The organism is Mucilaginibacter sp. 3215 (genome assembly GCF_050433785.1).
Classification (GTDB): Bacteria; Bacteroidota; Bacteroidia; order Sphingobacteriales; family Sphingobacteriaceae; genus Mucilaginibacter.
In genome coordinates this window covers 1-82402 of the sequence record NZ_JBNPWO010000026.1, presented here as the reverse complement: position 1 = coordinate 82402, position 82402 = coordinate 1, and the positions used below count along the sequence as shown (strand labels likewise).

General features: G+C 43.3%; 72 protein-coding genes, 5 tRNA genes and 1 riboswitch. Of the genes, 43 read left to right on the top strand and 34 right to left on the bottom strand.

Annotated features, from left to right (window positions below; genetic code table 11):
- Positions 1-252: 252 nt before the first annotated feature.
- Positions 253-699 carry a thioredoxin family protein gene (locus ABIC84_RS25915; RefSeq protein WP_429265456.1) on the top strand — a complete coding sequence of 149 codons (447 nt, stop codon included), beginning with the start codon at positions 253-255 and terminating at the stop codon, positions 697-699.
- Positions 700-773: 74 nt separating this feature from the next.
- Here ABIC84_RS25915 and ABIC84_RS25910 read toward each other — a convergent pair whose 3' ends face one another.
- The gene (locus ABIC84_RS25910) at positions 774-1619 is read right to left on the bottom strand and encodes a ferritin-like domain-containing protein (RefSeq protein WP_429265455.1); all 846 of its coding nucleotides are present in this window, start codon (positions 1617-1619) and stop codon (positions 774-776) included.
- Positions 1620-1631: 12 nt separating this feature from the next.
- Positions 1632-2324 carry a ferritin-like domain-containing protein gene (locus ABIC84_RS25905; protein WP_429265454.1) on the bottom strand — a complete coding sequence of 231 codons (693 nt, stop codon included), beginning with the start codon at positions 2322-2324 and terminating at the stop codon, positions 1632-1634.
- A gap of 128 nt (positions 2325-2452) precedes the next feature.
- Here ABIC84_RS25905 and ABIC84_RS25900 point away from each other — a divergent pair, with 128 nt between their 5' ends.
- The 4 genes from ABIC84_RS25900 to ABIC84_RS25885 all read left to right on the top strand — a co-directional run bounded on the left by ABIC84_RS25900 (position 2453) and on the right by ABIC84_RS25885 (position 4333).
- Positions 2453-2617 (top strand): hypothetical protein, encoded by a 165-nt coding sequence (locus tag ABIC84_RS25900; protein ID WP_429265453.1) that lies wholly within the window; start codon positions 2453-2455, stop codon positions 2615-2617.
- Positions 2618-3624: 1007 nt separating this feature from the next.
- Positions 3625-3942 (top strand): hypothetical protein, encoded by a 318-nt coding sequence (locus ABIC84_RS25895; protein WP_429265452.1) that lies wholly within the window; start codon positions 3625-3627, stop codon positions 3940-3942.
- A 102-nt stretch (positions 3943-4044) separates the two neighbouring features.
- Positions 4045-4119, top strand: a tRNA-Val gene (locus ABIC84_RS25890).
- A 139-nt stretch (positions 4120-4258) separates the two neighbouring features.
- Positions 4259-4333, top strand: a tRNA-Val gene (locus ABIC84_RS25885).
- 87 nt (positions 4334-4420) lie between these two features.
- Here ABIC84_RS25885 and ABIC84_RS25880 read toward each other — a convergent pair.
- Complete coding sequence (locus ABIC84_RS25880; protein ID WP_429265451.1) at positions 4421-5194, bottom strand: M17 family peptidase N-terminal domain-containing protein; 774 nt, start codon at positions 5192-5194, stop codon at positions 4421-4423.
- A gap of 202 nt (positions 5195-5396) precedes the next feature.
- Here ABIC84_RS25880 and ABIC84_RS25875 point away from each other — a divergent pair, with 202 nt between their 5' ends.
- Entirely contained in the window at positions 5397-6698 is a 1302-nt protein-coding gene (locus ABIC84_RS25875; protein WP_429265450.1) for a leucine-rich repeat-containing protein kinase family protein, read from the top strand.
- Between the two features lie 520 nt (positions 6699-7218).
- On the opposite strand, the gene ABIC84_RS25870 is transcribed toward ABIC84_RS25875, so the two are convergent.
- On the bottom strand, positions 7219-7413 hold the full coding sequence (locus tag ABIC84_RS25870) for a hypothetical protein (protein WP_090533806.1): 195 nt from the start codon (positions 7411-7413) through the stop codon (positions 7219-7221).
- Between the two features lie 72 nt (positions 7414-7485).
- On the opposite strand from ABIC84_RS25870, the gene ileS reads away from it, so the two are divergent.
- Genes ileS through ABIC84_RS25855 form a run of 3 tightly spaced genes read left to right on the top strand, consistent with a single transcriptional unit; the run spans position 7486 to position 11855 of the window.
- Positions 7486-10866, top strand: coding sequence for an isoleucine--tRNA ligase (ileS, locus tag ABIC84_RS25865; protein ID WP_429265449.1), 3381 nt, complete (start codon positions 7486-7488; stop codon positions 10864-10866).
- Positions 10866-11249 (top strand): TraR/DksA family transcriptional regulator, encoded by a 384-nt coding sequence (locus tag ABIC84_RS25860; RefSeq protein ID WP_090533802.1) that lies wholly within the window; start codon positions 10866-10868, stop codon positions 11247-11249. The genes ileS and ABIC84_RS25860 overlap by 1 nt, the downstream gene beginning before the upstream one ends.
- Entirely contained in the window at positions 11250-11855 is a 606-nt protein-coding gene (locus tag ABIC84_RS25855) for a lipoprotein signal peptidase (protein WP_090533800.1), read from the top strand.
- A 183-nt stretch (positions 11856-12038) separates the two neighbouring features.
- Here the strand turns inward: ABIC84_RS25855 and ABIC84_RS25850 are convergent, their stop codons facing one another.
- Positions 12039-13070, bottom strand: coding sequence for a hypothetical protein (locus tag ABIC84_RS25850; RefSeq protein WP_429265448.1), 1032 nt, complete (start codon positions 13068-13070; stop codon positions 12039-12041).
- A 417-nt stretch (positions 13071-13487) separates the two neighbouring features.
- Between ABIC84_RS25850 and ABIC84_RS25845 the strand changes: the two genes are divergently transcribed.
- From ABIC84_RS25845 to ABIC84_RS25810, 8 genes are all read left to right on the top strand, one after another.
- Entirely contained in the window at positions 13488-14543 is a 1056-nt protein-coding gene (locus ABIC84_RS25845) for an AAA family ATPase (RefSeq protein ID WP_426582835.1), read from the top strand.
- A 119-nt stretch (positions 14544-14662) separates the two neighbouring features.
- Complete coding sequence (locus tag ABIC84_RS25840; RefSeq protein ID WP_426582837.1) at positions 14663-15538, top strand: DUF58 domain-containing protein; 876 nt, start codon at positions 14663-14665, stop codon at positions 15536-15538.
- Positions 15539-15555: 17 nt separating this feature from the next.
- Entirely contained in the window at positions 15556-16512 is a 957-nt protein-coding gene (locus ABIC84_RS25835; RefSeq protein WP_429265447.1) for a hypothetical protein, read from the top strand.
- The gene (locus ABIC84_RS25830) at positions 16509-17513 is read left to right on the top strand and encodes a vWA domain-containing protein (RefSeq protein ID WP_429265446.1); all 1005 of its coding nucleotides are present in this window, start codon (positions 16509-16511) and stop codon (positions 17511-17513) included. Before ABIC84_RS25835 ends, ABIC84_RS25830 begins: the two co-directional genes overlap by 4 nt.
- A gap of 4 nt (positions 17514-17517) precedes the next feature.
- Positions 17518-18558, top strand: coding sequence for a vWA domain-containing protein (locus ABIC84_RS25825; RefSeq protein ID WP_129570451.1), 1041 nt, complete (start codon positions 17518-17520; stop codon positions 18556-18558).
- Positions 18555-19304 (top strand): tetratricopeptide repeat protein, encoded by a 750-nt coding sequence (locus tag ABIC84_RS25820; RefSeq protein WP_429265445.1) that lies wholly within the window; start codon positions 18555-18557, stop codon positions 19302-19304. The genes ABIC84_RS25825 and ABIC84_RS25820 overlap by 4 nt, the downstream gene beginning before the upstream one ends.
- A 24-nt stretch (positions 19305-19328) precedes the next feature.
- On the top strand, positions 19329-21146 hold the full coding sequence (locus ABIC84_RS25815; protein ID WP_429265444.1) for a BatD family protein: 1818 nt from the start codon (positions 19329-19331) through the stop codon (positions 21144-21146).
- A gap of 1 nt (position 21147) precedes the next feature.
- Positions 21148-21909: a tetratricopeptide repeat protein gene (locus tag ABIC84_RS25810; RefSeq protein ID WP_429265443.1), complete on the top strand. Its 762-nt coding sequence runs from the start codon at positions 21148-21150 to the stop codon at positions 21907-21909.
- Positions 21910-22158: 249 nt separating this feature from the next.
- Here ABIC84_RS25810 and ABIC84_RS25805 read toward each other — a convergent pair whose 3' ends face one another.
- From ABIC84_RS25805 to ABIC84_RS25785, 5 genes are all read right to left on the bottom strand, one after another.
- Complete coding sequence (locus tag ABIC84_RS25805; RefSeq protein ID WP_429265442.1) at positions 22159-23046, bottom strand: PfkB family carbohydrate kinase; 888 nt, start codon at positions 23044-23046, stop codon at positions 22159-22161.
- Between the two features lie 132 nt (positions 23047-23178).
- Positions 23179-24342 (bottom strand): glycosyltransferase family 4 protein, encoded by a 1164-nt coding sequence (locus ABIC84_RS25800; RefSeq protein ID WP_429265441.1) that lies wholly within the window; start codon positions 24340-24342, stop codon positions 23179-23181.
- A 22-nt stretch (positions 24343-24364) separates the two neighbouring features.
- Positions 24365-25213: a phosphatidylinositol-specific phospholipase C/glycerophosphodiester phosphodiesterase family protein gene (locus ABIC84_RS25795; RefSeq protein WP_429265440.1), complete on the bottom strand. Its 849-nt coding sequence runs from the start codon at positions 25211-25213 to the stop codon at positions 24365-24367.
- Positions 25214-25411: 198 nt separating this feature from the next.
- On the bottom strand, positions 25412-26263 hold the full coding sequence (locus tag ABIC84_RS25790; RefSeq protein ID WP_426582857.1) for a glutamate--tRNA ligase family protein: 852 nt from the start codon (positions 26261-26263) through the stop codon (positions 25412-25414).
- Positions 26264-26360: 97 nt separating this feature from the next.
- Complete coding sequence (locus ABIC84_RS25785; protein ID WP_426582859.1) at positions 26361-27104, bottom strand: SDR family oxidoreductase; 744 nt, start codon at positions 27102-27104, stop codon at positions 26361-26363.
- 111 nt (positions 27105-27215) lie between these two features.
- Here ABIC84_RS25785 and ABIC84_RS25780 point away from each other — a divergent pair, with 111 nt between their 5' ends.
- The 3 genes from ABIC84_RS25780 to ABIC84_RS25770 all read left to right on the top strand — a co-directional run bounded on the left by ABIC84_RS25780 (position 27216) and on the right by ABIC84_RS25770 (position 30722).
- On the top strand, positions 27216-27914 hold the full coding sequence (locus tag ABIC84_RS25780; RefSeq protein WP_429265439.1) for an SMUG2 DNA glycosylase family protein: 699 nt from the start codon (positions 27216-27218) through the stop codon (positions 27912-27914).
- 63 nt (positions 27915-27977) lie between these two features.
- Positions 27978-28991 (top strand): nucleoside hydrolase, encoded by a 1014-nt coding sequence (locus ABIC84_RS25775; protein ID WP_429265438.1) that lies wholly within the window; start codon positions 27978-27980, stop codon positions 28989-28991.
- Positions 28992-29090: 99 nt separating this feature from the next.
- Positions 29091-30722, top strand: coding sequence for a DUF5597 domain-containing protein (locus tag ABIC84_RS25770; protein ID WP_429265437.1), 1632 nt, complete (start codon positions 29091-29093; stop codon positions 30720-30722).
- Between the two features lie 115 nt (positions 30723-30837).
- Here ABIC84_RS25770 and ABIC84_RS25765 read toward each other — a convergent pair whose 3' ends face one another.
- On the bottom strand, positions 30838-32571 hold the full coding sequence (locus ABIC84_RS25765) for a glycoside hydrolase family 13 protein (protein WP_429265436.1): 1734 nt from the start codon (positions 32569-32571) through the stop codon (positions 30838-30840).
- Positions 32572-32810: 239 nt separating this feature from the next.
- Here ABIC84_RS25765 and ABIC84_RS25760 point away from each other — a divergent pair, with 239 nt between their 5' ends.
- Positions 32811-34157, top strand: a complete 1347-nt coding sequence (locus ABIC84_RS25760; protein ID WP_429265435.1) for a BamA/TamA family outer membrane protein — start codon at positions 32811-32813, stop codon at positions 34155-34157.
- Between the two features lie 74 nt (positions 34158-34231).
- On the opposite strand, the gene ABIC84_RS25755 is transcribed toward ABIC84_RS25760, so the two are convergent.
- Positions 34232-34855, bottom strand: a complete 624-nt coding sequence (locus ABIC84_RS25755) for a hypothetical protein (RefSeq protein WP_429265434.1) — start codon at positions 34853-34855, stop codon at positions 34232-34234.
- Positions 34856-35114: 259 nt separating this feature from the next.
- Between ABIC84_RS25755 and ABIC84_RS25750 the strand changes: the two genes are divergently transcribed.
- Positions 35115-35861, top strand: a complete 747-nt coding sequence (locus tag ABIC84_RS25750) for a hypothetical protein (protein WP_429265433.1) — start codon at positions 35115-35117, stop codon at positions 35859-35861.
- Positions 35862-35886: 25 nt separating this feature from the next.
- The gene (locus ABIC84_RS25745) at positions 35887-36693 is read left to right on the top strand and encodes a hypothetical protein (RefSeq protein WP_429265432.1); all 807 of its coding nucleotides are present in this window, start codon (positions 35887-35889) and stop codon (positions 36691-36693) included.
- A 129-nt stretch (positions 36694-36822) separates the two neighbouring features.
- On the opposite strand, the gene ABIC84_RS25740 is transcribed toward ABIC84_RS25745, so the two are convergent.
- The 8 genes from ABIC84_RS25740 to ABIC84_RS25705 all read right to left on the bottom strand — a co-directional run bounded on the left by ABIC84_RS25740 (position 36823) and on the right by ABIC84_RS25705 (position 44863).
- Positions 36823-37203 (bottom strand): hypothetical protein, encoded by a 381-nt coding sequence (locus tag ABIC84_RS25740; protein WP_429265431.1) that lies wholly within the window; start codon positions 37201-37203, stop codon positions 36823-36825.
- 89 nt (positions 37204-37292) lie between these two features.
- Positions 37293-39536 (bottom strand): FG-GAP-like repeat-containing protein, encoded by a 2244-nt coding sequence (locus ABIC84_RS25735; RefSeq protein ID WP_429265430.1) that lies wholly within the window; start codon positions 39534-39536, stop codon positions 37293-37295.
- Positions 39537-39681: 145 nt separating this feature from the next.
- Positions 39682-40230 (bottom strand): hypothetical protein, encoded by a 549-nt coding sequence (locus ABIC84_RS25730; RefSeq protein ID WP_429265429.1) that lies wholly within the window; start codon positions 40228-40230, stop codon positions 39682-39684.
- A gap of 249 nt (positions 40231-40479) precedes the next feature.
- Positions 40480-41610 (bottom strand): acyltransferase family protein, encoded by a 1131-nt coding sequence (locus ABIC84_RS25725; RefSeq protein ID WP_429265428.1) that lies wholly within the window; start codon positions 41608-41610, stop codon positions 40480-40482.
- Between the two features lie 141 nt (positions 41611-41751).
- Positions 41752-42210 (bottom strand): putative quinol monooxygenase, encoded by a 459-nt coding sequence (locus ABIC84_RS25720; RefSeq protein ID WP_429265427.1) that lies wholly within the window; start codon positions 42208-42210, stop codon positions 41752-41754.
- Between the two features lie 12 nt (positions 42211-42222).
- The gene (locus tag ABIC84_RS25715) at positions 42223-43407 is read right to left on the bottom strand and encodes a DUF1624 domain-containing protein (RefSeq protein ID WP_429265426.1); all 1185 of its coding nucleotides are present in this window, start codon (positions 43405-43407) and stop codon (positions 42223-42225) included.
- 784 nt (positions 43408-44191) lie between these two features.
- Positions 44192-44599 (bottom strand): EthD family reductase, encoded by a 408-nt coding sequence (locus ABIC84_RS25710; RefSeq protein WP_429265425.1) that lies wholly within the window; start codon positions 44597-44599, stop codon positions 44192-44194.
- A 191-nt stretch (positions 44600-44790) separates the two neighbouring features.
- Positions 44791-44863: transfer RNA gene (locus ABIC84_RS25705), tRNA-Met, on the bottom strand.
- A 220-nt stretch (positions 44864-45083) separates the two neighbouring features.
- On the opposite strand from ABIC84_RS25705, the gene ABIC84_RS25700 reads away from it, so the two are divergent.
- A complete protein-coding gene (locus ABIC84_RS25700) occupies positions 45084-45497 on the top strand; it encodes a nuclear transport factor 2 family protein (RefSeq protein WP_426582890.1) in 414 nt (137 codons plus the stop codon).
- 168 nt (positions 45498-45665) lie between these two features.
- On the opposite strand, the gene ABIC84_RS25695 is transcribed toward ABIC84_RS25700, so the two are convergent.
- Positions 45666-48089 carry an outer membrane beta-barrel protein gene (locus ABIC84_RS25695; RefSeq protein ID WP_429265424.1) on the bottom strand — a complete coding sequence of 808 codons (2424 nt, stop codon included), beginning with the start codon at positions 48087-48089 and terminating at the stop codon, positions 45666-45668.
- A 130-nt stretch (positions 48090-48219) separates the two neighbouring features.
- Complete coding sequence (locus tag ABIC84_RS25690; protein WP_176626601.1) at positions 48220-48552, bottom strand: DUF6249 domain-containing protein; 333 nt, start codon at positions 48550-48552, stop codon at positions 48220-48222.
- 124 nt (positions 48553-48676) lie between these two features.
- Between ABIC84_RS25690 and ABIC84_RS25685 the strand changes: the two genes are divergently transcribed.
- A complete protein-coding gene (locus ABIC84_RS25685) occupies positions 48677-49234 on the top strand; it encodes an RNA polymerase sigma factor (RefSeq protein ID WP_429265423.1) in 558 nt (185 codons plus the stop codon).
- Positions 49231-49644: a hypothetical protein gene (locus ABIC84_RS25680; RefSeq protein ID WP_429265422.1), complete on the top strand. Its 414-nt coding sequence runs from the start codon at positions 49231-49233 to the stop codon at positions 49642-49644. Before ABIC84_RS25685 ends, ABIC84_RS25680 begins: the two co-directional genes overlap by 4 nt.
- Before the next feature lie 198 nt (positions 49645-49842).
- Here ABIC84_RS25680 and ABIC84_RS25675 read toward each other — a convergent pair whose 3' ends face one another.
- On the bottom strand, positions 49843-50433 hold the full coding sequence (locus tag ABIC84_RS25675) for a C40 family peptidase (RefSeq protein ID WP_429265421.1): 591 nt from the start codon (positions 50431-50433) through the stop codon (positions 49843-49845).
- A gap of 226 nt (positions 50434-50659) precedes the next feature.
- Between ABIC84_RS25675 and ABIC84_RS25670 the strand changes: the two genes are divergently transcribed.
- The gene (locus tag ABIC84_RS25670; RefSeq protein ID WP_429265420.1) at positions 50660-52603 is read left to right on the top strand and encodes a glycoside hydrolase family 127 protein; all 1944 of its coding nucleotides are present in this window, start codon (positions 50660-50662) and stop codon (positions 52601-52603) included.
- Between the two features lie 175 nt (positions 52604-52778).
- Here ABIC84_RS25670 and ABIC84_RS25665 read toward each other — a convergent pair.
- A tRNA-Met gene (locus ABIC84_RS25665) sits at positions 52779-52851 on the bottom strand.
- A gap of 148 nt (positions 52852-52999) precedes the next feature.
- Between ABIC84_RS25665 and era the strand changes: the two genes are divergently transcribed.
- The 4 genes from era to ABIC84_RS25645 all read left to right on the top strand — a co-directional run bounded on the left by era (position 53000) and on the right by ABIC84_RS25645 (position 57284).
- Positions 53000-53875 (top strand): GTPase Era, encoded by an 876-nt coding sequence (gene era / locus ABIC84_RS25660; RefSeq protein ID WP_090533711.1) that lies wholly within the window; start codon positions 53000-53002, stop codon positions 53873-53875.
- A 161-nt stretch (positions 53876-54036) separates the two neighbouring features.
- Positions 54037-55338, top strand: coding sequence for a ribosome biogenesis GTPase Der (gene der, locus ABIC84_RS25655; RefSeq protein WP_429265419.1), 1302 nt, complete (start codon positions 54037-54039; stop codon positions 55336-55338).
- 231 nt (positions 55339-55569) lie between these two features.
- Positions 55570-56241: a hypothetical protein gene (locus ABIC84_RS25650; RefSeq protein ID WP_429265418.1), complete on the top strand. Its 672-nt coding sequence runs from the start codon at positions 55570-55572 to the stop codon at positions 56239-56241.
- 131 nt (positions 56242-56372) lie between these two features.
- Positions 56373-57284: an NAD(P)/FAD-dependent oxidoreductase gene (locus tag ABIC84_RS25645; protein ID WP_429265417.1), complete on the top strand. Its 912-nt coding sequence runs from the start codon at positions 56373-56375 to the stop codon at positions 57282-57284.
- Positions 57285-57386: 102 nt separating this feature from the next.
- Here the strand turns inward: ABIC84_RS25645 and ABIC84_RS25640 are convergent, their stop codons facing one another.
- Complete coding sequence (locus ABIC84_RS25640) at positions 57387-58973, bottom strand: S41 family peptidase (protein ID WP_429265416.1); 1587 nt, start codon at positions 58971-58973, stop codon at positions 57387-57389.
- A 108-nt stretch (positions 58974-59081) separates the two neighbouring features.
- Here ABIC84_RS25640 and murQ point away from each other — a divergent pair, with 108 nt between their 5' ends.
- The 6 genes from murQ (at position 59082) to ABIC84_RS25610 (ending at position 67552) form a co-directional block, all read left to right on the top strand.
- Entirely contained in the window at positions 59082-59891 is an 810-nt protein-coding gene (gene murQ / locus ABIC84_RS25635; RefSeq protein ID WP_429265415.1) for an N-acetylmuramic acid 6-phosphate etherase, read from the top strand.
- A 102-nt stretch (positions 59892-59993) separates the two neighbouring features.
- Positions 59994-60560 carry a hypothetical protein gene (locus ABIC84_RS25630; protein ID WP_176626583.1) on the top strand — a complete coding sequence of 189 codons (567 nt, stop codon included), beginning with the start codon at positions 59994-59996 and terminating at the stop codon, positions 60558-60560.
- Positions 60561-60729: 169 nt separating this feature from the next.
- The gene (locus ABIC84_RS25625; protein WP_176626581.1) at positions 60730-61461 is read left to right on the top strand and encodes a Bax inhibitor-1/YccA family protein; all 732 of its coding nucleotides are present in this window, start codon (positions 60730-60732) and stop codon (positions 61459-61461) included.
- A 133-nt stretch (positions 61462-61594) separates the two neighbouring features.
- A riboswitch (SAM riboswitch) is annotated at positions 61595-61704 on the top strand.
- A gap of 204 nt (positions 61705-61908) precedes the next feature.
- Positions 61909-65613: a methionine synthase gene (gene metH, locus ABIC84_RS25620; protein ID WP_429265414.1), complete on the top strand. Its 3705-nt coding sequence runs from the start codon at positions 61909-61911 to the stop codon at positions 65611-65613.
- A 230-nt stretch (positions 65614-65843) separates the two neighbouring features.
- Positions 65844-66800, top strand: coding sequence for a methylenetetrahydrofolate reductase (locus tag ABIC84_RS25615; protein ID WP_426582916.1), 957 nt, complete (start codon positions 65844-65846; stop codon positions 66798-66800).
- Positions 66801-66994: 194 nt separating this feature from the next.
- Positions 66995-67552, top strand: coding sequence for a hypothetical protein (locus tag ABIC84_RS25610; RefSeq protein WP_110584101.1), 558 nt, complete (start codon positions 66995-66997; stop codon positions 67550-67552).
- Between the two features lie 60 nt (positions 67553-67612).
- Here ABIC84_RS25610 and ABIC84_RS25605 read toward each other — a convergent pair whose 3' ends face one another.
- Both ABIC84_RS25605 and ABIC84_RS25600 read right to left on the bottom strand, forming a co-directional pair.
- Entirely contained in the window at positions 67613-69451 is a 1839-nt protein-coding gene (locus ABIC84_RS25605) for a hypothetical protein (protein ID WP_426582918.1), read from the bottom strand.
- A 286-nt stretch (positions 69452-69737) separates the two neighbouring features.
- Positions 69738-70679, bottom strand: coding sequence for a hypothetical protein (locus ABIC84_RS25600; protein WP_426582920.1), 942 nt, complete (start codon positions 70677-70679; stop codon positions 69738-69740).
- Between the two features lie 354 nt (positions 70680-71033).
- Between ABIC84_RS25600 and ABIC84_RS25595 the strand changes: the two genes are divergently transcribed.
- The 4 genes from ABIC84_RS25595 to ABIC84_RS25580 are packed head-to-tail and all read left to right on the top strand — an operon-like array spanning position 71034 to position 73718.
- A complete protein-coding gene (locus ABIC84_RS25595; RefSeq protein ID WP_426582922.1) occupies positions 71034-71522 on the top strand; it encodes a hypothetical protein in 489 nt (162 codons plus the stop codon).
- Between the two features lie 18 nt (positions 71523-71540).
- Positions 71541-72188: a hypothetical protein gene (locus ABIC84_RS25590; protein ID WP_426582924.1), complete on the top strand. Its 648-nt coding sequence runs from the start codon at positions 71541-71543 to the stop codon at positions 72186-72188.
- A 15-nt stretch (positions 72189-72203) separates the two neighbouring features.
- A complete protein-coding gene (locus tag ABIC84_RS25585) occupies positions 72204-73010 on the top strand; it encodes a sensor histidine kinase (RefSeq protein WP_426582926.1) in 807 nt (268 codons plus the stop codon).
- A 51-nt stretch (positions 73011-73061) separates the two neighbouring features.
- Positions 73062-73718, top strand: a complete 657-nt coding sequence (locus tag ABIC84_RS25580) for a response regulator transcription factor (protein ID WP_090533679.1) — start codon at positions 73062-73064, stop codon at positions 73716-73718.
- Between the two features lie 98 nt (positions 73719-73816).
- Here ABIC84_RS25580 and ABIC84_RS25575 read toward each other — a convergent pair whose 3' ends face one another.
- Complete coding sequence (locus ABIC84_RS25575) at positions 73817-74710, bottom strand: AraC family transcriptional regulator (RefSeq protein WP_373615734.1); 894 nt, start codon at positions 74708-74710, stop codon at positions 73817-73819.
- Between the two features lie 124 nt (positions 74711-74834).
- Here ABIC84_RS25575 and ABIC84_RS25570 point away from each other — a divergent pair, with 124 nt between their 5' ends.
- Complete coding sequence (locus tag ABIC84_RS25570; RefSeq protein WP_426582928.1) at positions 74835-75656, top strand: phytanoyl-CoA dioxygenase family protein; 822 nt, start codon at positions 74835-74837, stop codon at positions 75654-75656.
- Positions 75657-75737: 81 nt separating this feature from the next.
- Here the strand turns inward: ABIC84_RS25570 and ABIC84_RS25565 are convergent, their stop codons facing one another.
- The 6 genes from ABIC84_RS25565 to ABIC84_RS25540 are packed head-to-tail and all read right to left on the bottom strand — an operon-like array spanning position 75738 to position 82119.
- Positions 75738-76727, bottom strand: coding sequence for an L-histidine N(alpha)-methyltransferase (locus ABIC84_RS25565; RefSeq protein WP_426582930.1), 990 nt, complete (start codon positions 76725-76727; stop codon positions 75738-75740).
- Between the two features lie 26 nt (positions 76728-76753).
- A complete protein-coding gene (gene egtB, locus ABIC84_RS25560; protein ID WP_429265413.1) occupies positions 76754-77905 on the bottom strand; it encodes an ergothioneine biosynthesis protein EgtB in 1152 nt (383 codons plus the stop codon).
- Between the two features lie 5 nt (positions 77906-77910).
- Positions 77911-79482, bottom strand: coding sequence for an ABC transporter permease/substrate-binding protein (locus ABIC84_RS25555; protein WP_429265412.1), 1572 nt, complete (start codon positions 79480-79482; stop codon positions 77911-77913).
- Entirely contained in the window at positions 79475-80437 is a 963-nt protein-coding gene (locus tag ABIC84_RS25550; RefSeq protein WP_429265411.1) for an ABC transporter ATP-binding protein, read from the bottom strand. The genes ABIC84_RS25555 and ABIC84_RS25550 overlap by 8 nt, the downstream gene beginning before the upstream one ends.
- Positions 80438-80447: 10 nt before the next feature.
- Positions 80448-81833: a mercuric reductase gene (locus tag ABIC84_RS25545; RefSeq protein WP_429265410.1), complete on the bottom strand. Its 1386-nt coding sequence runs from the start codon at positions 81831-81833 to the stop codon at positions 80448-80450.
- 4 nt (positions 81834-81837) lie between these two features.
- Positions 81838-82119, bottom strand: a complete 282-nt coding sequence (locus ABIC84_RS25540; protein ID WP_091173371.1) for a DUF427 domain-containing protein — start codon at positions 82117-82119, stop codon at positions 81838-81840.
- Positions 82120-82312: 193 nt separating this feature from the next.
- Between ABIC84_RS25540 and ABIC84_RS25535 the strand changes: the two genes are divergently transcribed.
- Positions 82313-82387 (top strand) — tRNA-Glu (locus ABIC84_RS25535).
- Positions 82388-82402: the final 15 nt, after the last annotated feature.

Genomic DNA, 82402 nt, shown 5'->3' with positions numbered 1-82402 from the left:
CAGCGCCAACAACAGCAGGAACAGCAACGTCAGCAGCAACAAGCTCAGCGCCAACAACAGATGGAACAGCAACGTCAGCAGCAACAAGCTCAGCGTCAACAACAGCAGGAACAGCAACGTCAGCAGCAACAAGCTCAGCGCCAACAACAGCAGCAGCACCGCCCCTAAAACAATTAAATTATAACCGCTACAATAAACAGCACGTATAAAGCATTATATACGTGCTGTTTTATTACCAATCAATCTATTAAAATGAAAAACCTCCTACATATAAGTTATTTTATCGCCTTAATTGCCCTTGTGTCCAGCTCAACTGCAAAAGCCCAGGAAACCACCAGCAAATCATCAACCCAAATCAATTTTATTGAAAACTCCTGGACCGAAGCTCTAAAACAGGCTGCCCGCCAAAACAAATACATTTTTGTTGATGCTTATGCCACTTGGTGCGGCCCCTGCAAAATGCTCAAGGCTACTACATTTAAAAACAATAAGGTAGCTGATTTTTACAACGATAATTTTGTAAACGTAGCTATTGACATGGAAAAAGGACAAGGCCCGGCCCTTGCTGCCGAATGGGGGCTACAGGCCTACCCTACCATGATTATATTTACCAGCAAAGGCAAACCCGTATCAGGAACGGTAGGCTATATCAGGGCAAATGACCTCATTAAATTTGGCAGGCAGGCATTAAACAAATAATTGAATTTTAACTATAAAAAAGACCGGCGCTATAAGCAACCGGTCTTTTTTTTTAACTCAATTAACAACTTTATTTAGGTGTAGATAAAAGTACCTACTAATAAAGCTAACACCTGGTCCATAGATAATGGCTCATCAAAAGCAGCGGTAGCAACGGCTACTGAAGTAGATGTGCCTGATACACCCGGCAATGTGGTGAGGTTGACACCGCCCTGGGTAACGTTTTGTTCGCCATCGTAATTTCCGTTAACCTGCGGCACACCGGTATCGTTGCCTAAAGTAGCGGTACTGGTGATCCACGGGGAAACGCCCAGCAACTGCCGGATAGCCGATGCGTGACGGGCTTCAACCGCATGGATTGATAAAGCCGCCGTCAAAATATCTTTATTGCCCAGCAAGTTAGGCGCCTGGCCTTTATAAGCACGTACACCTGTATCTTCAAAAGCCAGCGCCACCTTCAAAAACAAGTTGTAATTGCCGAACAAACCTTTAAAGGGCCCCTCACCTGTGCCGCCGCCTGCTGTAAAATCAAACTTAGGCGAAGTAACCGGCGTACCGCCCGAAGCTGTAATAGCTGATTTCAGGAAGGCAACATGTTGGTTTTCGTCGTCTTTTACTGTGTTGATATAAGAGGCGCCTGCAGCAGGGATCAAACCTGCTGAGGCAGCACCTGTATTATAAAATGACGACTCAAGATATTCAAGTGTTAAAGCATAATTTAAAACCTCAATCACTGTTGGAGCAGCAGCAGCCCCGTACGCCCTTTTGAGCATGGTACCCATGGCAAACGGCACAGCGGCCATAGCCACTTTTGAACCGAAGCTGGTTATATTTTTGATAGCTGCACGACGCGGATTAAGCCTGTCGTTCAGTTCGGGATCAAATTTTTCTATCTCGTCTATTATATTAAATAAATTCATGGCGATGTGGGATTAAGCTGTGTAACTATAATTGGATGCACTCACTTTAGTTTTGAGGTAGGTGTTTGCGATAGGCAATACCTCGGCAATGGTAGCTGATTTATTCAAACCGTTGCTGTCTACCTGGTCATCAGCAGCAAATGAGCCTGCAACAAGCATATTGCTAATCAATGCAGCGTGCCTTGCCTCAACCGACACTATTTTTCCGGCAATGGTTAAATAACCAGCATCCTTAATCAGGTAACCTGCACCATCATAAGCTTTAACGCCGGTATCTTCAAATGCTTTGGCAGCACCAAGTACGGCAGCTTTTTTGGTAAAATCGATAGTGCTGAAATCGACAGTAAGTGCAGGGATTGCATTACCGCCTAAGGCAGCTTTGAAAAATTCACGGTGGAGCACCTCATGATCACGGATACTTGTGAAAAGCGCTTTTTCATCGGCGGTCATGCCCGAATATGGCGTGGTAATTACCTGGATATAAAATGCGGCTTCCAGTTGCTCAAGCGCGTAAGCGTAGTTAAGGATCGCAAGATCGCCTTTGGCACCGATATCAATGCCCCCGCCAACAATTACCTTGTGGTCTTTGTGACAAGCTGCTGTAGCTAAGAGTCCGGCTGATGCCACGCCTAACCCCGCATAGCGTAAAAATGACCTCCTGGCCATATTTGCTCCGCCTATGCTTTCCTGTTCAGATGTTTTCATAGAGTTCGATTTTTAATACTATAATTAGTTATCTTGTAGATGGATATACGCCCGTTACAATCCAACAGATTTCAATTTACGATAATTAATCTACTCTTAATTGGAGTGTTTAACTGCGGGTAAAACCCATGGCTCTATTTACAGCTAAAAAGACCTCTCAAAAATTCGGAATAATAAAAAAGGCCGAAACACTCTCGCAGTTTTTCGGCCCTACATCTACCTATGAAAACAACCCTTTGAGGGATATTAATACTTATCCAAACCTTGGGCCAAATCATAAAAACAGCTTTTAAACTCCTATAAATAAGCTTTTTGAAGTTAATAGATGTCCCCATGTGGAAAGCAATACCAAAATCGGGGATTATAAGCTCCTGTCATTAAATATTCTTAATTAAAAAGCAATCAGATTAGAGAGAGATTGAAATTCACGTTAAATAAAAAGGCCGGACAACTCTCGCAGTTATTCCGGCCCTACATCTACCTATGAAAAACAACCCTTTGAGAAGGGTATTAAATTATATTCAAACCTGATGCCAATGTTTAAAAATGGCCTTAAATGCCTAATTGGCAGCTTTTTAAAACACAAACACTCCTCAATGTGTAGAAATGACACCCAAAACCGGGAATTAATTTCCCAATGGTTAATTTCGTCGGGGGACATTTTAATTATCAGGCAATATAAACGCCGTAATAAAAAAGGCCGGACAACTCTCGCAGTTGGTCCGGCCCTACATCTACCTATGAAAAACAACCCTTTTTAGTAAGGGTATTAACTTTAATTCAAACCAGGTGCCAAATGTCAAAATGCCTTTCCAGCACTCAAAACGCATTTTAAAAGGCGTAGTGAATATAAAGTGTGTAAATACTTTCCGGGGAATGGTGGTATAATTTTCCCAAAAGTTAAACCCTAATCGGCTAAACTATCTTTCCCGTCATCACATGCCCTTGATGACATATCCAGTTACATAAACCTGCTTTGGAAATGAAACCGGCACCAAACATTTGATAATAAAAAAAGGTCGAAATACTCTCGCAGTATTTCGACCCTACATCTACCTATGAAAAACAACCCTTTGAGAAGGGTAATAACATTTATTCAAACGAAATGCCAATTGATAAACATACACCTATACGCCTAAAAAACAGGTTTTTAATGTTATCTAAACGTTAAACTGTAGAAACTTTCCCCAAACAAGGGTACAATTTCCACACCCTTAGGAATTAGCCTAAAAATCAAACAATTCTGAGTATTAAATGCTTAATAAAGAAACCATCCCATTTAAACTTTGTTAAACCGATTATGGACTATAATGTATATTTACTGGCAACCGATCCCCAAAACCCCTGTAGGGACGTGATCCATTCCAGGGATACACGCCTCAAGGTAAAAGTTTACTGCCTTGATGAAGAGCAATTTAGTCCGGATGACAATGAGATCCAGCTTTATGGCTATGCCGGCAATAAGCTTTATGCTTTTGAAACGGTAAATGTAGCTGCCGAAGATGCGCTGGATTTAGTAGGCGCTATACAGTGGTATGCCTATTACATCGAATTCCCGGAAATGGAAATCCTTCCCGAAGACCCCCGTCCGCGTGCCCAGTACAGGGATGTGAAGTAGATTATTAAAACATATCTCATTAAAAATCAAAAAATTACAAAAAATAAAAAATATTTTTTGAAGAGTAAACATCAACCCCTATATTTGCAGTCCCAAAAGCAAGGGAGCTTAGCTCAGCTGGTTCAGAGCATCTGCCTTACAAGCAGAGGGTCACTGGTTCGAACCCAGTAGCTCCCACGAAAAGCCTGACAGTAATGTTGGGCTTTTATACTTGCGCTCTTCGATAAATACTTCACAAAAGTATTTGCATTATATGGCAAAGTGATTTAACTTCGCCGCTCGGTTTTACCAAAATGATGGTAAAATTAAAAACAAAGGGAGCTTAGCTCAGCTGGTTCAGAGCATCTGCCTTACAAGCAGAGGGTCACTGGTTCGAACCCAGTAGTTCCCACAAAAAGGCCTTGCAATTGCAGGGCTTTTTTATTTAAAATCAGCCTTTAAAGTCTTTCAAACTCATTTTATCGCAATACGTTATGAGTTAATCCCCCTTGAAACTACCCACAAAAACTTTAACCGCATCAGCAGTGGTTTGAAAGAACGCCGGCCCTGCAAGCAGCGTTATTTGAGTAATAGCCTTAGCAGAACTCAGCGAATGATCTTTCAAAAAAGCCTCCGTTTCATAGGCGCTTATAGCGCCTTTAATAACGTTCACAGCAACAACGCCTGTAGGCGAATCAATACCAGCATCCTTTAAATCGCTGGCATGCGAATAACTGCTTACCCCCAGCCTTAAAGCTTCGCGCATTTCCACACGGCCAACACTGATCATTAGTTCAGGATTAAAGGACTTTCGGTCGCCAAGCCCTATGATCAGCAACTTTCCGGCAGGCAAGCTGCCAACTGATGGTGTAATAAGCATTGTTTCCAGGGTCTGGCCTTCAAACCGGCCGCTTTTACGCAATTCGGTGAGTATCCCTTTTAAGGCCTCATCTACATGTACAAGACCGTTAAGATTGCGCGGCAATGCGGGCGGTGAATTAAAAATATCGTCCTCTGTGTATTCAAAAACACAAATTACCTGAAGTGGTGTTTGCTGATTGGACGGCGACTGAACAGCTGTCGCTATCGTGATACCATCTATTTGGCCAATTGTTACCGATGTACCGGGAGCGGGTAAAGTTGGCGCTTGTGTCTGTGCCCAACCTTTTGTAAAACTTACTAAGCCGATGATTGCCATTGCAAACATCAGCTTTAACGAGCCTGTATGCAATTTTATAGCTGCTTTCTTAATTATTGTAATATTGTGTTCCATGGATGACGATGTTTAAATTGATATTATTTGTCTCTATTACTAATACATCAAAAGTGGAGGAAATTGAAAAACAAAAAGATGACGTAGATTAAGAAAATAAAAAATCATCTTAAAAGCTGAATAAATCTAAACGCGATTCCACCACATCATATATGAGTCACAACCAAAATGTTGAGCATTTTTTGTTCTTTTGCTTCAGCCTATGCAAACGTTAAAACAGTTACAAAACGGAGAATTAAAAGGAGCAGCATCGCTTAAACTATCAGAAAATCTTTCCCACTTTCCTATTGAAATTTTTGAATTGGCAGATACGCTGGAATATCTTGATCTTTCATTCAATAAACTGGACGCGTTACCGTCAGATTTTGGTCGCCTCCAAAAGCTGAAAACCTTTTTCTGTTCAGAAAACTGCTTTACGGTTTTGCCCGAAGTACTTTCCGATTGCCCCTTTTTGGATATCGCAGGGTTTAAATCAAACCGGATAGAAAAGGTACCGCCGGCATCGCTTAATTCAAATCTCCGCTGGCTCATCCTCACCAACAACCGGATTACTGAGTTACCCCCTCAAATAGGCAATTGCAGCAGGATGCAGAAACTAATGCTTGCGGGTAACCGGTTAACGGAGTTGCCGGCGTCACTTGCTAATTGCCGAAACCTGGAGTTGCTCCGGATTTCTGCCAATCAATTAAATGAATTCCCCGAGTGGCTCTTATCCATGCCTAAACTATCGTGGCTGGCTTTTTCGGGCAATCCTTTTAGCTATAAACCAGCCGTGCAACCGCTTACACCAATTGATAGCCAGGAGTTGGAGATTAAGCACCTGCTTGGCGAAGGTGCATCAGGTATCATCTCCAAAGTCGTGTGGCGAAAAGCCAGTGAGCCCATCGACGTTGCCGTTAAAATTTTCAAAGGGGCAGTTACCAGCGATGGCCTGCCCGAAGATGAAATGAACGCCTGTATCACTGCCGGCAATCATAACGGGCTTGTACAATTGATAGGCCAGATAGCCAACCATCCCGAAAACAAAAAGGGATTGGTAATGAAACTAATACCTAAAAATTTTTACAACCTGGGCCTCCCACCCAGCCTGGACAGTTGTACGCGCGATGTTTTCAAACCAGGCCTGAACCTAACACCCGAGCAGGTACTAAAAATTGCAGGCACCATTGCATCCGTAGCAGAGCACCTGCACTGCAAGGGGATTATGCACAGCGACCTGTATGCACACAATATTTTGATTGATGATGAAGCCAACACACTGTTCAGCGATTTCGGAGCCGCCTGTTTTTATGATACGGCCAATACAACAATAGCCGGCAAACTTGAATGGCTTGAAGTAAGGGCTTTTGGTTATTTATTGGATGACCTGGCAAGGCTATGTAATAACACAGAACATCCTGACCTCAAAAAGTTATTGGTTTTGAAAGAAAGCTGCCTGAGCGAACAATTAACGAACAGGCCTACATTTCGCCATTTAAACGCCGCATTTTCCGGATTAAAATAACCGGCCAAACCTACTGTGTTCATCCGAAAAGCTACGGCGAATTTCATTTCCCTGACGACCTGTTTTATTTTGGAAAAACAAGCGCACGCCCGCAATATTTTTAATTTTTTAGAAAAATTAAAACAAAAAACGATAGTTTTTAATAATCCGTCGATTCATTTAATCTATTCGTCGGTTTTTTTTTGATTTTAATAATTCTTATAGTAGATTTGTAGCTATTTCAATACAAGGTTACCACCTTGATTTGTGATAAGGTTTAGGTTTAAAGCCTCCAAGCAGCGAGTGCAAGGAGGCTTTTATTTTTTAGTCTTATCAATAACGCATCAACTAAAGCTTTAGTATATGAAAAACTCCTAAGTCGAAAGTATTTAGTCGGAAGTAATATTTTTGACTTCTAACTTCGAGATCAGTGATTTATGATTTAAAACACGGTGGTGGCTCCGGTTGGGCAATGCTGTAATACCTATCCGGGTTTGACTTACGACTAACAACTTGAGACTAACAACTCAGGACTTAAGGCTTACTTATTTTCCTTCACCACATCAATAAGCCAGGTCACCAGGCCGATAAAGCCGGCAATAAATAACCCTGCTCCTGCACCGCGCGCGTAATCGTCCCATTTTTCGCCGGGGCCGCTGGGAATAGCCATCCCTGCCGAAAACAGGATTATCCCGATTAATAAAAGATAAACAGAGCGTTTTGCTTTATTTTTCATCGGCGTAAATTAAAAAAATCATTTTTAAATTCTGTATTTTTGCAACCTCTTAAAAACGAGGTGAAATAATAGATGTACAAGGAATATAAGCAGTTAAACTTATCGCAAACCGGCAAAGAGATACTGGACTTCTGGAAACAGAAAAATATTTTCGAGAAAAGCATTACCAGCCGTCCGGCAGGTAATCCTTATACTTTTTATGAAGGGCCGCCGAGCGCTAACGGCATGCCCGGTATTCACCACGTAATGGCGCGCTCAATTAAAGACATTTTTTGTCGCTACAAAACGCTTAAAGGCTACCAGGTAAAACGTAAAGGTGGCTGGGATACCCACGGTTTGCCTATTGAGCTTGCCGTTGAAAAAGCCCTGGGCATCACCAAAGATGATATCGGCAAAAAAATAAGCGTAAAAGATTATAACGATGCCTGCCGCAAGGAGGTAATGCGCTATACCGATGTTTGGAACGACCTGACCGAAAAAATGGGTTACTGGGTTGATCTCAACGATCCGTACATCACCTACAAAAATGAATACATTGAAAGCCTTTGGTGGATCCTTAAACAGCTGCACAATAAAGATCTGCTGTATAAAGGTTACACCGTACAGCCATACTCTCCAAAATCTGGTACCGGCCTAAGCTCACATGAGCTTAACCAGCCAGGCACTTACAAAATGGTGAAGGATACTACGATCACCGCGCAGTTTAAAGTTAAACGCGACGGCGATTCGGAGTTTTTGTTCAACGGAATAGATACGGAAGTATTTATCCTTGCCTGGACAACTACCCCATGGACTTTACCATCAAACTGCGCCCTCGCCGTTGGCGAAAGTATTACCTACGTTAAGATCAGCACCTTTAACCCTTACACCTACCTACCGGTTTGTGTAGTGCTGGCTAAAGACCTCGTTAAAAAATATTTCAAAGCAGAAGGTGAGAATGTTTCGTTCGCTGATTACAAAGGTGGCGACAAGATCATTCCATGGAAAATCGAGGCAGAAGTAAAAGGCAGTCAACTGGTGGGCATTCACTACGAGCAACTGATGCCTTATGTAACTAATGAGGACCTGGAGAAAAACGCGTTCCGTGTTATTCCTGCCGACTTTGTTACCACGGAAGACGGTACCGGTATAGTACACACCGCATCTGTTTTTGGTGCGGATGACTTCAGGGCCTGTAAAGAAAACAACGTACCATCGGTAATGGTGAAAGACGAAACAGGCAAGGATGTTCCATTAGTGAACAAACAAGGCCGTTTTGTTGAAGAGGTTACCGATTACGCCGGCCGTTACGTTAAGGAAGAATATTATACCGACGCAGAGCGTGCCGAAGAAGGTTTTAAACCGACCGACGTACTGATCTCTATCAAATTAAAAACCGAGAACCGCGCGTTCGACGTTAAAAAATACGAGCACAGCTACCCGCACTCATGGCGCAGCGACGAGCCCATACTATACTATCCGCTTGATAGCTGGTTTATCCGTACTACCGCGGTTAAGGATAAAATGGTGGAGCTGAACAAAACCATCAACTGGAAACCGGAATCAACCGGTACAGGCCGTTTTGGTAACTGGCTGGAAAATTTGGTGGACTGGAATCTTTCACGTTCACGTTACTGGGGCACCCCGCTGCCTATCTGGCGCGAGGAAAACGGAACGGAAGAGATCTGCATTGGTTCAATTGCCGAATTAAATGAAGAGATTGCAAAATCGATCAAAGCAGGTTTCATGCCTGAGGGTTTTAAGTTGGAAGACATGCACCGTCCTTATGTTGATGATGTTGTTTTAGTATCATCAACCGGCAATAAAATGCTGCGCGAGCCCGACCTGATCGACGTTTGGTTTGACTCGGGCGCTATGCCTTACGCACAATGGCATTTCCCGTTTGAAGGCCAGGAAGAATTTAAGAATGCGTACCCGGCAGATTTCATTGCCGAGGGCGTTGACCAAACCCGCGGCTGGTTCTTCACCTTGCACGCCATAGCCGTAATGTTGAGCGAAGCAAGTGACGAGGTGAAAGCTATCAATGAACAGGTTGGCAATAAAGGTATCGCATTCAAAAACGTAGTATCAAACGGCCTGGTGCTTGATAAAAATGGCAACAAAATGTCTAAACGATTGGGCAATGCCGTTGATCCGTTCGAGACCATCGAAAAATATGGAGCTGATGCCGCCCGCTGGTACATGATCAGCAATGCATCGCCATGGGATAACCTTAAATTTAACGAAGAGGGTATAGATGAAGTTAGGCGTAAGTTTTTTGGTACGCTATACAATACCTATAACTTCTTTGCCGTTTACGCCAACATTGATAATTTTACATATAAGGAACCTGATATTAGCATAGGCAAGCGCCCACAAATTGATCAATGGATTATATCGCTGCTAAACACTCTGAGCAAAGAAGTTGACAGTTATTATGCTGATTTCGAGCCAACCAAAGCTGCCCGCGCTATCCAGGAATTTGTTGAGCACTTCAGTAACTGGTTTATCCGCTTAAGTCGCCGCCGTTTCTGGAAATCAGACGAACCGGAAGATAAACTTTCGGCTTATCAAACCTTATATACCTGTCTCATCGCTATCAGCAAGCTCATGTCGCCAATAGCGCCGTTCTTTGCCGATAGGTTATATTGCGACCTGAACGCTGTTACAGGTAAAGAGGAATTTGAATCGGTGCATTTAGCTTACTTCCCCGAATACAACAGCGCATTGGTTGATGCTGAACTGGAAGAGCGTATGCAACTTGCACAGGATGTTTCGTCATTAACCTTGTCACTTCGTAAAAAGGTGAATATCAACGTGCGCCAGCCATTGAGCAAAATTTTATTGCCAATACTGGATAAAAGCTTTAAATTACACGTTGAGCAGGTTAAAGACCTGATTTTGTCTGAAACCAATATTAAAGATATCGAGTATATTACCGATACCGCAGGTTTCATTAAAAAGAAAATAAAGCCAAACTTCAAGGCCTTAGGCCAAAAGGTAGGTAAGGATATGAAAGTTGTAGCCGAAGCCATCACAAACTTCTCCCAGGATGATATTGCCGCTTTAGAAACCAACGGCAACATCCCGGTTCTTGATGGCAAATACGAAGTATTAGCTACCGACGTTGAGATCATAGCCGAAGATGTACCCGGATGGCAGGTAGCAAATTTGGGAAAACTAACCGTGGCTTTAGATGTTACCATAACCAACGAATTAAAACAGGAGGGTATCTCGCGCGAGTTTATCAACCGTGTGCAGAATATACGTAAGACCAAAGGATTTGAAGTAACTGACAGGATAAACGTGCAGGTAAGCAGCACCCCGGCGATCAGAGAGGCCGTGGAAAAGAATCTATCCTACATTTGCGCCGAAATTTTGGCCGACAGCATTACGTTTGTGGATAACCTTACCGGGGGCGAACCTGTTACAATTGACGAACAAGAAATATTGATTGCTATTAGTAAAGTATAATGAAACAAGAACAAGAAAAAACCAGATATTCTGAAGCTGACCTGCAGGAATTTAAAGGGATTATCCTGGATAAAATGCGCATAGCCCGCGAGGAATTAAACTCATTGGCTACCTCATTGAGTTCGCCTAATGCCAACGGCACTGATGATACCGCCGGTACTTACAAAACATTAGAAGATGGTTCGGCCACGCTTGAAAAAGAGCAGATAAACCAGTTGGCAGCCCGTCAGAAAAAATTTATTGAGCAGCTTGAAGCCGCGCTTGTACGTATTGAAAATAAAACTTACGGTGTTTGCCGCGAAACAGGCAAGCTGATCCCGAAAGAGCGTTTACGTGCTGTTCCGCACACAACCCTCTCTATGGAAGCTAAATTAAAGCAATAAATGAAGGCTGCTTATACCAAACCTTTTTTAACTGCTGCCTTTATCATCCTTGCCGACCAGATCATTAAGACCTGGGTCCGCGCGCACATGCAGCTCCAGGACGAAATTCGTTTCCTGGGAAGCAGGGGGATGCTGCACTATACCGAAAACAACGGTATGGCATTTGGTATGGAGTGGGGCGGCGATGCGGGCAAACTGGCTTTAACGCTGTTCCGCATAGTTGCGGTTTGCGGTATAATTTACACTCTTATTTATTTAATTAAACACAAATACCATCGCGGGCTCATCATGAACGTAGCGCTCATTTTAGCTGGCGCCATGGGCAATATTATCGATTCAACCTTTTATGGTATAATGTATAAATATGCCCCTTTATTTCATGGCCGTGTGGTTGATATGTTTTACTTTCCGCTATTGCGTGGCACCTATCCGTCATGGTTCCCGTTTTGGGCAGGCGAGTCGTTCGAGTTTTTCAGGCCGGTTTTTAACCTGGCCGATGCCTCTATCTGCGTGGGTGTTATAATGATCCTGCTGTACCAGAAGCGCTATTTTAAACACGAAAAACCAGAAGTAGCCAGCCCCAACAGCGAAATGGTTGAAGAATAGTATTATTGGAAACTTAATATATCAAAAGCCGCGACGAGCGGCTTTTTTGTTGGAGAAGAAGATGAAATTTGGTGCAAAGTCCATGTCACCTGAGCTTGTCGAAGGGTCGCGCGCAGAGGCCTGCCCACCATGCTTCGAGGGCCTCAACATGACAGCCTTCTTTTATTATTGAAATGTCGTTGCTCAAAAATCCACATAAACCAGCCTGCAAACCTGCTTACTGCTCCTGTTGGCGTCGGTAACAATCAATACCCCCTTCTTAAACAGGGCTATACCTTCCCAGTTATTTTTAACACCATCAAATGAACGTACATATTTCCACTGCTTACTTTTACAGCTATCCAGCATCACAATCGCTGCGTAAGGATTATTGTGCAGGTAGTTAGGATTGGCGCTCAGTTTATTCCCAAGTTCAGGAATCAGTTTACCTATAGCTGCCTCGGGCTTCTTCACCCAATCGTTATTTAAATAGGCATCATAATCACCATTCCAAAAATAGTTTATACCGTAAATCTTTCCATCACCGGCTGCCGCAATGTCCGTGACCCTGAAATACAGCAATGGCGTTTTAATTTGCTCAGGGGCTTTACTAAAGGAAGTATCTATCAAATAGCCGCAGCCACCTTTAGGCATGGCATTAAACTCATAATAAGCCAGCAATTTGTTTTCTTTAGGGAGATAGGTAACACTTTCAAAACCGGCATTGCTGATGGATGGATATCTCCGCAGGGAAATAAAATGCTCCGGATCAATTATCACTTCTCCTTTAACGGTATCTAATTTGCCCTTCAGCACAAAACAGTATGGGTATTTATCATCCGTTTCTATAGAAAGGAACACCGTATTATTAGCGATGCTGATAGCTTCAAAGCCTTCATAGTTTGCCTTTACAGAATCGGGCAGCAAATTCAGCCCTTTTACGCTGATGGTTTTATAGGCTGATAATGCTGTATCCTGTCCGTCAATAACCCGGTTGATGCTATCTGCAAAGATGCTATACAGGTTAAATGTGCCATCCAATTTTGTTTCTTTATGATCGCCGTATTGCGGTTCGAGGTAAAGACGGCCGCCATAAATGGTCACACCCGAAAATTCTTCGTTCACACCGTTGATGGCTTTTGGTAGAGGGATGTTTTTATATACATTTTGTGCCCTTGCGGCCATTGCCGAAAAGACGGTCACAACCAGCATAAATAACAATCTTCTCTTTTTCATATCACCCGGATAATGTTGATTAAAAGTAGATAATAAAGTCGGGAAATTTTAACCTCGCGTCCGTTTGTAAACGAGCGCTTAATATGGTTTGCGATCGCATTACCATTAGCGTTGCAAACACACCCAGGTTACGCACTCGTTTGTAAACCAGCGCGAGTTAACATTTATAAATGTAAACCCTACGCTAATCAATAAAACCTGCTTTAACACGTTATATATTACCACAAGCGGCTAAATAGTGTATATTGGGACTTAACAGAGCCAGATTTAACAATTATCACCAAACATTGTGAGTGTTAAACAGATATATCTGCCGCGATATATAACGATTTAACACTTTTTAACATTTAAGCATGGATTTTAGTTGGCGAAAAATTGAGCGGGTGTTTAAGTTTGCCTACCGAAACGAAAAAATTAATGGAAGAACAAAATAGTTACACTGGAAATGTTTCATCAGCAGCTCCGGCAGCTCCAACATCGTATTCAACCGATATCAGGGCGCTGAATGAAATGATACAAAGAGAAAGCGCGTTTATCGATCTGCTGATCATGGAGATGGATAAGGTAATAGTTGGGCAACGTTACATGGTTGAGCGCTTGCTCATCGGTTTACTTGCTAACGGGCACATTTTATTGGAGGGTGTACCAGGATTGGCAAAAACGCTTGCCATCAATACCCTGTCAAGAGCTATCCAGGCCGATTTTAGCCGGATCCAGTTTACTCCGGATTTGCTCCCTGCCGACGTGCTGGGTACCATGATCTACAACCAAAAAAAGGAAGAGTTTATTGTGCGTAAAGGCCCTATCTTCTCCAACTTTGTTTTAGCCGATGAGATCAACCGTGCACCAGCCAAAGTGCAAAGTGCGTTGCTTGAAGCCATGCAGGAGCGTCAGGTAACTATTGGCGATACCACGTACAGGCTTCCCGACCCGTTCCTGGTACTGGCAACTCAAAACCCTATTGAGCAGGAAGGTACCTATCCCCTGCCCGAAGCTCAGGTTGACCGTTTTATGCTTAAAGTAGTGATCAAATATCCTAATAAAGAGGATGAGAAAAAGATCATGCGCGCCAACATTTCACCGGCCGGCATGAATAAGCCAAACGCTATCATCAAGCCGGAAGAGATCATTAAAGCCCGCCAGATTGTTCGCGAGGTTTACATGGATGAAAAGATAGAGCAATACATCATCGATATTGTTTTCGCTACCCGTTTCCCCGATCAGTTTAAGCTTGCCAAATACAAGCCGCTTATCACATTTGGTGCCTCGCCAAGGGCCAGTATCAGTTTGGCACTTGCAGCCAAGGCTTATGCCTTTATCAAACGCCGTGGTTATGTGATCCCGGAGGATGTACGCGCTGTTTGCCACGATGTGTTAAGGCACCGTGTTGGCTTAAGCTACGAAGCCGAGGCTGAAAACATCACCAGTGAGGATATTATCACAGGAATCCTGAACGCTGTTGAGGTACCGTAATGGCCGCCCCACCCAAACCTCCCATGAGAAGGGAGGGCTTTAAGAAAAAGGGCATTTAATTAAATTAACTAAGACATTCAAAAGTCTCTCCTTCCGGGGGGAGATTTAGGGGGGCGCCTATGGAAACCAAGGATCTGCTAAAAAAGGTTAGGAAAATTGAGATTAAAACACGTGGCTTAAGTAACCACTTGTTTTCGGGTGAGTATCATTCGGCTTTTAAAGGGCGCGGTATGGCCTTTAGCGAGGTGCGCGAATACCAGATCGGCGACGAGATCCGTACCATCGACTGGAATGTGACCGCCCGCTTTAACCACCCCTACGTAAAAGTTTTTGATGAGGAGCGCGAGCTTACCGTGATGGTGCTGATGGATGTGAGCGGGTCTGAAAACTTCGGCACGCAGAACCAGCAAAAGCAGGACCTTGCTACCGAACTTTGCGCGGTACTGGCATTTTCGGCCATACAAAACAATGATAAGGTGGGTGTGATCTTTTTCAGCGATAAGATCGAGAAGTTTATTCCGCCCAAAAAGGGCCGTAGTCATATTTTAATGATCATTCGCGAGCTGATCAATTTTCAGCCCGAAAATAAAGGGACCAACGTAGCCGGGGCATTAAAATATTTTACAAGCGTTATTAAAAAGAAATGCACCGCCTTTGTGATCTCTGACTTTATTACGCCCGAGTTTGAAAACGAGCTCAAGATCGCCAATAAAAAGCACGATATCATTGCCGTAAAGCTGTACGATAAGCACGAAGAAGAGTTCCCGAACCTGGGCCTCATCCCGGTTAAGGACGAGGAAAGCGGGCACATCATGTGGGTTAACACCGGCGATAAGGCTGTTCGCGATGCCTTTAAATGGGATGCTGTGAAACGCAACGCCGCCCTGCAAGATGCTTTTCGCCGCTCGGGGGTTGACTATACTACCATTGGCACACATGAATCATACGTTAAACCATTAATGACATTATTTAAAAAGCGGGAAGGCCGGCGGTAAAATATATGAACAGGTATATGAAATACACCCTGGCTATGTTGGTATTGCTTGCAGGCTTTTACCAAACAGGCAGGGCACAAAACTTTGGGGCTAAAGCTACACTGGATAAAAAATCTATCCTGATAGGCGAACAAACACAGCTCAACTTAAGTATTCGTTTTCACGCTAAGGACAGCATCGGATTTCCTAAACTGGCCGACAGCATCGGCAAGATCCGGATTGTAAACTTTAAGGCAGATACTGCTTTTGACAAGGGCGATCAATCTATCGAAACCATCAACAGGCATTATACCATTACTGCTTTCGATAGCGGCACTTATATCATCCCGTCATACATGTTTAAATCGCCGGTGGGCGACTTACTAACGGACACATTGAATCTTGATGTCAGAACTGTTGCCGTTGATACAACTAAAGCGTTCTATGACATTAAACAGCCACTGGCTGTTAAATACACTTTTTGGGACTGGCTGCGTGATAACTGGAAGCTGGTTACAGGTATATTGCTTGGCTTGATCATTATTGGCGCCGTGGCTTACTATTTGTTAAAACGGCCTAAAAAGGAAGTGATTGTTGAAGAAGTTAAGCCCGATATCCCGTTGCATATCCAAGCCCTTCAAAAACTCGAAGAGATCAAAAACAAGCAGCTTTGGCAGCATGACCAGGTTAAACAATATTATATTGAACTGAGCGACGTGGTGCGCGAGTACCTTGAAAAACGGTACAACATCCAAGCCCTGGAGCAAACATCCGAAGAGATCTTTGCCAGCTTAAGGCGCATGGACATAGCCAGCGAAGACAGGAACCTGTTAAGGCAATTGCTCATACTTGCCGATATGGTAAAGTTTGCCAAAGAGAAACCCGCGGCCAATGAAAATGAAAAAAGCATGGAAAACGCCGTTACTTTTATTAAAGATACACAACCCCATGCCAGGCCAACCGATGTAAATGTGAAGGGAGATGAGGCAAAATGATTTGGTTTAAAGGAATAGAATTTGCTCATCCGGGCTTTTTCTGGCTGCTGATCAGCATCCCGCTTATGGTGGGCTGGTACATTTGGAAACAAAAACAGTTGCAGGGTAACCTGGCTATGCCTACTATCAGGGGTTTTGCCATGATCACAAAAAGCATGCTGCCCCGTTTCAGGCATTTGGTCATTATATTACGCTCATTGGCAATGGCAGCATTGATCGTAGCACTGGCAAGGCCGCAATCGTCATTAAGCTGGCAGGATACTACTACTGAGGGCATCGATATTGTTATTGCTTCTGACATCTCCGGCAGTATGCTCGCCGAAGATTTTAAGCCTAACAGGCTTGAGGCGGGTAAAAACATCGCCATTGATTTTATCCAGAACCGCCCTAACGACAGAATAGGCCTGGTAGTTTTTAGTGGTGAGAGTTTTACGCAATGTCCGCTCACCATTGATCACTCAGTACTGGTAAACCTGTATGCCGATATCAAAAATGGGATGATTGAAGACGGTACTGCCATCGGGATGGGCTTGGCTACGGCTGTAAACCGTTTAAAAGATAGTGAGGCCAAAAGTAAAGTGGTGATCCTGCTTACCGATGGTTCAAACAACTCGGGCTCTATCCCCCCGGTTACCGCTGCCGAAATTGCCAAACAATTTGGTGTTAGGGTCTATACAGTAGGCATCGGCACTAACGGCTTTGCACCTTACCCGGTTCAAACTCCAATGGGCATCCAATATCAGCGCATGAAGGTTGATATTGATGAGGGTACATTGAGCAAGATCGCCACAATTACCGGCGGTAAATACTTCAGGGCAACCAACAATAGTGCTTTGAAGGATATTTACGAGCAAATTGACAAACTGGAAAAGGCCAAGATAGACGTTACCCAATACCGCAAAAAAACAGAACGGTTTTTGCCGTTCGCCATTATTGCGCTGGCGCTTTTATCGTTAGAATTTTTAACAAGACACACCCTGCTTAAGGGAGCTATAACATAACAGCATGCTACGTTTTGCAAATACAGAATTTTTATGGGGATTGCTTGCTATTCCGCTGCTGCTCTTTATTTTTTTGAGGGTAAACTGGTGGAAACGTAAAGCCATAGCCTCCTTGGGTAATAAGGAAGTGGTGATGCAAATGATGCCGCAGGTTTCCTTTTCACGCCCATGGATCAAATTTATCTTTTTTATAGTGGCCTATGCTCTGCTTATAGTGGGCATAGCCGATCCGCAGCTGGGTTCAAAAACCGAAGAGGTGAAACGCAAAGGTGCAGATCTGATGATCCTGCTTGACGTATCCAACAGTATGCTGGCGCAAGACCTTGCCCCTAACCGTTTGGAAAACGCCAAACGTGCGTTATCCCAATTGATTGATAAACTGCATGACGACCGTATCGGCATCGTTGTATTTGCGGGCCAGGCTTATGTACAGCTTCCGGTAACTACGGATTATGCGGCAGCTAAACTGTTCCTCAATACCATTAATACCGAAATGGTACCAACACAGGGCACAGCTATTGGCGCTGCAATTAATTTAGGCATGCAGTCGTTTGATTTTAAGAACGGAACAGGCAAGTCCATTATCATTATTACCGATGGTGAAAACCATGAGGACGATGCTGTATCGGCAGCCAAAGCCGCTTTAGCAAGAAATGTTACGGTGAATGTAGTTGGAGTAGGTTCGGAAGAAGGTGCACCAATCCCCATTTATCAAAACGGCAAACAAACCGGTTTCCATAATGACAGTACAGGCCACCCTGTAGTAAGCAAGCTGAATGAGCAAATGGGCAAGGAGATTGCCGAAGCAGGAAACGGTGTTTATGTACGTGCCAATAATGCCAATAGCGGCCTCAACATTGTAATGGACCAGATAGCCAAGGTGCAGCGCAAAATGACGGATACCAAACAGTTTAAGGATTTTGAAGACAGGTTCCAGTTTTTCCTGGCAATTGCTTTTGTATTGTTATTGGCCGAGTTCTTTATTTCCATCCGTAAAAACATGCGCCTGAGTAAGATCAAATTATTTGAAGTAAAAAACACATGAAGCAATATATCATAGCCATTTTATTAGTGCTGCAGGCTTCATTTCTTTTTGCCCAGCAGGAAAGAAAATACCTGAAGCAGGGTAACGAGCTTTATCAGCAAAAAAAGTTTAAAGAAGCTGAAGCGGCTTACCGCCAGGCCATGAGCAAAAAGGAAAAAACCCTGGAGGGTAATTTTAATCTTGGCGATGCCATGTTTAAGCAAAAGAAATATGATGATGCAGCGGCGCAGTTCAATAAACTGGCAACGGCATCCATCGATAAAAATGTAAAAGCAGGCGCCTATCACAACATCGGCAATTCATTTTTGACCGAAAAGAAATACCAGGAAAGTATCGACGCTTATAAAAAGGCCCTCATTAATAACCCTAAAGACGAGGAAACCCGGTATAACCTTGCCTATGCTCAAAAAATGCTGAAAAACCAGCAGGATAAGAATAAAGGCGGCAATAAGAATAATAAGGATAAGGACAAAAACAAGGATAAGAATAAAGATAACAAAGACAATAAGGACAAGGATAAAGACAAAAAAGATCAGGATAAAAATAAGCAGGACCAGGACAAGAAGGATCAGGATAAGCAAAAACAGGATCAGAAAGATCAGCAGGGACAACAGCCTAACCAGTTGTCAAAAGATGACGCCCAGCGTATGCTTGATGCCCTTAACAATGATGAAAAGCAAACCCAGGATAAGCTTAAAAATAAAAAATTAAAAGGTGCTAAGGTGCCTATTTCAAAAGATTGGTAAAATCTTGTTGTTTTGTAGATACTAATGAAAATTAAACTTTCCATATTAACGCTGCTGCTGTGTTGCTCAAGCCTGATTTTTGCGCAGGTAAAGTTCACGGCATCGGTAAATAAAACCACCATAGGCACAGGCGAAGTACTTGAAGTTACTTTTTCTATTAATGCCAATGCCGATCGTTTTGCGCCTCCTTCATTTGGTGGTTTCCAGGTGGTTGGCGGCCCCAACGTATCCAATAGCATATCCATGATCAATGGCGTTACCTCTGCAAGCATCGCATACGGGTATGATCTTGTACCAACTAAAGAAGGCGAATTAACCATCGGCCCTGCTACTATTATGGCGGGCGGAAGGCCTTACAGCACTGCCCCTATTAAAATTAAAGTGGTAAAAGGCCAGGGCGGGCAGGCTAACCAGCAAACTCAGCAACAAAGCAGCAATGGCCCGGATAGCCGCAACATTCAAAAAGGACGTGTAAGCGATATCTCCAAATCATTGTTTTTACGTGCCGAGGTAGATAAAACAACGGCCTACATGGGTCAGCAGATCATGATGAACCTGCGCCTTTATACCCGGGTTAACATCGCCAACGGCGAACCCGAAAAAATCCCCGATCTGAACGGCTTTTACAGCCAGGAGATCAAAAACACCAATCCAAATGCCCAATGGCGCACCGAGATTTTAAATGGTGTACGGTACAACGTAACCGATATTAAACAAACCGTACTGTTCCCAGAGCATGAAGGTGATATCACTATTGAGCCTTCTGTCATGAACTTTATAGTAAGGCAGCAGGCCGCTTCATCATCAGGCGACCCCTTCGATGCATTTTTTGGCGGATATGAGGATGTGAAGTACAAGATTAAAAGCACTCCTGTTGTCATCCACGTAAAACCATTGCCATTGGCAGGCAAACCTGCTGAGTTTACCGGCGCTGTGGGTAAATTTAATATCGAAGCTTCGCTTGATAAAAATGATGTAAAGGCTAATGACGCCATTAATTACACCATAAAGGTAAGCGGCGCAGGCAACCTGAAGTTGTTGAAACCGATAACGCCAACCTTCCCAGCCGACTTTGAGAAGTATGAGCCCAAGATCACCGATACCATTACCATAAATGCCAGCGGGTCATCAGGCAGCAGAAAATACACTTATCTGCTCATCCCAAGGCACCAGGGCGATTTTACTGTCGACCCGGTTAAGTTCGCATACTTTAACCCGGCTACCGGCAGGTATGTTACTTTAACTACCCAGGCATTCCATATCAAAGTAGCTAAAGGTACCGGCGATGGTAGCAATGTTACCGCCTTTTCAAACGCGGGTAAACAGGATGTTAAGGTGCTAAGCAATGATATCCGTTACATAAAAACCGGCAGCGAGCTAAATGAAGTAAGCAGCGATTTTTATGGATCGGGATTATATTATTTCCTGCTGATATTAGGTCCGGCAGGTTTCCTGGGGGCTTTAATTTACGGTAAATGGCGCGATAAAAACAACGCAGATGTGGTTGGTTTAAAAAGTCGTAAAGCAGGTAAAGTAGCAGCTAAACACCTGGCCAGTGCCAAACAGCAATTGAACGATAAAAAGGCATTTTATGAAAATCTGTTCCGCGGTTTATATGGTTACCTGAGCGATAAGCTTAATATCCCCTATGCTGATCTTAACCGCGAAAAGATAGCTTCGGAACTAAAAGCCCGCTCGCTTGATGAAAGCCTCATTAATGAGATGTTGGACACACTCGATCTTTGCGAAATGGCGCGTTATGCCCCGGTATCAGGCATTACCGAGCAGCAGGTGTTTGATAAGGCACAAAACATGATCAATAACATTGAAAATAAAATATGACATGATGAAGCGCATTATATATCTACTGCTCATCATCGTTATGCCTATATATGCATTAGCTAACGATGAAGCTAACATCCTGTTAAAAAAAGGGAACGACCAGTACGCCAAAGGTCAATATAAAGAAGCTATAACCACATACCAGAAAATTGTGGATGACGGGCACCAGTCGGCATTGGTTTATTATAATCTGGGCAATGCCTACTTTAAAAATGAGGATGTACCATCTGCCCTGTTGTATTATGAAAAGGCGCATAAGCTTTCGCCCGGCGATGAGGATATCAATTTCAATATCCAGTTTGCCAATCAAAAAACAACCGATAAGGTAGAGGCAGGTACCGAGTTTTTCATAACCAAATGGTGGCACTCGTTTATTCTCCGTTTTTCGTTAACAACGTTGGCAGTGATGACAATCCTATTCATTATTGCAGGATGCGCATTGCTGATCGTATACAGGTTCGCTAATTCGGTAAGCATTAAAAAATGGTCGTTTTATTCGGCTTTAGTGATCTTGCTTTTCGGTTTTGCAAGCATGTTTGTTGCAAGTCGCCAGGATCAATATTTTAACGCACACCATGGCGCAATCATTTTCAGCACATCTGTCAATGTAAAAAGCGCGCCAACGCCCAATGCTAAAAACCTGTTTCTGATCCATGACGGTACCAAGGTTGAAATATTGGAAGATAACAACGGCTGGATGAAGATCAGGCTGGCCAGCGGCAACGAGGGCTGGATCAATGCCTCGGACGCTAAGGAAATATAGTTTTGAGGAGGTGAAAGGATAAAGGTAAAAGGCGAAAGGTTGCAGTCCTGATAGAATTTAATTCACCACGATGTCATTTCGACGAACAAAGGGCGGCTTGTGCGGAAGGCTGTGAGGAGAAATCTCCTACGCCCTACTTAGCGACCATGAAAGCGTTAGTACAGAGCGTATAAGGTTTCTCTTTCGCCCTATAGCTCTTACCCTCCACCGCTCTATCGAAATTACAAAAAAATAAAAATGCTTTTTGCCTTAAGCTTTCGGCTTTATGCTGTGTTTCGCTAACAGCTCCAGTACATCTTCTTCGGTACCGGTAAAAGGGCCTGATGATTCTATTTTAAAACTGGCCATAGCAGCAGCAAACTCGCCGGCCTCCTGGAAACCCTTCCCTTTGGCGCGTTGGTATAAATAGCCTGCCATGTAAGTATCACCGCAACCAGTGGCATCAACTACTTCAACCGGTTTATATGCCGGAATCTGGTAATAAACGCCATCGGTATAAATAACCGAGCCCATACTGCCCAGGGTTACTACCACTTCTTTAACCCCCCATTCGTTCAACACTTTAGCACCTTCATGAATGTCAGTTATGCCGGTAAGTACTTCCATTTCATGTTCGTTCACTTTCAGGATGTGGATGTGCCGCAGGGCTTCACGTTTTTCGGGCCAATCGATAGCCACTACGTTTTTATCCTCTACTTTACGCAGATAGCCTTGCGCGTCAAGAGAAAGCTTGCCGCGTTGAGCGAGGTCCTTTATAAATTCTACGGAGATATCATCGGCCAGTAAGGGGCCTAAATGATAAACATTAGACTGAATTTCGTTAAGTTGTTCAATGGTGAAAGGATCGGCTTTTTGTAGCACACGCTGGGTGCGGTGATCCTGATTAGCAGAGTAAATATTTTCAAAGTAAACTGTTTCGCCGCCTGTTGTTGCATGTACCTCGATACCCTTATTACGTAGTTTTTCAACCACAGGCATTTCGCTCAAAGCAAGCGAAGTAACCAGGGTATACTTCACATCCATATTACGAATGGCGTTTGAAAAATAAAAAGAAGTACCGCCAGCCATATGCTTCACCGCTTGCGGTGTCACCACTTTATCTAACGTAATATGCCCTACACAACAAATATCGTACATGAAAATTCCCTATTATGATTTGATACTCAGCTCCTATTATAAAAACAAACGGCAAATGTAAGAAATAGGATTTTGTGTACAACAAGTTATCTGTTTTGTGACAGGGAAATCACTTTATGAGTTACTTAGAATTTATACGATGCTCAACACATCCGCACCCGCCATTTCGGCCAAATCATCAAAATATACTGATGCCAGGTACTCCCAGCTTAACCGGCTGCTGTATTGAAGCCCCTCTTCAATAAACTGTTCTCTCAGGCTATTGCTCTTAAGCAGTAATTCAATCCGCTCTACATAACAGCCGGCATTATATGGTTCGCATTTAAAACCGTTAATGCCTTGCTCAATAAAATCTTTTGAACCGCCGCCATTGGCAATAACGCATGGCAGTCCGGATGCCATAGCCTCAAGTACAACGTTACCGTAAGCCTCAGATACAGAAGGGAAAAGGAACAGGGTTGACGATGCATACAATACCGAAAGCGTTTTATGATCTACCTTACCAGTAAACACTGCGTTGGGCATCTTTGCCTCGCAGGCCTTCCGCGCAACACCATCGCCGGCAATTATGAAGTTAACTTCGGGATTTCTATCCTGCATGATGGTATAGATCTCAAACATGGTTTCCAGGTTTTTTTCCCAAACCAGGCGGCTGGCAAACAAAATGGTGGGATTATCATTACCTGTGAGCGAGCGCAAACTTTTTTTATGCCGTGGCGAAAACAGGCTGGTATCTATTCCTCTCTGCCATAGTTTCATACGGTAGGTATCAACCCCCATATCAATCAACTCTTCCTTCATAGTAATTGAAGGCACATAAACCTGATCGCATTGATTATAAAAAGCCTTGTGACTTTCCGACATCATTTGCTTAACCTTATTGATCAGGAATGGGGTATGTTTCAGGTAGTAATCGATATATGAAATAAAATGTGTGTGATAGATACTTATCACAGGCAAGCCCTGCTGGGTAGCATATTTTAAGGCGAAACTACCTAAAAGCGACGGTGTCGCAATATGTACAACATCTGGCGAAAAGTTATCTATCTCTTCTTTTAGCTCGCTCATCACCAAGCCAGGTATTGCCATGGTGTAACCGGTATTAATTGGTAATGTTAAAGCCGGCACTTTTAATGATTCAAATCCGGCTATACTGTCGGGACCGGCACCATAAACAAACAGAAATTCAAAAATATTCCGGTCAATACGTTTAATGAGCTGATACATGGTGCGTATTGCACCGTCAAAATCTTCAATAAGTATCTCGGCGAAAAATGCTACTCTGATCTTTTTCATCTTATTGACTGATTAGCGGTTATTACTTGGTGTTCACCTTCGCATATCTTACGGGTTCCGTCCCCATCATCAGGAACTCTCTTAATTCGGCTAATTTATCGGTGTTGATCAGGTCAACCTCACATTCAAGCAAGGCCTTCCATACTTCCTTGTTTTCGGGAGAAGCCCACAGGCGTACCCGTTTTTTATGGTGATGCGCAGCGGCTACGTAATCACGAAGCAGTTGTTTCTGATCTTCAGGCATGGGGCCTTTACCTGTCCAACTGATCAGGCGCGAATATTTGCAGCTGGCAGTTTTATAAACAGTGTTTGAAAGCGTATCGGTATGTACCTGCATCAGGTCTTCATCAATAAAAGCAAAGCGCTGTTTTTGCGCCTGAAGTATTTTATAAGGCTTATTACCGGTTATCACAATGGTTACGCTCCCTTCTGTTATTTCGCCGTTATTATAGCTCGACAACATCGGCGCGTAGCGCTTTAATACTTCCGACAGCTTTGCATAGGTTTTTTCAGCGTCGGATTTGATATCGATCATCAGCGTAACAGGAGAAAGCGGGTACACCACCTCCCTGTTTTTGCCTTCGTAACAGTTAAACAATGGCTTTAAATAAAGCTGCTCCAGAGTACGCTTTTTTTGGAAAGCAGGCAGCATATGTGCCACCAGCAATTCGTCATCGCGCAGGTAAATATCAGCCTCTACGTTTTGAAAACCGTTATCCAGGGCATCATACAGAGGCCGGTTATGCCAGTAATCATTATGGGCGAAACCTTTGGAGAGGGGGCTGTTTTGAGCCTGGCAGGTAATGGCTCTGAAGGCAAGGATAACAAAAAACAGAAATTTCAGGTGCTTGTGGCAAAATGCTGCTTGCATCGTAATTTGTATTTGTTGCTACAAATTTACCCTCCCGATATGTACAGGCAGTTATGTCATGGTAAAGTAAAAGCATCAATTGCTTTAATTTATTGTAAATGGCTTAACATTTTCATCACATTAAAATATACAAACCAACACTTTTCGATTAAGGCGGATTCATATTAAATATGCATTTTATAAACACGTGTTAGTAAGCTATGCGGATCTGCGAAGGATTAATTCGGCAAGCTGCTGCCAGTTAGTGGCTCTTTCGGGAAGCGCAAACAAATCTGAGATAAGCATAAATATGTCTTCCGCACTTTTACCCTCCTGCCTTAAATATCTTATCGATGTTGAACCGGCCGATTTGGATAGTTTTTTACCATCCGCTTCAAGCAACAGTAGATGATGATAAAATCTGGCATCATTAAAAGCCTGCTTCTCCAGTACCGTTGCCAGTTGAAGTTGTGCCAGTGTTGATGCCCGTAGATCTTCGCCTCTCACAATCAGATCAATGCCGTAAAACAGGTCGTCAACAATTGAAGTAAGCTGATAGGCCGGGAAGCCGTCTTTTTTCCTGACCACAAAATTTTCCATTTCGACAGGTAGTTGTGCCTGGATAATAGTACCATCATAGTTTTTCACCTGTAACGAAACTGCATTATTGGTATGTAATCGCAAGCTCGCGTCGGGGGTATTAAGGGGGAACTGCTTCGCCAAACAAGTGCAACCTCCAGTTTCACTAAGTTGTTTGCGGGAACAGGTGCAGGCAAAAACAAAATCACCCGCAACCAATTGATCAAGAGCTTCATTGTACAGCTGCATCCGATGAATTTGGGAGAATTGGGATTCAAAATCATCCGCATCCCGCGGGCCTTCATCCCAGGGGATCTCCAAAAATCGTAGCGTATCGAAAATATCAGTCAGGTATTCCCGGTTAACCCTTGCCCGGTCGAGGTCATCAATCCTCAATAAAACTTTAGCGCCATGCTTACGCGCCAATGCCGCGGTGATAGAAAAAGACAGCACATTGCCCACATGCAAAAACCCGCTTGGCGTTGGTGCCATGCGGGTTTTATTAAAATGTATCGGTGGGATTGTCAATTGTTTTTATGATTAATGAACGAGCCAAGATACAAAAGATGGGGAGGAATGAAAAGATTGGCTATGCCAGCAACGTCCCCCCATCAACCACCAAATTCAATCCGGTTCCAAAGCTTTGTTTCATGAGATAAACAAAAGCAAGGGCAACATCATCCGCATGGCCAACACGGCCAAGCAACAACGTATCTTTTGCCCAATTATAAAGCCCTTCTTTATCTTCGGCAGGCAGGCTATCCCAAAGGTTAGTATCAATTACACCGGGTATTACGGCGTTTACGCGTACAGGAGCAAGCTCAACGGCCAGGGCTCTTACCAAACCTTCCATAGCACCGCAAATGCTGCTGGCTATCGACCAGCCGGCTGCCGGTCTTGTTCCCGCCGTGCCCCCAGTTAGGTTTACCGAGCCGCCCTCATTAATGAACGGGGCACCATACTTGACAGCAGCATAAGCCCCCCAATAGCGGAGATTAAAGAACTTACGTGCGGCCTCGATATCTGTTTGGTCGATATTATTCAAATTAAGGTTTTCGGCAGCGGTATAAACCAGGTGATCGAACTTCCCGGCCTGCTCAAAAAATGATTTTATATTTTCCTCATGCGATAGATCCACGGCGTAGCCTTCAGCATCTTCAGGCAATTGACTTAAAGCGTTATTGATCTTGCTTTGATTACCTGAAACTATCACCACATTTGCACCTTCGGCAGCAGCAGCTTTTGCTGTCGCGAAGCCTATACCAGTACTACCTCCCAATATAATTACCCTTTTGCCATTTAATGACGATTTGTTTTCAATTTGACTGTTCATAATGTTTATTCTTTTTTAGACACCGCAAAGTTCCCCCATAAACAATCGGCTGCACTTACCATTTGGTAAAAAGCGATTAGCCTTCAAAATTTATAATGCTAAATTTGAGCTATGACACTTGCAGACCGGATTATCCGATTCAATGAACAATTAATTTATACCGGCGATCCTTTACCCGAAGGTATCCGCATTATGAACCCGTTTAAGGAGCATCCGCAAACTATGCGTATTGTTGATGAGTTTTATCATAAATATTACAACGATAATCAGCAGCGCCACATCATTTTGGGCATTAACCCGGGCCGGTTTGGGGGAGGCTTAACAGGCATTCCTTTTACCGACCCTAAACGATTGATCTCCGAATGTCATATCAATTATGAAGGCAAAATGTCGCACGAGCCATCATCGGTATTTGTTTACGAAGTGATCAATGCCTTTGGCGGACCGGAAGCTTTTTATAAGCAGATCTATATCAACTCCCCTTGTCCGCTCGGTTTTACCAGTATTAATACCAGCGGCAAAGAAAAAAATTATAATTACTATGACAGCAAGGAGTTAACCCGCGCCGTTTACCATTTCATGATCGAAAACATCCGCAAGCAGATTGACCTGGGCATTAATACCGAAAAATGTTTCTGTTTTGGTACGGGAAAGAATGAAACATTCCTGCGCAAGCTAAATGACGAATATCATTTCTTCGGCGAGATCATAGCATTGGAACATCCCCGCTTTATCATGCAATACAAAACGGCAAGCAAACAATTTTATATTGATAAGTACCTTGCTGCTTTTGAAAGTATTGCGGGGTAAACGGATACTTATTTCATGGTAAAACACTTATATTGTGTGCACCAATCAATTAGCCTGTAAGCAATGACCCCAAGCAAGTTTTTAGTATTTCTACTCTTTATTTTTCCTTTTATTTCAAAAGGGCAATCAGTTTCAAACAATAAACTCATTTCGCCCCGTATCAGGGTGATTATGGATAATGACTTTAGCGGAGACCCGGATGGCTTATTTGCGCTTACACATTTGGTATTATCCCCATCGGTTGAAGTTAGAGGGATCATCGGTTCGCACCTGAATGCCAATGATGGGTTCGATAGATCTAAAACCCAGGCGGAGAATGCGGCAAAAAAGGCTGCAGACCTGTTAGCCGTTTTGAAGATCAAAGATCAATTCCCGGTAATTGCCGGCTCCAATACGGCTATGGTGAACGATAGCACCCCGGTTAAAAGCAAGGCTGTCGACCTGATCATTAAAGAGGCTTCCCGTACAGATACTTCCCTGCCATTGTATATCCTTTGCGGTGCCGGGCTTACCGAAATTGCATCGGCGGTATTAACCGAACCCAAAATTGCTGATAAACTTACATTGGTATGGATTGGCGGCCCGGAATACAGCGACCTGGCATTGCCCCCGCCAAATTACAGCAGTCCTGAATATAACCTCAATATCGATATCAATGCAACAAGGGCGGTGTTTAACCATTCGCAATTAAAGCTTTGGCAAATCCCAAGGGACGGGTACCGCCAGGCGATATTGCCCTATTCTGAATTACAGCTTAAAATAAAGCCGCAGGGTGAAGCCGGTAAATACCTCACTGGCGTACTTGAAAACTTAATGGCCCGCATCCAGCAATTCCATCTTAATTTAGGCGAGACCTATATTTTGGGCGATAGTCCGCTGGTTTTGCTTACCGCCTTGCAATCATCCTTTGAGGCAGATCCTTCATCGAGCGAATATGTGTTAAAGCCTTGTCCGCTTATTAATGCGCAGGGTGGGTATGATTATAATGCCCACGGTCGTAATATTCGGGTTTACCGCAGGTTGGATATCAACCTCATGTTCAATGATTTTTTTGCCAAACTGGAGCTGAATAAGTAAAGGCAGCAGCCTGTATATTTTTAACCATAAACGGTTTATTTAGTATTACCTTAAGCGCTGTTTTGTACTTATTTTGGCCTGATCATAAACCTTGATATCATGCTTAAACAAATTGGCAAAAAAGCTCAAAATATGCTCCTGCTTACTTCATTGTTATTTGCGGGGAGTCAAACTTTTGCCCAAACTAATGATACATCGCTACCCCGGCTTATCGAAAAAAGTGGCAGGCACGCGTTTTTAGTTGATGGCAAACCCTTTTTGATGCTGGGCGGCCAGACGCATAACTCAAGCGCATGGCCTGCTTTAATGCCGGGTGTATGGAAATCGGCCGGGGCAATGCACCTTAACACGCTCGAAGTGCCCATTTACTGGGAACAAATAGAACCTCAGCCCGGAAAATTTGATTTTGCGCTGGTTGATACCCTGCTTACCCAGGCCCGGCAGCACAACGTACATTTGGTGCTGCTCTGGTTTGGCACCTGGAAAAATGGCAGTAACCATTACATGCCCGAATGGATGAAGCGCGATGCAGAAAAATACCCAAACATTACAGGTAAAACAGGCAAGCCCATTGATTCGCCCTCCCCGCATTCAAAAGCTACTTTAGATGCTGATATCAAAGCGTTTTCGGCGGTAATGCGTTACTTAAAGCAGGCCGATGGGCAACATACCGTAATCATGGTGCAGGTTGAAAATGAACCGGGCTCATGGGACACCGTTCGCGACTATTCAGCTAAGGCACAAAAACTGTTTGAGGGCGATGTGCCGGCCCAACTGTTAAAACCAGCTGTACTAAAAGCCCTGAATGTATCGGAACACTCAAAAGGCTCGTGGACCAAAGTTTTTGGCGACAGGGCTGACGAATATTTCCAGGCCTGGTCAATAGCCCGGTTCATTGAACAGGTTGCGGCAGCTGGAAAAGCAGAATATCCGCTTCCATTGTATGTGAACGTGGCCCTTCGCGATCCGCTTACCAATCCGACGGCAACCCATTATGAAAGTGGCGGTGCAACGGATAATGTGATTCCGATCTGGAAAGCAGCCGCCCCATCCATCGACTTGCTTGCTCCTGATATTTACCTGTCGGGCAGTGAAAGGATATTGAAAGTAATTGACTTATATGCCCGTGCGGATAATACTTTATTTGTACCCGAAGCTGGTTTAATTGCTGATAATGCCAAATATTTTTATGATGTTTTGGCCCATGGCGGTATTGGTTTTTCGCCTTTCGGGATAGATGACAATGGCGATAGTTCAAACGATGATCATTTGGTCGAGCTACTTTCCCCTTTTGCGGATGAATATGCCGTGGCAGCACCAATGATGCGTGAACTGGCACAATGGGCATTTGAAGATAAGATCAAAGCCGTTGTTGAACATGAAGATGGCGCGGAGCAAAGCATTAAACTTGGTGCCTGGGATGCCATTGTAAAATTTGGCAGCGGTCGGGGTGGTGAACTTAAACCTAATAAAGACCATAACGGTAAAGCCATGATTGTTAGCCTTAATGAAAATAAATTTATCATGACAGGCACAAACTGCCGCATCACTTTCCGCCCGGCCGGCAGCAACACCGGTAAGGCATGGCAATACCTTAAGGTTGAGGAAGGCTGGTATGATCAAGGCGTATTTAAATCGCTTCGCATCCTTAATGGTGATGAAACAGACTGGGGAGGGCCTGCAATTGGCGATAGGCCGAGGGTATTGCAGATCTCGTTGGTGGTGAGATAAAAATTTCGCGTAGAGACGCCTTACATGCGTCTTCCGCACGCAAGGCTACGCTTTAACGGTTTGCTTGTCCTGTGCGAGACGCATATGATGCGTCTCTACATTGAAAACAATCGCCCTACTTCACTTCATAAACCACCGCCTCATACGGCATTAGCGTGCCATTTTTTGATGGCTTTTGATAATTGCCGATTAAAACCGTTGCATTATCCAAATCCATACCTGTTTGAGCCGGAGCTGTTTTACTCGTAAAATTCAGGAGTACCAGCAGCTTCCTGCCGTTCAACTCCCTGGTGTAGGCATAAGTATCGGGGTTTTGCGCGTCGAGCAATGTATATTTTCCGTATACCAGTACCGGATCATCCTTCCTTAGTTTTACTATCCGCCTGAAATAATTCAAAGTACTATTGCTATCTTTCTCCTGTGCGGCAGCATTGATGGTTTTAAAGTTAGGGTTTACTTTTATCCATGGCATGCCTGTAGTGAAACCCGCATTAGCGGTGCTGTTCCACTGAAAAGGGGTACGACCATTGTCCCGGCTTTCAAAGGCTATGCGTTTTAAATAAGCAGGCAAATCAGCGCCAATATTTTTTTGCCGCTGATATTCGTTCAAGGTTTGCACATCACGGTAATCATCAATTGTGCTGAAACCAGCATTGGTCATGCCCAGTTCATCGCCATTATAGTAATAAGGCGTACCACGCATGGTCATCAAAAAGGTGGTCAACATTTTTGACGATACTGCCCTGAACTCTGGGCTATCATTGCCGAACCTGCTTACCAACCGGGCCTGATCATGATTAGCCAGAAATATAGATAGCCAGCCCTTTGCTGCAAATGCACTATCCCATTTGGTAAATACCTGCTTTAAATGAGTTAAGCTATAGCCTCCGGGTTTGGCAATATCCACACCTTCAAAAGCGTAAGCCATGTTTAATTCATTCCTGTCGGCATCAACTAAATTATGGCCGTCTTCAAACGTGTTACCCGCTCCCTCAGCCACACTCATTACGTTATATTTACTGAGCACTTCTCTGTTCATTTCCTGCAGGTATCCATGCAAATTGCCCTGTACGCCGTAATATTGGGTGAAATTTTTTTCAAACCCTTTCGGAAAGGCAGGGAAGGTAGTATCCTTTGCTGCAAACTGGAAAGCATCCAGCCTGAAGCCATCAATCCCCTTATCAGCCCAAAACTTCATTATGCCGTATACTTCATTCCTCAGTTTTGGATTTTCCCAGTTAAGGTCGGGCTGCTTGCGCGAAAAATAATGCAGGTAATAGGCATTGGTAAGCGAATCATAACGCCAGGCATCGTGGTTTACGTCAAATAAACTGTAGCGATAAGCGGGTTTGCCCTTTTCGGCGTTCCACCAGTGATAATATTCCCGGTACGGATTTTTGCGCGAGCTCCGGCTTTGCTTAAACCATTCGTGCTCATCGCTGCTATGATTTACAACCAGGTCCATCACCAGTTTTATACCACGGGCATGTATCCCCTTTAGCAATGCGTCAAAATCATCCATGGTTCCGAAATCCTTCATGATGTTGCGGTAATCGCTTACATCATACCCATTATCATCGTTGGGTGAGCTATAAATGGGGTTAAGCCATACAACATCTACTCCCAGGCTTTTGATATAATCAAGTTTGGAGATAATACCTTTCAGGTCACCGATGCCATCTCCATCATTATCCTTAAAACTGCGGGGATAAACCTGGTAAACCACGGCTTCCTTCCACCATTTGCGGTCAATAGTGTCTGCTCTGCCTTGATTGTTTTGCGCAGCCCCTGAAAAGGCAACAAACATAAAAACAATGAAGGCCACAAAACGAAAGTAAGGTACGTTCATGATCATAATTGGTTAAGTTTTAGCAGGACAAAACTGACTTTCTGCGGTTTATAATAAGAGAATATTAAGGTAGCAATATTTAAGCGGAACAAAAAATAATGCAACTAAATCCGTTGCCTTAGCGCCCCTACAAATTTAAAGTTCAAACATTATGCACATTTCGGGGTTTAGAAATGAGCTAACACCTATCACAATTACACAGTCAATAAATTGAATTTTAATTATTTATATACGTTAGCGTGCATCACAAAACACCACATAAAATTTCATCCCTGTTTTTAAAGACGTTTTTATTTATACTATTTACGGGTATTGCAGCACAGTCCTTTGGCCAGGTACCGGTACCTGCCGATTCGGTAAAGGCCGATTCATTGCGCATTAAAGAAAAAGTAGAACAACCGGCCAAACCCACCGATACTTTATATAAACAATATGACTTTGGTGATCTGGTACGCAACATATTGCATCCAGGCAGGCCGGCTGCACCTCCTAATAAAAAATCGTCTGGGATTACGATCATACCCAACGTGGCATCCAATCCCACTATCGGGTCACAAATTGGGATCAAGGCTGTAGCCGGAAAAAAATTAGGGAACGATCCTAATACCCTGCTTTCGGTTGCTGCCACATCGGCATCTATTACCACCAAGGGGATCATCTATTTTTATATCAACCATAACATATATACACCGGGCAATAAATGGAATTTTCAGGGCAGTTTGGTTGCAGCCAAAACGGTTTCGCCCGATTATGGCTTGGGGATTGGCCAGGCATCAAGCGGCAGCGAAGCCGATCAGGTGCTGGCCAACCCCGGGCGTAAAGGCAGAGCGCTGCATTCGCAATTTTATAATATCCGCGAGAAGGTATACAAAGAAATTGATAAGGGGCTGTTTTTAGGTGCGGGCGCTTCCTTTGATATCAGGCGAAAAATTGAGGATACCAAATCAACAACTGATCTTACCCCATACAATATCTATAGCGACCGTCATGGATTTGCCCGCGACCATTATGCTGCTAACGGCTTGCTTTTTAACTTACAATACACTACCCGCGACAACCAAAACCGGGCCTACAGAGGGATTTACGTCGATGCAGGCTTCCGCATTAATCAAAGCTGGATGGGAAGCTCCAAAAACGCGGTGCAGTTCACTACCGATTTCAGGAAGTATTTCAGCCTGTCAGAAACCAACCCCGAACATGTTGTTGCCTTCTGGAACTGGGGCTCATACCTGATCAGCGGCGACATCCCCTATCTCGAGCTGCCAGGCACCGGCAAAGATCCTGGCTTCCGGAGCGGCAGGGGTTATGTAGTACAATATTTTAAGGGTACGCAATACAATTACTCGGAAGTAGAATACCGTTTCCCGATACTGCGGAATAAATTTGTAAGCGGCGTGGCATTTGCCAACCTGCAAACAACCAATGATGAGTCGGGTACCAAAATATTTCAGCAATGGCAACCAGGCTATGGCGGCGGCTTGCGCGTATTATTTAATAAAGCAACACGCACCAATCTTTGCCTTGATTACGCCTTTGGCAGGTATGGCTCAAAAGGCTTCTTTTTGGGCTTGAATGAGGCATTTTAAATATTAAAGCCTCCGGGAAATGACAGAGGCTTTGATTATAAATTAATCCTATAGCGTTCCCATATTTAGTTAGTTTACTTAGTATAAATGGCCAGCTTTATGTTTTTGGTATCGAGCGGCGTCATCCACTTGATATTTTTCCTTTTAACGATGCCATTTATTTTATCTGCAATTACCAATTGTTTCTTGTTTATCAATATCGAGTCCTTATCGGAAGATATCGCGATCCATCCTGTTTCATTAACAATATAAGGTTTATCATCAACCTTAACCAACACATCCTGATTGCCAGCTTTTGCTGCAGATAGTTTATTATCAAACGTTCGGGCGATTTTTACCTGATCAAAATGTTCCAGCGTAATATGATAATCCAGATCGCCAATCGCCTTGTTTACCAGTTTTGAAAAAGAGTTTGATCCTGATCCTTTGTCTAACCCAAAATACATCAACGCTTTTGTATCTCCCGGCAAATTGCCCCAATGCTCGCGTTGCATAATGTTATTATAGCCTTTTTTAATAATCTTTAATTTAAACATCATTTCCCCATCGGCCATAAAACTAAGTGAGATCTTAAAATAGCCCCTTACATCCGTTTTGCCAAGCAGCGTTTCATCGGTCCCGTAAATACCAGCTGCTTCAATTGGTAATAAGGTTTTTGAATCAACAACGAGACCAGCGATGTTTATATTTCTTGTCATTCTGTTATGTGTGCTGGCCAATAGCAGGGCCGGGGTGAAAAACAGAAGTATCGCAACAAAAGACAACTTTGTTATTAAAAATTTATTCATGACAGTATTTAAGTTTAGGTGAAGATAGGAGTTTAACTAAAGAAAAAAAATACAACATAAAATATCTGCGCTGTTAATTATTATTCTTAATTTTATATTGTAAGCATCTGTAAAACAATCATGTAATACAACTACATGATATTCCTAACCATATCAATAACAGGGAAGCATGGCCAAAAAGAAAACAGCCGATAAAGACAGCATCTGGAAAAGCCTGCAATTGAAGCTTGGCGTAATTACTGTTATTTTAGGTTTACTAACTACCGGGTATAATCTGATTAAGAGAGATCCGCCACCGCCGGTTAACCCTGATCTGAAGGCCAGCCTGGAAATTTCCTATATCAGCATGATCAATGATATCTATGCCCTGGCAGGGGGTGACAGTGCTGTCCGGAAAAAGGACGCCTTTTATCTTGATTATCCCATACTCACTAATGAAATTTCAGATAAAAACCTTCAGAAAACCGACCAGCTTTTTAACGACACCACGGCTGTTGATTATGACCTGTTTATCACCTGCCTCATGATCCAGAATAAAGGCAAGGGCGATGCATCAGACATTGAGCTTGACGTGAGCAAGCTCAATATTAGCCAGCCGCTTACTGTAACTGAAGACCCTCAAAGCAAAAATGACTATGACAGCCAGATCAGGGCTAAGGGTACCGCTGTGAAACAAGTTATAAAACTACCTTCAAGGCTTTCAACCGGGCAGGGAATTTTAATTCCGTTATTTGTGACTTACGATAAACCAAACCCTGTTAATAAAAACAGGCAGTGGAAAATTGAATCAAAAACCATTTTTCTGCCGGATAATATCCGCTATACAGAACCAGCAGATACCGCCCGTAAATCATTAGTAATACGAAAAATGCTGAGCCCGGTCCGGTTGGCCGAAGGAGTGCAGGGCCGCGGATAGTTTGACAATGATCAGATATTCATAAATGGAAAATAACGAAAACCCAATACCGGCCAAACAAACTAAAAATGGCCTCGCCCTTATTCTGATGGTGGCTGGCAGTGTCCTGATCATCGGCAACCTGTATTTTTATGTTGCCCGGCAAAAGCGCAATACTATAAAAAGGCAACAATTGGACAGCCTTGCCAAACAGCTGGATACCGCCAATGCAAAATTTGAAATTGGTTATGGCGAAATGAGCATAGCCTCATACCATAAGATGAAAGATGCTGCCGGCCAAAAGGATCACAGCCCTTTGGTTTACCCGGTAATGAAGAACGAAATAGATGATCTTATTGCTGCAGGAAGCTACCACCCCGACTATGGGATTTCTTCCACTTACCTGGAGGAATTTACAACCTTATACAGGCAAAAAAAGCTGAAGCCAATGGGTACGGCAGTTGCCTGCTTAATTATTAAACAAGTTGGAAAAGGCAAAGCAGAATCTGTAAAGCTCGACATCAACCGTTTAAAGCTTGATGAAGTAAGTGAAATGTTTGACCCTACCGATATCAATAAATTTATAGATCCGGAACGCGCAGCTAAATCTTTCCATTCTAATTCACTGCAAATAGATCTGGGCTCGATGGATACCGGAGAGGCCTTACTGATGCCTCTTTACATCAGCAACGGTTTTTTAAGACTAACAGAAGGCGGTGACCCGCCGGGATGGTCTGTTACCGCCGGGCCAATACTTCTCCCGGTTAGTTTAAATTATATAAAAAAAGATAAGCGTATTCAAAAGATCCCGCTGCAGGAAGTACTTAACCGGCCCATAGAGATCCTGGATTAGGAATCAGTTAAGATGCGATATAACTATCTGCCATGGCACTGTATGCCGGTTAAATAAATTTTATAAATAAACAGGCCGCTTTAATTGGAAGAAAAAAGCGGCCTGTTATTTTGTTACTACTCAAACTGGTTATTGACCGCTTGTAGCGCTCCAGCCATCACCCCAGCCGCTGCTGCCTGCTGCTTTGGTGCCTTTCAAAAGCTTATCGTATTTTACCGTTTGTTCTTTTGTTAAAACAGCTTTGATCTTTGAGATGGTAGCTTCCCGTAATGGCTTAATATCAACCATCATTTTCGTGTTATCACCTTTATCAGCGGCTTTGATCTTTTCAAACTTATCGGATGATTCCTGGTATATCACCGCAATTTTTTCGGTTTGTTTATCAGTGAGCTTTAATTGCTTTTGCAGGTCTTTTGATTTTTCAACAGGTTTGGCACCGGGCTTGGTTTGCGCGTTGCCTGCTGCAGCCAATCCAATGAACATGCAGCATAGTAATAAGAGTTTTCTCATGGTTAAGATTTATTTTAATTGTTGTTGATATAAATGTAACTATTTTGGTATAAAACCAGAGCTAATATTTTCTGTTACAGAAACATAATTTAATTTGTTTTGGCTGCCATTTGCATAGGCATACAACCCGGCATGTTTTTGCTGCGGAAAATCAATTTTGTTAACCGGATGGTTTTGTATTGTGCATTACCTTCGATGATGTTTAAGAACTGGTTAGGGGCAACATTTTTAAAGTGCTGCACAGCGCCGCTTCCTGCCCACTTGATCTCAATTTCATCAATTATCCTGGCCTGGCCAACGCCTATCTCCTGCTGCAATGGCGATGACCCAAAGCTCCCGCCCGAGTTAACATCCTTATAAACAGAACGCTTAACACCATTTTCCATAAAAGTAAGTTTGATGTGGCTCCCGATGGCTGCATTATTGGCTTTTGTGCCGTTCAATTTCAGGCTAATCCAGTTATTATTACTTACACCGGGGTTCATGTATAATGAGCTGGTGTACGAGTCGCCGATGTAAGCCCCGCCCATTTGAGCAAAAATATCCTGGTGCCCGTTGTTCCGCAAATCGGCAAATGCAACGCCATGCCCTTTTTGCAAATTCCCCATACGCGACGATGAAGTAATATCGGCAAATCTTTTCCCGCCGATGTTCCTGAAAAACTTATTAGGTACCAGCGATTTAAAATCGGGGTTTCCTGTGCCAAAATACATGTCGGGATAACCATCGTTATCAATATCACCAAAGTTGGCGCCCATGCTGTAAACTACTTTATCGAGGCCGGCTTCTTTGGTTACATTGGTAAATGTCCCGTTATGATTGTTTTTGTATAGATAAATGTTGCCAGCTTCCGGTACAGCTTTGCCCAGGGCGGCGGCCGCACTGTAATAACCTAAAGTACGTTCAAAGTTATAGTTAGCGACCATCAAATCGGGCCAGCCATCGTTATTATAATCATAAAACCAGGTGGTAAAGGTGCGTTGTTTAATTTGATCGAGGCCCGATTGCGCGGTAACATCTTCAAAATCCACACCCACACTGGTTTTACCTTTATTTTTAAGCAGGTATTTATGCCCGTCCATAGTTGAAATAAATACATCCGTAAAACCGTCATTATCATAATCGGCAGATGTTACGCCTTTAACAAATGCCTTAATACCGCAATGGGCAGCAGTAGTTATATTAGTGAATGTACCGTTACGGTTATTCATGTACAGCTGACATGTTGATTCATCAGCGTAATACATTGACTCCGAATTCTCATTACCCACAAACACATCCAGCCAGCCATCGTTGTTAAAATCGGCCCAGGTTGCAGTTTGCGTGGGATGAAGCATAAATAAACCGCTAATAGCAGTAACATCGGTAAAAGTACCATCGCCATTATTGCGCAATAATGAGCTTGGCTGGTTGCCGAAGCCCTTGGTGAGCCATGCGCCGCGCAAAACAAAAATGTCCAGTTTACCATCATTGTTATAATCCGTTTGCTGGATATTCAGTCCACCGGTAATGCCTGTTAAGCCTGCGGCCCCGGTACGGTCGCTAAATGTGCCGTCCTGGTTATTTTGAAAGTAATGCATGGGATCGCTCAGGTCCCAGCCCGATGTCATGATATCGAGGTAGCCATCGTTATTAAAATCATCAACAATTACCCCTCCCGCACGACCGTTAATATTAACACCAAGGTTCGCTGCCACGTCAACAAATGGTTTAACCTGTGATGCAGTATCCGGGTCGGCGTTAAGGCTTGGGATTAAGGCATTCTTGGGCACTTTTTGCGGATACTCGCCAAGTGTCATATAGGCAATATTGATCAGCCAGCGCGATTCATAATCATCCGGGTGAAGCTTCAGCAATGTTTTATACACTTCAATTGCTTTTCTTGAACCTGTTTGGATCTTGTGTACCCCATCATCTTTAATTGGGAAGATGCATGACGAGCCGGTATGGTTAAGCATACAATTGCTCCGTTCACCCAAACGCATGTAAGCTATGGCCTGCTCGGACAGCATCTCATCGGTCGACATAAAGTCGATATTATCCATCAGGTACTTATAAATGTTTACTGATTGCTGTTCCTGCCCTGCCTTTAATAATAGTGAAGCTTTTGAAAACAATACTTCAGGACTTTTAGCAAGCCGGTTGGTTTTAAGCAGCGAATCGCAGTAAGCCAGCTTCATCTCGGGGTTAAAGGGGTTGGAAATGGTGTTATTCTTTTTATTTATCTGCTTAAGTACCTGGGTCATCTCCTCATTAGATGAGTTTTGGCATGATGCTATTATGGTGAAGCCGCACAGCAGCACAAGCGCGGCGGTAACTTTTTTCTTTATCATAGGATTTTTATATACCCTCGCGGATAAAATACCAGGGCTTTTACCCGCGATAGATGTGGTATTAAATTGTCAATAGAAATTTCGGACAACACGACCAGGGGCATTAAAACAAATGCCGGTCGGTAAATGAGCTAAAGGAAGAAAATCAGCAGGTTGCTTTGGGTGGTTGTTCGGGAATATCCTGATGAGAACTTACTAACGATTGCACAGGTTGTACAACGTTTTTAGGCAATGGCGTTACAGGGCAGTAAAATTCAAATTGCACAAATGAAAGGCTTACATTATCTTTTAAAACCATTTTGCCAAAGGGCACATGCTCTTTGGGAGAAACAGGAGCACCCTTTATTCCTTTTGCTTCAAGCACATTGCTATCGGCAAAGCGGGTAGTTTTATAATTAGGAATGCACATCAGGTGAAGGGCATTCCTCGTCAATCGCATTTTTACGTAATTGTAGGTGGCGTTTCCAAATGTAATATGCCCGGATATATTTTCAAAAGTTCGCCAATCATGAATAGCAGGTAAGTTAACTGGGATAGTGACTTCGGTAAGGTCATTTACATTATAAAAGCCTTTCCCAACCTGTTCATTAAAAAACCGGTCCGATTTATAAACCAAGTATTGGTGCAAGGCCAGTTGCCCGCCAATGTTCAGCAGGTAAATATTAAGCAATATTAAAGCGATGGTCTTTTTCAAAGGTTTACAATTATCTAAAGATGAGATTTATAAACGATATTTTCAAGACTTATTTATGCCCATTTAATTTATTATTAAAATCATATAATATCAATGTATAAATCGACTTACCCGGTCGGCGCTTCGCCGGACCAGCCGCTTTACCCTTCGGGTGAGAAGGAAAAAGAACCCCTCTTTGCGCTTGCGCAGAGAGGGTGACGAGCGTAGCAATCCCGGGGTGAGTTAAGACCCATCCTACTCTAATATTATTTAGGCCTTTTTCAGCAGAAAACGATTCTTTAACCACTCTCTAACAGGTTCATCATAGAGCTTGAGGCAGGCATAGGCGATGGCGATACTCGCTACAAAAAGGCCCAAACCTACAAGCAGTCCTTCTGTCATAGGGATCTTATTATTTGTTACCCAGGCTGTATGAAAATAAATGAGAGGATAATGTGTGATATAAAGCGGGTACGACAGATCACCTATAAATTTGCAAACCCTTACTGAACTTTTACTCTTTAACGTTCCGCCGGCGCCGATAGCCACAATTAACGGGAAAACGATAATAATACAAAACGACTCATACAAACCATTCATCCATAAATGTTCGGGCCCTCCTATCCGCGGCACGCATAAAACGGCAATAATTAGAGCACTGCAAACCGTAAATGCGCCTTTAACATGAATGAGCTTACCCATACGGCACAGCAGCATACCTGCAAAAAAGGGATAAAGCAACCGCGTGAAGCCAATATAGAGTTGTGTTTTATTAACCGACCATCCGCCAATTACATCACCCTGCGGTCCCATTACCGTGTAATGGATCAGCAAACAGGCCGATGCAAATACCAATATGGCCAGCAGCGTTTTGGAGAACTTGCGGATCACCAGCGCGTAAAGAATATTAGCGATATATTCAAAAAACAGCGACCAGGCCGGGCCATCCAACGGGTGCATTTCCTGCCAGCCGCGGATATCCATAGAAGGCAGTATCGGTATCAGCGTACAACCAACCAGCATTACCAACAACATTTTCCAAACCGGCGTGTCATGAATAAGCGGAAACACTGCACCGCTTTGCGAGTAAAAAAACAAGGCGCCAATAATTGATCCGGCAATAACCATGGGCTGCAGGCGAATGAGGCGGCGCTTATAAAAATCCCATTGGGTCATTTTGCCCCAGCGGTCGTCATAGGCGTAAGCGACTACAAAGCCCGAGAGCAGAAAAAAGAAATCGACCGCCAGGTATCCATGATTTATGATTTGCTTAAAGCGGTTACCATCAGCATAGGTTTCAAAAATATGGAATGCCACCACAAAAAGTGATGCCACACCGCGTAAGCCGTCAAGAATTTGGTAGTGCCCTTTTGTTTCAAGGTACGTAGTGCTTTTACTCATTTAGCAGGAAAAAACAAGTATGACAAATTGGTTAATTCGGGATTGATAGCATGCGCTGCAAACAGAACATAGCACCCTGGCTATAAATATGCTTTAATTTATTGGCAAGTCAAAACCGGAAGAATAAAGAGCATATTAACGTTACAATCGCGGCTTAGCAGCCAGTACTATCGGCGTCGTTTCCACAAGCTCAAGCGATTTAACCATATCTTTTGTCGTGCTTTTGTATTTTTTAAAATGAGGTGTTTGCAGGTGGGCCTGGTATGCGGCAGCATCAGCATAAATTTCAAAAACTGTTATGTGGGTAGGGTTATTCTTTTCGGATACAGCATATAAGGTTAAAACGCCGGGTTCAACGCGTACTGCAGTTTCGGCATGCTCTTTCAATACAGCCATGTAATTGTTTAACTGGGCCGAATCTATCTGGAGTTTGGCTATGCGTACTACCTTGTTTTTATCCTGGGCAGCGGCGCTTTGAGGTGCAGATACTGATAACATAAAAATTAATAAAGCTGATAATAAACCGCTGCCCCAGGCTGTTAAGCGAGCGTATAGGATTTGTTTTGTTGATATTTTTGAAGTTAGATCTACAACTTTCATATTTGCGTTTTTTTATAAATAACTCAACCACCATTTTGCTTTGTTGGCCTGTTTATAAGCGTCGTAGCGTTTGCATAACGGATACAGTGCAACCACTATCCCTATCCAAACAAGGTAAGCAACAGGCAACGAAAAACCATAACCCTTCAAATCGGTAGTGAACCAGATGGGCTTTGTCAGGAACCATAATTTCCAGTCTTGGCCGGGCGTAAATAATGACGCGACAATCGCGATCAGGTGTATGATATAAATGTGGATGAGGTAATAAAACATAGGCACCCTACCATAAACGGAAACTACATTTACGACACTGCCCTTTGTTTTTTCGGTAAATGAAAGAAACAGAAATGCAGCTCCTAATGTCAATAACAGGTATAAAAGCGATGGCGGGTACTTACTCACCTTAATAAATGAAAGCAGGGTAAACAACGCATTTTTCTGCACGCTCCACTTCACTGGATCGCCATATAGGTTTGTACAACGTAATACAATGAACAAAGCCAAACAACATGCGCCTGCTATCAATAAATTTCTTTGTCTTTTGCCAACATCATAACCTGCCGTATACCATCCGCCCAAACAGTAACCTAAAGACATAACTGCCATTAGCGGTACAATGGGATAACCTACCAACAAAACTTCTTTATGCCACATAAAAAACTGCTGTTCATGAAGCAGCGCCCAGCCAAAAGCCGGCAACGTGCTGCCCGGCACATGAACACCATCTAAAAGGTTATGCCCCAATATGATTACAACACTAATGCCCAGGATTAATTTTTTAGGCAAATGAATCAATGCCGCAAGTGTGATCATGCTTAAGCCCAGTGCCCAAATGGTAATAAAGAAAAACATGGGGAACGTGATATTGAAGTTCCAGCCAAAATTAACCACGAACATTTCGAGGAAAATAAGCCATAATCCACGCTTCACCAGGAATACGGACAACTCCTTTTTAGATTTCTTTTGCCCGATGAGGTGGGCCGAGGTCCCGGCAAGCAACATAAATATCGGGGCGCAAAAATGGGTGATCCACCTGGTGAAAAACAATATCGCGCTTGTTTTTGTGAGGTCAAGCGGATCATAAAAAAATGATCCCGAGTATAAATAATCCCTCACATGATCGAGGGCCATAATGATCATGATAGCTCCGCGGAGAAAATCGATAGAAGTTATCCGATTTTTTAAAACTGTGCTCATTCAGGTCTTGGGGGTAAAATTAAAGGTAGCACTTTTTTACAAAGATTTGTCAAATTCTCCGGCTGACAAAGTGATCTTGTCATCCTAAGCCTGTACACCGGCCGTGCGTAGGAACCCTTACCTTAAGAAGCCCAGGATTTCAACACTCAGCATGATACCATTATATCTGGCTATAGCATACCACTAATCAACTACCTAATAAGTTTTATCAGGTATTATGATTATCATATTGGCTAATTCATCATTTACCTGTACGACACATGCCATAACATTCCTTTTGACCTGTGAATATGCTGAGGTTATTTGTACCACACAAGTGCCGCAACTGCCCATTCCGCAACATAATCCAAATCCGGGGATTGCCAAATGATCTGCTATGAGCGACATCAAACTATGGTATTGCCCTTGAATGATTTGTAATCGGTGACTTTCGCCCAGATAATTAAGTGTTAGCGGTATTTTATTGCTTTCCATTATTTGCAGGTAGTAAACGCCGGTTTAGTAACTAATAAAAAACTATCTTCTCCGCCCTATAACTACTGCAACAATGATCATAGCGGCAGCGGGAAATATCTTATTAGTTGTAACCGCATGTATTCGGCGATTCCCGGTGTACATTGTTAATAACAGCCCAATAATACATAGGTAAGCAGCTTATCCGAATAAATCTCATAACTATAGTTGTTAAGTTTGATAGTATCAATCCTCATACAAACGTTACCTGTTAACATTTAAAAATTTATTGAGCCGTTGAGTTGGTCGCCACTTTATGAAAATATTATCCTTACTTCACCACCTCACTTACCAAAATAACAGGACTGACATTAGTGTAATTTGCAAAATCCGCACGGATGGCGTCTCTTTTGGGCGCTATAGCGGCTTGATAGTCGCTTAGGCTTTTTACATAAAAAGTGCCAATAGCCATAAAAGGCAGCGGTTGGTTAGGGATACCACTGGCAATCCCTTTTTCAATGGTGTATTTAACCAAATTTGATCCCAGGAACTGTGCTACCATTGGCATATGCTTTGTTTCGTAATATTCCATATTAAAGGTTTTACCTTCGGCATAAGGGTACATAATGGATATTTTGACTAAGCCTTTTTCAACAATTGCTTCGTTCTTCTTTTCCTGACTAAATGCAGTAAAGCATGTTACAAGAAGGATAAATGATAAAACTAATCTTGATTTCATAACAGGTTCGTTTAAATGATAAAGCATTCTATTTTAACAGATTACACAAATATTAAAATATTGCCTTTATTCACAAAACATTATGCTGACTGATGTTTAAAGTCGCACGAACGACATGCCACGAGATTGCGTATAGGACATAAACAAAAAAGCCACAAATCTTTCGACTTGAGGCTTTTCTTTTTTTCAGGTAGCGGGAACAGGACTCGAACCTATGACCTTCGGGTTATGAGCCCGACGAGCTACCAACTGCTCCATCCCGCACTGTTTTGATACTACAAATATACGATAAGTTATCACATCTGTTTGTCACAAATTGGCTCATGTGGCCAACAATTTCTTAAAACACGATCATCTAACCTTTTAATTTGGTTGATATAAGTCAATTTCGTTCTTACTATAAATCAATGTGTGGCGTTTGGGTACTTTGCACCTTTGTGATACCCTGACCGATGAACGGACAGGATGATAAAATTTCAAAGAAATGAAAACAGCTAAAGAATTATTGCTCAACTATCTTGAGCGGATCAACAACCCAGATACAGCTATTGAACTTTTTGCCGACGACGCAGTGTTCGAGCTTCCCTACCTTGCAAGTTTAGGTTTACCCTGGCAATGGAAAGGCCGGGACGTAATATATAATTTCCTTAAAAACCTACCCAAAACATTCGGCAACTTTAAATTTCAAAACATCAGGATCCATATTGATACACCTGATCAGGCCTTTGGCGAATATGATGTGAACGCTATAGTCAATTCGACAGGTCGGGTTTATCCGCAAACCTATATGGGGCGCGTGGTTGCCGAAAATGGTAAGATCAAACTGATCCGCGAAGCGCTTGATATGGTTGTAGTGGCCAAAGGAATGTTTCCTGACGGGCTGGCACACTTAGCTTAAAGCTACTTACGAGCCTGGGCCCTTTTTTAAAAATTACAATTAACCATATCTTCCTTGGTTGTCCAAACCTGTTTTTCTTAGATTCATTGCCTCAAAAATGCTTCGATCAACGTAAAAAGGCCTTAACTAAAATTGTTGAGGCCTTTGCAATAATCAGATACGCTATCATCAATTAGCCACATCATTATTTTCAATCCCTGTTTTGTTTTTATTGATCCTGTCTTTTAAGCCTCCAAAATTGTAGTTCAGGCTGATGCTAAATGACCTGTAATAATTCGTGCTTTGGTAAGTTTGATTAAACTGCGGACCGAAAGTTTTGCTTACACTGTTGCGATATTTGGTAAACGGATTTTTGATACCGCCGGAGATGCTGAACTTGTTTTTCACGATATCCTTATTAAAGTTAAAGGCGCTGTAAAAAAAGCCGTTGGTGTACCCCTGTAAACCTGTAGGGTTGCGGCTATTTATACCCAAATCGGCATTCAGGGCCCAGCCATGGTTCAGGCGTACTACGTTTGATAGCGTGGCCCCATACATCAGCAGGTTATTGTTCACTACTTTTCCACCGGCCTGGCCTTGCAGCCACAAATACGTCATATTACCATTGAGGCTTACGTTGTAAATTTTAGTTACAGGATAACTAAGGTTAAAATTAACGCCCGCACTGCTGGCCTCGCCTGTATTAGCATAGGTAACTTGTGTAACCTGGGTGGTCCGGTCAAAATTAACAACCTGCAAATCGAGGTTGTTCATGAACGAATAGTCGAGCCCGATGTTTACTGATAATTTTTTATTGCCGCCATACCCAAGCTGGATATCGTTCAATAAAACAGGTCTCAGGTTTGGGTTACCGGTAATTTCATAATTGGGGTTTGAGCGGTCAACGTAAGGGTTAAGCCTATTGATGCCTGGTCTCCTGATCCTTTGCGAAAAACCGAAGTTGATACTGCTTTCGTCTTTAAATCTTTTACTTACCGAAACAGAAGGAACAATGTTAAAATAGTTTTGATCGGCCACAGATGCCGTACTCATGAAATCAGCCCGGATCACGGTTTCCTCAACCCGCACACCGGCATTGATGTTCCAGCTGTTTAAAGCCAATTGATAGGAGTTATAAGCGCTAAATACATTTTGGGTATTTGTAAACGCGTTTGACTGCGCTGCATCATGCTCATATACACCAGTTGTTTCATTTAATGAGCTATAGCTAAAATCGCTGCTGTTATTCCTGAATATAGCTTTAACACCGGCATCAATGGTCATTTTATTTACCGGGGTAACAAAATCAACCTGTACAGTGTGTTCTTTAAATTTTTGTTTATCGCTTTGTTGAAAATTGGGGCCCGGGAAATTTACCCGGTCAAAAAATTGAATGTCGCCATTTTTGTTATTTGTGTTGCCGCTGTACATGTATGAAAATGTAAGCAGCCTGTTTTTAACCCCTTTAAAACCTAATTCATAATTGATCCCGGCATCAATGCCGTGGCTGGCGGCTTTATTATTGTTTTGAAAACGGTATTGTTCAGGCTGACTATCGCCGGTTAGCAGGGACGACTGCCCGTTATGATCGATTGCACGGCTGCCATTATAATTGAACTGGGCGGTTAATAAATTCAGTGTATCTATCTGCAGGCTTAATTCGGTGCCGAAATAAGCGGTTTTATTATTTGAACGTTGATAACCGGTTTGCGCCAGCGTTGTACCGACAGTATCAACACGTTTGTTGGTATTATAGGTTTGCGGCGAATTGTTGATGCTGCCACCGCCAAAAGCAGAAACACCAAACTTGCCTTTTTTAGCCGTAACAGAACCTCCGATGCCGGGGCCACCTGTAGGCAAGCTTTCATTGATATTTACAGAACCATTGATACCATCGTTGATTTTTTTGCTGGTGACGATGTTAATGATGCCCGCCAAACCTTCGGCATCATATTTTGATGGCGGTGTGGTGATCACCTCAATCCGCTCAATGGTTGATGCCGGGATGCTTTTTAAAACGGCTTTAAGGTTGCTTTCCAAGCTGCCGGAGGGTTTACCGTTAATAAGCACTTTAAAGCTTGCATTTCCTTTGAGCAGTAAATTATCATCCCCATCTAATGACAGGTAAGGAATTTTCCTCATCATACTTAGTACATTATTTCCCTTACTTTCAGGATCCGCCTTCAGGTCGTAAATTATTCTGTCGGCCTTTTGTCTGATAATCGGTCTTTCGGCGGTTATGGCAACCTCTTTCAGGTTAGTCATTACATCCCTCAAATAAACCGGTTTTAGCACCAGTGTTTGCTGCTGATGTGTAAGATCGAGGGGTATTGTTTTTGAGCTATGGCCAATAGCGTTAATCGACAGCGAATAGCTTGACGGTTGTACCGAAGCAAAACTGAAGGACCCATCATCTTTAGTAACAGCAACCATAATGGTTTCATTGGCAGCATTCTTTAGCCGTACGGTTATCAATGGCAAAGGCGCTTTGGTTACCGAATCAGCAATATCCCCTTTTACCTGCACCTGGGTTTGGCTATAGCTATTGAGGTTATAAATGATTAACACAGCTATCATCATGATGAACCGTATTGCTATTTGTTTAGTTTTCATATTTGTGAGGGTGTTAGATTTTGGTTGATTTTTTAGGCAAAAGGATTCCCGGAGAGAAATTTCTCTCTTTAAAATTTGATGGTACAGGCGGCTAAACCGCCCGCTTAGTACAATAAATCAGGCTGGTTATTTAATCCTTACGACGGCGAAGCAGCAGGTAATAGATTAGAAAGCCGGCTGAGATAAAGATCATTTCAACGCCGTAAGGAACGGGCGAATCTTCTGCACTGTAGGGGATGAATTGCATTACTATAAAACCTATACCGGCGCAAAGGAGTATGAGCCCCCATTTTAAGGCCTCGTTGCCTGAGTTTAACTGGGCCAGAAATTTCACGCTGTTCTCATCCAGCGGCCCCGATTTAATAATGCGTTTTTTCAGCATGTAATTATAAAGGGCAAGTATGAATATAGCAATAAGTATAAAGAATATTATGATTACGATGAATGGCATTAACTGTTTCATGATCTTGTTTGTTTAAGTATTTGCTACAGTAGTCAGCAAATGGCTTGTGCAGGTTGCAATTATTTTAAATATTTTTTTAATCCTTTTTTGCAACCGCTAAACCTTCTATATTGACTACTGTAATATGTTTAATGAACACGAGGTTGTATCCAGGATATTAAATAAAGATCTCCGAGCTTTTGAACTGTTGGTAAAGCAGTACGAAAAGCTGGTTTTCTTTGTGATTAACCGGTTGGTGCAAGACCAGCAAAACAAGGAGGATATATGCCAGGAAGTTTTCATTAAGATCCACCAAAACCTGCACCGGTTTGAGTTTCAGTCGAAACTATCAACCTGGATAGCACGTATAGCCTACTTAACCGCTGTAAACTATTTAAAAAAGAACAAGAACAATTCCCCGGCCGAATATCCCGAAAATATTGATAATTATCATTTTACAGATGAAAACCCCGAACAGGAGCTGATAAAAAAAAATACCGCAGCTTATGTTAACCTGCTTATTGAGCAAATGCCGCATCAATATAAAACAGTGTTAACGCTGTACCACCTCAATGAGTTTTCATGTGCTGAGATCGAAGACATCACGGGCATCCCGGAAGGAACAGTGAAAAGCCATCTTTTCAGGGCGCGGAAATTATTGAAGGAAAAGATTGAAAAAGACCTTAAGAAAGAAAATATATGAAAGAGCTGGATGACGACGAATTACAGGAACTATTGAACAGCGGCTTGGTTCCGGATAACAAAACACTTTCGGAAGAAGATAAGAACGATCTGCTCGCTTATCAAAACTTATTTACCGCTCTGGGCACCGAGCCAAAAGAAGGCCTGCCTATGAGTTTTGCCGCTAACGTTAGGAGAAAGCTGCAGGAACAAGTCAACCGTAAAAACGATCTGCGCTTTAACCTGCTGGCGTTGGGTATCTTTGCTGCGGGATTAACGCTGGCTTACGGCCTGCTTGCTGCTATCAGTCCCGAAAGCGGCGATATGTTTTTAAATGCTATTATCAGCTTTAAATGGCTGTTGTTAACACTGGTTGCAGGGTTTGTGGGCTATCTTTTTATTGATCAGAGATTGGTAAACAGGAGTTATTAAGAACAGGAAAACGTAGAGATCATTATTGGGGATGGGGGTTAACAGGGTTAACACAAATTCAGAAACAAACTATCAAGTAACTTATAATCAATTAAATAAAATACAAGAAGGGTTACACATCACACAATGCGCAGAGCGGGCTTACATATTTTGCAACCTGCAAACGGGAAACGCATGTGATGCGTCTCTACATTAAGATTAACGGGCTTCTTCTAACGTATCAGGAACAGCATCTTCATCCTCTTCCTCTGTTTGCGGCACTTCCTTAAACACACGGATGGTTTTAATATACCTGCGCTGGTAACGTTCGTTCATGGCGGTTTCAGTAACGCCATTTTCATCACCTGATGTAGAATGGATAAACACCAATGGTTCACCAGGTTGTGATATCACAATACCAATATGCCCTGCACTGTGGTAATTGTGACTGCGGGTTCCGGTAAACAAAATCAGATCGCCAAATTTGGCGTCTTTAATATCAATCCCCTTAACCGGCGCAAAATCCGATGAACTGCGGGGGATAGAGATGCCGAAATGGGTAAAAACATAATTAACAAAACCCGAGCAATCAAAACCTTTTTCCGGGTTGCTTGAACCATACCGATACCTGACACCTTTCAGGGTTTGGGCAAATTCAACCAGCTCGTCGGGTGTGGTTTCGCCAGTTTCATAATTGGCCTCAACTTCGGCATAATGATGCCTCAGCCTCGCATGGCTATGCAATTTTACCGTTTTATTTGCTTTATGTTTTTTTGATGCGTGAAGTACGGCAGGCTTGGCCGGCTTCATAAGTGATAAACAAGCTACAAGGAGGAGTTTGGAACCAATTACAACATGCATTTTGTAATGATAGATAAAAATTTCCACGGATAGCAATCAAAATGTAAAAAAGATGACTGAATCCTGATACTATTATTTCATTTGCTTCATCAAAAAAAGCAAAATGGGTGTTAAAATAACAATTAATAAAAACATTACCTACTTTAGTACCGCTAACCCAATGTAATACGCAATCATGATGACCCGGAAAATAACTCATCGTTTTTTAACGCTGTTCTCCATATTAGTTTGCTTTTCCATTCCCCTTCACGCACAGGTACAAACGTCGCTGCATTCATTTCCGCTCCAACAGGTCACCCTGCTGCCAGGTGTGTTTAAGGATGCGCAATTAACAGATAAGGCATACATGCTGGCTTTAGACCCCGATCGTTTGCTCGCTCCTTATCTTACTGAAGCAGGGCTCAAACCTAAAAAGAAGAGTTATGAAAACTGGGAGAACACAGGGCTGGATGGCCACATTGGCGGGCATTATTTATCGGCCTTGTCTTTTATGTATGCCGCCACCCACGATGCAGAATTAAACCGCCGGTTGGATTATATGCTTGCCGAACTAAAACGCGCCCAGGATAAAACAGGTAGCGGTTACCTGGGAGGCACTCCCGGTGGCACGACTATGTGGAAGGATATTGCCGCCGGTAAAATTGAAGCCGACACCTTCGCCCTGAATAAAAAATGGGTACCACTTTATAACATTCATAAACTTTTTGCAGGCTTATGCGATGCTTACCTGATCGCCGGCAAAACCCAGGCAAAAGAAATACTGATACGGTTAACAGACTATATCTATGGTGTTTCCCTCAAATTAACTGATCAGCAGATCCAAACCATGCTGATTTCTGAACAGGGTGGCTTAAACGAAGTTTTTGCCGATGTATCGGTAATAACCGGCCAGAATAAATACCTCACCCTGGCCCGGAGATTTTCGCATAAAGAGATCTTGAACCCATTGATCCAGGGGCATGACGAGCTCAATGGACTGCACGCCAATATGCAGATCCCGAAAGCCGTAGGTTTCCAGCGCATCTCGGAAGTTGGCGGCGATGCCGATTATGGCAAGGCTGCTCAGTTTTTCTGGGAAACGGTAGTAAATAACCGTTCGGTAGTAATAGGCGGCAACAGTGTAAATGAGCATTTTAACCCAACGGACAATTTCACTAAAATGATCACGGATATTGCTGGCCCGGAAACTTGTAACTCCTATAATATGCTTAAACTAACCCGCCATCTTTTTGAAAAGGCTGCAGATGTAAAGTATATAGATTTCTATGAGCGGGTTTTGTTTAACCATATCCTTTCGAGCCAGCACCCCGTACGCGGTGGCTTTGTTTATTACACCTCCATGCGCCCGCGGCACTACCGCGTTTATTCTCAGCCACAGGTTGATATGTGGTGTTGTGTTGGCTCGGGCATGGAAAACCATGGCAAATATGGCGAGCTCATCTATAGCTATCAGCAAAAAAACCTGTACGTAAACCTGTTTATCGCTTCCCGGTTAAACTGCGCTGCACAAGGGCTTGTACTTTCTCAGCAAACAAAATTTCCGGACGAGGAAACTACCAAACTTTTAGTTGAAGCCGTGAGGACCGGTAAATTTGACATTAACATCCGTTACCCACATTGGGTAAAGCCTGGCAGGCTGCAAATAAAGATCAATGGTACTGAAATAGCCGTTAATGCCCGACCCGGCTCATATGTAAAGCTTAACAGGCAGTGGAAAAAAGGCGATGAAATTGCAATCCGTTTACCCATGGAACTAAGCACCGAAGCATTACCGGATAGCTCGCATTATATAGCTTTTTTAAACGGGCCCATTGTATTAGCGGCTAAAACGGATACTACCGATCTTGATAACTTAATTGCAGATGGAGACCAGTTTGGAGGTTATCGCGCCCGTGGTAAAACATATCCATTAAATGAGGCTCCTATACTGGCAAGCAACCAGCCTGATCCTGAAAAATACCTGAAACCAGTAGCCGGAAAACCACAAACTTTCATTGCGCCTGAACTGATCAGTCCTGCTAAGTTCAAAGGCTTGGAACTGATCCCTTTTTACAAATTACATGATGCCCGGTATATGATCTATTGGCACCAGGGCGACCTGAAAGATATGGGAAAATAAATATGTTAGAGCCCGAACCTACGGATTATAAATTATGCCCCTCAAGCTTCGCTATTGCCTGTTCAACAAATTTTTCATTGGAGAAAAGTGTCCGCTTTCTGTCGCTCCAACCGTGAAGACGGTTTAATTAAAACAAAAAGCCTCAAATCATTCGATTCAAGGCTTTCATTCTTCGTAGCGGGAGCAGGACTCGAACCTACGACCTTCGGGTTATGAGCCCGACGAGCTACCAACTGCTCCATCCCGCACTGTATTGTGCTATATATTTGAGATCCGGTCATAACCCCGGAAAGGTGCTTCCAATTATCAAAATGCAAATTTGCACTCCGTTTTAATTGGACTGCAAAGATATAATTCGTTTCTTTGCAGTCCAAATATATTTTTAATTATTTTTTTATGGCTCATCAGGCAGGTTTTGTAAGTATAATAGGTAAACCCAACGCAGGGAAATCAACCCTTATGAACGCGCTGGTGGGCGAAAAAATGTCCATCATTACCCCTAAAGCGCAGACTACACGCCACCGCATTTTGGGTATTGTGAATGATGAAAACTACCAGATCGTGTTTTCGGACACCCCCGGCGTGATCAAGCCGCACTACGCCCTGCACGAAAGCATGATGCACCAGGTTGACGGCTCTATTGTTGATGCCGACCTTATTTTGCTGGTTACCGACATTTATGAGGAATATGATGAAGCAGACGTTCTTAAAAAATTGGAGCGTTCATCAGCGCCTCTTGCCGTACTCATCAACAAAATTGACCAAAGCGATGAAGAAACCGTAAAAAAGAAAGTCGAATTTTGGCAGGAGAAATTAAACCCTAAAGCCATCTTCGCCATATCGGCACTGCATGGCCACAACATCAAGGCCATTATGGATTTCGTGATCGAAAACCTGCCGGAGCATGCTGCTTATTACGAAAAAGATGCGCTAACCGACCGTAACGACCGCTTCTTCGCTTCAGAAATGATCCGCGAACAAGTGTTTAAACAATACAAAAAAGAAATTCCATACAGCACCGAGGTTATTGTAACCGCCTTTATTGAGGGCGAAAAGCTTTACCGCATCAGCGCCGAGATTATTGTGGAGCGCGAATCGCAAAAGAACATCATCATAGGCAAGGGCGGCGAAATGTTAAAAATTACCGGCACCTATGCCCGCCGCGCCATGGAAGACTTTTTTCAGCAAAAGGTTTTCCTGGAGATGTTTGTAAAAGTGATCCCCGACTGGCGTACCAAAAAGAATTACCTCAAACAATTCGGGTACGAATAGAAAGAACAGAATCAAGACTTTTAGAATCAAGATGCAGGATAATCCAACATCTTGACCTATCATTAATAAAAATTAAAAATTTCTCAGAAGCAGTTGTTAAGTTAGATAGATTTGTATTCCTGAATCTTGATTTCTTGCATCCTGACTCTTAATAAAAAAGCATGAGTAACATAGTAGCCATTGTGGGCAGGCCCAACGTAGGCAAATCAACATTATATAACCGTTTAACCGAAAGTCGCAAGGCTATTGTTGATGACTTTAGCGGTGTCACGCGCGACAGGCATTACGGCGTTGCCGAATGGCTTAACCACAATTTTACCGTTATTGATACAGGCGGCTATGTAGCTAATTCCGACGATGTTTTTGAAACCGCCATTCGCGAGCAGGTTGATATTGCCATTGAAGAAGCTTCAGTGATCCTTTTTGTTGTTGATGTTACAACCGGTATTACTGATCTGGACGATGAGATTGCCAACCGCCTGCGCAAAAGCAACAAACCTGTTTTTGTGGTAGTGAACAAGCTGGACAATAACAACCAGGTTGCCGATGCCATGGTGTTTTACAGCTTCGGCCTTGGCGAAATCTACAGCATTTCATCAATGACTGGCTCAGGTACCGGCGAATTGCTCGACGAAGTGGTAAAACACTTTGAAGACGAAGTACTGGAAGAAAACACCCGCCCTAAATATGCCATTGTCGGTCGCCCTAACGTGGGTAAATCATCTATCATTAACGCACTTATCGGTAAAGACCGTAACATAGTTACCCCTATTGCCGGTACCACCCGCGACTCTATCCATATCCATTATAACCAGTATGGTCATGATTTTATGCTGATAGATACAGCCGGGATGCGTAAAAAAACCAAGGTTAAGGAAAACATTGAGTTTTACTCGGTAATGCGCACCATCAAGGCTTTGGAAGAAGCCGATGTAATTATCCTGATGATTGATGCGGTTGAAGGCTTTGAATCGCAGGACATCAATATCTTCCACCTGGCCGAAAAGAACAAAAAAGGCGTGATGATTGTGGTAAACAAATGGGATTTGATCGAGAAAAACAATAAAACTGTAAAAGTATTTGAAGAGCAGATCCGCGATAAAATTGCCCCCTTCAGCGATGTGCCTATTGTATTTACTTCTGTTACCGAAAAGCAAAGGGTGCTAAAGGTGTTAGACGTAGCCAACCAGGTTTACCAAAACCGCGCACGTAAAATCCCGACTTCCAAACTGAACGAGGTGATGCTGCCTATCATCGAAAACTATCCTCCGCCATCAATAAAAGGCAAATACGTTAAAATTAAATACATTACCCAAATTGCAGGTTCATCGCCCATGTTTGCGTTTTTCTGCAACCTGCCGCAATACGTTAAAGAACCTTACTACCGCTTTATCGAAAACAAACTAAGGGAAAATTTTGATTTCTCGGGCGCGCCGATACAGGTTTGGTTCAGGCAGAAGTAAGAACCTTGATTTTTAGGATTTGAGGATTACCTTGAATTTGATCTATCAAATCCAGACTTACAAAGTTTCACCACCGCGTCATTGCGAGGAACGAAGCAATCCCCTATTTGAAGGTATGCCCTGCATAGTCCGCGATTGCTTCGTTCCTCGCAATGACGTTTTTTACCCCCTGGTTGTTACGTTTCCATCTCCCTCTCCGTAATACTACTAAACCTCAATACTTTACACTTCATGAAAAAGTTTTACTGTTTAGTACTAATAGTACTGGCCGCTTTTACTGCATGCAAAAAAGGTGAGCTATCATCTGCCGACGGAGAAGATAATGGCTGCATCAGTCGCGTTAAACGAGATTATAGCGACAGCAACAAAGTTGAACTGGCAACCGCTGTTAAACTGCTTCAGAAAAATAACATCTCAACCAGTGGCCTGGTGATCTATCGTGTTATTTTAAACGATAGTATAAGCACCAATGGCCCGCTTAATATCTACCAGCATGTTATAGCTTATGAAGAAAGCAAAGGTTTGCCCATCTTTAATTCGGGAGTAGGCTATCATTTCAGGAACGAGGTTTTTTCAACTACCATTGGCCGACGCTATGGCACACTTAGCCTGAATACTACAGCAACGGCTCCGCTGCCCCAAATACGTAAAATTTTTATTGATGCTTTTAAAAAAGATGGCTATACCATTGATAACCGCGTTAATGAATCATCATGCCTTAATGCGGAGTTCGGGTATTACAACCTAACGCCGGATACGCCCGATCAGCCTCATTTTGCCAAAGTATGGAAGGTTACTTTTATGAATTACGATTATCCGGTGGCCTACATTCAGGATGATAACCGAAAACTATTATACTATTTCAACGGATTATTAACACTGAACAAAACCAATAAAAAATAAAATACCGGTGCAATTGGCATTTCTTTAGCCAACCGCCATTCTACTTTGTCAGTTCAAAAACACAAAATGCAACCTTGTTGCATTTTGTGTTTTTGTCATTTACCTTTATCGGTAATTAACCGCAATATCATATGAAGGATTTTGATGTGATCATCATCGGCGGCAGCAGCGCCGGTTTATCTGCAGGCATGGCTTTGGGCCGTGCCATGCGTAAAGTATTAATTATTGATAGTGGCATGCCCTGCAACCGCCAAACGCCACATTCACACAACTTTTTTACCCGCGATGGCCAAACTCCGCACGAGATTTTGACTATTGCCCGTGAACAAACTTTAAAATACCCAACTATCACGCTGCTCCATAGTGAGGCCACTCAATGTACACCAATAACTAAGGGCTTTGAGGTTAATACAATATCCGGTGAAACATTCAGCGCAAAGAAAATTATCCTTGCTGCCGGTATTAAAGACCAAATGCCCGATATTCCCGGCTTCCCCGAATGCTGGGGAATATCGATTATTCACTGCCCCTATTGCCATGGTTATGAATACGGGTATCAGCCTACAGGTATATTTGCTAATGGCGAAATGGCTTTTGAGCTGGCTAAACTTATTTCAAACTGGACAAAAGATCTCATTCTGTTCACTAACGGAAAATCAACTTTGACCGAAGGTCAGCAATCCATTATCAGTCATAATAATATACAAATTATTGAGGGGGAAATAGCAGCGTTTGATCATCATGACGGCCAGATAACTACCATCCATTTGCAAAACAGCTCCGAAATAAAACTTAAAGCATTATATGCGAGGCTCCCATTTGTGCAACACAGTGATATTGCATTACAATTAGGCTGCTCATTTACCGACCAGGGCCATATTCAGGTTGATGCACAGCAAAAAACAACGTTACCCGGCGTTTACGCCTGCGGTGACAGCGCTTCGGGCATTCGCTCCATAGCCAATGCAGTTAATAGCGGCACAATGGCAGGTGTTATGGCAAATTTGGAATTGATTAATGAGGTTTTCCTGCCGGGAAAGTAGCATCAATTCAATTGCAGTGCAGACTTACTAAGTTTTGAAAACTTAGTAAGTCTGCACCATAGTCATGAAATCCTCAAATCAAGAGAATCAGCGGTTCGCTTCCTATTGCTCCAAGCCTTTTTTAAACGTCACATCATCGGTGTTGATCACTTTAAAGTAGGCGTTATCACCCCATTTAAAGCGGGCCGCCTGGGCTTTGAGGATCGTTTTAATAGGCTCCCAGGAGATCTGTACTTCGTGCGAATCCATTTCTTTAATGGTTTGCGAGGCATACAGTATAAATTTGTCTACCTCGTCATTACTAACAGCATATTGAGTTAAAAACTCAGCTTCAGTCGGGTATTTTTTAAGCAATTGCTGCTGGCGGTCAACAACGTAAGCGGTAAATAATTGCTGCTGGCTCAGGTCCTGGATAAGCGGGGTGAATTTGCTGGTATCCGCCGGTACAAAAACATCGGGCATAATGCCTCCCCCGCTAAAAACTTTGCGGCCGCTTGACGTATGGAATGATGGGGTACCTTTAAAAACACTATCGTTAAGGTTGCTTTGTTCTGAAAAAAGTTCGCCTTTTTGCATACGCTGGGCAAGTTCATTGCGGTAACTGTCAACCCCGTTTTTGTATGATTTCTGGATAGAGCGGCCCGAAGGGGTATAGTACCTGGCCACTGTTAAATTCACTGCCGAACCATCGTCAAAAGCAAACTGCTGCTGTACCAGGCCTTTGCCAAATGATCGCCGACCAACAATAGTAGCCCTGTCAAGGTCCTGCAGGGCCCCTGCTAAAATCTCACTGGCCGAGGCCGAATATTCATCAATAAGCACGGTAAGTTTCCCTTTCTGAAACATGCCCGAATCGGTGGCAAAGTAATCAGTGCGGGGCTCGTGAATACCTTTGGTATAAACTATCAGCCTTCCATCAGTTAAAAACTCATCGGCTAATGAAGTAGCAGCATTAAGGTACCCACCGCCATTGCCTCTCAGGTCGAGCAGCAATTTATTCATACCGTCAACTTTTAGCGCCGTTAAAGCCTTTCGGAAATCGAGGTCGGTAGTGGCCGAAAATTTACTGATCTTGATATAGCCGGTGTTAGCATCGGCCATATAGGCGGCATCAACGCTGCTCAGGTCAACGTGTCCCCGTTTAACCGTAAGTGTTTTTAAATCTTTGCTCAGCGGAGGCACAACACTCAGTTTTATTTCAGCATCTTTTTCGCCCCTGAAAACGCTATTTATCCGGGTGGCTGTTAGCTTACTTCCCGAAAACTTTTTATCGTCAACATTGATCACCTTACTGCCCACCAGTAAGCCTGCTTTTTCGGCCGGACCGCCGGCATAAACCTGCGTAATGATTAGCGTATCACGCAGTAACTGGTATTCGATACCGATACCGTTAAAACCACCGTCTAACCGTTCATTGATGGATTGCGCCTGCTGCTGCGGTAAATAAAGCGAATGCGGATCAAGGTTTTGAAGCAGGTTATTTACCGACACGCCTTCAATACTATCGATATTAACGCTGTCGACATAGTTGCGGTCAACCAGTTGCAACACCTTTGCTATTTTACTATTGCTCACAAAGGAGAAGCCAAGGTTATGCGCGGCAAAATCCTTGTTAAGCACCTGGCCTATCATCACCCCTACCAGCAGCAGGATTATTGTCCGGAAAATTACACCCGCGGTCCTCTTCATAACTTATTACACACAAAGTTAATAATTGCAGGGTCAATAATTTTTACCCGCACCCTTGCATTTGATGATTTTTACCGAATTTTGTTATAAATTATTTGAAAATAGGCAATGGAAACCACTACCGAAAGGGAATCGCACTACAAAAACCTCGAAAAACAGACCGTAAGGGAAATTTTAGAAAACATTAATAACGAGGATAAAACTGTTCCCTTTGCTGTGGAAAAGGCCTTGCCGCAGATAGAAGCATTGGCTACCATCACTGCCGAAAGGATGAAGAACGGCGGACGTTTATTTTACATAGGCGCTGGTACAAGCGGCCGTTTAGGCGTGGTTGATGCGTCAGAATGCCCACCAACTTTCGGTGTTCCGTTTGATATGGTGGTGGGCCTGATAGCAGGCGGCGATGGTGCTATCCGCAAAGCTGTTGAATTTGCAGAAGACGATGCTGTACAGGCCTGGAAAGATTTAGAGGCTTTTGACATTAATGATAAAGACGTGGTTGTTGGCATAGCCGCTTCGGGCACTACGCCATATGTGATCGGTGGCTTGAAAACGGCCAATGAGCACAATATAGTTACCGGCTGCATTGTTTGTAACAGCGGCAGCCCGGTAGCGGCTGTGGCACAGTACCCGGTTGAAGTAGTAACAGGCCCTGAGTTTTTAACAGGGTCAACCCGCATGAAAGCAGGCACGGCGCAAAAATTAGTTTTAAATATGCTGAGCACAAGCGTAATGATCCAGCTTGGCCGCGTAAAAGGGAACAGGATGGTTGATATGCAATTGAGCAACCACAAATTGGTGAACAGGGGCACCCGCATGGTAATGGACGAAACCGGGCTGAACGAAGAAGAAGCAGCCGGGTTACTGAAACAATACGGCAGCGTACGAAGCGCTGTTGATCATTATTTAAAAAAATAAACTGAATTTGAAGATGTGTTGATTTGGAAATTTGAAGATGCTTGTATTCGATAAATTCTCAAATTCAAAAAATTCGGGTTCAGACAATTTGAAATCAAAAACATGCACGATATTGAACCATATTACCGCTGGAGAGACGATTACGTGGCATCAGAAGATGAGTTTTCGCCTTTCTATGCGACAGAATACAGCGAGTTTGAATTTGACAAGCAGGTATACAATTACCTGCTGCACCCGCAATGGGACTCATTCGGCTCCAATACACTTTATTTAAAAGTGCTTTTTGCCGATTATGATAAAGGCTACACTATTATTGAGCTGATAGGTGAATGGAATGACGCCATAAACAACGACATTATGCTGCTGAAGCGTGAGCTGCTCGACCTGATGATAGATAATGGCATCAGCCATTTTATCCTGATCGGCGAAAACGTACTCAACTTTCATTCAAGCGATGATTGCTATTACGAAGAGTGGTTCCAGGACGTGGAAGACGGCTGGATAGCAGGCATCAACTTCCGCGAACACGTGATAGACGAATTTAAACACAGCAATATCGACTATTACATCAATTTTGGCGGCGAACTCGATAGCCTTGGCTGGCGTACCCTGAAACCCATACAGGTTTTCAAAAAGGTTGAAGAGCAGCTGATGAGGAGATTGAATTAGGGGTACAGAGTCAAGAAGCAGGAAGAACAGAAATCAAGACTGCAAGAATCAAGAGACAAGACATTTCGGAAAACTTTCCTGTTTCTTGACTCTTGATTCTTGCAGTCTTGCTTCTTCATGCTGTATTCACCTTTTATTTATATATTCGTACTATAATTTTTAACACAAAATGGAATTTAAAGAATCTAAATACAACTTCGATAATGTAATCGAAGTTAGGGATCAATCAGAAGTTGCTTCACGCAGGTTTATGGCCGGCGTTTTCAGCTGGATGTTCGTTGCACTTGGCGTATCAGCGATAACAGTTTATCTATTTTTGAATATGGGCCTGATCAGTCTGATCGTTGCACCAACAGGCGGTCTTACAGGTTTTGGCTATTTTGCGCTGTTTTCGCCACTGGCGTTTTCATTGGTAATGCAATTTGGCTATAACCGAATCTCTTATCCGGTATTGGTGCTGCTTTTCGTAGCCTATGCAACGCTTATTGGCATCAGCTTAAGTTTGATATTTCTGATCTACACATCTGCATCAATATTGGGTGTTTTCATTACCGCATCAGTAACTTTCGGTATTATGGGCATTGCCGGTTATACTACCCAGATGGATTTAACAAAGTTTGGTTCAATCATGTACATTCTGTTCATTGGGATCTTTGTAGCTTCATTAGCTAACTTCTTTATGCACAGCGAACAAATGAGTTACATCATCAGCTACATAGGCATAGCTGTATTTACTGGTTTAACTGCCTACTATATGCAAATGTTAAAACGCATTGGAGCAGGTATTGAATACGGTGATGCAAGCTCGAAAAAGCTGGCCCTGATGGGTGCGCTAACATTGTACATCACACTGATCAACCTGTTTTTTATGCTCCTCCGTTTATTCGGCAGAAGAAGATAATCTCATTAAGAAATTCAATCATAAAGCTGCCTCCGCAAAAGGCGGCTTTTTTTGTTTAACAATGTGGCTTAGGCATGATATTTAGCGTATGTTATACACTTGCAAATGATAACTTTATTGCGCAACTTTGCACTGCTTATGGAGAAAGACGGAGGGATTAGACCCTGCGATGTCTTAGCAACCTGTGCTTCACAAGGTGCTACATTCTACCAGGCAGCAATTACGCGCCCGGACAGATAAGCGAAAGTCATAACAACACCCGACTTTTCGAGATAAGCTGTATTTAGATTTGAGATATTAGACGTGAGATTTGAGATAGCTTCGGCTCTTTCAATCGCCTGTTTAATGTCTTTTTATCAGATATATGAGGTGAAAGACATGATGTTTTAGCAAGGTTCTCTCCGCTAAAATCTCACGTCTCAAATCTCATATCTCACATCTCAAAAAATGGACATTAGAAAAGAATTACAGAAACGCATCCTGGTGATTGACGGAGCAATGGGTACCATGATTCAAAGGTACCAGCTTACCGAGAAGGATTTTCGTGGCGAGCGTTTTCGCGATCATCATAGCGACCTGCAGGGCAATAACGACCTGCTCAATATCACGCGCCCTGATATTATCAAAGCCATCCATGCCGAATATCTTGATGCCGGTGCGGATATCATTGAAACTAACACTTTCAGCACACAGGTAATTTCCCTTGCCGATTATCACCTGGAAGAACTGGCCTATGAACTAAGCTACGAAGGTGCACGCATTGCCCGCGAGGTAGCCGACGAATATACCCGGCGCAACCCTGCAAAGCCGCGTTTTGTTGCCGGTGCCATCGGCCCAACCAACCGTACTGCTTCCTTATCGCCAGACGTTAACGACCCCGGATATCGCGCCGTTACCTTTGATGACCTGGCCGAGGCCTACTATGACCAGGTACGCGGTTTGGTTGACGGAGGATCGCACCTGTTGTTGGTTGAAACTATCTTTGATACACTGAATGCAAAAGCAGCCCTCTTCGCCATAAAACGTTATGAGCTGGAATGTAAAGCTGCAGGTAAGGATTTTCCTGCTTTCAGGGATTCGGGCGGTATCATGATCTCAGGTACTATTACCGATGCTTCAGGCCGTACCCTTTCCGGGCAAACTGTCGAAGCTTTCTGGAACTCGATAAGCCATGCCAACCTGCTATCGGTAGGCCTAAACTGCGCTTTGGGTGCCCGGGAAATGCGCCCGCACCTTGCCGAACTTTCTGAAAAAGCAGGCGTATTTATTTCGGCCTATCCAAACGCCGGCTTACCCAACGAGTTTGGCCAGTACGACGAAACTCCGCATGAAACCGCTCACCAGGTTGATGATTTTATCAAAGCCGGCCTGGTTAATATTGTTGGTGGCTGCTGCGGTACCACACCCGAGCATATTAAGTGCATTGCCGATAAGGCTGCCAAATATCCGCCCCGCCCTATCCCTCAAATTGAGCCGGATATGCGCCTGAGCGGCCTGGAAGCGGTCACCATTAAACCCGAAAGCATTTTTGTAAACGTGGGCGAACGCACCAACATTACCGGTTCCCCTAAGTTTTCCAAATTGATCCTTGCCGAAGATTATGAGGCAGCTCTAAGTGTTGCCCTGCAACAGGTGGAAGGCGGCGCGCAGGTCATCGATATTAACATGGATGAGGGAATGATCGATTCGGAAGCGGTGATGGTAAAATTCCTGAACCTGGTTGCTTCCGAGCCTGATATTGCCAAACTGCCTATCATGATCGACTCATCCAAATGGACGGTGATTGAGGCTGGTTTAAAATGCGTACAGGGAAAAGGTATCGTGAACTCCATCTCCCTTAAAGAGGGCGAAGAAAAATTTAAGGAACAGGCCAGGAAAATCTTAAGCTATGGTGCTGCCACCGTAGTAATGGCCTTTGACGAAACCGGTCAGGCTGATTCATTGGAACGCCGGATCGAGATCTGTAAACGGTCATACGAGATCCTGGTGAACGAAGTAGGGTTCCCGCCGCAGGATATTATTTTTGACCCTAACATCCTTACCGTAGCCACCGGTTTGGAAGAACACAATAATTACGCTGTCGATTTTATTGAGGCTACCCGCTGGATCAAACAAAACCTGCCGCATGCCAAGGTGAGCGGCGGTGTAAGTAACATTTCGTTCTCGTTCAGGGGTAATAATACAGTGCGCGAGGCTATGCACTCGGCTTTCCTGTACCACGCTATTAAAGCGGGTATGGATATGGGGATCGTAAACGCCGGGATGCTGGAAGTTTATGAAGAGATCCCTAAAAACCTGTTGGAACTGGTAGAAGACGTATTGCTTAACCGCCGCCCGGATGCTACCGAGCGCCTAGTTGAGTTTGCAGATACCATCAAAAGTAAAGGCAAAGAAGTAGTGCGCGACGAAGAATGGCGCAAAGGCACCGTTCAGGAACGCCTCTCCCACTCGCTGGTAAAAGGCATTGTTGAATACCTTGACGACGATGTGGAGGAAGCCCGCCAGGCCTACAGCAAACCACTTGAGGTTATTGAAGGTCCGTTGATGGATGGTATGAACATCGTAGGCGACTTGTTCGGTGCCGGCAAGATGTTTTTACCACAAGTGGTAAAATCAGCCCGTGTAATGAAAAAGGCGGTGGCTTACCTGCTACCTTTTATCGAAGAAGAAAAAAAGAACAACGTAAATGCCGATCAGCGTGCCAACGCCGGTAAGGTGTTAATGGCCACCGTAAAAGGCGACGTACATGATATTGGTAAAAATATAGTTGGTGTGGTATTAGCCTGTAATAACTTCGAGGTGATAGACCTTGGGGTGATGGTGCCCGCGCAACGCATTATTGAAGAGGCTAAAAAGCAAAACGTTGATATCATTGGCTTAAGCGGATTAATCACCCCATCGCTTGATGAAATGGTGCATTTTGCTAAGGAAATGGAACGCGAAGGTTTTACCATTCCGCTAATCATTGGTGGTGCTACAACGTCGCGCATTCACGCTGCCGTAAAAGTGGCGCCGCAATACTCCGGGGCTGCCATTCACGTTTTGGATGCTTCGCGCAGCGTTACCGTTTGCAGCAATCTAATGAGCAAGGACAACCGGGATGCCTATATCCAGAGCATTAAAGACGAATACGCCAAAGCCCGCGAGGCACATGCCAATAAAAAATCGGACAAGCGTTTCGTAACAATCGAAGAAGCCCGTGCCGGTAAATTCCAGATTAGCCTGGATGGCGATGTGGCGCCGAAACCCGCATTTACAGGCACCAAAGTATTTGAGAATTTCCCGCTGGAAGAGTTGCTGCCTTATATCGACTGGACGCCATTTTTCCACACCTGGGAACTTCGCGGCAGCTATCCGAAGATCTTTGACGATAAGTTTGTAGGCGTTGAAGCCAAAAAACTATTTGATGATGCGCAGGTATTGATGAAACGTATTGTTGACCAGAAACTGTTCACCGCGAAAGGTGTAATTGGCTTCTGGCCGGCCAATGCCGTAGGTGATGATATCGAATTATATACCGATGAAAGTCGGACAACAGTTTTAAATCGCATCCATACCTTACGCCAGCAGGCCGAAAAGTTGAAGAATGATCCGTATTATGCCTTGTCAGATTTTATCGCACCAAAAGAAAGCGGTGTGCCTGATTACTTCGGCGGCTTCGCCGTAACAACCGGTTTAGGTTGTGATAAGCTGGTAGCAGAATTTGAGGCCGATCATGACGACTATAACAGCATCATGGCCAAAGCCCTTGCCGACCGCCTTGCCGAAGCCTTCGCCGAAAAAATGCACGAATTGGTGCGTAAAGAACATTGGGGTTATGCCAAAGGCGAGCAATTAAGCAATGTAGAGCTGATTAAAGAGGAATACCAGGGTATTCGTCCCGCACCGGGTTATCCCGCCTGTCCGGACCATACCGAAAAAACTACCCTGTTCGAATTGCTTAAAGCCGAAGATAACGCGAACATGCAGTTAACCGAAAGCCTGGCCATGCTGCCTGCCGCTTCAGTAAGTGGTTTTTACTTTGCGCATCCGCAGGCAAGGTATTTTGGCTTAGGCAAAATCAGTAAGGACCAGGTGGAGGATTACGCGATGAGGAAAAATATGCCGCTTGAGGATGTAGAAAGATGGTTAGGGCCGAATATTAATTATTAGCCCCCCTGCCCCCTAAAGGGGGAGTGAAAGCGAAAATTGAAAAAGCGCGAGAACGTGCGATTCCCCTCTTGAGAGGGGTGGAGGGGTGTGTTAACAAAGCGAAAAATAAACGCCGCATAACACACCCCTGCCAACATACAAATCCACCGCGCCCCCTCTCAAGAGGGGAACTCGAATTGTAATTATAAAACTTAAATAAAAAATTCCCCCTTTAGGGGGTTAGGGGGCAAATGAAAATACCTGAACATATAGCAAACGCCAACGGCAAAACACTTTTTTCTTTTGAACTGATCCCGCCTTTAAAGGGGCAGAGCATCCAGGGCATTTATAATGCAATTGACCCGCTGATGGAGTTTAAACCTCCGTTTATTGACGTTACTACCCTGCGCGAAGATTTTATTTACAAGCAGCATCCAAGTGGTCTGCTCGAAAAATTATCGTACCGTAAACGCCCGGGTACCATTGCCATTTGCGCGGCTATCATGAACAGGTACAAGGTTGATACCGTGCCTCACCTGCTTTGCGGCGGTTTTACTAAAGATGAAACTGAAAATGCGCTTATTGAGCTCGAGTTTTTAGGCATCGAAAACGTGCTGGTATTACGTGGTGACGCCCGCCTTGGTGATTCGTCATTTGTACCTACGCCCAACGGCCATTGCTATGCTACCGACTTATTGCAACAGGTGGTAAACCTCAACAATGGCATTTATTTACATGAAGATCATGGCAATACGGCCAAAACAAATTTCTGTGTAGGCGTTGCCGGTTATCCCGAAAAACATTTTGAGGCCCCTAACCTTAAAACCGATTTCAAATATCTGAAACAAAAGGTGGAGATGGGTGCGCAGTTCATTGTAACCCAAATGTTTTTTGATATTGATAAATACAAAGAGTTTGTGAATGGCTGCCGGGCCAATGGCATCAATGTGCCTATTATTCCGGGCCTGAAACCAATCACATCGTCAAAACAACTGGTTACATTATCAAAAACCTTCCATATCGATATCCCCGAGGATCTGAGCGATGCCATCCACGCATGTGCCACCGAAAAGGAAGTAAAAGAAGTAGGCATTGAATGGATGATTAACCAGTGTAAAGAGTTAATTGCCTTTGGAGCACCGGTACTGCACTTTTATACCATGAGCAACGCCGGACCAACTAAACGAATTGCTGAGGCGATATTTTAGCCCTCTCCAATATGTCATTGAACGTAGCGTGGCAACCGCACGGAAGCACAGCCGCCCTGTATAGTGTGCGATTGCCACGTCGTACCTCCTCGCAATGACATGTTTTTTCACAGCGTTTCCCGTATAAACCTTTGCCCTTGTTGTGAATCATAAATTAAAATATTTACTTTTAATTATCAATCTAACACCTGCTTATGGATACTTTTAGTCACATCAAGGCTGTTATCAGCATTACATTGGGCCTTAGTATTACCCACCTGCTTAAAGGTGCAGCCAAACAAATTCAGCATCCCGGCCGGGATAAACCTTATTGGGTGCATAACCTATGGACGCTTTACGTATTTATATTACTGCTGCACTTTTGGTGGTGGGAGATTAGCCTGCATGAAATTAAGCACTGGCTTTTTGCCGAGTACTTTTTCATCATCATCTACATAGTAACTTATTACAGCGTTTGTGCACTGCTGTATCCTGATGATTTGAAAGACTATCAGGGCTACAAAGATTACTTTTACTCACGCCGAAAATGGATCTTCAGCATTTTGGGAGCGAGTTACCTTCTCGATATTATTGATACCGAAATAAAAGGGCCAAGCTATGTGCATCACTACAATATCGAATATCCTATCCGCAACATCAGCCATTTTATATTATGCATGATAGCCATTAAGGTGGAGAACCGAAACTTTCATGCGGCTTTGGTGATCATCTTTATTCTGTACGAGGCTTCGTACATACTGAGGCTATTTTGACGGTTAAAATGAGAGGGCGCCGACATGCAACGGCACCCTCTTCCCCCGTTCACATGCAGGTTACTTGCAAAAGATAACCTGGTTCGTTTTTCCCCAGTCGTTACTTTCGCCGGTGGTTAATTTGCGATAGGTTGTCAGGGTTAGGCTATAGGCGCATGAGGGCCATGCGCTAAAAGGAGGAGTTAAAACAAATGGTGACGGCGAGGCCATGTCAAATTTCTTAGCGTCTCCGCGCGGAGTTGTGCCACTGGGCAAACCGCTGACCGTACCCGTAGCGTTTGACCATACACCCAGCGACCAGCTGGCAATCAGTTCATGATCAACTGTGTAATCGGCATGGGCGGTTCCGCTTACCGGAGTGCAGCCACTGCCCCCGCCGGCAAAAAGTTCTTCCAGCTTCAGCAGGTTTACTTCGTTCCAGTTGTTAACATAGATCTTGCCGATAAGCGATTGCGTATTCAGGTTTGGCGAAGTGGCATTAGCCGGATCGTCAGTAGTTTGAAATTGGATGTATAACATTCTGCCGTTTTTCTGATCTGCCACAGGCACAGCTAAACCAGGCGTTAACCCGGCGCTGGCATCGCCGCCTCCAATAATGGTAGTAGTGTTTAAATAAAACAGCGATCCATAAAAACCATTATCCAATGCAGGCTGATCAACACGTACCCAGCCATTGGCGTCAGGGTGCAGCACATGATCCGGGATCGGATTAGGATAATTATCTGCAGGAACGCTATCGGGCACAGAAGCAGGTTTATTGATATCGATCACTACATCCTGAAAGGCAGTTGTACCATTCCAGGTGATTTGCCGGGTGGCAACTTTTAAGGCTGTAGCTTCCATCTGGGCGGTAGTTACCGGGCTGAAGTTCAAGTTATCGGTAGAAAACAAAAAGCGGTAATAAAGTGGGCTGGCCGGCGCGGTGGGCACTTTCTTGGTGGCGTAGCCCCCCAGCTTAACCGAACCAAAGAAACCGTATCCTGTGCCGCCCGCTCCAAATTTGCTCATAAGGGTTTTACCGCTGCCATCAATATCAGATGTAATGCTGAAATTCCCAACCGCGGTAAACCATGGTATATCGCTGGTAATGATGCCGCCGCCTTTAATGCACAGTTTTACGCAGAAACAGTTGTTGGCATTATGCCTGTCGTTCTGGCGGCCCCGGGTACGGTCTTCGGCCAGCAGTACAGTGCCAGATGAACTTTCAACCCTGAAATAATAGTCCGGACCGGCAGGCCATTCTACATTGAGCCATGGCAATAAGGTTTTCCTAAAATTGTCACCGGGATATACGATAGTGAACTTGCCGTTGTTATCGGTATAGGCGTTACCCAAATAATCGTCTTGCAGCAGGTCTACATCATAGGCAAAAACTTTAACACCGGGAATTGGCTTTTGGGTTTCACAATCGTTTACATAACCGCAAACTACCCAAATGTCCAATAAGGTAAGGATGCGGCAAAACCATTTGGCATCTATTTCATAATCAAATCTTGCGTATTGGACATTTTCCTGGCTGCTTTTATAAATGGGTTGCAGTGTAGTAATGTGGAACTGTAATAGCGGTTCATTTTTAGGCAGCGGAATTTTGAAAGGAACATTGCCGCAGTACCAGTCCACATCAATGCTGCCGCCTTCATAGCCTGATTTGCCGCCGTCAATTTCTATAGTAAAATCGCCGTTTTCCTGCACATCGGCATGGGTGATGAACATCCGTTCCTTGGCTTTCAGTTCATCATCATTTACCTGGTGAAATGTTTGTTTGGGATCGGCTACAGCAAGCCGGGTTTCATTTTGCTGATCGGAAGGGCGATAAACTTTTACCGATGTACCCGCAACGGGCAGTTCGCAGTCTGAACATAATAAACCGCGCAGGTTCCCTTTAATAATGTAGTTCATAAGTTTTTGATTAGTATTTGTACCGGCTTACTCTTTAAACTGGATTTTCAGCATACTCCACCGCAAGCAGGCTGATGTCCAGCTCATTTGCTGAGTCAAAGGTTGGGTAAAACGGCTGCGCAATCAACGTTGCCAGTACGCTATTATAGCCTGTGCTTGTACGTGATATAAAAGCGTATCATCAACATGAGCTAAACGTAGAATTACGTTTTAAGGGAAATTTCGGTATAAAAAAGAAAGCGCCTTTCCGGGCAGGAAAGACGCTTTGCAATCACATTTTAGGTTGTTATTGATACAGATATGTTTCGGTGAGGTGTTGCATAGCTTCCTGAAACAGCAAGAAAGCAGTTTCCTCATCATTTTGGTTTATCGCGTTAAGCGATGTAGCAATATATTTATCGTACAGGCCTTTAAATATCGCCTCTTGGTTTGGTGTTTTATCGATAGCTTCCAGCAGTGATGCCGAAATAGTGTAGTACTTTTCAACTTCCACACCGCTAAACTTTTCGGTCAATATTTTATCGCGAAAAGCGCGAAGTGTATTTAACTGGCCTTCGGCTTCTGTGCCTAACATGGTAGTTGTAATACGGGTAAGGGCGCATGGGTCATTTGAAGTCGTAACAGCGGGACAACCAGCAGTGCCCGGGCAAGGCACAGCTTGCTCCACATACATTCTCATACCATCTGATGGCTGAATAATAAGCTTATAAGGTAGATTTTCTTCCATCAGGTGCCCAAAATGATAAATAAAATCATCACAAGCAGTATTCTTTAAAAATTCGGACAACCGTACCCTACCCATAAATGATCCACGGTTAATTTGGGTATAACCCATAGCCGGATCAAGCTTCTTAAAATTCAATACGTGATTAAACAGTACCTGCCATGTTCTCTCCAATGAAATAACTTCACCAGTGTTAGTCATAAAACCATGCTGGTTGATAATAGAGTTAGGCAAGCTGGCTGTTATTGTGTAATTACAGGGGATCAGTACCAGCATTCTTGATGATGGATCATTGGCATCTTCAAGGCCGTTCATAAACTTGATACCGGATACGTTTTCGCCGCTTAAAACAGTTTCAACAGCTGTGCGGCTAAGCATTACCGACTTAACTTCTGTAGGGAACTTCTGATGAAAATTTTCGGTTAATTCTAAGTAGAAGCTTTCGCTGATGAACTCGCCTACCTGATCAGGGCTGATCTGTGTAATTAGCATTTCTTGTTTCATAAAATCGGGTTTTAGGTTTTTGTGATATTATTACCAAAAGCAATTTAATAAACAATATCCATATTTAGATATTATATTAAAAACTTTTTTGCATCCTGAAAAACAGGATTATTTAAGCACAAAATACCTATATAACCAGCAATTTCATGCCACGTAAGATTACAGTTTCTGATACGTAAAAATACGTATAATACGCGGGTAATAAAACGCATCTAATTTGTAATTCACTAATAACCAACAACATAAAACCAAATCAAAAACCTATCACAACCTATATGGCCGGGGCATCTCATTGAGAGAGATACTTATTAGTATTAGTTTTATACAAAAAAATCCCTACACGCTATTATTTTTATGGAAACACAAGAAAGAAGACCATCATCACCTATCACCGGCAAAGAAGGCGCACCGATTGATATCAACCTGGCCGCCGAATGGACAAAGAATCACAGGCATCGTAATCCAAAAGATATCATATCACAATTTTTCGGACAGGAAATATTAAACACCATATTAAAGCAAGATGGCTGCATGGGCATCCGTATCTATTATGCCAACGATCAAAAACTTAATAGCTGGCAAAAGTTTTGGGTTTCTGTAAGCAATTTCCTTTTATCTGTTATCGCCAATGTTAGCGGGCAGCAGCATTTCATAATCACTGGGGTAACGGCTGATGGAGAGGATCAACTTCCAGGCAATAAATCAGCAGCGGCTAAAGAGTTTGCCAAAGGTGTTCAAACCTTCGCACTCATGACAGCCGAAAATGACAATATTGTTGGTGAACAGGCTATGCCATGCCCTGGAACATCTGGATGCCCACAAAATATACTTACAAACGATTAGATATCTATCCTAAATACCATGGATGTCGCCCTATTATTATCTAAAATATCAGTAATTTCTGGCGTTGTCCCGCTATTGGCCGCTGCCTATAATTACAAGGGGCTGGATAGACTAATGAAAACATTGTCACTATTTTTGCTAATATCAAGTCTTTTTGATTTTGGTCAATGGTTGGCTTTCGCTTTCAAACCATATACAGGACATCCATTAAACACCAATCCATTACTTCATGTTTATGTTACAATTAGCATTATTTTCTTTGGTATTATCTACTATAATTTGTTTAGAAATTCGATACTGAAAATAATAACATTAATATTAGCAGCTTCGACAATTAGTATTGTATTGTATTATGCGAGGCATCCTTTCGATTATCCATCGGTTTCGAATACAACATCAAGTCTTTTACTAATAGTATTATCGCTTATATACTTCTATCAGCTTTTAAATCCACAAACCTTTATTCATATTGAAAAACAAGGTTTATTTTGGTTTAATTCAGGCGTGCTATTTTACTCAGCAGTCAATATCTTTTTATTTATGCTTTTTAGCAAGATACCTGATAAGGATAAAGCAGATTATTATGTTATCTTTAGCATAACTAATATTATTACGAATCTAATATACTCTGTCGCACTGCTTTGCAGGCCACAAAAAAAGGCATAAGCAGGTTTGCATATTATGATCATGTATAACAGCCCTATTTTAGAGATAACCCAAAATGGCTTAATCCCGGTACTCATCATCGGGACACTCGTAGTTGTTATATTGATCGGCTTTTTATTTTTCTTCGTGATTATTTACCAGCGGAGAATGCTTAAAAACCAAGCAGAGCTACGCGCCATGCATGATGCACGTCAAACCGACCTCATGAACGCCGTTTTTGAAACCCAGGAAAGTGAACGCAGACGCCTGGCCGAAGACCTGCACGACAGCGTAGGCCAGGTGCTTTCGGCAATCAAGCTTAACCTGCACCGGCTGGACAAAAATTGCGTGAGCGAGGTAAGCCAGCCCCTGCTGATAGATACTCGCAAACTGGCCGATGAGTGCATCCAGGAGATCAGGAACATTATACAAAATGTGCTGCCCCCTATACTTACCGACTATGGATTGCTGATTGCTGTTGAGGCGCTGTGCACCAAGGTGGAAAACAACACCCATATCAAAGTTAATTTCACTAAAAATTTTGCCGATAAGCGCTTCTCTAATGAAATTGAACTGGCACTGTACCGCATAGCTCAGGAGTTGTTTGGTAATGCTATCAAACACTCGGAAGCTACGGTGATAAACCTTAATATGGCCTTACAAGCCGGTTACCTCATTATGGAGTTTAAGGATAACGGTAAAGGCTTTAATATGGACGATGTTAAGCAGGGTTTCGGTCTTAAAAATTTACAAAGCCGCGTGCAACTCATTAATGGCGAAATAAATACGTACAGCAAACCGCTTAGCGGGGCAATCAGTATCATTAAATTAAAAGTAGCATAGTTAAAATCAATAGTCTATATTTATTGATAATTTGAATCTTGTTAACAACCTATGGGCCCAATTAAATTAGGTATAGTAGACGACCATAAAATTTTCAGAAATGGTTTAAAAGCTACCCTTGAGGATTGCGGAGGTTTTGAGCTGGTACTCGAAGCTTCGAACGGCAAAGAGCTGATAGGCTTATTGACCGACAAAACCCCCGATGTTATATTGATGGATATTAAAATGCCCGAAATGGACGGCATCCAAACCGCCACCTATGTCCATCAGCATTTTAAGGACATTAAGATCCTGGCATTATCCATGTTTAATGAAGACAAATACATTGTGGATATGATGAAAGCCGGCGCATCGGGCTACCTGCTTAAAAATGCCGAACCGGAAGAGATCATCGAGGCTGTATCAACCGTTTATAACAAAGGTTTTTATTTTAATGAACATCTCTCTATAACGCTCATCAAACAGCTGGTAGGTAACGACCACGCCGATAATATCCCCAATAACAAAACCGACCTTAACGAGCGCGAAATTGAAGTGCTTAAACTGGTTTGCCAAGAATGCTCCAACCAGGAGATAGCAGATAAAATTTTCCTGAGTGTGCGCACTGTTGAAGGTTACCGCGCAAGGCTGTTTGAAAAAACCGGATCGAAAAATTTAGTAGGGTTGGTTATTTACGCTATTAAACGCGGCATTATTAGTGTAAATTAGTCGTCAGTCCTAAGTTTTAAGCCTTAAGTCATTAATTATAAGTAAGAAGTACAAGGCCTGACCGACTTCTGACTAAAGACTTCCGGCTTAATACTTAATTACGCTGATAGCTTTTTATCGCCGGCCAGGTTGCGCATAAACCTTTTGCGGTAATTAAGCGGGCTCAGGTTCATTTTAGCTTTAAACATTTTATAAAAGTGCGATACATCGCCAAAGCCGCTCTCATAGGAGATCTCTGAAATAGGCTTATCTGTTTGCACCAGTTGCTGTATGGCATAATTAAGGCGGTACTCAATTATAGTTTCCATGAATGTTTTGCGGGTAACTTTTTTAAAGTATTTGCAAAAAGCATTCGGGGTCATATTGGCAATACCGGCCGCTTTATCTAATGATACGTGGTTTCTGAAATTTTCAACCAGGTAAGCAAATACCGGGTTAATACGCTCACGCTCGGTATTTGAGCGCTCGCCAATAATGCGGTTCTGATCGAGCAGCACGTACTCTTCTGATGAAGCCATACGGTGCAGGATCTCGAGCAAACCTATCAGCATCCTGAAATTGCTTTTCTCTTCAACCAGGCTAAGCAGCAGTTTGTTAACCTCGGCACGCGTTTCGCCATAAAATGACACCCCGCAACCGCTTTGCTGAAAAAGTTTTTTGATGAGCTGAAGCTCAAATTTGTTAAAAAACTCTTCGCCCAAAAAAGCATCATTAAATTGGATCACCACCGCGCTTGCCTCGCGAAGCACTGTTTCATTGGGTTCAAGTTTCCAGCAATGCGGCAGATTGGAACCAAGCAACACCAGATCGCCGGACGCAAAATCTTCCATGTGGCTGCCAACATAGCGTTTGCCGGTGCCGCTGATAATACATGTCAATTCATATTCTTCGTGAAAATGGTAGGGGGCATCAAATGCCAGCTTATCAAATTTCCGCACAAGAAATGACTGTGTATTTGTAGGCTGAAGAACTTCGTACGACGCTTTTATCATTGCATATTTTAACGTAAATAAAATTCTAATTCAAATTACGGATAAAATCATCCATAAATGTACCATTCATTTCATTTTTTTTCAACTAAAGTTAACCTTACTTTGAAATATAAACCTAAAAACTATGGATACACAGATCGCTCATTTACCGTCACTTGATAATTTTATAAAACTATCCAACCACAATATTAATGAATTTCGAGAAAAAGGCCATACCCTTGTACACGAAGTGCTTACAAAAGATGAAATTGCTGCCTATCGCCCCGTAATTGTTGGCGCGGCCGACAGGTACAACACCGAAAAGCGCAAACTGGACGAACGCGACACTTACGGAAAAGCCTTTTTGCAGATCATGAACCTTTGGCAGGTTGATGAAGATGTTAAAACGTTTGTAATGGCCAAACGCCTGGCCAAAATTGCCGCCGACCTGATGGGAGTTGAAAATGTACGCATTTATCATGACCAGGCGCTATTTAAAGAGCCCGGCGGCGGCCCTACCCCATGGCACCAGGACCAGTACTACTGGCCTATCGATACCAACAACACGGTAACCCTTTGGATGCCCCTGGTTGATATTGATGTAAACATGGGTATGCTGACCTTTGCCTCGGGCTCATACGTTAATGGCGCTGTATTTAACCATGAAATTTCTGACGAATCGGAATCAGCATTTGACGAGTATGTGAAAGAGAAAGGATTTGAAATAACCCGTGCCCAAACCATGAAGGCGGGCGACGCAACCTGGCACCGGGGCTTCACCATTCACAATGCTCCCGGCAACAACTCAGATAAAATGCGTGAGATCATGACTATCATTTATGTAGCCGATGGCGCCCGCGTCACCCCTTACAAAAACGAATGGCAAAAAAATGATCATCAAAAATGGCTTATGGGTAAGCCTATCGGCGGGCTGATTGATTCGGAGTTGAACCCGAAGGTGCTCTGACCCCCCTCTAAACCTCCCCCAAAGGGGGAGACTTTAAAATAGCTGTTAAAAGCCCTCTCCTTTGGAGAGGGTTGGGTGAGGTTACGCCGCCACCCAAACCGCGTCTATAAACCATTTTTTGGTATCAAAAAACTGGCCTACCGGCTGAAAGCCCGTGTTTATGGCTATCTGATCGGTTTGCATAAGGGTGAACTTTTGGGAGATCTCCATATAGATGTATTCATCCTTCTTGAAATCTATTTTTTCGTTGCCGATGCTTACCTGCTGATCTTGCAAACTAATGAGGTAGCTTTTGCAGGCTCCGGTTTCGGGATCGTAGGTTGGATAATGTTCAAACTTGCTTATATCAAAATTAGCATGCAGCTCGCGGTTAATGCGGCGTAACAGGTTGAGATTAAACTCGCGGGTAATACCATCTTTGTCATTATAAGCCGCAAGGATAACCCTGGGGTCCTTCTTCAGGTCCATACCAATTAACACCATATCCCCTTCTGATAGGTTATTCCTTAGCTCACGGCAAAACTCTATGGCCCCATCAAGTGGCATATTGCCAATGTTTGAACCTAAAAACAGCACCACTTTACGCCTTGGCGAAATAGCGGCGGCCTTTTTCAGCATCTCAAAATATTCGCCATTTAGTCCGGTGATCTTTAAGCCGGGCAAAGTTACGGGCAGGGTTATATTGAGATATGATATTACATTATCTGAGATATCAATAGGCAAATAGGTAAAATCAGCCTTTTTATCCAGCAGATATTTAAGCAGGTAAGAGGATTTTGTGGCATCACCAGCACCAAGTTCTATCAGGTCAAAAGCATCTCCATCGGCAATTAGCGCATCGCAGATTTCAGCGGTTTTTTCTGAAAAGATCTCCAGTTCGCAGTTAGTCGGATAGTATTCAGGGCAGTTCATGAGCTCCTGGAACAGCTTATCGCCATTGGCATCATAAAAATACTTTGAATTGAGGTGCTTTGGCTCCGATTGCAGCCCAGCAATAACATCGGCATAAAACTGCCTGTTTTCGGCGCTTATGTCACAATTTACGGCTGTGGGTGTAAAGGCTTGGTTCATAGATGTGGTGGTGTTTTTGTGTCAATTTACCTCGCAAGTCTTATGCCAGTAAATTGCCATCGTAAATTTGTCTGAAAAAAATTGCGATATGTTGCACGACTATGACCCGGAGGTGTAACTTCTGACGCGCCGCGCAGCACTTTCTGATTAACCATAAACTTGCCATTGTATTCGCCTATGGCACCCGGCGCCTTGGCAAAACCCGGGTAAGGAAGGTAGGAACTTTCTGTCCACTCCCAGCGGCGACCCCAGTTAAATTTCGACGATGCCGCTTCCCATTCAAACTCCGTTGGCAATCTCAGTCCTTTCCACGATGCATAAGCGTAAGCTTCAAAATAGCTGATATGTGTAACGGGATCTTTTAAATGCAATGGCTCTAAGCCGTGATAGGTATAATTATGCCATTCATTATCTACCAAATGCCAATACAAAGGCGCTTCTGCTTTATTGGTTTTCACCCAATCCCAGCCTTCGGCATGCCAGTGCCGGAAATCATGATAACCGCCGCTGTTAATAAATTCCAGGTATTCGGCATTGTTTACCAGTTTGGAATTTATTTCATAGGCATTGAGGTATACTTTATGGCGGTTGAGTTCATTGTCAAAACAAAAGCCATCGCCGTTAAAGCCTATTTCATAAATGCCTTCATCCATGCTGATAAAAGCATCATCCTCCCCTTCATCAACATGAGGCGCTGTATAATTTTTATTATAGGCAGGAAACAACGGATTATGGCCCAGTATGAATTTAATATCGGTCATTAAAAGCTCCTGGTGCTGCTCCTCGTGGTTAAAACCGAGGATCAGTAGTTCTTTAACATCGTCACTTACGTCGCCACTTAAAAAGCCTTCCATTGCCTCATCTACGTATTTGCGATATCCATAGATTTCAATAACTGTAGGGCGGCTAAGGTTGCCGCGGTCGGTACGGATTACCCGTGCACCAACAGTTTCATAGTAGCTGTTAAAAACGTAGTTGTAATCAGGGTTATACTCCTGGTAGCCCATAAAGTAAGGCTTGAGGATAAACGTTTCAAAAAACCAGGTAACGTGACCAATGTGCCATTTAGGCGGACTAACGTCCACCACAGGCTGTACCACGTAGTCTTCGGTTTGCAAATACGAGCAAATTTTTTCTGTACGTTGGCGTACCTCTTTGTACCGGGCTATTAAATCCATCGATGTTATTTCTTATCCAAAAACTGTTTTAAGTTTGAAATTGTTTTAATCCCCAATTGCCTGGCCTGCTGTCGCCTCATCATTAAAGCGTAAGCATTGTTAAAACCTATTGGCTTAAGCCATTTTATCTGATATTTACTTTCAAACTGTCGCTGTACGTAATTATATGTGCTATCCCTGTTTATTGTTACCTCATTAACCGTTTTTGGAGATGCCTGTAAAATGGCCAGCAAACCCGTCCCCGTATATTCCGGATAAAAATCTATCTGGTTATTGGTTAGCGCGTCAAAACAAATTTTGGTGCCGCCAAGGCCTGTTTTGGTTGATACATCATGATCTGTATAACCCTTTATCAGCATGCTGTACATATTGGCCAGGATGTATTGTTCACCAAATATCTTTGAACCTATCCGCACTATACCATCGTTCCCGCCCCGTTCCGGCCGCCATAATTTATTGGCAACCAAAAAATCCTTAGCAACACGCTCGGGGCTTTGGTGAAGATAGTCGGTACGGTAATTTAAAACCGTCATGACTGAATCATTTATTTTGCCCGAAAGCAGGTTTAATGTCGGCTCAAGGTCAGGAATTTTTTTCAGGACATCATCGCGCACAATTGGCGCCGCATAGTATGGCGGAAAAATGTGCTTATCATCATCCAGTACAACCAAATCGTAAGCTTTTAGCCTGCCATCTGTTGAATAGCCACTAATTACATCCAGGTGCTTTTCAAATGCAGCCTTATACATTACAGCATCGCTGATCACGATGGTATGGATCTTTAAGCCGTATTTGCTCCGGAGGCCGAGGTCGCCGTCCTGCCTGCCCATAAATTCGGGCGTAAAACCCGCGGTAAGCTTTCCTTTTGATTTTGCCGGGATGATATAGAACAGGCAGAATACTACCAGCAATACCGGGAATACATATAAAAAACGCTTCAACTTTTTAAAGCTGATCTTTTGTATCATCGATAACAGCAAATCAAAAACAACTGCCAGCAGCGCCGAAGGAATTGCTCCCGCCAGGATCATGTTGGTATTATTAAGTGAGATCCCACCGAAAATAAACTCGCCCAAACCACCGGCTGCAATAAGCGAAGCCAGTGTTGCCACGCCCACGTTGATCACCGTAGCCGTGCGGATGCCCGCAAATATTACCGGCATAGCCAGGGGCAATTCTACCTTAAACAGTATTTGCCATTTGCTCATCCCCATAGCAACAGCAGCTTCTTTAACCGACGCATCAACCCCTAAAATGCCCGTGTAGGTGTTGCGGATAATGGGTAGAAGTGCGTATAGCAATAATGCAACAATGGCTGGCTTAGGACCAATCCCTAAAAGCGGGATCATGAAACCAAGCAACGCTATACTGGGAATTGTTTGCAGTACTCCTGCAATACCTAAAACTATGCCTGATAATTGTTTTTTACGAACAATAAGAATGCCCAGCGGCAAGCCAACCAATACAGCTATGCACAACGAAATAAAAGTAAGCCCGATATGCTGCAGGGTTTGCTCCTGCAGCTTGCCCGACTGCTGCTGCATAAACTGCCATAAGGTTTGCTGCTGCTCATTCATGGGCCTGATGGTTTTTATATTGATAAAAGGCCGTCATCAGCTGTTCAAAGCTTACCGTTTTAACCTGGTTTTGATCTTTGCTGATATTAATGGTTTCGCCGTTATTAAATTTAAAACTCTCCAGGGCCTCCCACAGGTTAGTACCAGCATTAAATGACGAGGCTTTTGCTTCTTTGTTCAATTCAGGCAGCGGCTCCCAGAGATCGATCAGCTTAATGGCCTTAAATTCCAGTTGCAGGCGCTGATGTTTCAGAAAATCCTTTACAAAATCGTTAACGGGGTTAAAAAGTAACTGGGCCGGTGTGCCCGACTGTACAATTTTCCCTTTATCCATCAGGCAGATCCTGTCACCCAGTTCAAAAGCTTCCTGCACATCATGCGTTACCATGATAATGGTTTTACGCTTAAGCTCATCAAGGGCTTTAAATTCGGCATGAATCTTTGAGCGGGTAACATTATCCAGCGCGCCAAAAGGCTCGTCCATCAGCAACACCGGCGGGTCCGACACCAATGCCCTTGCCAGGCCGATGCGCTGCTGCTGGCCACCGCTCAGTTCGTTAGGGTAAATATTCAGATACGAAGCGTCGAGGTGGAGTTTTTCCATTAGCTCGGCCGTGCGCTTTTCAGTTTTCTGCTTATCCCATTTTAACAGGTTAGGAACAACCGCTATATTTTCAGCAACCGTATAATGCGGAAACAAGCCGTTATTTTGCAATACATAGCCAATTCCGCGGCGCAAGGTTTCTGGCTGCTGCTCCATGATGTTTTTACCATCAATGTAAATACTGCCTTTGGTTGGCTCAGTAAGCCGGTTGATCATTTTTAGCGTGGTGGTTTTACCGCAGCCGCTGGTACCTAACAAAATGAGGTTCTCCTGCTCCTCTACCTCGAAAGATACCCCATCAACCGCTTTAACTCCGCCAAAATGTTTGCTTACCTTATCAAACTTGATCATGCGCGCTGGTTTAATCCCCAAGGGTCATGAAAAGGTTATTCAGTGATTCGGAATACAACGGGTGGGCAAAAACACAATAGCGGATCCTGTCATAAGTGATCCCACCTTCCATAGCCATTTGCAGCACAGTCATGATTTCTCCGCCCTCGGGGCCAAGTACGGTAGCACCTAAGATCTTTTTTGTATCCGGATCAACAATGGCTTTCATAAAACCACGTGTATCGCCGGTTTCAATAGCACGCGCCACATGGGCCATGGGCAGTTTTGCTACTTTATATTTAATACCCAGCTTTTTTGCCCCCGTTTCATCCAAACCGATCCTGCCCAGTTGCGGATCGGTAAACATGCAATAAGGCACCGGACGATCCTGGATGTTATAATCCGTTTTTTCAAAAAGGTTACGGTAAACAATGGTATAATCGTTGTAGGAAATGTGTGTAAACGCCGGGCCTCCCTTTGCGTCACCAAGTGCATAAACACCAGCGGCTGAGGTTTCCAGCTTATCGTTCACCCTGATATTACCATGCTCATCCGTTTCAATCCCTGCGATGGGCAAATTCAAAGCCCCCGTTTGCGGTTTGCGGCCGATGGCCACCAATACATGGGTGCATTTAATTTTTCGCTCCTCTCCTTTTTGAGCTATCGTCGCTGTTATTTTGCCGCCGGCTTTTTGTTTAAACTTAACAGCCTGAGCATTATTAAGTACCTCGATTTTCTCCAGTTCGAGGATCTTTTGCATCTCTGCCGAAATATCCTCATCCTCATGCGAAACTATCCGCTCCGATTTTTCTAAAATGGTAACCTTGCTGCCAAACCGCCGAAACATTTGCCCAAACTCCAGTCCAATGTAATTTCCGCCAAGCACAAGCAGATGCTCTGGTACTTCTTCCAAATCAAGTATGGTGGTTGAGTTGAGATATTTTATCTCATTCAATCCCTCAATTTCGGGAATCAAAGGCAGCGCGCCGGGGTTTAAAAAGATAAGATTGGCAGTAATCGTTTGCTTTTTACCGCTATTAAGCTTAACCTCAACCGTTTTTTCGCCGGTAAAAGTCGCCTCGCCCAACACCACATCAAGGTTTTGTGTTTTTTCGGCAGATTTTAGTCCGCCATTACGCGAGCGTAATACGATATCGTCTTTACGCTTTTTTATGGCGGCAAGATCCACCGAAAACTTTTTTACCGGCACGCCCAATTCATAACTTTTACCGGCCATGTAAGCCGCCTTTGCCGAAGCAACCATGGTTTTAGTAGGCGTACAGCCATCGTTAACGCAAGTACCGCCATAAAATCGTTTCTCAATTATAACAGTCTTTTTTCCGGCATTAGCCAATTTTTTGGCTAATGGGGCGCCGGCCTGACCGGCGCCTATAACAATGGCATCGTATGTTTTCATAGCTTTATTCGGTAATTTTCACGCCCTTCCAAAACGCCACATAGTTGGTAATGTTTTTTGCGGCATCCTTTGGTTCAGGATAATACCAGGCAGCATCCTGATTTTCTTTGCCGTCTACTTCGAGGGAATAATATGATGCCAGTCCCTTCCACGGGCAGGTTGTATGCACGTCGGACGGTTTAAGGTACTCGGCCTTAACACTTTCTTTAGGGAAATAATGATTATTTTCAACAACAATAGTGTCATTGCTTTCGGCAATGACCTGGTTATTCCAGATAGCTTTCATAAAAAGATGATTGATTTATGGAATAAAGATAGCTTTAACCCGGCAAAGTTTGCAAGTCCCATCTTAATTTTTTATTTTATTTAATTGATATACAATAACTTTCATCAACGATTTGGATTTTTTTTATTGTTTATTTTAATTTTATTATTTAAACTCTATCTTTGCAATCCCAAATCAAGGGAAACAATAAAAAGGCCCGTTCGTCTAGGGGTTAGGACAGGAGATTTTCATTCTTCAAACAGGGGTTCGATTCCCCTACGGGCTACCACAAGACACGAAACCT

Coding starts and splice junctions, on each gene's coding strand:
- ABIC84_RS25900 (WP_429265453.1), top strand. CDS start 2,453: ATGGCTCTATTTACAGCTAAAAAGACCTCTCAAAAATTCGGAATAATA.
- ABIC84_RS25645 (WP_429265417.1), top strand. CDS start 56,373: ATGAAGGATTTTGATGTGATCATCATCGGCGGCAGCAGCGCCGGTTTA.
- ABIC84_RS25695 (WP_429265424.1), bottom strand. CDS start 48,089: ATGAAAACTAAACAAATAGCAATACGGTTCATCATGATGATAGCTGTG.
- ABIC84_RS25650 (WP_429265418.1), top strand. CDS start 55,570: ATGAAAAAGTTTTACTGTTTAGTACTAATAGTACTGGCCGCTTTTACT.
- ABIC84_RS25585 (WP_426582926.1), top strand. CDS start 72,204: ATGATCATGTATAACAGCCCTATTTTAGAGATAACCCAAAATGGCTTA.
- ABIC84_RS25690 (WP_176626601.1), bottom strand. CDS start 48,552: ATGAAACAGTTAATGCCATTCATCGTAATCATAATATTCTTTATACTT.
- ABIC84_RS25815 (WP_429265444.1), top strand. CDS start 19,329: ATGAAAATTAAACTTTCCATATTAACGCTGCTGCTGTGTTGCTCAAGC.
- ABIC84_RS25630 (WP_176626583.1), top strand. CDS start 59,994: ATGCACGATATTGAACCATATTACCGCTGGAGAGACGATTACGTGGCA.
- ABIC84_RS25685 (WP_429265423.1), top strand. CDS start 48,677: ATGTTTAATGAACACGAGGTTGTATCCAGGATATTAAATAAAGATCTC.
- ABIC84_RS25615 (WP_426582916.1), top strand. CDS start 65,844: ATGAAAATACCTGAACATATAGCAAACGCCAACGGCAAAACACTTTTT.
- ABIC84_RS25740 (WP_429265431.1), bottom strand. CDS start 37,203: ATGAGAAAACTCTTATTACTATGCTGCATGTTCATTGGATTGGCTGCA.
- ABIC84_RS25880 (WP_429265451.1), bottom strand. CDS start 5,194: ATGGAACACAATATTACAATAATTAAGAAAGCAGCTATAAAATTGCAT.
- ABIC84_RS25725 (WP_429265428.1), bottom strand. CDS start 41,610: ATGAGTAAAAGCACTACGTACCTTGAAACAAAAGGGCACTACCAAATT.
- ABIC84_RS25800 (WP_429265441.1), bottom strand. CDS start 24,342: ATGAAAAAGATCAGAGTAGCATTTTTCGCCGAGATACTTATTGAAGAT.
- ABIC84_RS25605 (WP_426582918.1), bottom strand. CDS start 69,451: ATGAACTACATTATTAAAGGGAACCTGCGCGGTTTATTATGTTCAGAC.
- ABIC84_RS25700 (WP_426582890.1), top strand. CDS start 45,084: ATGAAAACAGCTAAAGAATTATTGCTCAACTATCTTGAGCGGATCAAC.
- ABIC84_RS25540 (WP_091173371.1), bottom strand. CDS start 82,119: ATGAAAGCTATCTGGAATAACCAGGTCATTGCCGAAAGCAATGACACT.
- murQ (WP_429265415.1), top strand. CDS start 59,082: ATGGAAACCACTACCGAAAGGGAATCGCACTACAAAAACCTCGAAAAA.
- ABIC84_RS25580 (WP_090533679.1), top strand. CDS start 73,062: ATGGGCCCAATTAAATTAGGTATAGTAGACGACCATAAAATTTTCAGA.
- ABIC84_RS25600 (WP_426582920.1), bottom strand. CDS start 70,679: ATGAAACAAGAAATGCTAATTACACAGATCAGCCCTGATCAGGTAGGC.
- ABIC84_RS25905 (WP_429265454.1), bottom strand. CDS start 2,324: ATGAAAACATCTGAACAGGAAAGCATAGGCGGAGCAAATATGGCCAGG.
- ABIC84_RS25735 (WP_429265430.1), bottom strand. CDS start 39,536: ATGATAAAGAAAAAAGTTACCGCCGCGCTTGTGCTGCTGTGCGGCTTC.
- ABIC84_RS25765 (WP_429265436.1), bottom strand. CDS start 32,571: ATGAACGTACCTTACTTTCGTTTTGTGGCCTTCATTGTTTTTATGTTT.
- ABIC84_RS25870 (WP_090533806.1), bottom strand. CDS start 7,413: ATGAAAAATAAAGCAAAACGCTCTGTTTATCTTTTATTAATCGGGATA.
- ABIC84_RS25770 (WP_429265437.1), top strand. CDS start 29,091: ATGCTTAAACAAATTGGCAAAAAAGCTCAAAATATGCTCCTGCTTACT.
- ABIC84_RS25565 (WP_426582930.1), bottom strand. CDS start 76,727: ATGAACCAAGCCTTTACACCCACAGCCGTAAATTGTGACATAAGCGCC.
- ABIC84_RS25910 (WP_429265455.1), bottom strand. CDS start 1,619: ATGAATTTATTTAATATAATAGACGAGATAGAAAAATTTGATCCCGAA.
- ABIC84_RS25840 (WP_426582837.1), top strand. CDS start 14,663: ATGGAAACCAAGGATCTGCTAAAAAAGGTTAGGAAAATTGAGATTAAA.
- ABIC84_RS25675 (WP_429265421.1), bottom strand. CDS start 50,433: ATGAAGCCGGCCAAGCCTGCCGTACTTCACGCATCAAAAAAACATAAA.
- ABIC84_RS25805 (WP_429265442.1), bottom strand. CDS start 23,046: ATGTACGATATTTGTTGTGTAGGGCATATTACGTTAGATAAAGTGGTG.
- ABIC84_RS25755 (WP_429265434.1), bottom strand. CDS start 34,855: ATGACAAGAAATATAAACATCGCTGGTCTCGTTGTTGATTCAAAAACC.
- ABIC84_RS25595 (WP_426582922.1), top strand. CDS start 71,034: ATGGAAACACAAGAAAGAAGACCATCATCACCTATCACCGGCAAAGAA.
- ABIC84_RS25915 (WP_429265456.1), top strand. CDS start 253: ATGAAAAACCTCCTACATATAAGTTATTTTATCGCCTTAATTGCCCTT.
- ABIC84_RS25555 (WP_429265412.1), bottom strand. CDS start 79,482: ATGAATGAGCAGCAGCAAACCTTATGGCAGTTTATGCAGCAGCAGTCG.
- ABIC84_RS25835 (WP_429265447.1), top strand. CDS start 15,556: ATGAAATACACCCTGGCTATGTTGGTATTGCTTGCAGGCTTTTACCAA.
- ABIC84_RS25790 (WP_426582857.1), bottom strand. CDS start 26,263: ATGGCACCAACGCCAAGCGGGTTTTTGCATGTGGGCAATGTGCTGTCT.
- egtB (WP_429265413.1), bottom strand. CDS start 77,905: ATGGATTTAATAGCCCGGTACAAAGAGGTACGCCAACGTACAGAAAAA.
- ABIC84_RS25680 (WP_429265422.1), top strand. CDS start 49,231: ATGAAAGAGCTGGATGACGACGAATTACAGGAACTATTGAACAGCGGC.
- ABIC84_RS25575 (WP_373615734.1), bottom strand. CDS start 74,710: ATGATAAAAGCGTCGTACGAAGTTCTTCAGCCTACAAATACACAGTCA.
- ABIC84_RS25745 (WP_429265432.1), top strand. CDS start 35,887: ATGGAAAATAACGAAAACCCAATACCGGCCAAACAAACTAAAAATGGC.
- ABIC84_RS25640 (WP_429265416.1), bottom strand. CDS start 58,973: ATGAAGAGGACCGCGGGTGTAATTTTCCGGACAATAATCCTGCTGCTG.
- ABIC84_RS25785 (WP_426582859.1), bottom strand. CDS start 27,104: ATGAACAGTCAAATTGAAAACAAATCGTCATTAAATGGCAAAAGGGTA.
- ABIC84_RS25670 (WP_429265420.1), top strand. CDS start 50,660: ATGATGACCCGGAAAATAACTCATCGTTTTTTAACGCTGTTCTCCATA.
- ABIC84_RS25820 (WP_429265445.1), top strand. CDS start 18,555: ATGAAGCAATATATCATAGCCATTTTATTAGTGCTGCAGGCTTCATTT.
- era (WP_090533711.1), top strand. CDS start 53,000: ATGGCTCATCAGGCAGGTTTTGTAAGTATAATAGGTAAACCCAACGCA.
- ABIC84_RS25710 (WP_429265425.1), bottom strand. CDS start 44,599: ATGAAATCAAGATTAGTTTTATCATTTATCCTTCTTGTAACATGCTTT.
- ABIC84_RS25780 (WP_429265439.1), top strand. CDS start 27,216: ATGACACTTGCAGACCGGATTATCCGATTCAATGAACAATTAATTTAT.
- ABIC84_RS25550 (WP_429265411.1), bottom strand. CDS start 80,437: ATGATCAAGTTTGATAAGGTAAGCAAACATTTTGGCGGAGTTAAAGCG.
- metH (WP_429265414.1), top strand. CDS start 61,909: ATGGACATTAGAAAAGAATTACAGAAACGCATCCTGGTGATTGACGGA.
- ABIC84_RS25610 (WP_110584101.1), top strand. CDS start 66,995: ATGGATACTTTTAGTCACATCAAGGCTGTTATCAGCATTACATTGGGC.
- ABIC84_RS25825 (WP_129570451.1), top strand. CDS start 17,518: ATGCTACGTTTTGCAAATACAGAATTTTTATGGGGATTGCTTGCTATT.
- ABIC84_RS25795 (WP_429265440.1), bottom strand. CDS start 25,213: ATGCAAGCAGCATTTTGCCACAAGCACCTGAAATTTCTGTTTTTTGTT.
- ABIC84_RS25875 (WP_429265450.1), top strand. CDS start 5,397: ATGCAAACGTTAAAACAGTTACAAAACGGAGAATTAAAAGGAGCAGCA.
- ABIC84_RS25855 (WP_090533800.1), top strand. CDS start 11,250: ATGAAGGCTGCTTATACCAAACCTTTTTTAACTGCTGCCTTTATCATC.
- ABIC84_RS25845 (WP_426582835.1), top strand. CDS start 13,488: ATGGAAGAACAAAATAGTTACACTGGAAATGTTTCATCAGCAGCTCCG.
- ABIC84_RS25570 (WP_426582928.1), top strand. CDS start 74,835: ATGGATACACAGATCGCTCATTTACCGTCACTTGATAATTTTATAAAA.
- ABIC84_RS25720 (WP_429265427.1), bottom strand. CDS start 42,210: ATGAAAGTTGTAGATCTAACTTCAAAAATATCAACAAAACAAATCCTA.
- ABIC84_RS25830 (WP_429265446.1), top strand. CDS start 16,509: ATGATTTGGTTTAAAGGAATAGAATTTGCTCATCCGGGCTTTTTCTGG.
- ABIC84_RS25850 (WP_429265448.1), bottom strand. CDS start 13,070: ATGAAAAAGAGAAGATTGTTATTTATGCTGGTTGTGACCGTCTTTTCG.
- ABIC84_RS25625 (WP_176626581.1), top strand. CDS start 60,730: ATGGAATTTAAAGAATCTAAATACAACTTCGATAATGTAATCGAAGTT.
- ABIC84_RS25750 (WP_429265433.1), top strand. CDS start 35,115: ATGGCCAAAAAGAAAACAGCCGATAAAGACAGCATCTGGAAAAGCCTG.
- ABIC84_RS25590 (WP_426582924.1), top strand. CDS start 71,541: ATGGATGTCGCCCTATTATTATCTAAAATATCAGTAATTTCTGGCGTT.
- ileS (WP_429265449.1), top strand. CDS start 7,486: ATGTACAAGGAATATAAGCAGTTAAACTTATCGCAAACCGGCAAAGAG.
- der (WP_429265419.1), top strand. CDS start 54,037: ATGAGTAACATAGTAGCCATTGTGGGCAGGCCCAACGTAGGCAAATCA.
- ABIC84_RS25715 (WP_429265426.1), bottom strand. CDS start 43,407: ATGAGCACAGTTTTAAAAAATCGGATAACTTCTATCGATTTTCTCCGC.
- ABIC84_RS25810 (WP_429265443.1), top strand. CDS start 21,148: ATGATGAAGCGCATTATATATCTACTGCTCATCATCGTTATGCCTATA.
- ABIC84_RS25545 (WP_429265410.1), bottom strand. CDS start 81,833: ATGAAAACATACGATGCCATTGTTATAGGCGCCGGTCAGGCCGGCGCC.
- ABIC84_RS25775 (WP_429265438.1), top strand. CDS start 27,978: ATGACCCCAAGCAAGTTTTTAGTATTTCTACTCTTTATTTTTCCTTTT.
- ABIC84_RS25860 (WP_090533802.1), top strand. CDS start 10,866: ATGAAACAAGAACAAGAAAAAACCAGATATTCTGAAGCTGACCTGCAG.
- ABIC84_RS25895 (WP_429265452.1), top strand. CDS start 3,625: ATGGACTATAATGTATATTTACTGGCAACCGATCCCCAAAACCCCTGT.